88 protein-coding genes and 1 pseudogene (1 of these 89 running past the window's edge) are annotated in these 115,343 nt (G+C 45.1%); 38 read left to right on the plus strand and 51 right to left on the minus strand.

Annotation, left to right across the window (positions count from 1 at the left end; genetic code table 11):
* The 4 genes from pyrD to pepN form a co-directional block, all read right to left on the minus strand.
* Positions 1-1,005 (minus strand): quinone-dependent dihydroorotate dehydrogenase (gene pyrD, locus L4D06_RS07305; RefSeq protein ID WP_429738520.1); only part of this gene is annotated, 1,005 nt, incomplete at its 3' end.
* A gap of 58 nt (positions 1,006-1,063) precedes the next feature.
* Positions 1,064-5,881, minus strand: a complete 4,818-nt coding sequence (locus L4D06_RS07310) for an NAD-glutamate dehydrogenase (RefSeq protein ID WP_429738522.1) — start codon at positions 5,879-5,881, stop codon at positions 1,064-1,066.
* Between the two features lie 155 nt (positions 5,882-6,036).
* A complete protein-coding gene (locus L4D06_RS07315; RefSeq protein ID WP_274162611.1) occupies positions 6,037-6,264 on the minus strand; it encodes a DUF2835 domain-containing protein in 228 nt (75 codons plus the stop codon).
* A 67-nt stretch (positions 6,265-6,331) separates the two neighbouring features.
* A complete protein-coding gene (gene pepN / locus L4D06_RS07320; RefSeq protein WP_429738524.1) occupies positions 6,332-8,941 on the minus strand; it encodes an aminopeptidase N in 2,610 nt (869 codons plus the stop codon).
* Positions 8,942-9,250: 309 nt separating this feature from the next.
* Here pepN and pncB point away from each other — a divergent pair, with 309 nt between their 5' ends.
* Positions 9,251-10,417, plus strand: coding sequence for a nicotinate phosphoribosyltransferase (gene pncB / locus L4D06_RS07325; protein WP_429738526.1), 1,167 nt, complete (start codon positions 9,251-9,253; stop codon positions 10,415-10,417).
* Between the two features lie 149 nt (positions 10,418-10,566).
* Here pncB and L4D06_RS07330 read toward each other — a convergent pair whose 3' ends face one another.
* The 4 genes from L4D06_RS07330 to L4D06_RS07345 form a co-directional block, all read right to left on the minus strand.
* On the minus strand, positions 10,567-11,232 hold the full coding sequence (locus L4D06_RS07330; protein WP_429738527.1) for a hypothetical protein: 666 nt from the start codon (positions 11,230-11,232) through the stop codon (positions 10,567-10,569).
* 146 nt (positions 11,233-11,378) lie between these two features.
* Positions 11,379-13,382: a carboxy terminal-processing peptidase gene (prc, locus tag L4D06_RS07335; protein ID WP_274162615.1), complete on the minus strand. Its 2,004-nt coding sequence runs from the start codon at positions 13,380-13,382 to the stop codon at positions 11,379-11,381.
* Positions 13,383-13,399: 17 nt separating this feature from the next.
* Positions 13,400-14,056, minus strand: coding sequence for an RNA chaperone ProQ (gene proQ, locus L4D06_RS07340; protein WP_274162616.1), 657 nt, complete (start codon positions 14,054-14,056; stop codon positions 13,400-13,402).
* Positions 14,057-14,170: 114 nt separating this feature from the next.
* Positions 14,171-14,629 carry a GAF domain-containing protein gene (locus L4D06_RS07345; RefSeq protein WP_274162617.1) on the minus strand — a complete coding sequence of 153 codons (459 nt, stop codon included), beginning with the start codon at positions 14,627-14,629 and terminating at the stop codon, positions 14,171-14,173.
* 345 nt (positions 14,630-14,974) lie between these two features.
* On the opposite strand from L4D06_RS07345, the gene L4D06_RS07350 reads away from it, so the two are divergent.
* The 3 genes from L4D06_RS07350 to rsmF all read left to right on the plus strand — a co-directional run bounded on the left by L4D06_RS07350 (position 14,975) and on the right by rsmF (position 20,427).
* The gene (locus tag L4D06_RS07350) at positions 14,975-16,189 is read left to right on the plus strand and encodes a PqiA/YebS family transporter subunit (protein WP_429738530.1); all 1,215 of its coding nucleotides are present in this window, start codon (positions 14,975-14,977) and stop codon (positions 16,187-16,189) included.
* Positions 16,176-18,800, plus strand: coding sequence for an MlaD family protein (locus tag L4D06_RS07355; protein ID WP_429738532.1), 2,625 nt, complete (start codon positions 16,176-16,178; stop codon positions 18,798-18,800). The genes L4D06_RS07350 and L4D06_RS07355 overlap by 14 nt, the downstream gene beginning before the upstream one ends.
* 193 nt (positions 18,801-18,993) lie before the next feature.
* A complete protein-coding gene (rsmF, locus tag L4D06_RS07360) occupies positions 18,994-20,427 on the plus strand; it encodes a 16S rRNA (cytosine(1407)-C(5))-methyltransferase RsmF (protein ID WP_274162620.1) in 1,434 nt (477 codons plus the stop codon).
* Positions 20,428-20,727: 300 nt separating this feature from the next.
* Here rsmF and L4D06_RS07365 read toward each other — a convergent pair whose 3' ends face one another.
* A complete protein-coding gene (locus tag L4D06_RS07365; protein ID WP_274162621.1) occupies positions 20,728-21,564 on the minus strand; it encodes a CvfB family protein in 837 nt (278 codons plus the stop codon).
* 338 nt (positions 21,565-21,902) lie between these two features.
* Positions 21,903-22,706: a putative PEP-binding protein gene (locus L4D06_RS07370; RefSeq protein WP_274162622.1), complete on the minus strand. Its 804-nt coding sequence runs from the start codon at positions 22,704-22,706 to the stop codon at positions 21,903-21,905.
* 340 nt (positions 22,707-23,046) lie between these two features.
* Between L4D06_RS07370 and L4D06_RS07375 the strand changes: the two genes are divergently transcribed.
* Both L4D06_RS07375 and L4D06_RS07380 read left to right on the plus strand, forming a co-directional pair.
* Positions 23,047-24,105, plus strand: a complete 1,059-nt coding sequence (locus L4D06_RS07375) for a 3-deoxy-7-phosphoheptulonate synthase (protein WP_274162623.1) — start codon at positions 23,047-23,049, stop codon at positions 24,103-24,105.
* A gap of 62 nt (positions 24,106-24,167) precedes the next feature.
* Positions 24,168-24,647, plus strand: a complete 480-nt coding sequence (locus L4D06_RS07380; protein WP_274162624.1) for a YajQ family cyclic di-GMP-binding protein — start codon at positions 24,168-24,170, stop codon at positions 24,645-24,647.
* Between the two features lie 110 nt (positions 24,648-24,757).
* Here the strand turns inward: L4D06_RS07380 and L4D06_RS07385 are convergent, their stop codons facing one another.
* Positions 24,758-27,142, minus strand: coding sequence for a helicase-related protein (locus L4D06_RS07385; RefSeq protein WP_429738716.1), 2,385 nt, complete (start codon positions 27,140-27,142; stop codon positions 24,758-24,760).
* Positions 27,143-27,502: 360 nt separating this feature from the next.
* On the opposite strand from L4D06_RS07385, the gene L4D06_RS07390 reads away from it, so the two are divergent.
* From L4D06_RS07390 to L4D06_RS07405, 4 genes are all read left to right on the plus strand, one after another.
* Positions 27,503-29,194, plus strand: a complete 1,692-nt coding sequence (locus L4D06_RS07390) for an NAD-dependent malic enzyme (protein WP_429738534.1) — start codon at positions 27,503-27,505, stop codon at positions 29,192-29,194.
* Positions 29,195-29,323: 129 nt separating this feature from the next.
* Positions 29,324-30,016: a SanA/YdcF family protein gene (locus L4D06_RS07395; RefSeq protein ID WP_429738536.1), complete on the plus strand. Its 693-nt coding sequence runs from the start codon at positions 29,324-29,326 to the stop codon at positions 30,014-30,016.
* Positions 30,017-30,303: 287 nt separating this feature from the next.
* On the plus strand, positions 30,304-31,674 hold the full coding sequence (locus tag L4D06_RS07400; protein WP_429738537.1) for an SLC13 family permease: 1,371 nt from the start codon (positions 30,304-30,306) through the stop codon (positions 31,672-31,674).
* A gap of 187 nt (positions 31,675-31,861) precedes the next feature.
* The gene (locus L4D06_RS07405; RefSeq protein WP_274162629.1) at positions 31,862-32,950 is read left to right on the plus strand and encodes a ketoacyl-ACP synthase III; all 1,089 of its coding nucleotides are present in this window, start codon (positions 31,862-31,864) and stop codon (positions 32,948-32,950) included.
* 133 nt (positions 32,951-33,083) lie between these two features.
* Here the strand turns inward: L4D06_RS07405 and L4D06_RS07410 are convergent, their stop codons facing one another.
* From L4D06_RS07410 to L4D06_RS07425, 4 genes are all read right to left on the minus strand, one after another.
* Positions 33,084-34,412 carry a GGDEF domain-containing protein gene (locus L4D06_RS07410; RefSeq protein WP_429738539.1) on the minus strand — a complete coding sequence of 443 codons (1,329 nt, stop codon included), beginning with the start codon at positions 34,410-34,412 and terminating at the stop codon, positions 33,084-33,086.
* Positions 34,413-34,557: 145 nt separating this feature from the next.
* Positions 34,558-35,463, minus strand: a complete 906-nt coding sequence (gene nagK, locus L4D06_RS07415; RefSeq protein ID WP_429738541.1) for an N-acetylglucosamine kinase — start codon at positions 35,461-35,463, stop codon at positions 34,558-34,560.
* 150 nt (positions 35,464-35,613) lie between these two features.
* Positions 35,614-36,330 (minus strand): tRNA-uridine aminocarboxypropyltransferase, encoded by a 717-nt coding sequence (locus L4D06_RS07420; RefSeq protein ID WP_429738543.1) that lies wholly within the window; start codon positions 36,328-36,330, stop codon positions 35,614-35,616.
* Between the two features lie 119 nt (positions 36,331-36,449).
* A complete protein-coding gene (locus L4D06_RS07425; protein WP_274162633.1) occupies positions 36,450-36,794 on the minus strand; it encodes a DUF3802 family protein in 345 nt (114 codons plus the stop codon).
* A gap of 267 nt (positions 36,795-37,061) precedes the next feature.
* Here L4D06_RS07425 and L4D06_RS07430 point away from each other — a divergent pair, with 267 nt between their 5' ends.
* From L4D06_RS07430 to L4D06_RS07440, 3 genes are all read left to right on the plus strand, one after another.
* Complete coding sequence (locus L4D06_RS07430; RefSeq protein WP_429738544.1) at positions 37,062-40,334, plus strand: ATP-binding protein; 3,273 nt, start codon at positions 37,062-37,064, stop codon at positions 40,332-40,334.
* Positions 40,335-40,408: 74 nt separating this feature from the next.
* Positions 40,409-41,098 carry a DUF3334 family protein gene (locus L4D06_RS07435; RefSeq protein ID WP_274162635.1) on the plus strand — a complete coding sequence of 230 codons (690 nt, stop codon included), beginning with the start codon at positions 40,409-40,411 and terminating at the stop codon, positions 41,096-41,098.
* Positions 41,099-41,186: 88 nt separating this feature from the next.
* Positions 41,187-41,654: a hypothetical protein gene (locus tag L4D06_RS07440; protein ID WP_429738546.1), complete on the plus strand. Its 468-nt coding sequence runs from the start codon at positions 41,187-41,189 to the stop codon at positions 41,652-41,654.
* A gap of 134 nt (positions 41,655-41,788) precedes the next feature.
* Here L4D06_RS07440 and fruA read toward each other — a convergent pair whose 3' ends face one another.
* The 3 genes from fruA to fruB are packed head-to-tail and all read right to left on the minus strand — an operon-like array spanning position 41,789 to position 45,615.
* A complete protein-coding gene (fruA, locus tag L4D06_RS07445) occupies positions 41,789-43,528 on the minus strand; it encodes a PTS fructose transporter subunit IIBC (RefSeq protein ID WP_429738548.1) in 1,740 nt (579 codons plus the stop codon).
* The gene (gene pfkB / locus L4D06_RS07450) at positions 43,525-44,493 is read right to left on the minus strand and encodes a 1-phosphofructokinase (RefSeq protein WP_429738718.1); all 969 of its coding nucleotides are present in this window, start codon (positions 44,491-44,493) and stop codon (positions 43,525-43,527) included. Before pfkB ends, fruA begins: the two co-directional genes overlap by 4 nt.
* Before the next feature lie 6 nt (positions 44,494-44,499).
* Positions 44,500-45,615 carry a fused PTS fructose transporter subunit IIA/HPr protein gene (gene fruB / locus L4D06_RS07455; RefSeq protein ID WP_429738549.1) on the minus strand — a complete coding sequence of 372 codons (1,116 nt, stop codon included), beginning with the start codon at positions 45,613-45,615 and terminating at the stop codon, positions 44,500-44,502.
* A 242-nt stretch (positions 45,616-45,857) separates the two neighbouring features.
* Between fruB and cra the strand changes: the two genes are divergently transcribed.
* The 3 genes from cra to L4D06_RS07470 all read left to right on the plus strand — a co-directional run bounded on the left by cra (position 45,858) and on the right by L4D06_RS07470 (position 48,277).
* A complete protein-coding gene (gene cra / locus L4D06_RS07460; protein ID WP_429738551.1) occupies positions 45,858-46,838 on the plus strand; it encodes a catabolite repressor/activator in 981 nt (326 codons plus the stop codon).
* A gap of 236 nt (positions 46,839-47,074) precedes the next feature.
* On the plus strand, positions 47,075-47,431 hold the full coding sequence (locus L4D06_RS07465; protein WP_274162640.1) for a YibL family ribosome-associated protein: 357 nt from the start codon (positions 47,075-47,077) through the stop codon (positions 47,429-47,431).
* Positions 47,432-47,716: 285 nt separating this feature from the next.
* Positions 47,717-48,277, plus strand: a complete 561-nt coding sequence (locus tag L4D06_RS07470; RefSeq protein WP_429738553.1) for a type II secretion system protein — start codon at positions 47,717-47,719, stop codon at positions 48,275-48,277.
* Positions 48,278-49,158: 881 nt separating this feature from the next.
* Here L4D06_RS07470 and L4D06_RS07475 read toward each other — a convergent pair.
* The 7 genes from L4D06_RS07475 to L4D06_RS07505 form a co-directional block, all read right to left on the minus strand.
* Positions 49,159-50,715, minus strand: coding sequence for a hypothetical protein (locus L4D06_RS07475; RefSeq protein ID WP_274162642.1), 1,557 nt, complete (start codon positions 50,713-50,715; stop codon positions 49,159-49,161).
* Positions 50,716-50,962: 247 nt separating this feature from the next.
* The gene (locus tag L4D06_RS07480) at positions 50,963-51,199 is read right to left on the minus strand and encodes a putative periplasmic lipoprotein (protein WP_028025650.1); all 237 of its coding nucleotides are present in this window, start codon (positions 51,197-51,199) and stop codon (positions 50,963-50,965) included.
* Positions 51,200-51,212: 13 nt separating this feature from the next.
* A complete protein-coding gene (locus tag L4D06_RS07485) occupies positions 51,213-51,536 on the minus strand; it encodes a hypothetical protein (RefSeq protein WP_429738555.1) in 324 nt (107 codons plus the stop codon).
* Positions 51,537-51,641: 105 nt separating this feature from the next.
* On the minus strand, positions 51,642-52,511 hold the full coding sequence (locus tag L4D06_RS07490; RefSeq protein WP_274162644.1) for an aldo/keto reductase: 870 nt from the start codon (positions 52,509-52,511) through the stop codon (positions 51,642-51,644).
* A 209-nt stretch (positions 52,512-52,720) separates the two neighbouring features.
* Positions 52,721-53,839 carry a lipocalin-like domain-containing protein gene (locus L4D06_RS07495; RefSeq protein WP_429738557.1) on the minus strand — a complete coding sequence of 373 codons (1,119 nt, stop codon included), beginning with the start codon at positions 53,837-53,839 and terminating at the stop codon, positions 52,721-52,723.
* Positions 53,839-56,298 (minus strand): ABC transporter permease, encoded by a 2,460-nt coding sequence (locus L4D06_RS07500; RefSeq protein WP_429738559.1) that lies wholly within the window; start codon positions 56,296-56,298, stop codon positions 53,839-53,841. The genes L4D06_RS07495 and L4D06_RS07500 overlap by 1 nt, the downstream gene beginning before the upstream one ends.
* Positions 56,279-56,950: an ABC transporter ATP-binding protein gene (locus tag L4D06_RS07505; RefSeq protein WP_429738561.1), complete on the minus strand. Its 672-nt coding sequence runs from the start codon at positions 56,948-56,950 to the stop codon at positions 56,279-56,281. Before L4D06_RS07505 ends, L4D06_RS07500 begins: the two co-directional genes overlap by 20 nt.
* A gap of 355 nt (positions 56,951-57,305) precedes the next feature.
* Here L4D06_RS07505 and L4D06_RS07510 point away from each other — a divergent pair, with 355 nt between their 5' ends.
* Positions 57,306-58,769, plus strand: coding sequence for a DUF2867 domain-containing protein (locus L4D06_RS07510; protein ID WP_429738562.1), 1,464 nt, complete (start codon positions 57,306-57,308; stop codon positions 58,767-58,769).
* 40 nt (positions 58,770-58,809) lie between these two features.
* Here the strand turns inward: L4D06_RS07510 and L4D06_RS07515 are convergent, their stop codons facing one another.
* The 3 genes from L4D06_RS07515 to rsuA form a co-directional block, all read right to left on the minus strand.
* The gene (locus L4D06_RS07515; protein WP_274162649.1) at positions 58,810-59,463 is read right to left on the minus strand and encodes a DUF2913 family protein; all 654 of its coding nucleotides are present in this window, start codon (positions 59,461-59,463) and stop codon (positions 58,810-58,812) included.
* A gap of 4 nt (positions 59,464-59,467) precedes the next feature.
* Positions 59,468-60,667 (minus strand): Bcr/CflA family multidrug efflux MFS transporter, encoded by a 1,200-nt coding sequence (locus L4D06_RS07520; RefSeq protein ID WP_429738564.1) that lies wholly within the window; start codon positions 60,665-60,667, stop codon positions 59,468-59,470.
* A 325-nt stretch (positions 60,668-60,992) separates the two neighbouring features.
* Positions 60,993-61,688, minus strand: coding sequence for a 16S rRNA pseudouridine(516) synthase RsuA (gene rsuA / locus L4D06_RS07525; RefSeq protein ID WP_274162744.1), 696 nt, complete (start codon positions 61,686-61,688; stop codon positions 60,993-60,995).
* A 497-nt stretch (positions 61,689-62,185) separates the two neighbouring features.
* Between rsuA and L4D06_RS07530 the strand changes: the two genes are divergently transcribed.
* From L4D06_RS07530 to rplY, 3 genes are all read left to right on the plus strand, one after another.
* A complete protein-coding gene (locus tag L4D06_RS07530) occupies positions 62,186-62,653 on the plus strand; it encodes a GNAT family N-acetyltransferase (RefSeq protein WP_274162651.1) in 468 nt (155 codons plus the stop codon).
* Positions 62,654-62,741: 88 nt separating this feature from the next.
* A complete protein-coding gene (radD, locus tag L4D06_RS07535) occupies positions 62,742-64,517 on the plus strand; it encodes a DNA repair helicase RadD (protein WP_429738566.1) in 1,776 nt (591 codons plus the stop codon).
* 269 nt (positions 64,518-64,786) lie between these two features.
* Positions 64,787-65,065, plus strand: a complete 279-nt coding sequence (gene rplY, locus L4D06_RS07540; protein WP_274162653.1) for a 50S ribosomal protein L25 — start codon at positions 64,787-64,789, stop codon at positions 65,063-65,065.
* A 143-nt stretch (positions 65,066-65,208) separates the two neighbouring features.
* On the opposite strand, the gene L4D06_RS07545 is transcribed toward rplY, so the two are convergent.
* Positions 65,209-65,490, minus strand: a complete 282-nt coding sequence (locus tag L4D06_RS07545; RefSeq protein WP_429738568.1) for a DUF1289 domain-containing protein — start codon at positions 65,488-65,490, stop codon at positions 65,209-65,211.
* A 149-nt stretch (positions 65,491-65,639) separates the two neighbouring features.
* Complete coding sequence (locus tag L4D06_RS07550) at positions 65,640-68,003, minus strand: DNA polymerase II (protein WP_429738720.1); 2,364 nt, start codon at positions 68,001-68,003, stop codon at positions 65,640-65,642.
* 499 nt (positions 68,004-68,502) lie between these two features.
* Here L4D06_RS07550 and L4D06_RS07555 point away from each other — a divergent pair, with 499 nt between their 5' ends.
* The 6 genes from L4D06_RS07555 (at position 68,503) to L4D06_RS07580 (ending at position 76,233) form a co-directional block, all read left to right on the plus strand.
* Positions 68,503-69,246, plus strand: coding sequence for a winged helix-turn-helix domain-containing protein (locus L4D06_RS07555; RefSeq protein ID WP_429738570.1), 744 nt, complete (start codon positions 68,503-68,505; stop codon positions 69,244-69,246).
* Complete coding sequence (locus L4D06_RS07560; protein ID WP_429738571.1) at positions 69,192-71,759, plus strand: hybrid sensor histidine kinase/response regulator; 2,568 nt, start codon at positions 69,192-69,194, stop codon at positions 71,757-71,759. The genes L4D06_RS07555 and L4D06_RS07560 overlap by 55 nt, the downstream gene beginning before the upstream one ends.
* Before the next feature lie 176 nt (positions 71,760-71,935).
* Positions 71,936-72,958, plus strand: coding sequence for a sugar ABC transporter substrate-binding protein (locus L4D06_RS07565; RefSeq protein WP_429738572.1), 1,023 nt, complete (start codon positions 71,936-71,938; stop codon positions 72,956-72,958).
* A 288-nt stretch (positions 72,959-73,246) separates the two neighbouring features.
* Positions 73,247-74,314 (plus strand): ABC transporter permease, encoded by a 1,068-nt coding sequence (locus L4D06_RS07570; protein WP_429738573.1) that lies wholly within the window; start codon positions 73,247-73,249, stop codon positions 74,312-74,314.
* Positions 74,311-75,102 carry an ATP-binding cassette domain-containing protein gene (locus L4D06_RS07575; RefSeq protein ID WP_429738575.1) on the plus strand — a complete coding sequence of 264 codons (792 nt, stop codon included), beginning with the start codon at positions 74,311-74,313 and terminating at the stop codon, positions 75,100-75,102. The genes L4D06_RS07570 and L4D06_RS07575 overlap by 4 nt, the downstream gene beginning before the upstream one ends.
* Positions 75,103-75,234: 132 nt before the next feature.
* Complete coding sequence (locus L4D06_RS07580; RefSeq protein ID WP_429738576.1) at positions 75,235-76,233, plus strand: substrate-binding domain-containing protein; 999 nt, start codon at positions 75,235-75,237, stop codon at positions 76,231-76,233.
* Positions 76,234-76,283: 50 nt separating this feature from the next.
* On the opposite strand, the gene L4D06_RS07585 is transcribed toward L4D06_RS07580, so the two are convergent.
* The gene (locus L4D06_RS07585; protein ID WP_429738578.1) at positions 76,284-77,192 is read right to left on the minus strand and encodes a DMT family transporter; all 909 of its coding nucleotides are present in this window, start codon (positions 77,190-77,192) and stop codon (positions 76,284-76,286) included.
* 211 nt (positions 77,193-77,403) lie between these two features.
* Here L4D06_RS07585 and L4D06_RS07590 point away from each other — a divergent pair, with 211 nt between their 5' ends.
* Positions 77,404-78,093 (plus strand): DUF2786 domain-containing protein, encoded by a 690-nt coding sequence (locus L4D06_RS07590; protein ID WP_274162662.1) that lies wholly within the window; start codon positions 77,404-77,406, stop codon positions 78,091-78,093.
* A 338-nt stretch (positions 78,094-78,431) separates the two neighbouring features.
* On the plus strand, positions 78,432-79,415 hold the full coding sequence (locus L4D06_RS07595) for an OmpA family protein (RefSeq protein WP_274162663.1): 984 nt from the start codon (positions 78,432-78,434) through the stop codon (positions 79,413-79,415).
* Between the two features lie 75 nt (positions 79,416-79,490).
* Here the strand turns inward: L4D06_RS07595 and L4D06_RS07600 are convergent, their stop codons facing one another.
* The gene (locus tag L4D06_RS07600) at positions 79,491-80,057 is read right to left on the minus strand and encodes a gamma-glutamylcyclotransferase family protein (RefSeq protein ID WP_429738579.1); all 567 of its coding nucleotides are present in this window, start codon (positions 80,055-80,057) and stop codon (positions 79,491-79,493) included.
* A 294-nt stretch (positions 80,058-80,351) separates the two neighbouring features.
* On the opposite strand from L4D06_RS07600, the gene L4D06_RS07605 reads away from it, so the two are divergent.
* Both L4D06_RS07605 and L4D06_RS07610 read left to right on the plus strand, forming a co-directional pair.
* A complete protein-coding gene (locus L4D06_RS07605; RefSeq protein WP_429738580.1) occupies positions 80,352-81,845 on the plus strand; it encodes a carboxypeptidase M32 in 1,494 nt (497 codons plus the stop codon).
* Positions 81,846-82,316: 471 nt separating this feature from the next.
* A complete protein-coding gene (locus L4D06_RS07610; RefSeq protein ID WP_429738582.1) occupies positions 82,317-83,240 on the plus strand; it encodes a hypothetical protein in 924 nt (307 codons plus the stop codon).
* Positions 83,241-83,316: 76 nt separating this feature from the next.
* Here the strand turns inward: L4D06_RS07610 and L4D06_RS07615 are convergent, their stop codons facing one another.
* The 7 genes from L4D06_RS07615 to L4D06_RS07645 all read right to left on the minus strand — a co-directional run bounded on the left by L4D06_RS07615 (position 83,317) and on the right by L4D06_RS07645 (position 93,615).
* On the minus strand, positions 83,317-84,093 hold the full coding sequence (locus tag L4D06_RS07615; protein WP_429738584.1) for a M48 family metallopeptidase: 777 nt from the start codon (positions 84,091-84,093) through the stop codon (positions 83,317-83,319).
* Complete coding sequence (locus L4D06_RS07620) at positions 84,090-87,356, minus strand: type I restriction endonuclease subunit R (protein ID WP_429738586.1); 3,267 nt, start codon at positions 87,354-87,356, stop codon at positions 84,090-84,092. The genes L4D06_RS07615 and L4D06_RS07620 overlap by 4 nt, the downstream gene beginning before the upstream one ends.
* 23 nt (positions 87,357-87,379) lie before the next feature.
* The gene (locus L4D06_RS07625) at positions 87,380-88,468 is read right to left on the minus strand and encodes a PDDEXK-like family protein (protein ID WP_429738588.1); all 1,089 of its coding nucleotides are present in this window, start codon (positions 88,466-88,468) and stop codon (positions 87,380-87,382) included.
* Positions 88,469-88,687: 219 nt separating this feature from the next.
* Positions 88,688-89,473, minus strand: a complete 786-nt coding sequence (locus tag L4D06_RS07630) for a retron system putative HNH endonuclease (RefSeq protein WP_429738590.1) — start codon at positions 89,471-89,473, stop codon at positions 88,688-88,690.
* Positions 89,473-90,822, minus strand: a complete 1,350-nt coding sequence (locus tag L4D06_RS07635; RefSeq protein ID WP_429738592.1) for an AAA family ATPase — start codon at positions 90,820-90,822, stop codon at positions 89,473-89,475. The genes L4D06_RS07630 and L4D06_RS07635 overlap by 1 nt, the downstream gene beginning before the upstream one ends.
* Positions 90,823-90,887: 65 nt before the next feature.
* A complete protein-coding gene (locus tag L4D06_RS07640; RefSeq protein WP_429738594.1) occupies positions 90,888-92,111 on the minus strand; it encodes a restriction endonuclease subunit S in 1,224 nt (407 codons plus the stop codon).
* On the minus strand, positions 92,101-93,615 hold the full coding sequence (locus tag L4D06_RS07645) for a type I restriction-modification system subunit M (protein ID WP_429738596.1): 1,515 nt from the start codon (positions 93,613-93,615) through the stop codon (positions 92,101-92,103). Before L4D06_RS07645 ends, L4D06_RS07640 begins: the two co-directional genes overlap by 11 nt.
* A gap of 446 nt (positions 93,616-94,061) precedes the next feature.
* Between L4D06_RS07645 and L4D06_RS07650 the strand changes: the two genes are divergently transcribed.
* Entirely contained in the window at positions 94,062-95,831 is a 1,770-nt protein-coding gene (locus L4D06_RS07650) for a hypothetical protein (protein WP_429738598.1), read from the plus strand.
* A 59-nt stretch (positions 95,832-95,890) separates the two neighbouring features.
* The gene (locus L4D06_RS07655; RefSeq protein ID WP_429738600.1) at positions 95,891-98,662 is read left to right on the plus strand and encodes a DEAD/DEAH box helicase; all 2,772 of its coding nucleotides are present in this window, start codon (positions 95,891-95,893) and stop codon (positions 98,660-98,662) included.
* 803 nt (positions 98,663-99,465) lie between these two features.
* Here the strand turns inward: L4D06_RS07655 and L4D06_RS07660 are convergent.
* Positions 99,466-99,744 carry a recombinase family protein gene (locus tag L4D06_RS07660; RefSeq protein ID WP_429738722.1) on the minus strand — a complete coding sequence of 93 codons (279 nt, stop codon included), beginning with the start codon at positions 99,742-99,744 and terminating at the stop codon, positions 99,466-99,468.
* A 24-nt stretch (positions 99,745-99,768) separates the two neighbouring features.
* Complete coding sequence (locus tag L4D06_RS07665) at positions 99,769-99,984, minus strand: recombinase family protein (RefSeq protein WP_429738602.1); 216 nt, start codon at positions 99,982-99,984, stop codon at positions 99,769-99,771.
* 60 nt (positions 99,985-100,044) lie between these two features.
* On the opposite strand from L4D06_RS07665, the pseudogene L4D06_RS07670 reads away from it, so the two are divergent.
* From L4D06_RS07670 to L4D06_RS07690, 5 genes and pseudogenes are all read left to right on the plus strand, one after another.
* Positions 100,045-100,311 (plus strand): annotated as a pseudogene (locus L4D06_RS07670) (carboxypeptidase); the annotation flags it as partial.
* Between the two features lie 1,025 nt (positions 100,312-101,336).
* Positions 101,337-103,034: an ABC transporter ATP-binding protein gene (locus tag L4D06_RS07675; RefSeq protein WP_429738604.1), complete on the plus strand. Its 1,698-nt coding sequence runs from the start codon at positions 101,337-101,339 to the stop codon at positions 103,032-103,034.
* A gap of 103 nt (positions 103,035-103,137) precedes the next feature.
* Positions 103,138-104,259: an efflux RND transporter periplasmic adaptor subunit gene (locus L4D06_RS07680; protein ID WP_429738606.1), complete on the plus strand. Its 1,122-nt coding sequence runs from the start codon at positions 103,138-103,140 to the stop codon at positions 104,257-104,259.
* Complete coding sequence (locus L4D06_RS07685; RefSeq protein ID WP_429738607.1) at positions 104,246-104,908, plus strand: ABC transporter ATP-binding protein; 663 nt, start codon at positions 104,246-104,248, stop codon at positions 104,906-104,908. Before L4D06_RS07680 ends, L4D06_RS07685 begins: the two co-directional genes overlap by 14 nt.
* Entirely contained in the window at positions 104,905-106,149 is a 1,245-nt protein-coding gene (locus L4D06_RS07690) for an ABC transporter permease (RefSeq protein ID WP_274162678.1), read from the plus strand. The genes L4D06_RS07685 and L4D06_RS07690 overlap by 4 nt, the downstream gene beginning before the upstream one ends.
* Before the next feature lie 10 nt (positions 106,150-106,159).
* On the opposite strand, the gene L4D06_RS07695 is transcribed toward L4D06_RS07690, so the two are convergent.
* The 10 genes from L4D06_RS07695 to L4D06_RS07740 all read right to left on the minus strand — a co-directional run bounded on the left by L4D06_RS07695 (position 106,160) and on the right by L4D06_RS07740 (position 114,761).
* Entirely contained in the window at positions 106,160-106,639 is a 480-nt protein-coding gene (locus L4D06_RS07695; RefSeq protein WP_429738609.1) for a CPBP family intramembrane glutamic endopeptidase, read from the minus strand.
* Between the two features lie 127 nt (positions 106,640-106,766).
* Positions 106,767-107,369: a GNAT family N-acetyltransferase gene (locus tag L4D06_RS07700; RefSeq protein WP_274162680.1), complete on the minus strand. Its 603-nt coding sequence runs from the start codon at positions 107,367-107,369 to the stop codon at positions 106,767-106,769.
* On the minus strand, positions 107,362-107,841 hold the full coding sequence (locus L4D06_RS07705) for an N-acetyltransferase (protein ID WP_429738611.1): 480 nt from the start codon (positions 107,839-107,841) through the stop codon (positions 107,362-107,364). Before L4D06_RS07705 ends, L4D06_RS07700 begins: the two co-directional genes overlap by 8 nt.
* The gene (locus L4D06_RS07710) at positions 107,842-108,351 is read right to left on the minus strand and encodes a 3-hydroxyacyl-ACP dehydratase FabZ family protein (protein ID WP_274162682.1); all 510 of its coding nucleotides are present in this window, start codon (positions 108,349-108,351) and stop codon (positions 107,842-107,844) included.
* Between the two features lie 26 nt (positions 108,352-108,377).
* Positions 108,378-109,628: a beta-ketoacyl-[acyl-carrier-protein] synthase family protein gene (locus tag L4D06_RS07715; protein WP_429738613.1), complete on the minus strand. Its 1,251-nt coding sequence runs from the start codon at positions 109,626-109,628 to the stop codon at positions 108,378-108,380.
* On the minus strand, positions 109,621-109,908 hold the full coding sequence (locus tag L4D06_RS07720; protein WP_274162684.1) for an acyl carrier protein: 288 nt from the start codon (positions 109,906-109,908) through the stop codon (positions 109,621-109,623). Before L4D06_RS07720 ends, L4D06_RS07715 begins: the two co-directional genes overlap by 8 nt.
* A 599-nt stretch (positions 109,909-110,507) precedes the next feature.
* Positions 110,508-111,542, minus strand: a complete 1,035-nt coding sequence (locus L4D06_RS07725) for a nuclear transport factor 2 family protein (protein WP_429738614.1) — start codon at positions 111,540-111,542, stop codon at positions 110,508-110,510.
* Positions 111,543-111,545: 3 nt separating this feature from the next.
* The gene (locus tag L4D06_RS07730) at positions 111,546-112,424 is read right to left on the minus strand and encodes a carbohydrate ABC transporter permease (protein ID WP_017009696.1); all 879 of its coding nucleotides are present in this window, start codon (positions 112,422-112,424) and stop codon (positions 111,546-111,548) included.
* 9 nt (positions 112,425-112,433) lie between these two features.
* A complete protein-coding gene (locus L4D06_RS07735; protein ID WP_017009695.1) occupies positions 112,434-113,465 on the minus strand; it encodes a carbohydrate ABC transporter permease in 1,032 nt (343 codons plus the stop codon).
* A 51-nt stretch (positions 113,466-113,516) separates the two neighbouring features.
* Complete coding sequence (locus L4D06_RS07740; RefSeq protein WP_429738615.1) at positions 113,517-114,761, minus strand: ABC transporter substrate-binding protein; 1,245 nt, start codon at positions 114,759-114,761, stop codon at positions 113,517-113,519.
* A gap of 440 nt (positions 114,762-115,201) precedes the next feature.
* Between L4D06_RS07740 and L4D06_RS07745 the strand changes: the two genes are divergently transcribed.
* On the plus strand, positions 115,202-115,343 hold the 5' portion of the coding sequence (locus L4D06_RS07745) for an ABC transporter ATP-binding protein (RefSeq protein ID WP_429738617.1). The gene runs 950 nt beyond the window's last position; only the first 142 of its 1,092 coding nucleotides appear in the window; its start codon is at positions 115,202-115,204; its stop codon lies off the right edge, out of view.

Raw genomic sequence — 115,343 nt, forward strand, 5'->3', positions numbered from 1 at the left:
ATTTCTAACGATATCTTTAACCAAACGTGGACCGTGGTAGATAAATCCAGAATATACTTGAACAAGCTCCGCGCCTGCCATCATTTTTTCTTTTGCAGCCATCACTGAGTCAACACCACCTACACCAATGATTGGCAACTTGCCATTCAATTCTTGATGTAGACGACGGATCACTTCCGTACTCTTATTTTGAACAGGACGACCACTCAACCCACCCGCTTCATGGGCGTGAGGCATCCCCTCAACCATGGTGCGATCTAACGTAGTGTTGGTAGCGATTACACCATCAATATTGTGACGTACTAACGCATCAGCAACTTGTACCAATTCGTCTTCGCTCATATCTGGTGCGATCTTCAATGCAACGGGGACATACTTGCCACGACTATTCGCTAACTCCCCTTGGCGCACTTTCAATGCAGCAAGAAGATCATCAAGCGCATCTCCATATTGCAGAGAACGAAGCCCAGGTGTATTTGGTGAAGAAATGTTTACTGCGATATAACCTGCATGGTCATAGACCTTATCCATACAGATCAGATAATCGTCCTTGCCGTTTTCTAATGGCGTGTCTTTATTCTTGCCAATGTTAATACCAATGATACCGTCGTATTTGGCTTTTTTAACATTTTCAACCAGCGCATCGACACCGTGATTATTGAAACCCATACGGTTGATAATGCCTTCGGCAGGAATGACGCGGAAAAGACGTGGCTTATCATTACCATCTTGTGCTTTAGGCGTTACCGTCCCTACTTCAATAGAGCCGAATCCCATTGCACCAAATGCATCGATACATTCGCCGTTCTTATCTAAACCTGCTGCGAGCCCAACTGGGTTTTTGAAATGCAATCCCATGACCTGAACGGGACGAGGAGGTAAGTTTTGACGATAAAAAATATCGAGAGGAGTACCAGTGAAGCGAGATAAATTCTTGATTGCCAGCTCATGAGCATGCTCTGGGTCTAACTGAAAAATTGCCGATCTGGCGAGGCGGTACATCATGTAACCTCCAAAAAAAAGCCCCGTATAAACGGGGCTGTATTATCAACACTTTGTCGATCTAATTCAAATTTAAAAGTGTAAGTTCCCGCAATGCAACGGAGAATTTAGCAAATTCGTGGGCTGTGCCTACTTTAAACTCAGCAACAATGCTTTCCCAACGACCCAAATTCACCGCATGCTCAACCATCCAAGACTCGAGACCCAACTCTGCACTCTCACCTTTATTCATATCTTCAAGGATATGCGCGGTCAAAACACGTTGTTGCCAATCAAGATCTTCTCGGAATGAAGCGCGAGCCAATGCTTGCCAATGGTTTTCCACTGGTTGATTGGTGATTTGTTTGAGGAACCAATGCAATGACAAGGTATCGCCCAATACAAAGTACAAACGCGCAACCACATCGAATGGTTTGTTCATCTGCTCAGAAACTTGCGCCAAATCAAGACCAGCAAACAAGCTGCTCAAACGGGCAACCTTATCGGCAATTGCCTTTGGCACACCAAGAACAATGTACTCTTCCGCTTGCTCTTCGTGTTCTTTGATTTCAGCCGGGACCAAATAAGTTTCTAGGTTATCCGTTAAGTTCTTAACCGCAGGTTTATAGAACGCAACTTGATCCTCTATGCCCTTGCCTTTCATTGGATTACGCAAGATCCAACGCGATGCTCGACGAAGCATGCGACGACAGCGGTACATTACGGCGTATTGCACCTGTGCAGGCAATTGATTGTCGAGCGCACGAATGTCTTCAAAGGTCTTGTCGAACTCAAAGACTTCATTGGCAATCGCATAAGCAGAAGCAATGTCACCGACGCTCGCGCCTGTTTCATCTTGCATACGAGTGACAAAATTAAAGCCCATCACGTTCGACATTTGGTTCGCCAACGTTGTGGCAATGATTTCACCACGTAGCGGGTGCGTTTCCATCGCTTCTCGATAGTTACGCTGTAACTCTTTCGGGAAGTAAGCCGGTAACATTTTGCCAAAGTGCGGGTCTTGAGTGATTTGTTCAACCACTAGCTGCTCTTTTAGCACCATTTTACCGTAGGCCACCAGCACCGCCACTTCTGGGCGAGTCAAACCTGTACCGTGTAGTTGGCGTTCAGCCAACGTTTCATCATCAGGTAAGTACTCCAATTGTCGATCAAGCTTGCCGTCTTTTTCCAAATAATGAATAAAGCGGATTTGTTCTTTCAACAGTGCAGCTTTTTGATTACTGGTCACAGAAATGGATTCGCTCTGGCAATACGCATCATCCAATACGATATCGCCAACTTCATCTTCCATTCGTTCTAGCAATTCATTGCGTTGCTTATAGGTAAGATCCCCTGCTGCAACCAAACCATTGAGCAAGATCTTGATGTTAACTTCATTATCCGAGCAATCAACACCACCTACGTTGTCAATGAAGTCAGTATTTACCAGACCGCCATTCATCGCGAATTCGATACGGCCTAACTGAGTCATACCCAAGTTGCCGCCTTCACCGATGATTTTAGCTCCGAGCTCATTGCCGTTCAAACGCAGACCGTCGTTGGCGCGGTCACCCACCTCGGTATGCGTTTCAGACTCGGATTTCACATAGGTACCAATACCACCATTCCAAAGCAGATCCGTTTTTGATTTCAGGATCTGTTTGATCAACTCGTTTGGCGCCATTGATTGCTTACGCACGCCCAACATCTTCTGAATTTCTGGAGATAAATCGATTGATTTCGCTTTGCGCGAGAAAATACCCCCCCCCTTAGAAATCAGTTTCGTGTTGTAGTCTTCCCAGCTTGAACGAGGAAGCTTGAACAAACGATCGCGCTCTACCCACGATTTTGCTGAATCCGGTGTTGGATCAATAAAAATATGGAGGTGGTTAAACGCGGCTTGTAAGCGGATATGCTTAGACAGCAACATGCCATTACCAAACACGTCACCCGCCATATCACCAATGGCTACACAGGTGAAATCTGTTTCTTGGCAGTCAATACCAATTTCGCGGAAGTGACGTTTTACCGATTCCCAACCACCTTTAGCGGTGATACCCATCGCTTTGTGATCGTAACCATTCGAACCACCTGAAGCGAACGCATCACCCAACCAGAAGTTGTATTCTTCAGATACCGAGTTAGCAAGATCCGAGAACGTCGCCGTCCCTTTATCTGCTGCAACAACCAAGTATGGGTCATCTTCATCATGGCGTACTACATTGACTGGCGGCGTTAACTCGCCTTCAATGATGTTGTCCGTAATGTCGAGCAAGCCACGAATAAATATACGGTAGCAACGCTGACCTTCTGCGAAAATTTCATCTCGACCACTCAGAGAGTGCTGCTTTTTACAAACAAAGCCACCTTTTGCTCCAACAGGAACGATAACTGTGTTCTTAACCTGCTGAGCTTTCACCAACCCCAGCACTTCTGTTCGGAAATCTTCTTGACGGTCTGACCAACGAAGACCACCACGTGCAACCTTGCCACCACGTAAGTGAACACCTTCAATGTCTGGTGAATAGACGAAGATCTCAAAGAATGGAACAGGTTTTGGAATTTCAGGGATGTTTGAAGGCTGCAGTTTCAAAGACAGATAGTCTTTAAACTCCCCCGTCACCTTGTCTTTTTGGAAGTAGTTCGTACGTAAAGTCGCAAGGATCATTTCCATGTAACGACGGATAATACGATCATCATCCAAGCTCTCAACGTTCTCGAGCTCTTCTTCTATCTGAGCGATGATTCGAGCCTGTTCTTTATCACTAGTCTTTGACGGCTTGAAGCGAGTATTAAACAGGTTAACCAGATATTGAGCCAAATCAGCATGAGACGCTAACGTGTCTTCGATGTATGTTTGGCTAAATGGGAATGCCACTTGACGCATATAACGAGCATAAGAACGAAGGATCGTGACTTCTCGCCCTGTTAAACCAGCATTTAGCACCAAACGGTTGAAACCATCGCTTTCTAATCGACCATGCCAAATAGCCGCGAATGCTTCTTGGAAACGATCACGCGCTTCTGAAAGATCGAAGCTGTTACTCGCACTATGTAACATCGAGAAGTCGAGGATCCAGAACACATCACCTGTCGTTGTTGTTACCTTGTATGGCGATTCACCAATAACACGTAAACCAAGGTTTTCGAGCATTGGCATCACATCAGACAAGTGAATTGCTTCATCTTTTTGGAACAGTTTTAGACGAACAGCGCGAGACGTTGAAGGTTCTTCCTGTGGTCGGTAGAACAGCATATCTAGCTTATTGTCTTCGCCCAAGTTTTCCAGTCGCTCGATATCAGCCACCGCCGAACCTGGCAACATGGCTTCTTTGTATGAGCGAGGGAAAGCACCAAGATAGCGTTTCGCAATTGGCGTACCGCTATTCTCACCAAAGTTTGCAATGACAGATTCTTGTAGACGATCATCCCAAGAAGACGCGGCTTCAGTCAGGTTCTGCTCCAATTTCTTCACATCAATATCAAAGTTGTTGTTATCAACACGCACAATGTAATGCGTTCTCGCGAGCGGGCTTTCAGAGAAGAACGTATTGAATTCCACTTCCTGTTCAGAGCCAAAGTAGTTCTTCAAAATACGTTGAGCTGCGATACGGAATTCAGTGTTATAGCGTTCACGCGCCACATACACCATGCACGAAAAGAAACGTCCAAATGGGTCACGTCGTACGAATACACGCAACATATCGCGATCTTGTACCTGTACAATGCCCATCCCAATATCGAGCATTTCAGCTTCAGATGCTTGGAACAGCTCATCACGAGGGAAGTTTTCAATAATGTTGGCGAGCGCTTTCCACGAATGGGATCCTTGGTAGTAACCACTGATCTCTAGGATCCGCTGCACTTTGTTACGCAAAACAGGGATCGCATTGGTTGCCTGGTTGTATGCAGCTGAAGCATAGAGGCCATGGAAACGGTGTTCACCTATCACATTGCCCTTTTTATCAAAACTCTTTAGGCCAATGTAATCCATGTATGCGGGACGGTGAACTCGAGATTTACTGCTACCTTTGTTGATAATCAGCAATTCTTTACGAAGAGCAGTCGCACGAGCTGACTCTGGCATTGCAGATAATTTAACGCCCGGTCGTTTAAGATCTAGCTTCTTAGCCAGACCCAAACCTTGTTCACTAGACGGTTTGAGTTCATGGTCACCCTCTATGGCATTCAGCTCATAATACTTGTAACCCATAAACGTGAAATTGTGGGAACCAATCCACTGAAGAAACTCAACCGCTTCATCTTTACGTTCTTTATCGACAGGCGGCTTATCTTTCTTAAGCGCTGCAATCAATTCCTGCATTTTGGCTTGCATTGGTTGCCAATCATTAACGATTAGCGCAACATCGGTAAGCGTTTCCGTTACCTCTGCTTCCAAAGCTGCCATTTCTTTTTTGCTGGTCATGCGGTCGATTTCTAGATGGAAGACGGTTTGACGAACCCCCTTCTCTCCGCCAATCTCGACAACATGCCCACCACTGTCTTTTAATACATGCAACGGCCCATTGAGCATGAGGTGCGAAGCTATATCAAGACGATTCAAAGCCATGCGAACAGAATCAACCAAGAAAGGTGCATCCGGCGTGACTATCTCAACGATTGTATGTGTTGACTGCCACCCATTGCCGCTCAATGTAGGGTTGAATACCTTTACAAAGATCTTATCTTGTTCGAACGTATTTAGATGATGCCACAGGCTGATAACAGCGCCGTAGAGGTCGGATTCATTCCTTTCCTGTAAATCATCATCTGAGATGGGACCCAAAATCCTTTTTGCCAAAGTTTCTACGAGTGGTTGTTGTTTCTTGTCCAGTTTTTCAGCAATGAGGTGATAAACTTTCTCAAGCAACACCGGCACAATAGGGTCACGCGCGGTCATGGTTTACTCCATATATTTTTTATGTAATCGCTATGAGTATAGAAGTTAATTAGTCTTTGCGACGTATGGAGTAGTTTACGACTTTGTTAATAATTTCGTTACATCAAATAACGTTAATTACGTTCGAGTTTTTGGATATGTGATTGCCGTACGGTTTACGCTATTTGCTCGAGAGATTTAAAACGATTGGCACCATCAACAATGAGACGAAAGTTCCCTTTTAAGCCTCTTTGAGTAAGGTATGGACGTAGGCGCGATGCAGGCAGTTGCAGTGTTAACCCTTTGTCTGTTCTAACGACAACGGTTGAGGCAGCGCCCGCATAATGTTGCAGAAAGACATGGTATGAGATATCCAAAGTAAATAAATAGACATTCGCGTTCATAAAAAAAGCCGTCTCCTGTGTGACGGCTTTAAATTACTTATTCCAGCGATTTTATCAAGTGCCGTCTTTACACTTCGAGTGCTTTATTGATTTTCTCGTAAAGATCTTTAGCAAGGTTATCTAACAATGCCAGTCGTTCGAGTTGAGCTCGCATCAATGACTGACGATCACTATCAAAGCGCTTAAATTTCAGCAATGGATCTATAAGCCTTGACGCGACTTGAGGGTTAGATTCATTTAGTTGAATCAAAATATCAGACAAGAACTTATAGCCTGCCCCATCTTTTGCGTGGAAATGAACAGGGTTATTGTTACAAAATGCCCCAATCAAAGAACGCGTGCGGTTTGGGTTCTTCAAGCTGAATGCGGGATGAGACATCTGCGCTTTCACATTATCCAATGCCCCTACTGATGGATTACACCCTTGAAGAAGGAACCACTTATCCATAACCAAACCATCGTGCTGCCATTTGTCACTAAATGCCGCCATCACTGCGTCACGATTTGTTAATTCTGCATGGGTTGCTGCAGCCAGAGCCGCTGCTGTATCTGTCATGTTATTTGCAGTTTCAAAATGTGCAGATACCAATGCATTGCCTTGCTCACCAAGAGCAAGATACCCCAAACACACATTGCGAAGACTACGTTTGCCAATAGATTCATGCGTAATGGTATAAGTTCGTTGATTCAATGAATGGTAGAGCGCGCTCAATTCATCAGCCAGTGCAGTTGAAAGACTAAGCTTGATGGCATCACGTACTTGGTGAATAGCATCCACATCAACAACATCGAACCAACCACCGATTTCATTCTCGCTAGGCAGGGTCATGACTTCAGCAATAAGTGCGACATCAAGTTCTTCACTCAGTAACACGCCACGAAATGCATCGACAACTTCTTCTGGGAAAATGATTGTTTCACCCGCTTGAACACGAGCTACATTAGCTTTGATATGTTTAGCCAGTAACATCTGTCCCGCGTCCCAGCGCGCAAATTCATTACGAGCATGGACCATTAAGAAGGCCAAGTCTTCGTCTGAGTATTCATAATTGAGCGTCACTGGCGCAGAGAACTCTCTAAGCATTGAGATAACAGGATTCTCTTCCACGTTATCAAACACGAAAGTTTGCTTTGCTTCTGTAACGCGAAGAACGTTATCTACCGCCACTCCGTTACGCTGTAACTCGATAACATCACCATTTGCCGCGTACAACTCAATGTCGAATGGGATGAGTAGAGGGAGCTTCTCTTTTTGATCTGCCGTTGATGGTGTGTACTGCTTCACTGTCAGAGACAAGGTATTAGCCTTGTCGTCAAAATCACTGGTAACCGTTAATTCGGGAGTGCCCGATTGGCTGTACCATAAACGGAATTGCGCTAAATCTGCGTCTGAAGCGTCTTCCATCGCCTTAACAAAATCTTCGCAAGTCGCTGCAGTTCCATCATGGCGTTCAAAATACAATTTCATGCCACGCTGAAAGTTCTCTTCGCCCAGTAAGGTGTGCATCATTCGGATGACTTCACTGCCCTTTTCATAAACAGTTAGTGTGTAAAAGTTATTCATTTCGATAACTTTTTCAGGACGAATTGGGTGCGCCATTGGGCTGCGATCTTCTGCAAACTGAGGACCGCGAACGATACGGACATTATTAATACGGTTCACAGCACGAGAGCCAAGATCAGAAGAGAACTCCTGATCACGGAAAACCGTTAGGCCTTCTTTAAGGCTCAATTGAAACCAATCACGACAAGTAACACGGTTACCCGTCCAGTTGTGGAAGTACTCATGACCAATAACAGCTTCAATACCCAGATAATCCGTATCTGTTGCTGTATCTGAGTTAGCCAAAACATACTTGGAGTTAAAGACATTCAGGCCTTTATTCTCCATGGCACCCATATTGAAAAAATCAACTGCAACGATCATGTAGATATCAAGATCATATTCAAGATCAAAACGATCCTCATCCCACTTCATTGAGTTCTTCAAAGATGTCATGGCATGTTCAGCGCGATTTAAGTTACCTTTATCAACAAAAATTTCTAGGGCTACATCTCGCCCGCTTCGGGTTTTGAAGTTATCGCTTAACAAATCGAAGTCACCCGCGACTAGCGCAAACAAGTAACTCGGTTTCGCATAAGGGTCTTCCCACTGCACCCAGTGGCGTCCATCGCTTAACTCACCAGCACCAACTTTATTGCCATTACTTAAAAGAAAAGGAAACGCTGCTTTATCGGCGGTTATCTTTGTCGTAAATTTTGCGAGAACGTCAGGTCGGTCGAGATAGTATGTAATACGGCGGAAACCTTCTGCTTCACATTGAGTGCAATACGCGCCATCGGAAAGGTACAGACCTTCTAACGAAGTATTAGCTGCAGCATCAATGTGGGTTTCAATCTCTAAGTCAAACTCACTTGGTAATTGCGAAAGATGAAGACCTTCAGAGGTTTCTTCATAGTGCGGCCACGGTTGTCCATTAACTTCTACGCGTTGCAGTGACAGCGCATCGCCATCCAGAAACATAGAATCTGCGCCAGTAACCTGCTGCGTTATTCGGCTTTTCGCGATTACGCGACTCATTGATGCTTGAAGATCAAAATCCAAGTCGATATGCGTTATCGTAAAGTCAGGAGCTTTGTAATCTTTACGGTACTTAGCCTGAGGTTGTTGCGTCATGTCAGATTCCTTTTATTGCATAACGAATATCAGCTTGGCAGTTAAATACGCCAAGCTTATGTCTGATTTTCGGAGTAATCTTCTAAGATACTCACTAACACAACCTATTGCTATAGCTTAACTGTGTACTGAATAACCAAACACGCTAGTACGATAAAAAAAAACAGAGCGAGATCTGATTATCAATAGGTTGACTACATAGGCCAGTTTGACGTTAAATTTGCACCCTTAAATATAAACGGCCTGGAACAACTAGGCGAGAATTGCCGCGACTGCGCGAACACTCAATTCAGAGGTACTTTTTAAGGCATGCAAACGCCCATTATTTCGTCATTGCTAGACACGGATGCCTATAAGTTAAATATGCAGCAAGCTATCTACCATCACTACCCTGATGTGATCGCTTCTGCCGAATTTCATTGTCGCAGCAATGAAAGTCTTTCTGCGTTAAAAGAGAAAATAGAGTCTGAAATTCGGGCCCTATCCGATTTACGCTTTACCTCTACTGAGCTTGAATACCTTTCTACACTTGGTTTGTATCAACCTGATTACTTAGCATTTTTATCATGTTTTGCATTGAACAAAGACCAAGTAACCGTTTCGATTTCAGACAATCAATTAGCGATACACATAGAAGGTAAATGGCTCGATATCATCCTATGGGAAGTGCCTCTTCTTGCTATAATTTGCGAGTTACGTTGTCACGAAAAATATCCGAAATCAGGACCTAAACAAGCCGTCAATTTACTTAAATCCAAACTGGCTTCCTTATCTGTGGCCGATGCAGACAAAGGGTTTCAGTTCGTTGACTTTGGAACACGTCGTCGTTTTTCAAAGGCTGTACATCATGCCATTGTTAAGCACCTCGTCCACTACTCTGCACACTTTGGTGGTACGTCAAATTTACTACTGGCTATGAAACATGGTATCCCAGCCGTAGGAACTCAAGCGCATGAATGGTTCCAGGCGCATCAGCAATTGACCGGTGACTTGGCAGATTCGCAGCAATTAGCATTGAACCGATGGTTACAAGAATATCCCAATAGACTTGGGATCGCGCTAACTGACTGTATCAATATGGACGCGTTCTTAAACGACTTCACCCCCTATTTGAGCCATCAGTTTTCGGGACTTCGCCATGACAGTGGTGATCCTATTGCATGGGGTGAAAAAGCCATTGGACATTATGAGAGCTTAGGCATCGATCCGATGGAAAAGACGCTTATTTTTTCTGATGGCCTCACGATCAACAAAGCACTGTATATTCACCATCATTTTTGTGGCCGAATAAACACATCGTTTGGCATTGGCACTCAACTCACCTGTCACCTACCCGAGGTGGAAACACTAAACATTGTGATTAAGCTGGTGTCGTGTAACGGAAAACCCGTGGCCAAAATTTCTGATGAACCCGGTAAGTCAATTTGTCGTGATCACGAATATCTTGATGCACTTAAAAAGGCCTTTAATATCTAACTGTCTTTGAAGACGCTCATCATAAATCACGTCATCCGAATCCGAGCCATTCATCAGACTCATCAAAAAAAGGGCGCTAACCATTAGCGCCCTTTTTCAGTTTCCTAGTCGTACATATAAAATTGAACAACCCGCATAACAAACATTCGTCACTCTAATTGGCGTCGAAGCACGGCTTCCATTCCAAATTGCGTATTGGTTAGCGTCAACGTATTTGAATCCAACTCAAACTGTGAATCTTGTTGTCCGCCACGATAAATCAAAACAAGATGATCATTCTCTAAAAAGTACACGCCACGATGTGTAACCTGCTGCCCTTGCTTACCGGACACGCGAACGGAAAACAGAAAGTCTGGACGTAGCATTAACGCAAGTTCATCCACTCGCTCATCGACATCCTTTCCGCCAATCACATCGCTGAACCAAGCTCCAGATAAGTTGTGTGGCAAAATTTTAGTGAACTTAGCGCCTTTCAACATTAACTGATTATGGCTGAGCTTGTATTCATGCTGTTGGGAATCTCCGAAGTCATCGTTAAGAACCAACGTATTTTCGTCTAAATCGTAGAATCCTTCTGCCTCTTCGATTTCACCGTCGCTTTTAAGAAGCTTCACATCGAAACGATAATCAGAACCAAAGGATATATTGATGGCTTTATATGTGGTTTCTTCGTTTGTGTTGTCTTGCTGCTGATCAGGGCTGAACCAGTACCAATCTCCAATGAGTAAAGGAAAATCAAACTGGGTGAGGTCTTGCGCTTTCACTGGCATCGACACAGAGATAACGACAATCATTAGGCTAATCCACTTACTCATCCGCTTCCCCTTAATTTGATTACGCACTGTTAATTTTAGACGCATATCACTGTAAGGGACGGTTTTATTCTGGATTTTGAGAATATAACGATTGAAAAAAAGCGGGCTAATGCCCGCTTCTACTAGGTAAGTTCAGAATACCATAACTAGCTATTCAGCTTCTTCGCAAGATCAAGCGTGATTAACGTCGCCTCATTGAGGTAAGCGTCAGGTTCTTCATAATCTTTTGGAACATCGTCCAATGTCTTGAAGACAGGCTTGCCCAACTGAGATTGACGTTCATTCAATCGCGTAAGACGCTTTACATCCGACTCTTCTTGCTCTTTGATTCGCACTTTTTCACTAAGAGAGATCGTATTGATGTCTTTCAATGATTGATACTCTTCAATATCACTTAATATAAACGCAAACTCAGGGTCGGCGTTTATTCGAGCCTGATGTGCTTTGTCCAATTTAGACAGTGAGCCTTTAAATTCTCCGACGGTTTTATAAGCTGCTGGTGCAATGCTATCCCAAGGAAGTGCATTGTCTTCAACACTCTCACCCGTTTCAGCCGGATCGATGGCTGTTGGAAACGCGATGTCTGGCACTACACCTAGGTGTTGCGTGCTACCACCATTAATACGGTAGAATTTTTGGATCGTGTATTGAACATGACCCAATGGCTTATCAGGAAAGTCATATATCTTTTGCAGCGAACGGTGTTGTTGAACGGTACCCTTACCAAAAGATTGCTCACCCAATATCACCGCGCGACCATAATCTTGAAGTGCAGCAGCAAAGATTTCAGACGCAGACGCAGAATAGCGGTTAATCAACGCAGTGAGTGGCCCATCATAGTAGATGGCATTATCATTATCGCTGTTAACTTTTACTCGACCGTAAGTATCGCGTACTTGAACAACTGGACCGCTTTGAATAAACAGGCCAGTCAATGCCGACGCTTCACTCAGTGCACCACCGCCATTGTTTCGAAGATCTACGACGATACCGCTAACGTTTTCTTTCTTCAGATTCGCAATTTCTTTCTTCGTGTCTTCAGCCAGCCCCACATAGAAGCTTGGTACTGAAATCACACCAATTTTGGATCCTGCCTGCTCAATCACTTCTGATTTCACCGCACGATCTTCAAGTCTGATTTTGTCACGAACTAAAGTGACATTGTAACTTTTGGCATTTGCACCTTCAGGAAGTATTTGAAGTTGAACCTCACTCCCCTTGGGCCCTTTAATCAATTGAACAACGTCATCCAATCTCCAACCGATAACATCAATAACCTGCTCGGCTCCCTGAGCTACACCGATAATACGATCGCCAGGAGAAAGCTTTTTGGATTTTGACGCTGGTCCACCAGCAACAAGCGAACGGATAACCGTAAAGTCATCTTCGACTTGCAGCACAGCACCGATACCTTCAAGAGACAGATTCATCTCAGACTGGAATTGCTCAGCGTTACGCGGAGAAAGGTAGCTAGTGTGTGGATCGACTTCACGAGAGAAAGCATTCAAGTAAACTTGAAACACATCTTCGCTTTTTGTTTGGGTAAGACGTTTAATGGCACTGTTGTAACGCTTTGACAGTGTTTCCTGAATTTCAGGCCACGTTTTCCCTGCCAATTTCAAATTTAGTGCATCATTTTTAACGCGTTTTCGCCAAAGCTCATTGAGCTCTGCAGTGTCTTTTGCCCAAGGCTCTTCGCTTCGGTCAATCAACATATTTTCATCTGCATCGAACGTAATTTCACTGTCGAGCAAAGAAAGCGCGTACTGGTAGCGTTCAAAACGCTTCTTCAATGACGTATTGAAAATGTCATATGCGGCAGACGTATCACCAGAACGAAGTTGCTCATCAATGTTATTACGCCATTTTGACAGCGCATCTACCTCTACCTGCGTGAGGAATAGGCGATTAAAGTCTAATGTTTCGAGATAGCGGTCAAAGACCTGAGAAGAAAACTCATCATCCAGCGTGAACTGTTTGTAATGCGATTTTTCAAAACTGTTGGTTATCCGCATACTTGCGGCCTTGTGCTGAGGTTCTGAAACCAGCGTAGGTAACTCAGCAGTGTCGTAACTGGCCTCTAGGGCCTGAGTGGATGCTGCCAGCATCAAGCTGGCAGCAATCACGGAAAAGCGGAATCGACCTATCATGCGTCGAGGTATCTCCTTTACGAACTGAGGTGCTCCGCTTTTACTAGCATGGTTAGACCATTGCTTAAACGAACGCGAACCTCGTCCTTGTTGAGTTCTACAATCGTAGCAGGCATGTTGCCATTGCCCATATTAACGTTTACGTCTTTACCTACGACAATATCTTCAGCCTTGAGTTCACGACGTGGCTCAACTGGCTTCTTAACAAGCTTAGTATTCTTTGCCTTAGCTGGTCGAGAATTTGCTTGGTTAGCTGTTGATTTATTTGATTTTGGCGCTCTTTTCTCTTTTGCGTTGGCTTTTTTATCGCCATTCTTCGCTGCTTGCTCTTTACGACGTTCTGCAGCGCGTGCTTTGCTTTCTGCCAATGCAGTTTGAGCATGGTCAACATGCTCTTGCTCTAGCTCACCACAATCGTTGCCGTCAAGATCAACACGAACAGCGCCAGCTTTTACGCCGTATAGGTAACGCCAGGAAGATGTATATTGGCGTAGTGCCGCGCGAAGTTGAGTTTTACTGACTTTAGCATCATCAGCAAGACGTTCAGCCAAGTCTTGGAATATGCCTATTTTCAGTGGACGCGCTTCACCTTCAAGGGTAAAGCACTTCGGGAAACGTTCAGCGATATAGGCGATAACTTGCTTGCTGTTAGCTAATTTTTCAGTGTTTTCCATTTTTCTTCCTGTCTCTTAGCGCAATGGCGACAACAGAGATCATGTACGAGTTAACAAATTTAGTGCTGCGTATTATAGATACCTGTGCCTGAAAAACCACAGAGAACCTTAAATTTAGAGGTGTTTTTGCAATTCATTGACCAATAAAGTGAGTCCGGTTTCATCATCGCGATCAAATCTTGCATTTTTTGGCGAATCTATGTCCAAAACACCCAATAGCTTCTCACCTTGATACAAAGGTAAAACAATTTCTGAGTTACTTGCTGCATCACATGCGATATGACCTTCAAAAAGATGTACATCATCCACCCTTTCAACACGTTTGTGACTGAATGCACTTCCACAGACCCCTCTCTGATAGGGAATTCTCACACAAGCGGTTTTCCCTTGGAATGGACCAAGAACAAGTTCGCTCCCGTCATCGAGATAAAAACCAGCCCAATTGATATCTTCTAACGATTGAAACAAAAGTGCACTGATATTCGCGAGGTTAGCGATAAGATTTGGTTCATTTTCAACAAGCGATACAGCTTGTCGGGCAATTAGTGCATAGAATTCTTCTTTGTTATTCATTTATCATGGTATCCGTTATGTCATAAAGACTAAAATAAAACCTATTGTGGAAGTGTTCAATAACGGTACCTTGCCTATGTTTTACATTGACATCAATACATGGCGAAAAGAAACGCGAATTTGATAAAAAGTACGTGTTCTTAAGTAACAGATTGATTAAGATGCACATTTGCCAAAACACTCGAATTCGATGAAGTATCAATAAGTGATGTAGGTAGATTCAGCGCTAACTGAAGTATCCCAAGGATCGGGGCTCGATATAAACACCCCAGAATATGTGGTGTTAGGTTATAAATTATATCCACGCCTAAGGGTAACTCGAACCACCAAAGGGGAATAGACGCCATGCGCGTGCTTAAGTGCACATCCTGTGATTTGTTACTGCAACAAATCCCCACACAGCGTGGGTTCAGTGCTTGCTGTCCGACATGCGGCTCCCGTGTAATCAAAAACTCATCACTGAGTCGTTCGGGTGAGATTGCGATTACGCTTGCAGCGCTTGCTCTATTTTTACCTGCCCAGCTTTTCCCTCTCATTTCAATTGATTTATTCGGTGTGACACTCAACACCACGGTCACCAGCGGCGGAATCATGCTGCTCAACACATTCCCTTTTGTTGGCGTGTTGGTGATTGCGACGACTGCCATCGCCCCTTTGGTATTTTTAATCTCTATTCTCGTGGCGAACCTCGCCTTAAAGGCTAAGCAAGTTCGCTCTCTATATATAGCGACTTACTTACTCAAGGTTGTTAAGCATTGGGTTATGATTGATGTCTTTTTGGTCAGCCTTGCAGTTGCTGGGTTTAAGGTCATAGAAATTGCCGAGCTTTCAGTCGGTCCCGCCTTACTGAGTTTTGTGTTTCTGCAAGTGTTAATGGCTTACCTACTCTCTCGCGTATCTCCAGCTCGATACTGGGAGGCGTTGAGCAGAAATAATGTCGCCCTTCAAGACATTGAACTTGGTGATACCGACACAACATCAATCATTCGTTGCCAGCATTGTGGGTTAACACAACAATCCGACCACACGCACTGCAAGCGATGTACAGCAAAGCTAGAAAAGCGTACCTTTCAAAGCCTGCAAAAGACGTGGGCATCCCTGCTTGCAGCCATTGTGTTTATCTTTCCTGCCAACTTCTACCCGATATCTGTATTACTGAGTAACGGTAAACGATTTGAAGATACGATTTTTTCTGGCGTGGCAGGTCTTATCAAACAAGGAATGTATGGCATAGCCATCATTATATTTACAGCCAGTATTATCGTTCCCGTCGCTAAGATTATCGGCCTTCTATACATTTTGATTTGTATTCATTTGAAAGTTGATTCTGGTCGCGGACAGCGAATGAAAATGTACCGTTTCGTCAAATGGATAGGCAAATGGTCAATGATGGATCTCTGCGTCATTGCTATCATGGTGTCTCTGATTGATCGCGGTAACCTATTAGATTTTACTCCTGGGCCCGGCGCTATTGCCTTCGGATTGGTTGTGGTATTAACCATGATTTCCGCTGGTAGCCTCGATTCTCGACTTATTTGGGACAAACATGAGCAACGTTGAACACTCTCCAGTGACCACACCTCAACTCAAAAAAGATAGAAGTATTTCTCCTCTTTGGATTTTTACCGCTCTCGCCTTCTTACTTGCTGGCTGGCTGCTATACAAATCTGTCAATGAAGCAGGCGAACGCATTCAAATATACTTCACCGATGCACAAGGTATCGAAGCAGGTAGAACCGCTATTCGTTACCAAGGCTTGGAAGTCGGTATCGTTCGAAAGATCACACTGTCTGACGATTTAAAGAGCATCTCTGCCGAAGCTGAAATCTACCCAGAAGCCACTAAAATCCTTCGCCAAAACACTGTGTTTTGGGTGGTACGACCAAAAGCATCTATCACAGGAATCTCAGGACTAGATACGCTGGTTTCAGGTAATTACATCGCGGTTCAACCGGGTAGCGGGGACGTACGCAACACTTTTGTGGCTGCTGAAGAACCGCCTGTGAACATCTCTGAAGATGGCAACTTGCACATCCAGCTGCAAGCACCTGACTTAGGTTCGTTAAGTATTGGCTCTGGGATTTATTTCAAGAAAATCCGCGTTGGCGAAGTGGTGGACTACCGATTAACGTCAGACAAGCAAGGCGTGACAGTGTCACTAAGTGTTAAAAAAGAATATGCCAAACTGGTGATGAAAACATCGAAGTTCTGGAATGTCAGCGGCGTGAGCGCTGACATTGGTTTTAGTGGCGTAGATATCAACGTAGAAAATCTTGCTTCAGTTTTGGCTGGTGGTATCGCCTTTGATTCGCCACAAGGCGGAGAGTTGGTGACGCCGTTACACACATTCACATTGTATCGCTCAATCAATGACACAGATCGTGGCCTTCCTATTTCGATCGTGCTCCCTGAAAACCATGGAATCACTAATCCGCACTCTCCCATTGTTTATCAAGGCTTAGAGATTGGGCGTCTCAATGGTATTGATTTTAATAACTCGTTTTCCGGCACAGTCGCAAAAGCCAATATCAATCCTTCCATGGCATGGACACTCACCACTGGGTCTCAGTTCATCATCAATGCTCCAGAAGTCTCATTAGGCGGCGTTAAGAACATCAGCAACTTGGTGACGGGCAATACCCTCTCCATTGAACCAGGTGACGGAGAAAAAACGCACGATTTCGTTGCTCAAACAACTCAAACCGTACTTGCCAATGATCCTCGTGCATTAACCATTACACTCAACGCCGAGAACATCTGGGGGCTAAAAGAAGGCACCAAATTAATTTATCGCGGTATCCAAGTGGGCTTTGTGCATAAAACACAGTTAAACCCCAATGATGTTTCGATCAGTCTTGTCGTTGATCCAAACTACAAGCACCTCGTAAAGAGCGACTCTCGCTTCTATGTCTTAGGTGGAATTAACGGTCAAATCAATGCCGAAGGGATCGAGTTTAGCGTGCCAACATTTACGCAAATGGTGGATAAGAGCATTGGATTCACCAGCGAAGGCGATCATCAAGCACAATCAGAGTACACCTTGTTTGGGTCAGAAATTCTTGCGCGAAACGCTAAACAAGCATTGAGAGGCTTTAAGCGCATAACACTCATCGCGAATAAATTGCCGTCAGTTTCTGAAGGCAGCCCTGTGATGTACAAAAACTTTAACGTAGGCAAGGTTGAACGCTTTGAACTCACCAAACAACAAGTACATGTAACGATTCAAATTGATAATAGATATCACCATTTGGTTACACCAAACTCTGTGTTTTGGAACCATTCAGGTGTGGATATCAAAGCAGGCTTATCTGGCGTGCAAATTGATACTGGCTCATTGAAATCCATGATTGCCGGTGGAATATCTTTTGGTGAGATAGAGGGAATTGACAATAAAGTCGGTAAGCATTGGAAACTCTATGACAGTTTTACTGATGCGCAAAACTATGGCGTAAAACTGACATTTACCGCAGATAACGCAATTGGCCTCTCTTCAGGTAGCAAAATTCGCTACCAAGGGGTGGACGTGGGTGAAATCACTAAGCTCTCTCCAGCGTTTCAAGATGATGGCGTAATGATCAATGCGACTATCTACCCTGAGTTTTCGGAACAACTTGCACGCGCAACCAGTTATTTTTGGGTAGCTCAGCCCTCTCTCAGCCTGACTAAAACAGAGAACCTAGATTCGTTGTTTGGCGCATACATATCTGTCGTACCCGGTAAAGGGGCGAAACGTCAGTCATTCCAGCTACACAAGTCGGCTGAATACGCTGGTGGCTTAACATTGGTATTAGAAAGTGAAAACCGAGGCTCTGTTTCTATAGGTGCCCCTATCCTATTCCGAGACTTCGAAGTGGGTGCAGTGACAAACGTGACCTTAGGCCGCTTTGCCGATCGCGTACTGATTGAAGTAAAAATCAGTGATGATTACAAACACCTCGTTAGAAGCAATACGGTATTCTGGAACCAATCGGGTGTCGATGTTTCTATTGGCTTGACTGGCGCCAACATTCGCACGGGTTCGTTGGATAGCATTTTGAAAGGCGGCATAGCCTTTGCGACCCCTGAAGGCGAAAAGCTCGCTAACCCCGCGAGAACTGATCAGCATTTCTTACTTCATAAAACACCCAAACCGGAATGGACGTCTTGGCGCACGGCTATTCCGTATTTCTGATTACCGATAAACCATATCCCCATATAACCTGAAGGCGCAGGATTCAGGTTAATTGGGTGTAAGTGGCCCTATTAAGGCGCGAATCCTACAGGTTTCGCGCCTTTTTATCAGCTGACAAACGCTTCCATCTGGTTTCTCAATCACTTTCCTTTTACACTCCCCCGTTCAGAAACCCCATAGAGAGACCGTTCAGGTGCATCCAAATATCGACATGCCAGCATTGTTCTTAGCGCAAATAGAGCAAATCCTGCCTTCCCATCTTTCCATGACAGATTTTGTGGCCGCCTGTCAGCGCCCACTGCGTCGAAGTATTCGCGTTAATACACTTAAAACGTCAGTTGAAGATTTTAAGGTCAGAGCGGCAGAGAAAGGCTGGACGCTAACACCCGTACCTTGGTGTGAGACGGGTTTCTGGATCGATGAAGATGAAAACGAAGCCGTACCACTAGGCAATACCGCCGAGCACATGGCGGGACTTTTCTATATTCAAGAAGCGAGTTCCATGCTGCCGGTAACGGCGCTGATGGAGAACAACCAAGGTGAGTGGGAACGACTACTCGACATGGCGGCCGCTCCTGGCTCCAAAACTACCCAAATCGCCGCTGCTGTGGGGAATTCGGGCTTACTGGTTGCTAATGAATACTCTGCCAGTCGCGTAAAAGTACTGCACGCCAACTTGCTTCGTTGCGGCGTACACAATGTTGCCTTAACAAAATATGACGGCCGTGTATTTGGTGAATGGCTACCAGAAACATTCGATGCCATATTGCTTGATGCACCTTGTTCTGGCGAAGGAACCATTCGTAAAGATGCCGACGCATTCGCGAATTGGAGCCTAGAAGCGGTTAATGACATCGCTAATACGCAAAAAGACTTAATCGTCAGTGCGTTTCATGCGTTGAAAGCAGGCGGAACCTTGGTGTATTCAACCTGCACATTGAGTCACGAAGAAAACCAAGATGTTTGCCATTTCTTAAAGCAAACTTTTGGTGATGCCGTCGAGTTTGAATCACTCAGTACACTGTTCAACGGCGCAGACGCTGCATGTACAGAAGAAGGCTTTCTTCATGTGTTCCCGCAAATCTTCGACAGCGAAGGTTTCTTTGTCGCTCGCCTTCGTAAAACACAGAACGTCGGCAGCGAAATGATCAAAAAACGCCCGCGCAAATTCCCATTCCAAAAAGCCAAACCAGCCGATGCAGAATCGGTTGAAGCGTCACTTAAAGCGACGTTAGGTATTGAGATTCCTCAATCATCAAACGTTTGGTTGCGCGAAAAAGAAGTATGGATATTCCCAGCCGCCGTAGAATCAATCCTGCCGGAAATTAAATTCGACCGTATTGGCCTTAAGCTCGCAGAGTCTCACAAAAACGGATACCGCTGGCAGCACGAAACCATTATGGCGCTCGCGGATGGTTCGGAACCGCTATGTGTGAACCTATCGGCACAAGATGCTAAAGAGTGGTACATGGGGAGAGATATTCGTCCTGAGAACCTATCGGGGAAAGGTGAAGTGATTGTGTGTTACCGAAATCAACCTATCGGCATCGGTAAATGGGTAGGCAATCGGATCAAAAATGGCCTTCCTAGAGAGCTAGTTAGAGACGTCAATTTATTCATTGCTTAAGTGATGCTAAAAGTCTTAATGATGCTACAACCTTTGTGCCTTGCAGCGACTAACTTTTAAAAGGTTATTAATCTCCATTTAAACCAGTTAGCGCAAGGCTCTAACGAGCCATTCCCCTAAGCTCGGAACAGGAATCGTTCCGAGCTCTTTTTTTGTCCTTAATTTGCAAGCAGCTTGCTCCTCCGTAGAGAACTTGATGTCTCTTCCTACCCGTTTCCATCGTTATGAACCCCAATATATGACGTACAGGTACAAAAAAAGCTGCCAAAGCAGCTTCTCTTCTATACATGTCGTGCGGGTTTACTTGATAAGGTAAATGCCGTCTTTTTCGATACGAATTCGACGCTCTTTGTACAGACTACCGATGGTTTTCTTGAAGGTCGCCTTGCTGGTGCGGAAAATTTCGAAAATTTCGGTTGGGCTGCTCTTATCGGTAACTGGTAAGAAGCCATCTTTCAGCTCCAAGCTACGAATCACTTTGTCAGCCAAGTCATCAACCTTTCCTTTGCCAAGCTTTTGAAGCGACAAGTCAATTTTGCCATCTTCACGAATCTGCTTAACAAACGCTTTCAGTGATTTACCGACGAAGATCTTTCCGAACGCTTCGGTTTTGAAAATCAGACCTGAGTGAGCATCGTTGATAGCACATTTGTAACCCAAGTCAGTCTGCTCGACGACAGTAACATGCACTTGCTCACCCACTTTGTATCTCGCAGGGGTTTTATCAAGAAACTTGTTGAACTTAGTCGTGCCAACAATTCGACCAGACGCATTATCCATGTATAAGTAAACAAGGTACGAATGGTTTTCTTGCATCTTCATGCGTTGTTCACTGAACGGCACCAACAAATCTTTTGGTAGGCCCCAGTTCAAAAACGCGCCAACCGGTGTCGTGCTAATGCAATTAAGCTTTGCAAACTGGCCAACACTCGCCAATGGCTTTTCTGTGGTGGCGATAATTTCATCTTGTGAATCAAAATAGATGAACACCTCAATCTCATCGCCCAGTCGCGTGCCTTTCGGGACATATCGCTTAGGCAGTAAGATATTGCCATAGTCCTCACCACCATCGACGAATACGCCGAAATCTACTTCTTTGACCACAGTAAGAGTGTTCAACTGACCAATTTTAATCATTGAGGTTTTGCTCATCTATTTTAACTACCGCGCAGTATACGAGATTTATCGCTTTGACGGTTGTAGTAATTTAAAAACCCACACTTGATTGGTTTTTTATTGCACGTTTCTCCTTGTTTTCACCACTAGCAAAAAGAAAACGACGCCTGATTGCTTTACGTGTAGAGAAAACCCAATGCACTTATGCGAACGAGAACAAGGAAGCAGAAAGCAGAAAGCAGAAAGCAGAAAGCAAGAAAGGTTACGGCAAACATAAATGGCGGCAATGCGTTGAGCGACGAATGAAACTAAGACGCCACGTTAGACGTGGCGTTTAGCTAATGTTCTGGTCTTCGTATTTACTGATATACAACAGACACGTTGGCAGCTTCGGCCAGTTCAACAATGGCACTATCTGCTTGCTGAACTAATACTTGGACAGGCTTTTCCGCCAATTGGGTTTTTCTGATGGTATCCAAAATCAAACTGCGCACCGCTTCATTGTTCTTGTTGAACCCGTATGGCAGTGCATTATCATAAAAATCCACACCGAGAGTGAACGCTGCAAGATTGTCCACGTCTATGACGATGCCATCAAAGTAAGCGAGCAAAGGTTCAGCAAGTACCGCATTCGATGGCAGTTGGCATGCAAGTAATACCTTTAACCCATTTGCACCGCGGCAAAGGCCTTGTTCCGCGAGTAAATCAATAATGGTTGCGGCTTCGCTAGACGTACGAACAAATGGTACCACGATCTCAATGGGAAGTTTTTTGTCATAAATCGCCGATTTCAGCACGTCACATTCAAGTACAAACCCCGGCTTCCCGACTTTACTGGCAAAACGAGAGACACCTCGCAACCCCATCGCAGGATTAGCTTCACTCGGTTCAACGTTTCCATGCTCAAGGTCACGTAAAGAAAACGCGCTCTGCTCATTTAACATCACACGGAAGGGTTGTTCTGGCGCACGTTTGTAGGCTTGTTCAAGCAATTCCACCAACGATTCAATGGCCTGTTTTTTATCTTCGAGCGATGCAGGGTGAACACCAACAACATTATTATATAGCTGCCCCAATGCCACGAGCCCTATGGTCTGATCAGGGTTATCAAGCTGAGCGGGAATTTTAAGAACGGTAGAATAATTCAAATCCATCTGAGACATAGCGCACCAATACTGCCTTGTAAAAATCAACATGCCTAAACGGCACAAATAGCTGTTGAACTGTTGGCGACTTTTTCGCAAGCGCCTGATTTTCGTCCATCTACTTCAAAACATACCCAGAGTAGTAATGCGTTACAAGCGAAAAAATCAATTTGTTCATAGTTTTACTTATCAACGATTATTACGGCGCGAGCCGTGTAAAATTGCAGCAAAAATAGTACAAATACCCACCAATACCTAGAATAAATCGCTGAAAGATAAACTCGTTGCTTCTCTGAGTCCGAATTTTTGGTATCTTACTGCCTTTGCAACAACGCTGAAGTAAAGGAAGGCAGTGTCCATGCCGATTAAAACCGACGAACTAAGAACGCAACCTGTTGACACATTGCCAACGCCAGCAGAAGTGGAAGCTGCGTCTCCACTTTCTGATCATGTTGCAAACCATATCGCTCAAGCACGTCAGCAAGCTGAAGACATTTTAGCTGGACGTGATAACCGCCTGCTTGTCGTGGTAGGCCCTTGCTCTATTCATGACCCAGAAGCAGGGCTGGATTACGCAAAACGCTTAAAAGCATTCGCTGATACCCACCGCGACACGCTGCATATCATCATGCGCACCTACTTTGAAAAACCACGCACCGTCGTTGGCTGGAAAGGCATGATCAATGACCCTCACCTTGATGGAAGTTGCCACCTTCGCGAAGGCCTCTTCAAAGCGCGTAAATTCTTGTTGGATGTGAACGAACTTGGTATGCCAACCGCCACCGAGTTTCTCGACATGATCACAGGTCAATACATTGCCGATTTGGTGTCATGGGGCGCCATTGGTGCGCGTACGACGGAATCACAAATCCACCGTGAAATGGCGTCTGCACTTTCTTGCCCAGTTGGTTTTAAAAACGGCACCGACGGCAACACGAAAATCGCAATTGATGCCATTCGCTCGAGCCAAACGTCACACCTTTTCTGCTCGCCAGACAAACAAGGTGTCATGACGATTTATCGCACCAGTGGCAACCCTTATGGGCATGTTATTCTGCGAGGCGGACATCAGCCTAACTATCAACGTGAACATGTTGCAAAAGCTGCTGAGGATCTTAGTGCCTTTGAATTAACGCCACGCCTAGTGGTTGACTTCAGCCATGCTAACTGCGAGAAACAGCATAAACGCCAAATTGATGTGGCAGCCGATATTTGCCAGCAGATCACTGATGGCGATACCTTTGTTGCAGGTATCATGGCGGAAAGCTTTATCGAAGAAGGTAATCAAGCCGTCGATAAAGACAAAATTGATAGCTTAACTTATGGTCAGTCTATTACTGACCCATGTTTAAGCTGGAACGATACGACGACAATGCTACAAATGTTGTCAGATGCTGTAGAAAAACGTAACAGCTAACGCATAGAAAGCGTTAGCATCGTTACTCATATTATTAATTAGATAAACATCAGGAATACACTATGCCTTCTTTTGATATCGTGTCGGAAATTGACAACGTTGAACTAAGAAACGCCGTAGATAACTCAAAGCGAGAACTCGCTACTCGTTTTGATTTTCGTGGTGTTGAAGCCAGCTTCGAACTAAACAAAGAAGTCGTGAAAGTGTCTGCTGATTCAGACTTCCAAGTCACCCAAATGATCGACATTCTTCGTGGTAATTTGGCAAAGCGTGGCGTAGACGCCAGATCAATGGAACCAAAAGACGTCGTTCATACCGGTAAAACTTGGTCGCAAGAAGTTCACTTCAAAAACGGCATTGAAGCGTTGGTTGCAAAGAAACTGGTGAAAATGATCAAAGACGCCAAGATCAAAGTGCAAGCGCAAATTCAAGGCGAACAAGTGCGCATCACAGGAAAAAAACGTGATGATCTACAAGCTGTTATGCAGTTGGCACGTGAATCTGATCTTCAGCCATTCCAGTTTGATAACTTCCGTGACTAAGAATTACGTGACTAAGACTGCCTTGACTATGACTTCCTTGACTTAGTTACACGCATAAACGTATTAGCTATGTATATACAAAGCCACTTCCCTTTGGGTAAGTGGCTTTTTTATTTCACATCTACCACTCGGCTCGCTTTTTTATACTGCACGCGCCACCCATTCCATGAAGGAAGCTCCCAACGTTTAGGCCCGTCTTTTCGGTTTCCAGAAACATGGTGAACAACAACGGTGCGCTTAAACCTAAAGTATTCTGCGCTTAACGTCAGTTCAGGCAATACAACCCGTAACGGATAGGTTTGGACAAAGTCATCGAACTCCCATGAAGGGATGCCATCGAAATGAAGGTCATCATCACCAATGAGTTCCATGTCTTCGGCAGTTTCAACCCCTAACTCTGACAGTTTGTCCTCTAGCCATTCAGCAACATCAACGGGAGCTAATGGTTTTTCCGCGATCAATTGTTGATATAAATTCCAGTAAGCTATTTGGGTGCGACTCGTTTCACCAACGCCTTCCATTAAAGCGCCATCAAGAATCTGATTTACTATCGCCCTAAGCAAACTCGCCCCTTCAGCTTGATGCTCAAACTGGGCAATGACTCTCCCTGCATACACTTGATGGCGAACATCAAACACTTCACCATTGCGCTCAACCTGTGCAGCAACCTCTATATCCCCGATGTTGGCATCCGCGAGCCAAGAATAAGGCAATGGAGACATACAGGTCGCGTATGACGTGGTCTGTTTAGCGCCTCTTCCCGCTAGGTGGAATTGATCAAACACTATCGCCGCTTGATATTCTGGTGCGAAATCACTGTCTCTACTCAATACAACTTCACTGATCCCATTGCCAAATGCCTGTTGACGTTTTTCTCTTCTAACAAAGGCCAACTCTGGAGCAATGTCTATGACATTACGTAAAAACGATTCTCGCTGGAAACGGCTAGCAGCCTCCCATTGTGGGAGTTCAAACGCCTCACGCAACGACACCGCCAAACGCCTCGCTTCATCCAGCCCAAGCAGATCAACATCAATTTCTTCTGGCTGCTCACCACGAAGCACTGCGATAGATGTGACAGCGTCACACAGCGTTTGATTCCAAGCTTTCACGTTATCTAGCGCCAAATCACCCGCTTTTCTTTTCCATACAGACATTGGTGTTTGAAGTATCGCCACGAGATCACACATGGCTTCTTTGTTGGTTTTACTTGTCATACCGGAGATTAGGTGGGCAAACAATGAATCTATAGGCAATGGATAAAGCAACTTGCCATGCTCAGTCACAGAACCACTGTCTTCAATGGCCCCCATTGTGATGAGTCGGTTATAAGCTGAATTCAATGACTTGTCAGGCAGCGCAGAAAGAAAAGACAATTCATCTAATGTGAATCCGCAACATGCCGACGCAAGCATGGTTTCAATCAAATCTTCACGCTCAAGTTCCGGTGGCGTAAAAGCCTCCAACGGCGCGTGCTCGCCATACAACCTTTCACAATAACCAGCGCTTATCCGGCCTGCTCGCCCTGCTCGCTGTTTCGCACTGGCTTTTGATATCGCATGTAGCGCGAGCGCGGTACGACCATTGCGCTGGTGCGTTCGTCGCTCCATCCCTGTATCTATTACCGTCACGATACCCGGAATCGTCAAAGAAGTTTCAGCGACGTTAGTCGCTAGCACAATGCGTTGATGGCTCGCTGAGTGCAGTGCTCGTTTGCGGTCACCGTCCGTGACAGATGCATGAAGAGGAATAACATCAGCCCCAAACTCTTCTTCCAGCCCTTTTAATGCCGACGCACATACGTTGATTTCTTTTTTTCCCGGTAGAAAGACCAATATATCGCCACCACGCGCCAGTGCCAGTTCGACAATTGGCTTTACCCGCAATTCAAGCTGCTTGCCTGAAGGCATCAATTGGCTGTCATTCGCGTGATGCGATATAGTGACACCGTAACTACTTACATCTGCTTTTATCAAATCCGCATTAAAGTAGTAACTGAGTTTTTCGCTTTCCAACGTCGCGGAAGTAATAATCAATCGATGCGCATTGTGTTTGACTAACAAGGCCGCGAGTAAATCGGTTTCTGCGCGGCGTTCATGAAATTCATCAATCATTATCACGTCAAACGTCGCCAGTTTGTCTTCACTAAACCAACGTAAAACCACACCAGGCGTGGCGAATACTATTTGGGTATCTTCGCTGAATCGATAATCAAACTTAATGGCATAACCCACTTGTTGCCCAATTCGGTCCGCCGCTGATTTGCCCTTTTCACCGCTTAAGGTTTCCGCCACAAACCCGGCGAGAGATGTGCACGCGACACGACGCGGTTCAATCACGAGCACCCTACCTAATTTAGATGCCCACACAGGTAAACGTGTCGATTTTCCTGTGCCAGTGTCCGATTGGATTATCACGTTGCGATGCGCTAGTACGCTTTCAACCTCGGATTTAATCGAATCAATAGGAAGATGAATGACTTTAGAGGGAGTCATCTGAATTGGGTTAGATTTGCTCATGAATTCAATACGAAGGCGTGTGAATGGGAATGCTGCTAGTGTACCTCAGAAAAGAAGGTATGCACCTTCAGGATAAGTTTTCTCTGTTATGTGTCGTTTCCCACCCAATGCCTTTGGTCTAGCTCACTGTTTATGTGAACAGCAGACGCGTTTATTGACAATGCACTTGAACCAATAGGCTCTATCCCTCTACTATTGACGTTCTGGATAATTATTCCAACGTCCAAATTACTCACATAGCCAACTAGCCTTATATTGTCGAATCCTGCGTATTCAAGGTGCTTGGTTATACTTACTATTAAAATATCATTCTGAAAGAGTTGAGTTGTCTCCTCCATGCATAATCAAAAGCGCCCTCTCTACATTCCATACGCTGGTCCAGCGTTGCTTGAAACACCGCTCCTCAACAAGGGCAGCGCATTCTCTGTTGAAGAGCGCATGTTCTTCAACCTAGAGGGGCTTCTGCCAGAAGCTATCGAATCTATCGAAGAACAAGCTGAACGTGCTTATAAACAGTATCTGCGTTTTGAAAATGACATGGATAAGCACATTTACTTAAGAAATATCCAAGATACCAACGAAACCCTGTTCTACCGTCTGGTGAATAACCATATCAGCGAAGTGATGCCAATTATCTACACGCCAACAGTCGGTGCGGCTTGTGAGAATTTCTCTGAGATCTACCGTCGTGGTCGTGGCCTGTTTATTTCATACCCTAATCGCTTCCGTATTGACGACATGCTTAACAATGCTTCTCGTCAGAACGTCAAAGTTATCGTTGTCACTGACGGTGAGCGAATTCTCGGTCTGGGTGATCAGGGCATTGGCGGTATGGGGATTCCTATCGGTAAGTTAGCACTGTACACCGCATGTGGTGGTATCAGTCCAGCTTATACCCTACCTATCGTACTTGATGTCGGTACCAACAACCCACAACGCCTTTCTGATCCTATGTATATGGGTTGGCGACACACGCGCATCACTGGGCAAGAGTACGATGACTTCATTGAAGAGTTCATCCAAGCAGTTCAACACCGCTGGCCTGATGCACTTATTCAGTTTGAAGATTTTGCTCAAAAGAATGCCATGCCGATTCTTGAGCGCTACAAAGACCGTGTTTGTTGCTTTAACGATGACATACAGGGTACGGCTGCCGTTACTGTTGGCTCATTAATTGCTGCATGTAAAGCGGCTGGCACCAAACTCTCTGAGCAACGTATTACCTTTCTTGGCGCGGGCTCAGCAGGTTGCGGCATTGCCGAAGCAATCATTGCGCAAATGGTCTCTGAAGGTATTAGTGACAAAGAAGCTCGCCAACGCGTGTTCATGGTCGATCGCTGGGGCTTGTTGATTGACGCCATGCCTAATTTGTTGGATTTCCAACAGCGCCTGGTTCAGAAATCATCTGCCATTAAAAACTGGGAGCTGGCTGACCAGAACATCTCATTGGTTGATGTCGTGAAAAACGCCAAGCCCACTGTACTTATCGGAGTATCTGGCGCGCCGGGCTTATTCAGTGAAGAAGTGATCAAAACAATGCATGAGCATTGTGATCGTCCGATTGTATTCCCACTGTCTAATCCAACGAGCCGCGTTGAAGCGACACCTTTTGATATTCTTCGTTGGACAAATGGTGAAGCACTTGTGGCAACGGGCAGCCCGTTCGAGCCAGTGGTATTGGACGGAGGTAAAACCTTCACCATCGCCCAGTGCAATAACAGCTACATCTTCCCAGGTATTGGGCTAGGCGTATTGGCGACAGAAGCAAAACGTGTCACGGATGAAATGCTGATGGAATCAAGCCGTGCATTGGCAGAGTGCTCTCCTTTAGCGAAATTTGGTCGCGGGCCTTTGCTTCCGCCTCTCGAGGAAATTCAAACCGTATCTCGTCATATTGCGCTTGCTGTTGCAAAGAAGGCTATTGAACAAGGCGTCGCCCTTGAGTTAACAGACGAAGCATTGCAAGAGCGTATTGACGCTATTTTCTGGCAACCTAAGTACCGTCAGTACAAACGTACCTCGTTCTAATACTTCATGGATTGAGTCATTACAAATAACCTCCGCAGATCTTAATTATGCGGAGGTTATTTTTGTCATTTTCCAAATTTTAGTTTAACCTTCTGGTTCCTCACTGGTTTTAGTGCCTTTCAAATTGTGATGTCATTTCGTAAAGCGTCAATTTTTGTCTCAATCATTATTACTGCTTCGCTACTGAGTATTGTGGCGATGGATCTCTGGGTGTCTTTTCAGGCAAGGGATCGAATTTATGACTCTATTGAGGCGACCCCTTCACGCAACATAGGTCTCGTATTGGGCACCAGTAAATACATCGGCAAAACACTAAACCCTTATTACACGTACCGTATTGAAGCCGCGCAACAGCTATACATGAACGACAAAGTTGATGTGTTACTCCTCAGCGGCGATAACGCGCATCGCTCATATAACGAGCCGTGGACGATGAAGCGGGATATGCTCAGAGCAGGGATTCCCGATGATCGCATCTTTCTTGATTACGCAGGGTTTCGCACACTCGATTCCATCGTAAGAGCCAAGAAAGTATTCGACGCCGATGAGTTCACGCTCGTCACCCAAGCTTTTCACTGCGAGCGTGCACTGTTTATCGCCGATTTCTACGATATCGACGCTATTTGCCTTGCTGTTCCCAGCCCAAAAGGACTTGCAGGCCTTAAAATTCGTACTCGTGAAGTTCTTGCTCGTGTTAAGGCGATACTAGATATCTATGTCCTAAACGAACAACCCAAGTTTTTGGGCCCAAAAGAGACCATCAAAACAGATTCGCTCTCTATTCCTCAACATGCCGATGAGAGTGTAAACACGCCTAACTGATCCCTTCGTGTTCAACGATAGCTATACAACAAACAACAGGCACTAAACATCCGGCTCTATGCCGTGCTAAACGAAATTCATCCCTGCCATTTCCTCACATTGAGTTACATCCCCCAACCCTATGGGTAGAAAACCACCCATTAAGAAATCACGCCATCGCAGTTTTAAACATCCGCGCTACATCTTGTTCATAACGTGGCTTTGCGCTCTCTACAACTCCATTAACTAACGCAATAATGCTTTCGATTTCAATAGAAAAACCCTACATATAATTAGAGGAAGTCGATATGACAGCATTAACCCTTGCTTTCAAACATTGGCTATTTAACAAAAATAGCCTAATTCTCTTAGCCGACGTGGCACTGTTTGCCATATTAATGAACGTTCTCCCGTACGAGAAAGATGTTGTTATAGGGTTAAGCTTACTCGTTTTTGTCGCCATACTTTGGCTGACAGAAGCTCTACACGTCAGTATTACCGCCCTTCTTGTTCCCGTATTAGCTGTAGGCTTAGGCGTGTTTAATACACCCGCCGCGCTCGCCAATTTCTCAAACCCAATTATCTTTTTGTTTTTGGGCGGCTTCGCACTCGCCGCGGCACTTCATACTCAAAAGCTTGACCAAGCCATTGCAGATAGAGTGCTGCTTCTAGCTAAGGGCCGAATGAGCGTGGCGGTAATGATGTTATTCGGCGTCACCGCAGGCCTCTCCATGTGGATTTCAAACACGGCAACAACCGCCATGATGCTTCCTTTGGTACTTGGCGTACTGGGCAAGGTGAATGCTAAATCTGAACGTGGAACCTATGTGTTTGTACTACTTGGTATCGCTTATTGCGCAAGTATCGGTGGCATCGCAACGATTGTAGGTAGTCCGCCAAATGCGATTGCAGCCGCAGAAGTTAACTTGAGCTTCGTCGAGTGGATGAAGCTAGGTTTACCCATCACAGTGACACTATTGCCGATCACCATTGCTGTGCTGTATTTACTGACTAAACCAAACTTAAGCCACACCTTTGAGCTGGACCACAAGCCCGTTGAATGGACCAATGAACGTCGCATTACCATTGCAATTTTTGCACTTACCGTGTTCTGTTGGATATTTAGTAAACCTATCAATCAAATGCTAGGAGGCTTGAGTAAGTTCGATTCATTGGTCGCTATTTCAGCCATCATCCTTCTCGGGGCTTCTCGTGTGGTTAAATGGAAGGAAATCGAAAAAACAGCAGACTGGGGCGTACTATTGTTATTTGGCGGCGGTCTATGTCTCAGCAATGTCTTAAAAGCAACAGGGACCAGTGTTTTCTTGGCTGAGGGTTTGAGCAGCTTCCTCTCTTCTGCAGGGATGTTCTTTACTCTGCTTGCTGTGGTTGCCTTTGTCGTATTTCTAACAGAGTTTGCAAGTAACACTGCCAGCGCAGCCCTGCTTGTTCCAGTGTTTGCCACTGTTGCTGAAGCACTCGGTGTTTCCCCCGTGATCCTTTCGGCATTGATAGCAGTCGCTGCATCGTGTGCATTTATGCTCCCTGTCGCGACACCACCAAATGCGATTGTGTTTGCATCAGGCCACATCAAGCAATCTGAAATGATGCGTGCTGGTATTTACCTCAATATTGTCGCTATCACCGTACTCGCCATCTTTGCGTGGATGTTCTGGTGATCACTGAAGGCGCTATCATTTGAATTCATATCATTGGTAGCATTCTGCCGTAACAATCATATCAAGTGGCCTTTTGGCCACTTTTTTGTTTAACCACTTATTTTACTGGTGCCAAAGCGTCGGTTATTTGTTTCAGCCATTCGCAAGCGTTAGACTGAGTGCAATTCCATTAGAACAAGAGACTATCATGCCATTTGCAGAAATTACGGGCTGGGGGAAATGTTTACCTCAGGCTGAGCTTACAAATAATGACATCAGCACAATCATCGACACGTCCGACGAATGGATTTCATCACGTACAGGTATCAGCGCTAGGCGTATCAGCCACGTTAACACTTCCGATATGGCTACCGTTGCGGCAAAACACGCGTTAGCAAGCGCAGGCATCAATGGCGAAGACGTTGATTTAATCATAGTGGCCACCTGCTCTCCAGATACGCTGATCCCGAACATTGCATCGAAAGTCCAGCTAGATATTGGCGCGAAACGCGCTGCAGCCTTCGATTTAAACGCAGCCTGCACAGGGTTTCTTTACGCATTAGAAACCGCAACGCGAATGATCCAAGCTGGCGCATATAAACACGCAGTGGTTATCGGTGCAGAGCGACTGACGTGGTATCTCGATTGGAGTAAGCGAGATACCGCCGTATTGTTTGGAGATGGTGCTGGCGCCGTTGTTCTCAGTCAAACCGATAAAGAAGTGGGTTTGCTTGATGCACAATTAGGCTGTGATGCTGAAGGGCGTGACGTCTTGGCCATTCCAGCCTTTGGTACTGCCATGCAGCGTTTTGAAGAGGACAGCGGATACTTCAGCTTCAATTTCGTGGGTCGTGAAATTTTTCGACGTGCAGTGAAAGGCATGGGAGCAGCCGCCGGTGCTGTCCTGGGTCGCGCTAACGCAACCGCCAATGACATTGATCTTGTTATCCCTCACCAAGCAAACAAACGCATTATTGAAGCGCTTTGCGATCACGCTAAGATTCCGTTAGACAAAGCATTTATCAATATACATAAGTACGGAAATACCTCTGCCGCCACCATTCCTATTGCGCTATGTGAAGCAGTAGAAGAAGGTCGCGTAACACCAAACAGCACTCTGTTAATGGCAGCTTTCGGCGCAGGCTTAACATGGGGTGCTGGCATGATTCGTTGGGGCGATCGTATCACTCCAATTGCAAACTCAGACGCAGCATTACCCCCGCCGGAAACATCGGCACTAGGCCTGCTGGAAAACGCTGTCAAACATTGCAAAGAAAATGCCGAGAAGAACCAATAGTGCCGGCATAGGCTAGCTGGACAAAACGGCTCTCTCGATAAAGAAAAAGCAGCGATTATCGCTGCTTTTTTTGTGCTCTTTCTGTGCTTTTTTACTTAACGTTTAGTGCGCTGGCGTAACAGTACAAATTACATCAGGCATCGGCTGGTATAAGCGATTCAGCAAATACCTCTACCCTATTTCTACCACCGTTTTTCGCTCGGTATAATGCGTCATCGGCGTCAGCAATCATTGCTGCGATACTCGCTTGACGCATAGAAGAAACACCAATACTGCATGACAGTAATTCACCATGAGGCCAAGTTGCCGCTTCAAACGCCCAACGGATCTTTTCTGCAAGGAATGATGCTTGTGCTAAATTTCGTTTCGGACAGAAAATCACAAACTCTTCGCCACCCCAACGGACGATAACATCGCCACCTGAAGCAGATTCTCGCATGATGTCTGCAGCCAACACGAGTAAACGATCCCCCATATCATGTCCGTAGGTATCGTTAACGCGTTTAAAATGATCGATGTCTATGCACAATACGGTGCAACTTCTGTCAGCACGTGACGTAATACGCTCTTCAAGCGCTTCATAAATATCCAGACGATTTCGTAGCCCTGTCAGCGCATCCGTCGTTGCTAACACAGACAAAGTTTCACTTTTTTGCTTTAACGCCATATTGATAGACTTGAGACGCTCCGCTCGCGAGCGCTCCTGCTTATACGTGAGTCGGCTTTGTCTGTACTTGAGGGCCAAAATCACCACAACAACCAGTAACCATAGTGATGTAATCCCTCTAAATAGCTGCGATTCGGATAACCAAAGCCCTTCAAAACGTATACTTTTAATCACCAACACATGATCACCAATAGCTGGAGTACTGCTGGTTGCTATTTCGATTAGCGGTACGTTTGTCAGTTCTGGTCCTGCATGCTCTAGCGCCAGATTCCGATCTGCAATCCACCATGATAGAACCTGAAAGGCATTCAATGGCAACGTATATTCAGATAAGACATCACTAGGGTTATATTCCAATCCATTGAATTTCATGGACACTGGATCTTCTACACTCGAATATTGCGGGTTATAGTTGCGAAGGTAAACTCGTAGTCGCTCATTGGGCATTGGCGCCTTATATGCGGCTTCAATAACCAATGAATGATAATGCGTCAGATCGACACCTTGTGTTACATCATCACTGATGCTAATCGCGACCTCGCAAAACGGCCACTTATACGCTTCACCTAAAGTGCAACTTAATACGGCATTCCCTGATTCATCTGTAGTAACAATACCGCGAGTATCTCCACCCATCGGGGTGTCATCAATATAACGGTAGGTTAATTCCGTAGGTGACAAGGTAAATGTTGATTTAGCGCCACCAGCGTAAAACCACAAAATTGAAGCAATAGAAAAAAATACGAGAGTGAACAGTACGATCAATGTTCTCGACGTGGATGCACTTGAAATCACAGAATCATTCATCCATTTATTATTAACACCAATCTTCACAGCGAGTTCGTCAATGCCTCAAAACAAGAAGGTTAATCAAAATGCCATCGTTCCATACAAACAGAAAAGGCATCGATACGATGCCTTTAAAATCAGACCGCGACCATTATATATTTAGGAACGCTGCACCGCGAACACCGCCGGAATCGCCGTACTTAGCTTTGATTACTTTGGGTGGATTAGCGATAGACAACAGATACTTAGGCAAGCGTTTTGGCATTTCTTCATAGATATATTCGAAGTTTGACAAGCCGCCACCTAGAACAACAACATCGGGATCAATGCCTGTAAACAGACCACCGAAAACCATCGCCAACATCTCAATGTACTTGTCGACAAATTCCGCGTCACGCTCAACGCCCGCTTTGAAGTCAGAAATAATATCAATGGCTTTTTTGTCTTCGCCGTAAAAATGCGAATAAAGCATTTCGAAACCACGGCCTGATAGGTAATTGTCAATACAGCCTTTCTTTTCACAACCACAGTCAAAAATTGGCGCGTTGTCACCAAGATGCAACCAGGCATCGATAGGCATACGCATATGACCTAGTTCACCAGCCACATTATTTTTGCCTGACAGCACTTTGCCATTTACAACGATGCCGCCACCAAAGCCGGTGCCCAAAATCAAACCAAGAACAATCTTCTCGCCCTGAAGTGATTTATCCCATGCTTCTGATAACGCAAAACAGTTCGCATCATTATTGAGCGCAACTGAACGTCCGATTTTTGCTTCTAGGTCAGCGCGAAGTGTTCTGCCCTTTGCAGCAGGAACATTCACTGTCAAAACCGAACCATCCTCGGCTTTTTCAATACCAGGAATACCAAGACCCACAGTGCCTTCACACCCCAACTCTTGATCATACTTTTCAACCAAGTTCGCGAGCGTTTCAATCAATAGTGAGTAGTTGTCACCTGGCGTGGGCACGCGTTCCGACGCCACACGATTCAAATCGCGATCAAACGCGCCAAATTCAATTTTTGTCCCACCCACGTCAAAGCCGTAATACATCCTTTACTCCATTGTTCCTAAGTTAAATCTATAATCTGTCTGAATTATCCCTGTTTCAAACGCTTGGGAATGTGATTAAAGACAAAATAACCTTTCGTATGCGTGACTGACCACTGTGATTATGAGCGGTAAGTCGCAATAATCTATCGACTATGCTGGCCGAATCTCTCTAAATTTATCCAAGGCACCTGGAATGGGAAGGTCTAGTTGCCGCTTACCGGTTAAATAATGCTCACGAAACACATCAAACCAAGCGTCGAGACAAGCGGATGCTTCTTTTTCACCCGCTAATTCAAGCACTCTCGCGGCCACTTCAGCCGTCGCTAGCTGACATTCGCCAGCCGCTTCTCGCATCTGATAACGAGATTGCGCATCGGGTTTGATGCTAAGCACTGGAATAGTGTCCAACCAAGGGCTTTTGCGGAAAATCTTTTTCGCCTCACTCCATGTTCCATCTATCATGATGAACAAGGGTCTTTTCCCTTCTTGAAGCACGGGCTGACTAACAACACGCTGCTCATCAGCATATTGCCCTGGGAATACAACAAAGGGTTGCCAGCGAGGATCCTTGATAAGAGCGAGCATCTCTTCATTAGGCTGTTTACGCGACCAAATGTAGGCAAAAGTATCCTTGACCGTATCCGCAATCAACCGGCCAGTGTTACTTGGCTTCAATACTTCATCATCATACATGACAAGTAAAAATCCCGCGTGTGTCGCCAAAGTGCGTCTTTCTGCGCAAATACAAAGCCTTTCAACAACCATACAATGAATACAACGAACCACGCTAGCACCTCGCGCACGAAAAGGTTTCGTGGACTGAGCTAAGCGTTGCTCATAAAGCTGATGAATTGAATGGAGTTTCATTAAAGGCGCCTAAAGAGAATAAAGGCGCATTTTAATCAGAGAATGGTTGGGTGCAACAACAAGTTAGTGATTGTACGAAAACAGGTGTTACGCATCAATCACCGATAAGGCGTCAAAACCTAAGCGCACTCAGCAACAGCAGCATCAAAGAGGTTCTTAACAAGGCCGATATACTCTTCGAGGACATTGATCTGCGCATAGGTAGGTTTTTGCTTCCAAACTGAACTCAAAATCTCTTCCAGATCAGCGACGACCTTATCTGCTTCACTCATCACCTTAAAGCGAAGAGTCTGAGGCATATCCTTGATTTGATCACAGATTGTCATGATTTGGCTGGCGACTAATTCATGAACAAGGTCTTCAATTGTTTCAGAGCCGACTTTGTCTCCAGCGGCAGAAAACGAACCTAAGTTCTCAACAAAATACTCGATCAAAGCCTCATACCCACTTGACTCAACGACCATCTAATTTCTCCGTTACATAACTTCTTTGGCCCAATTTTATTGTGCTAATTTGAAAATTGACACCAATAAATTGGTCACATGTCACTTATTTGAATCATAGCGCTCACAACCTAATCATGCGTACTACATTATAAGCTCATGTGGTCTGAATGGATTTTCAGAGACTCGTCTATTCATAATATTTGAATTGTACTCATAACGGTGAAAGCGCTTAAGAAACATACAGATCGCACTTGAGGACAAAGTGCACTTCATCAAGGATTCGAGATGTCAGAGAAGCAAATTCAACGCGCAAACCAATTTCCTTTTTCAAAAAGCATTGTCGGAAAAGTCGGTTTCATCATGGCAATGATGACGCTTTGCGCCATGCTACTTTCCGTTTCTACTTATGTTATGCATGACAGTGCAAGCATCGATACGACAAACACCAGTCAGTTAGAAATCCCAAGCGCCCTTTTGTCAGTATCAATGCTGCGGTATGCGGGTGAAATGAATCGGAGTATGTTGAGTTATGCTCTTGGGCAAGATGGCGCGCTAGACACTTACTACAAAAAAAAGAATAAGTTTGAAGTCTCTCTGCTTGAACTTCGCAAGATCCATAAAAGTGACACAACACATCTTGAACAAATCGAATCAAATTTCGAAGYCTTCGTTAGCAAAATTGAAAATGACGTGATCATGCATTATGACCCACAGAGAGAGAAGTGGGCCATGAACGAAAAACGGCTCATCAAAGCGCAATTTGGCGTTGAGTTTTTTCGAATGATCAGCTTATTCCCAAGCCAGACTCAGCTTCATACCCCGCAAGTACACATTGAACGGGAGTACACAATCAAACTTCTCAAAGAAGAGGCGGACGACATGATGACGTCAGTCTTTTTCTATCTCAACGGAGAAGATAATCAAGTCAAAAAATTCAACGAGAACTCGGCATTCTTTGCTAAGCATATTGAGCAGTTAAGAGAGACAACCATTGATTCAGAAGAGTTGAAATCACTCAATGAGATCCAATTATTAAACGAAGCACTTGCCATTCGCACTACACGTATTTTCAACGAATATGAGCCGTTGAAAAAAGAACAAGCCATACAATCTTTAAAAACGATCAACAACCTTGAATACAAAACGCTCGAGTCGTCACTGACTGAATTTTCTAGGGATGCAAGTTTTAGCGCAGCAAACTCGATGGCTAGCTTGCACAGCGTGCTTAAAAACAATCAGATTTCATTCTTTGCCCTGTTCGCCATCATGTCATTGGTGAGTATCGTTTTAACCGTCTATATCTACAAAATGGTCACTCAGCCAATTGCTCGACTCGCAGATACCATGCGAAATTTGGCGGATGGCAATACTGAAACCCCAATCCCATATAAAAATAGGCCCGATGAAGTCGGTCAGATTTCACATGCGTTAAGCTCGTTCCGCGATCACATCATTTCGCGTAATCAGGCAAGAGAACAATTGCTCTATCAAAAAGAGTTGGCTGAATCTGCATCAAAAACAAAAGCTCAATTCCTTGCAGCAATGAGTCATGAAATTCGTACGCCGATGAATGGCGTGATAGGTATGATTGATATTCTTCGTCGTTCGAAACTCGACTCCACGCAATTAGGCGTTGCCAACACAGTTCGTGATTCCGCGCTATCATTGCTTTCCATCATTAACGATATTCTCGATTTTTCTCGTATCGAAGCCGGAAAAATGCGAATTGATGATGTGCCATTCTCCCTTCGTAACATTGCAGAACAGGTGATGGACAACTTAGCGACTGAAGCCAGTGACAAGAATGTCTCTTTGACGCTTTATGTGGCACCTACTCTTCCCTCTTCCCTGTCTGGCGATCCAACACGAATCCGGCAAATTTTGTTTAACCTGATTGGTAATGGCATCAAGTTTTCTGGTGGGCAACCGCACCGAGGCGAAGTTCAAGTGTGGATTCGCAGCCAGCTCGACGATAATAACAATTCATTTGTATCAATCGAGATCCGAGACAATGGTATAGGCATTGGTCCGGACAAACTCGAAGCGATATTCATGCCATTTACCCAAGCAGAATACTCCACCACTCGCCGATATGGCGGTTCAGGGTTAGGTCTAGCGATTAGCCAGAACATCGTCTCATTGATGGGTGGTCATATCAGAGCAGAGAGTGAAGAAGGCATTGGCTCAACATTTACCGTGAACTTTAACCTTCCGTTGGCGAAGAATATTAACACGCCGAGCAGTTGCAACATCGACCAACTGAAACAAGCGGCAGCTTCTTTAAACAATATCATCTGCGTCAACACGTTAGAAAATGGTGCGCTTAAAGTCGGTATTGATAATTACTTACAGCAACTCAACATCTTGAACCATAGTCTTTCGGTTGAATTGCTCCATCAGCAGAAATTTGAAAGAAACGATGTTAAGTACGTCATTATTTGTCGTGATTATCTGCAAACTAAGCAGCTCATGCCTCCATTCATTTCAACCAATGCCGATATACGCTATCTAGAATTAGACATGACACTCCCTGTGCACCGCTACGGTGGTATTGACGTGTTTGCCATCTATGCATCTCCAATGAAGTTATCTATCCTTATTAGTGGACTACGCATCTGCGTTGGCTTAGAAAGCCCTGACTATCCCGCACTTGATACCACTGCTCGGGAAGCATTTATCGAACGCTCAGATCAAGACAATGGCACCATTTTAGTCGCAGAAGACAACGTGACTAACCAAACTGTCATCAATAAGCAATTGACGTACCTTGGGTATAACGTCGTCATGACATCTGACGGCTTAGAAGCACTGCGCGCCTATCGAAAACAATCTTTCACGCTAGTCCTTACCGACTGCCACATGCCTAATATGGATGGCTACGAATTAACTCAAGCTATTCGTGTCATTCAAAAAGAGCGTAATGAGTTCGTTCCTATCATTGCACTCACGGCCAATGCCCTTGTGGGCGAAGCCGAGCGTTGCATAAAAACTGGCATGAACGATTTCATTGCCAAACCAGTAGAAATAGACGTGATACAACGAGTACTCAGCAAATGGTGCTCTAAAAGCGAACCTTATTCGGACGTTGCTCTGCGTGCACCAGCAGATAAGCACGCAATGGAAGAACACTCGTTGGAATTGGCTGGCACCGCGCCAATGAGCAAATCAATAGTGGGAGTTGTTGAACTCGAACCCAGTGTACTCGACAAGCTCTTTTGGGGAGACAAAGAAACCTATTGTGATGTTCTCGGTGAATACATCAAACACTGTGTGCCAGAGTTAAAAGATCTCGCTGTCTCACATGCCCCTTATGACTTTGAACAAATCAAAGCCTCTGCGCACAAATTAAAAACCTCTTCTCGGAGTATCGGCGCGTTTGATTTGTCTGATCTCTGCGTGTCATTGGAACAAAGCGCTGATACAAAAAATAAGGATATTGAATCACTTCTCTTTGCCTTAGGAGAGCAACTTGAAGGCACCATTCACGCCGTAGAAACCAAAAGATATGACCTCCTGACAGAGCTTGATTATGGGAAAGTCGACACACCAAACACGTGAGAACTCAGCACGTTTCTAAATTTAGTGCCAAACTTGACGAGATAAATCTAATAAAACCAACGAGCGAGCCATTTATGAGAAAGACAAAAGTTGTCACGACAGAAGATATTCTACTAAAGCTTTGTCAGTCAGTGACTGCCGTGCTAAGCAAAGCGACAGACTCATCGGTTCATCATTCTGCCATGGTGCAGAAAATCACTAAAACCAGTTTGAAACCCGATTTTGGCTGTTTCGTGTTGTTTGACGGCGGATTCTCTGGCCTTGTTGTCATCAATTTCGACGCTAAGTCTGCGCTTGAGCTGTACAAAAAGTATATGTCTCACATGGGTATGCCCGAAGAAGAGCTTGCGACACTTCACACATCAGACGAAGTAGCAGACGTGCTTGGCGAACTTATGAACCAAATCGTTGGCGACTTTACAGGCAAAGTGAAGCGCTCTCTACAAACAAACATTACGCAGAATCAACCCAAAATGATGGCCATTAATAAGAACATTAATGTCACGATTGATAGCAATATCGAACGACCTCAAGCACGTAGAGTGAGCTTTAGCACTGAAGACAACAATATCTTCTATCTTGAGCTGGCGATGGAACGCACCGAATTTATTCAGCTTGAAGAGTTCGAAGAGGCAGAAGAAATTAACCCAGATGCCATTTTAGAAACGGAAGTGGCTAAGAAACTGAATGGAAAAGACGCTAAATCTGCCAAGAAACAACCTGTAGATGAAACAGATTCTTTGATGGATGACCTCGGCATCTAGATGCCTGCTCACCGATAAATCTAGATAGCCTAGTGGCGAATATCCGCCACTATCGAGCCACTTCATTAACATCAAGGAGCTCAGGTCTATGCTTGTGAACGAAAGTTGGTTTGAAGACATACAAGCTTGGTATCAAAAAGGCAGGAATGCCAGCAGCCAAGAGCTTGTAACGCTTATTGCTAACACCCCTAGCTTCCTGTTTTCGCCTCCTATTGATGATCGCCAAAGTGACGCTATTGCTTATTTTGTCGATGGATGCGATAAGTTACAGCGTCACTACGAAAGTGAAGGACAAGTAGAAGAAGCGTATAATCACATGCAATTTTGTTATGCCAAACTCCAAGCTCTTGCTACACACGCCGATGCTGAAAAAGATGTAAAAAGATGGAGCCTTAAAAAGCTCGACACTCTCATCGTCTCGATGATGGAGTTTTGTCAGCAACAACACGACAATGCATGGCTAAAAGAAAGCGAATTACTTGTGGAGTTACACGTCGCATTTATGCAAGGTCAAAATGGGTTGAACCTCTATCAATCACGACGATCATTGCGATAGGGAAGCTTACAACCTAATAGAACAGCGTTATCCTTAGGAAGAAGAGCCGACATCACTGTCGGCTCTTTGTTATTTCATCATTCGTATCGGATCTTTACTCATCACTTTCGTTCTAAGTGACGCCTTAAATACCGCTATACCGCTTGTGGCAAGGCTTGCACCCCTTCTCTCTGCTTCAGCGCTGCATACGTCACACCCGTCACTATCGTACCGGCGGCAATGGCACCCAAATAGAACAAAACTGGCGTAATTGCATTCGGAATAAACAACACGAAGATCCCACCGTGAGGAGCCATTAGTTTTGCTCCCACCAGCATAGATAACGCACCCGTTAATGCGCCACCCGCAATACATGAAGGGATCACTCTCATTGGATCGCGAGCTGCGAACGGAATTGCCCCCTCAGAAATAAAGCAAAGACCAAGAACAAAGGAAGCCTTACCCGCTTCACGCTCCTGCATAGAGAACTTACTTCTCGCTAACAGCGTCGCTAGGCCCATACCCATTGCTGGAACCATACCCGCTGCCATTACCGCTGCCATCGGCGTGTATGTCTGTGACGCGAGCAAGCCCACACCAAAAGTATAAGCCGCTTTATTAACAGGGCCACCCAAGTCAAAGCACATCATGGCACCTAGAATCACGCCCAGTAACACGGCATTGGTAGAACCCATGCTGTTCAAGAACTCGGTCAAACTATTCATAACGCCAGCAACAGGACCACCAACAACAAATATCATCACTAGGCCGGTGATCAAACTCGCCAGCAATGGAATGATAAGAATCGGTTTTAATGCCGCCATGGAGTCAGGCAGCTCCAGTTTATCCGCAATAAATTTCGCGGTATAGCCTGCCAAGAAGCCCGCAACAATACCGCCAAGGAAACCCGCACCTGTCGAACTTGCTAACATGCCACCAATCAAACCCGGCGCTAAACCAGGGCGGTCTGCGATTGAGAAAGCAATAAAGCCTGCCAAAACAGGGATCATGAGTGCAAACGCACTCCCACCGCCAATTTCCATCAATGCGGCAGCTAACGTGCCTTGTTGTTTAAACGCTTCAATGCCAAAAACAAAAGAGAGTGCAATACACAGCCCACCAGCCACAACGAGCGGCAACATATGCGAAACGCCTGTCATCAGATGCTTATAAGCGCCGGTGCGTTCGTTTTTGTTCGCGTTAGCCGATTTCGCTCCACTATGCATATACACTTGTGCTTGCTCGAGCGCATTATCTAATTCTTGTTTGGTTTTCTTAAGCGCCGCCCCAGTGCTTGTTCGATATACTCGCTTTCCATCAAAGCGAGACATATCCACTTCAATATCAGCGGCAATAAACACCAAATCGGCCTGCGCTATTTCTTCCGCCGTCAGTTGGTTCTTTGCCCCCACCGAACCACGAGTTTCAATTTTCACCCGCATCCCTTGTGCTTTTGCTTCCTCTTCTACTGCTTCCGCAGCCATGAAGGTATGAGCGACACCAGTAGGACAAGCGGTAATGCCTACAATGTGTTTTTGAGCAGGTCGTGATGCGCAATCTACTGACTCTGTATTTTCTTCACTGTGTACGTACGCTTTCGTATTTTTCGCTGCACGTTTGAGCAAGTCGCTCACATCGGCATAGCATTCTTCCAAAGAGGCCTGATAGACCTTTTTGCCATCAAAACGCGCCATACCAGATACTGGACCCACCGCAATGACCACCTCTGCTGATTCGAGATCTAGCTCAGAAATAGTTTCCACCGCTTTAACTGTGTTTTGACACTCAATAACAGCCTGCCATTTCAACGCTGACGCTGCTTTTTCTATCAGACCGGCTGCAATAATGGTGTTGGCTACGCCACTTGGGCACGATGTAATAATTACGGCTCTCATCTCTCTACCCCTGCTTGATTGTCGACGGATAACGATTCAACGCGAATTTCATTTTGTATAGCGGTCACTTGGTGAATATCAGACACACCAACATTAATTTGGGTAACAGCCAATGCAGATAATGCCGTTGCAAAGCTAAGTGACTCTTCTTTTGTCCACTGATTAAGTTCAGACCAACACATGCCTGCAACTAACGTATCGCCCGCGCCCACGGTACTAACCACCTCCATTTTCGGAGGCTTACTCGCAAACCACTCACCATCAGAACACCACAGCACGCCATCAGCGCCTCTCGAAATAACAACGTTCTGAATACCTGTATCTGCCAATGCAGAACCTGCATCTAGTAACGATTGATAGTCACTCAACTCTCTTCCCGCCCATTGAGATAGCTCTTCATCATTTGGTTTTACCAGCCAAGGAGATGCTTTTAACCCCTCAACCAATGCAGCATTGCTGCTGTCGAAAAAGACTTTCTTCCCTTTCTCGCGCAATACAGAAATCCAACCGTGTAAATGTTCAGGTGTGACTCCAACAGGAAGGCTGCCCGCAATCACAAACAAATCATTGCTTTCAGCCAGCTCCAACAAGGTGTTTTCAAATGTCTGCAATGAATCATCGTCAACCGTGACACCGGGAAAGTTGAGATCCGTCACACGGCCAGTATCTTCCACCAATTTCACGTTGATACGAGATGCTCCCTCAACACGAATAAACTTGTCATTCACCCCAAGTTGTTCAAACAGATGCGCGAATGGATCTTGGTTTTCAGCACCTAGAAAACCGGTTACTGTCACCTTTGCACCAAGCTCAGCGAGAACTTTGGCGACATTGACGCCCTTTCCCCCTGGATTTAGGTTGGATGAATCGATCAAGTTAACGAAACCCGCCTTCAGTGTTCCCATCGTGCCTGTCATGTCTAAAGCGGGGTTTAAGGTGACAGTCACGACACTGTTACTATTCATCATCATTTAGCCCTCACCCAAACCATTGCTGATGGCTTCGCCAATGGCATCAATTGCTTGCTGTGCATCAATGCCATCCGCCGTAAATTCCAGTTCGTGCCCATGTTTCACACCTAACGCGATCACTTTAATCAAACTCTTGGCATTCACTTGCTTAGCGTCAGTGCTGACATTGGATACCCAAATCTGTGACTCGTATTTTTTCGCCACACTCACCAACATCGCGCCTGGGCGTGCATGTAGGCCATGCGCATTTTTTATTTTGTACGTTTTGTTAATCCCAACTTGGCGCAGTTCTGTCAGCGCTTTAATGACATCGCTGGAAGACTTTGCATACAAATCAGCCACGTTTGTGTTGAACAGAAGTACACTTAGGTTATTCATTATTTCAACGTGCTCCGCACCTAACACGGCAACCGTCAATAAACCTTTGACGGGCTTACCATCGAGTTCAAATGGAGTTTCAACTGAAATAAATGACAGTGCGGGTTGGATAACGCCCGATGCAGAAGAAGCTAACCAAAGTCCCTGCCCTAAATATGTTGCTGAATTCGTCAGCAAATCAGTAATAAAAGCATCATTGATAGTTTTCGCATTCTTTAACTTGCCCGCACTCACGGCGAGCATTGAAATGACATCCGCTGCAGGAAAATCAATGGTGATAACGGAATCATCCAAAAATAGTTTTTTTTGATTGTCACCATTTAATATGGCGAGCACATCGTTAGCTGACGCTGCGTTCTTCAGCGCATGTTCGACACCATCTGCAGATAACACATGGGTGAGCTGTTTCAATATGTCCAAATGCTCATCAGATTTGGCAGCGATACCAATGGCAAGGTAGACCGTATTGCCACCTTCCCAATCAACACCCTCAGCAAAATGGTGGATTTGAACGCCGGTTTTGTTAACTAAATCTCGTGTATCCGTCGTACCATGTGGAATAGCAATCCCATTGCCAAGAAACGTCGAATTTTGTGCTTCACGCGCTAACATACCTGTCTCATAGCCTTCAGCGACTAGCCCTTTGGTGACTAAATCTCGGCCAATGCCCTTTATGGCTTCTTGCTTGGTTGTGGCGTATTTACCTAAGAGAATATCGTTTGATGTCAGTTCCAACATGTTGCTACCTCGCCGTTAGATGAATCGTAGTCACCCATTGTTACGTATCTCATTCATGTCTATCACCTCAAAGCTGAATCGTTTCAGCTTTGAATTAAAAAAATGGGTTTAGCGCACATTTTTAAACATGCTGAAACCTTTCAGCTCTTGATGCTGAATCCTTTCAGCTTATAATGCAAAGAATGAAGAAGATCCAATTTGCGTTTTTTGATCACGCGCACACACTACGGACATGAAAAACCATGAAGCTTGATGAAATTGCCAAACTGGCGGGTGTTTCACGTACCACGGCAAGCTATGTTATCAATGGGAAATCTGCCAAGTACCGCATTAGCGAACGTACCCAGCTGAAAGTGATGGCCGTAGTGAATGAACACAACTATCGACCGGACCATGCAGCCAGCGCACTAAGAGCTGGAACTAGCCGCTCTTTTGGCTTAATTATTCCAGATTTGGAAAACACCAGTTATGCCAAAATCGCCAAGCTATTGGAGCGAGATGCGAGACAGGCAGGCTATCAGTTGATCATTAGTTGCTCTGATGACAATCCAACCACGGAAATGCAGGTCGCAAACACTCTACTCAATAGAAAAATTGACGCGTTAATCGTTGCCACATCCTTACCCGCAGACAATCATTTCTACCCAGCGATCCAAGCATCTGGTACACCAGTAATCGCCATTGACCGCGCATTAAACGATGAAGACTTTGCCTGTGTCATCAGTGAAGATTTAGAAGGCGCATTTGCGTTAACTGAAAAGCTACTGGATGGAGAAATAAAGTCTGTTGGCTTAATCGGTGCTGTTCCAGAATTAGGTATTTCACGAGAACGCGAGCGCGGCTTCATTTCTGCGGCTAACAAAGCTGGCGTTGCTACTCAGGTCATCAACGGCGAGCACTTCAGTCAAGAAGAAGGCAAGCGACTAATGCTTTGTTGGTATGAAAACAACCTGTTGCCCGACGCCGTTGTCACCACATCTTATGCACTGTTTGAAGGCGTACTAGACGCCATTCTTGTTCACCCAGAAATTGCTACACGAACACGATTTGCCACCTTTGGCGATAATCGCATGCTGGATTTCATTCCCATGAAGGTTCATTCGCTGCCTCAGCAGTTTGAACTTATCAGTGAACACGCGCTGGAACTCACGTTGAATGCCATTGCAGGCCGATACCAGCAAGGTGTGGAAGTTGTGCCGAGAAAACCGAAATGGCGCTGTTGATTGATTTAGGCTGAACGAAGAACGTTGATTCGTCACTTCTGCTGGTGAACTGTACAGATTTGCGCATGATGTGATAACAAATGCGCAAGCTGGCGGATTAAGGTCACATTTTTAGGAAAAGACAAAACACTTGCTGGTATACTCCCACACATCAAATTAATGACAGATAAACGCCTTAAAGCAGGCCTTTTGATTTGGAAGGCACCTGAACAAGGCATGTTTAAAAAGGCAAAGCCATGAATTTAAAAACGACCCTGCAAGAAGATAACGCAAAGCTTGATTTGTGCCGCCGTCAGCTAGATGTTGCTAACGTGACCAAAAACCACGAAGACATTGAAACGCTGACTACTCAGATCAATGAGCTGACGATGAAGATTTCTGATACCAAAGCGAAGCTTCAAAGCCAGCTTAGTGAAAAAGCTCAGAAAATCGTGGCGTTGAAATTCAATCGAGCGTTATCAAAAGCAGAACAAGCAGACATGGGCAAGTTGAAAAAATCTGTCCGCGGTTTGATGGTTGTGCACCCGATGACAGCATTAGGTAAAGAAATCGGTGTTGAAGAAGTAACAGGCTACGCTCACAAACCATTCTAATCACACCAGCATTGAAACAGTGAGAATCCACTTGGCAGCGAGATCCTACTCCGCATCATGGCATTCTCACTATTCATTCCATACCATCGAAAACGTGGCTGAAACTCTTCCTTGATGATGTTATCTGCAATAGCGACAAAGCCGTAATTTACACTATTTTATAGACCTGCCTCGATAAAACTATCTAGGTCTCTCACCTTCGACTCCCGCTTTGCCTACCCTGCACAAGTACTCATTTTGCCTTAACAAAAAGGCTATGAAAATCCATTGAGTCAGGAGTCACTCATGAGGCGTTTCAACGGACTGACACTCATTGAAATGATCGTTTCCATTTCAGTACTGGGTGTGATGATGGCGGTTGCAGTCCCTGTTTTTAATCATCAATTTAACCAAGCTCGCGCGGAAAAACTTGAACACGATATCAACCAACTCGTCGATTCTGCGACTTCGCATTCAGTGCTTCGCTGGAAGCCCACATACATCCATTTAATCAATATTCCATCTGACGAAATGACAACGGACAGCTCTTGGTGCCTTGTCGCCTCCACTTATACCTCAGTCACAGAATGCTCTGATAAAGACGATACCCCAAATGAAATAGCCAATGAAAAACGAATTGCAACAGTTTGGGGAAAACAGCATCAAAACCTACAATTAAAGCGGTTAACCAGCCAAACAAAAATCAAGTTCGATAACAATAGCCATTCACTATTCTTAGGTGACGATCGCCAATTTGACATCAGTTTTATAGATGCACAATCAGGTCGCAATACGTTTACTGCCAAAGTTACGCACTTTAGGGATTTCGAATTTAAAGAAGCAATACCTGAAGAAGATGGTAGTTAATGGAGTAAATGATTCAACGGTGATCCGCTGCATGTGCCAATTTAATATATGAGCATTTATTCTTACCACATCGCACTAATTTATGTAAAACCAAAATCTTACAAACAAAACAGTGCGTCGTTGGACGATTGAGAAAAATATGTTTAGTATGACCACAAAAGGCGTCGCTAAAACTAACGTGGTTACATAAACGCGATATTCGGTTTGTGCATGGGTGAAAGTCTATCGATAGGCTTTTATATCTCGCCGAAGCCTTAGGTAAGGGTTATCCGTTGACGATCGAAGGCCATTTAAATCCGGGTATCTCCCAATCTGAGAAATCTACACTGTCTGCCGTTATTGAAGCTTGCAGTAAACTGACGAAAAATCTTGTGGAAACTAGTATGACTCTCACTAATATGGCTATCTATCAGTTTTTTGCTTGGATGATTTGGTTATTCACTGTTTCGAGTGCCTCTCTCAGCCTAATGTATTACTTCTTTATTGCTTGGCTTGCCTTTTCATTTTCACTCTCTGTTTTCCTTCACTACAAACAGAGAGGTATAAAAGGACCTGAGTATATATTTTTCGGATACGTACTTTCAATTTCGGCATGCTTATCTGGGCCTTTGTGGCTCCTCATGATAATGGGAAACGGACACAAATAACATGTATTCCTGACTACTAGTATCGTGCAAAGAAAAAGAACCAAATGCCTTAGATTGTATAGATGGGTGAGTCATATTAATGCTAAAAAAGAGACAAAAATAGCAATCTGGATAGGCGCGACTTTCTTATTTATGTTGATGTGAAAACCGAATTTCAAAGTATTCATATATAACGTAATGCATATTACCCAAGATCAGCCCATTGGGAAACCGCCCTACTGAACAGTTGATATATCATTGAGCATCAACACTACCATCTACCAATATAGCTTGCCAATCGGTTGCCAGTATCTCCTTAATCAATAAAGCCACTCTGATATTTGTGAGGTAATCATTGAGATAAAAATACTTCTCAAACACATGACTTCTCCCCTTATATTCAATCACAAAATACAAGGTTGTACGTCCTTTACTGGGTATAGTTAGTAAGTTGATCGTACCACTAGAGTGTTGATACTCATTGACGATAATGGTTTCAGGCGAGTATTTACTATTGAAATCGAGAATATCTTCCACATGACTTGCTAGAGCGGATACATCACCTTTGGAATACACTTTATAGCTCAAGTCGGCAAACATCGAAGGTGGAGCTTGGATCATACCTTGCAGTTTTTGGTTGTTATCAGCGTTTAAGAAATAGTTGGTGATAAGGTCGTAGTAATGAGTTGAAACTAAATTTTTCCCATAACGTTGATTAAAATCCGAATCAGACAGAGCAATTAACTCCGCGACAGTAAATTGTGGCTCAGCTTGGCGTAAGCTATTGAAAATAGAAAATCGCTTGCAGACCTCAAGTTGACTTCCCATAGTGAGATCAACACCAGCACCCAGAAAGACATGAACTTTGTTTATGGGATCATAATCGCGTCTCGTCAAAATGATCTCATCAAGATATGGGCCTATGTATATCAAGTTATGGTCATCTTGATACAGGACTTGGATGGGACTGGCAACGACGTTACGTTGCCAAGCAGCCCAGTCAATACTATCTTTTCCTGCATCTAATTCATGAATTTGAATGCCCACGTCGTCAATAGATAAGGCTATAGAACGGGTATTTGTTTCACCTGCACTTTTAGTCGCTTTTGCCATTAAGTAGTCACTATTCTTCCTACTGAAGAATCGTTGAATGGCAAGTGGATCAATAAAATGATATTTACTTCGGCTAGAAACACGGCTGAATTGGCTTTCAATATCAATTTTCTGTAACGGTAACTCAACAGAAAACGAAGACCAAGTGTGTGGGCTACTAGTATCAGCCAGTGTAGACAAGGATTGTAAATAACCTCCATCACCCCAAAACTTATCAACCAAACAGGCGTTAATATTTTCGACCAATGACTCTTTGTGAAACATAAAATCATCATGGAGTTGCTGTTGGTTGTCTCGAGCTTTTACCAATCCCTCATTTTCTGGCTGCACCAGACGCCAATATGAACGATATTGCTCGCCAAATATCCCGCCAATAACGAGATCATCAATTACCAGTAACTCAGGCACATCATCCTTGGTGTTAATATGGATATTGCTACCAAACAAGTTGCCCGATACAACAGTAAAGCCCTGTTTTATCGGTTCGCTAGCTTTTAGAATCTCGAGATGATTGTCATATTTTTCAGTGTATTGATAAACACTTAGCAGGCGTTGTTCAATATCCAAATAGAGAATTTGATCTTGCAAGAGTTCATATTGATAATCTAGCCCTAGAGACTCCCTATCACTATCTTGATAATGAGATAAAGAGTCAAACAAATAATAGCCCGACTTCATTTCAGTTGCTGAGGCTTTCATTGAAGACACTAACAAAATAACCATTATTGTATGACGAGAGATTTGGCTGAAAACTGGCAAGTGAGACCTCTGGAATTGACTGACTAACTCTTCTCATTGAGACGAATTGATGGTTAGTGTATTTAAACAGCAGAATAGACAATTTCAAAAAACGATCTGTGAATTTAGATACAGCTCATCAGACCCTACAAAACAAAAGCGCCGACAATCGTCGGCGCTTTTCAAACAGGCAACACCACTGACCAAATTACTTCGCGATATTGAAGAACGCACCGTCTTTGCAGGTGAAGGTATAGTATTTCTCTCTTTCCATATACTTTTCAAAGCCTTTGCCTTCACAGTAGGTGGCGTTAAGGTCTGTTGAAATATTCAAACGTCCATCAACCACACGTTGATCTGGGTTTGGCATTGATTCCGCAGTTTCAATTGAGGAGCAACCTGCCACTGATGCGACAATGGCCGCCATCATCAATATCTTTTTCATTGTCATTCTCGCTTTATAAAACGTAACTTGAACCATCGATGCATGAGAGTTTCACTTCGCCTTCAAGGCTTGAAACGAAATCCTGAATTCCCATGCTTGAACAATAGACCCTGTCCATCTCGACTATGTCATCCAGTGAAATGTCACCACGTATCACATAAGACGAACCGCTGTGACACATTACGCGTAGACCATCAACCGTTTGAGAAAAGGCTTTAGCACTATCGCTATGGCAAAGTTTTATCGCTGCTTCAATGCGCTCATCCACTGGATCAGGAGAGGTTGAACAGGCTGCAAGCGACAAAATAAACCCTAAGGTAAAAATTGGCTTAATCATTAGGCAATTTCCATTTTTGCTTTTTTGAGTGCTGTAACAAGATATCGTCATTACAACATATTCAATACATTAGCACACCCTCTCAGTCGGATGTAGCTCAACATATTAGACAAGCAATTGGAGGTTCGATCTCAGTCGCTCTGGTGATGAAGCCGCAGTTACGGGGGTAATGCCATAATCAAAAATGGTTTTCAATATCAGTGCTGATGGGGAAGAATGGTGTTGTTGTGCTTGCACTTGAATATCTTCTATCAATGCACAATTGAGCAAGTTGTCGTAATCGTCTGGGAGCTCATCAGGGGACTGTTCATAGGCACCATCAAGTAATGGGCTGTAACCAATAATCTCTGGTCGACAATCCAAGGCTTTAAGTGCTCCAAACAGGTGTTCATTGAGGATCACTTGGGGCCCAAAATCTGCAATGGCGTTTGGCGTGATTAATGAATAGCGATACTGGGCATAGGCAAAAGGCGTTAGTTGATTTTCTTTGATGACATCAGCAAGCTCTAGCAGGCGCGGTTCTCGATAATTCGATACCCCCAATTGTTTGACAATGCCTTGCTCCACCAGTGAAGAAAGTGCTTTCCAAGAATCAAGTAATGGCGTATCAAGATCATCCACATGAGCATAGAGGACATCTATGTGGTCGGTATTGAGACGAGCAAGGCTTTCATCCACCGAGCGTTTAATATTGTCTGGAGACAAACCATCAAGCTTGTCGTAGGTAAAACCGTCCACAGAACGTGCACCGATTTTCGTCATAATTTCAACGCTGTTACGCTCTTTCGTTGTTAACCACTCACCCAGGACGGTCTCACTTTCTCCTCCGATCCCTTCAGGGTGCCAACACGCATAGTTATTGGCCGTGTCTAATCGGCCTCCTCCCATTTCTATAAACGCATCTAGCACTGCGAAGCTGTCTTCTCGACTAGTGTAAGTACCAAATCTTGCTGTACCTAAAATAATGGGAAACATGCAGAGACTCCTTGCCGCGCAAAGTGATCAGTATTCAACCTCATCACGTGTTGCTATATTGTTAAATGTCTATTTAACAATAGCCTTTGTCTGTGTTTACAACAATCAACCACATAGCGATTCGAACGACAATCGTTCTTAAAATGGATGATTTCCCAGAATTGAAGCGACGTTGGCACTCAAGACAAATGTGTTCAGAGACCTTTCGATCAGTAGCCAGTAGCTTCCATGAACCCAACTCCCGTCGCTGAACCCTCAACGAAAATTGGCCCCTCCCAATATGGAAAAGCAAACGGCAGCCAGTTATTGGTATTTAGCGGAGAAGTGCGTAATGAAATATCTTCTTTTTCTATGTCGATTTGCCATTCAGTTGGTAAATGGCGTGATGTTGGCATTTTTGAAAAAGACAGTGGCAACATGGTGATATCGGTGTGTGACAGTATTTTCGTTTCACCGTTTGGCAGTGTCAGCGATCCGAATCGATAAGGGCCGTCATCGGCTCTTACCTGCACCACCATTAATGCACGACCATCGTTAAGTTGTATTGAAAACCAATCCCACCCTTGCTGATCTTCACTTAATGCTTGTGTGCTCCACTCTCGATCGACCCACCCATTTCCATTCACGGAAATCTCTTTCCCTTCAAGGGTCAATGTCCCTTCCAATGTAATGGCCGGAACACTGAAGTAGTAGGAACCTACGTCTTTATTGAGGTGTTTTCGACTATAGCCGTTATCACCTTGAAGGATTTCAGGCTGAGTTTGTGCCATGGTCAAACTAATACTAAAGGTATCATCTTGCGCTTTCAGCGCAGCAGGGAACGGCGCTTTGGTTTCGCTTTGCCATTGCCAATTGTCTAACCAAGCATGAAAAGGTTCACTTTCAACACCTGCTTGCCCTATCCCAGCGCGAGCAAATCGTTCCGCATAGAAGGTATGATTTTTAGTAGTAACAACCGCATGAGCCATGTAAACCTGTTTGTTGTTCCAACCTTTACCTTGCTCTGGAGATAACGCACTGCGAAACAAGGTCCATTGAACACCGTAATCATTGCCCTCTTTGTCAGTTAGGTTCGCGGTGACATACCACCACTCTTGGCGAAAATCGTCATGACGACCGTAGTCAGCCGGAAATTGAATATTGGCGTTGCGCGTAACCGCTGTAAACCCTTTGATGTTCTCCGCCACTAAGATATCCACGGCTAATTTGTCAGGATCATCACTTCTCAGAAGAATCGAACCAAATAGCGCAAGCGCCGAAACGAAGATCGCTAAACTCCAGCCAATAATGGTCAATATAAAGGGCTGAGGTGTATCTTCGTCGCGCATTACTGAGCTTCCCGCAATGAAAGAATGGCCGAGCGCTTAATCAAACGCCAAACAGGCCAGCAACCCGCCACCAACAAAGTGAGCAATGCACCCCCTAGCGTAGTGACATAGCTAAATGGAAAGTAAGATACCGACATCGTCCAACCAAATGAATACTTAAGAACAATATTGATCAGCACCTCGGCAATGAGAAGCCCCAACGGCAAAGCAAACAACGCTGAGAACAATCCAATGAGCATTAACTGGCCACCGCCGAGAAAGGCTAACTCTCGGCCTGATATCCCCATATACCGTAATAAAGCATATTGACGCTGGCGTGACAGTTCTGTCGCCAATGTAGAAAAGAACAGTCCACAAATCGCGATAATGAGCGTTAACGTGCAAAGCGTGTCCGTGACAAGGAATGTTCGGTCAAAAATCCGCATTGCTCTAGCAAGAATGTCCCTCTGATTACTAACCTGAGTTTCCATCAAACCAAACTCTTTACGCATTTGGTCAACGAGTTTCTTTTCATCATCATCGTCGTTGAGAAGCGCTGCCACGCCCACTCGCCCTTCTTTTTCCATCCAAGGAACAAGCGGTGAGCGATCAGAGATCATGACCTGACTATATGGATTACCATAATCGAAGTAGATACCAACGACATTCCATCCCTCTCCAAAAGGGCTAGGGAGTGTTATCGTGTCGCCTGGATGAACATCGAACTTTAAGGCTAGAGATTCACTCAGCAGCATGCTCTTATTCTGGTGTAAATGACTCCAATAGTCTGGCACCGTCACTTTCAACGCCAAAGCTTCTCGCTCTTCTTTACTGGTACCAAGGGTAAACACTTCAACCACACCCTGCGCGGTATCAATCTCGTGTCGCCACTGCAATAAGCTCTGCTTAACACTGCTCTGATTTTCCAGCCATGTTGATAGCGGTTGAGCCATTTCTTTATCAGGGCGTACATAAATATCCGCGGCGAGGCGCTGTTGCAACCACCCTTCGGTGGTGCTTCTGAAACTGCCAACCATGGTTTCCATGCCAATATTTGTGGCAATTGCCATCATAAAGGCCATGGCAGCTATGCCTCGGTAACTCAGGCTGGCTGATGCATCAGACAAAAACCAACGTAAACGAGCAATGCCGATTTTTTCCGAGATAAGAACAAACGTCTTTCCCATGATATATGGCAGCAGCAAACCGCCACTGATCAAAATGAGTGCAATCAAGGTGAAGCCTTGAGCTTGGCTTTGTGGAGCGCTATACACAACCAATGCGATCACAATGAAGGCTGCTGCCACTATGGCTTGCCAACGAAATTCGGCATGGGAGAAACGAACCAAAGACATGCGTTTAGACAAACGTGCAGGGGGCGTTGTGAGTAGTCGATAAAGAGGCCAACCGGATGCCATTGCAAAGCCACATACACCCAACAAGAAGCTATAAAAACCCCATTCCCATTGCCAATTGAGAGTAAGCTCAACATTAGCGCCATAGAGATCACTCAAGGTCGTCGCTACGGTCGGGATCAATTTCTGCGCAAGAATTAAGCCCGCAACATTGCCACTGACTAGGCCGAGTAACAGCCAAATTAACATTTCGCCTGAAACGACAAAAGCCAGGGATTTCCTGCCGACTCCGAGCTCTCGCATGATACCGACCAACGGTTGACGTTGAGCCATCGACAGAGAAATTGCTTGATAGAAAATGAACAAGCCCACGACGAATGCCAACAAACCCATTGCAAATAGGTTTAAGTGAAACGCTCGAGTCAGCGGGCCTAGTTGCGCAGTTTCTGTTCGAGACAAGGTGATTGTCGGCGGGAGAGACGCTCGAAGTTGGTCTCGTTTCGCCTTGTCCATTTCGCCACAATAAACCAGTGCAAGGCCTGAATGATCAGAGATATTCCGTATGACAGATATATCACCAATCAAACGCGTTCCGGCACCAATTCGGCCGCCATCGATTATATTCAACGGGCCAACTTCTTGTCCCCCTTTCAAGGTAAGTGTCTGCCCATCCCTCCAGCCAAAGTGATTGGCTAGCTCTGTACTTGCCCAGAGTGTTCCGAAGCTGTTATTCAAGGGGATAGTGTTGGCGAATGAAGCAGGGTTGGCATTATTAAACGCGAACATCGCGATGGTATCGATACCCATTAGTTGAATATCTTTCCCGCTTTGGGTTGATGTTCGGTAGAGGTCAACAGGCACACATTGGTTGTAGCCCTCTTTCCGCAAAGACACATAGAGGTCTTCATCAATGCGCTTTCCACGCTCTCGATGGTGGAGCACATAGGGAAACGGGTTACTAAAGAGGCTCGCGCCTTTCTTATAGCTGTCTTGCGCATGTTGGTTGATAGACATAACACCAACCAACAACGCAACACCGAGGGTTAAACCTAGCCATACGAGAAAGACTTGAAATGGGTGACGGCGATAATGACCAAAGAGCGCTTTAGCGACAGGAACGGACATTCAACACGCCCCCTTGTAGCGTGACACGGTGCCCGAGATAATCAGCCACCTTTTCACTGTGCGTAACGACCAACAAGGTGCAATCAAGTGACGTCGTCAATGTGGTTAGTAGTCGCATTACGGCATCGGCGTTACGTTCATCCAAGCTCCCCGTGGGTTCATCCGCGAGTAGAATTTTGGGCTCCATGTAGAGAGCACGAGCAATAGCAGCCCGTTGCTGCTGGCCTCCAGAAATCTCTTCAGGGTAACGCCCCAACAAAGGCATAAGATCTAACGCTGAAATGATTTGTCGCCAAAGGCTGTCGTCTTCATGTAAGCCCTTGAGCTGACGACAAAAACGAATATTGTCTGCGACGGTAAGTGTCGGGAGCAAGTTATATTGTTGAAACACCATGCCAATGTAGTGTCGGCGATAGCGTGTTCGTTCGCGCTCGGTGAGTTTGTGTATGGCAGTACTATCGATCCACACTTCACCGGAATCAGGATTATCAAGCCCGCCAATAAGATTAAGTAGCGTACTTTTTCCTGACCCGCTCTCTCCCATCAAAGCCACTTGATCATGGTTAGCTAAAGATAGCTCTGCGCCTTGCAAAACGGGGTGGAATTCACCGCCATCAAGATATCCTTTGCAAAGTCCAAGTATCTCTAACATTTAAACCCCTAACAATAGCCTTTGTATCGATGCGAGAACGATCACGCAAACGATTGGTCAAGCAATTTACCCCAATATCGGGCGTCAAGAAAGCAATTTGAACCAAGTGCTCATTTTGACAATTTATCTCGGTCACTCATCCCCATCATTTAACCCGTGCATTTTTTGTCCCGCGGAGTGCCTACATATTCATTCAGAACCCCCATGCTGTCTCGTTTTCACGGCAAATGCATGATATGGTCATTTCTCTGACATTGTGCTGACAATACGATGTAATAACGAAAGATGTTCACTTTTCCAGCAGAATTCGAGAATGCTGAATGCTCACTTTTTCACCAATTAGACTCGGGGTAACATGCAAGCAGTCACTGGTAAAGTTCTTGTCATTGGTGCAACAGGATACATTGGCCATCATTTAGTGTCAGAGTTACTGAAGAACCAATACACTGTTGTTGCTGCGAGTCGTCGGCTTTCTAGGGTTCGTAATCAGCCATGGTTCGAACACCCTTGTCTCGAGTCACAACAAGTAGACCTTTACCATGGAGATGGGCTTTCACGTGCATTAGAAGGTGTATCTACCGTTTTTTATCTTGCTCATGGCATGGCGTCGGGTTCTGACTTTTACCAATACGAATTGGATATGGCACATCACATGTCTCGAGCTCTTGCCAACAGCATGGTTAAACGCGTTGTTTATCTCGGCGCAACCCAGCCAGAGGGAGTGTCATCAACGCACCTCGCGGCTCGCAAAGCCACTGGAAATATACTGAGAGACTCAGGTAAGCAAATCATTGAAATAAGGGCTGGTATTGTCATTGGTTCAGGCTCGGCAGCCTTTGAAGTGATGCGTGATATTGTTTCCCACCTCCCTATTATTACGGCGCCCGTCACCATTCAGTCCCAGTCTCGCCCTATCGCCCTCGACACCATGATTGGTTATCTCATCGCTGCCATAACCTTGCCGATACAAGATTCAGCGACCTTTGACGCCTCAGGGCCTGAAGTCATCAGCTACGAGAATCAAATGAGACGTTTTGCTCGGATCATTAATAAACGTATTACTATTTTCAAAGTACCATTCTTAACGCCAAACATGGCGACGCACTGGCTAAGCATTGTCACCACAGTACCTAAGCCCATTGCCCAATCTCTCATTCACGGTTTGAATTACAATTTACTTCCGACTGGAACCGACTTATCAACGCAGATTTCTTTGCCCCAAATCAGCTTTGAGCAAGCCGTTGAATCTGCATTGTCTAATGAAAGTGATGTGGTGAAAAATGACATTTGGGGGTTTGACTCTGAAGCTCTCGCTAGGTGGCACAAAGGCTATGGCTATTACCCTAAACAAGCGGGATTCTGTGTTGACACTGATGCAACCGCACATGATCTTTGGCACAAAATACGCCATGTTGGCGGCGACGAAGGGTATTTCTTTGGCGACGCGCTGTGGACGCTTCGTGCTTATATGGATGCAGCGGTTGGGGGAAATGCGCTGAAGAAGCGACGCCCCGCTCCTGATTCACTAAAGGTGGGTGATTACATCGACAGCTGGAAAGTCATTCGGTGTGAAGATAACCTCCACCTTTCGTTACTGTTTGGTATGAAAGCGCCCGGTCTAGGTAGACTTGAGTTTACCATCGTTGATCATGGTGAATATCGAACATTGGATATTCGCGCATGGTGGCACCCTGCAGGATTTCGCGGGTTATTGTACTGGTTCGCCATGATGCCAGCACACTTATTCATTTTTCGCGGTATGGCGTTCGCATTGGCAAAAAAAAGCGGTGCCAAGGTTATTACACCTTCACACCGCTGATTTTGCTAAATCGTCACTAAATGTCGTTTAGAGCAACAAATTACGCTTTTAGGCTCTCAGGTAACACCACTAAGCAATTTGCTTGGTTACGCGGCCAAAATTTGTATTCGCCATGGTATTTAATGATCGACTTGTAATCGGTAACTTTGGTCGCCAAGAAGCCATGAGACAAAAACATCTCGATAAACTGCGGCTCGCGGCCTCGAACATACACACTCAAAGGCTTCACAAGCTCACCCTCTTCGTTGAAGCTCTTTTCAAGCGCAGCGCTGTTTGCGACAAAGGAATGCTGGCCATCCGAAATCACGCGCATTTTACGGTTAATTTCCTGATCGGTATGCACCATCCAGTCATTCTCTTCAAGATCAGTCAATAAATCCTCGAACTGACTAAGCATGATCGGAGCATGCTCATCCCCCTCCGGGAATTGATCGTGATAGACTGCCGCGATGTGCTCCATCTGGCCTTTGATGTTGGCATTTTTGCCCATGCTGCGGCCTTGTTGAACCCATGAGGTCAAATCTTTAACCACAATGGGATCAAAACGCTGTCGTTTAGCCGACTGCGCAACCCAACGGCAAAGAAACGAATCTTCACTCACTGGATTACTTTGTATTTTCCCCGCCGCCTTCGCGTCGTTAAGTTCGCTAAGCGCGGTATCCACCACGGATTTAATTTCTATTATGTAGCTCATGATCTTATTTTTTTGCTAAGCCCCAGTAAAACAGAGCAGATAGAATCGCACACGCAGCCATAGCACCCGTCATGGGCCAAGCTGAGTGAACAGGAATGGCGGCGACTATACCACCAACAAGTGTACCGATGCCAAATCTCATTGTGCCAGCCAATGACGATGCGGTACCTGCCAGCTCTGGGTATGCGCTCAATACGCATGCCATCGAGTTACTGCCCACTATCGAAATGGTACCAACAAACAACATGACTGGAATAACAGTACCCCACAATCCGAGATTGAGGAGCTGACAAACGATGAGTGCAATACCCGCCACCAGCTGGATCATCAAACCGATTTTCAACATGTTTTCACTACCGATACGGCGCACAAACTTGCCGTTGAATGACGTCATCACAATCAAACACACAACGTTAAGGCCGAACAGATAACCAAAGTTCTCCGTGCTTACACCGTAATAGTCGATGTAAACGAATGACCCTGCCGTTAAGAAGGAGAACATTCCCGCGAACGAAAAACCGGATGCAATGATGTATCCAATCGATTGTTTGTTTCGCAGTATTTTTAGGTAGTTACGCAACGTCGAACCGATTCTAAGAGGCGGACGCCCTTGAACGGGAAGGGTTTCAGGAATTAGTGTCACCACCAATACGATAACCAGCGCGGCAAAACCTGCTAACAACCAAAAGATTGAACGCCAACCAAACCAAACCGCCAGGTAACCACCAATCATAGGCGCTGCTAATGGGGCGACGGTCATGACCAAGGTGATGAACGACATAGTTCGAGCAAAATCTTCTTTATCGAACATGTCACGCACTAGCGCTTGTATGACTACTGCAGCAGCAGCACCACAGAAGCCTTGTGCAGCTCGGATATATGTCAGCGTTTCAATGTCATTGGCATTGGCACTCACCACCGCGCCAATCAGGAACATGATAACGCCAACGATCAAAACAGGACGGCGACCATAGCTATCAGATATCGGCCCATGAATGAGCTGTCCGAGCGCAAAACCGGCTGTGTAAGCGGCAAGTGTTCGCTGAACCAAACCAGGGGCTACATCAAGTTCTTTCGCAATGTCTGGCATTGCGGGTAAATACATGTCTATAGCAAGCGGCGTCAAAGCCGCTATCGCCCCGAGAACGAGGATCAAAAGAAATGTCAGCTGTTGAGCTGGCGGATGTATCGCATTCGTTGTCATGTATACCTTAAGAAGAAAAGATGAAGAAAAAAGAGGGACAGTTCAAAACTGTGTCTGGCTCACATAATAGCACTATGATTAATTCCCTTGAGGAAATAATGACTTTCTATTTAGACACAAACGGGATCATCACTAACTGACAGATAATTAAGAAGAAATTTTCATCATCACGATAAGATATATCCATCGCACTGCCATGCACAACTCCCCGGTCTAGTGACTGACTGGAAAGCACATACAAAAAACGCTGCGAGAACATATCTTCGCAGCGTTTTTGAATTTGAACCAAGAATCGTTAAATAATCAGCGCGTTCTAGGCATTATTTTATGGCAGAAAGAACGCAATCTCTTCTTGCGTTAGCGAGCGGTATTCACCCGGCTGAAGTGATTCATCAAGCACCAGTTCGCCCACTGATTCACGGTGCAGGCCAACAACTTTGTTTCCTACCGCTGCAAACATACGTTTCACTTGGTGGTATTTGCCTTCGTGGATCGTCAACAAGGCTTCTTTTTCTGCCAGCACTTCAAGTTGAGCAGGCAAGGTGTCCGATTTCTCGCCGCGAAGTGCAACGCCGTCTGTGAACGCTTCTGCAGTGTCATCAGAGATAGGATCGTCCAACCAAACGCGATAGGTTTTATCGCACTTGTGTTTAGGTGATGTCACTCGGTGAGACCATTGTCCGTCATCAGTCAGAAGTAGAAGACCGGTGGTATCGCAATCTAGGCGTCCAGCAATGTGCAGCTTTTCTGCACCAACTTCTTCTAGTAGAACAAAAACCGTAGGGTTATGCCCGTCTTCATGTGAGCACACATAGCCCTCAGGCTTATTCATCATGATGTAACGAGGACCAGACAAACGCAGCGACGCACCATCGAACTCAACATCTGCATCTTCTGCAATTTTCACTGCGCCACTCTTAACGATGTCACCGTTAACCGTCACGCGTTTTTCTTTAAGCAGCCTAGCTGCTTGAGTACGAGTAACGCCTACCGTTTCACAAAGAAATTTGTCTAGCCTGATCATTGTCTATTGTCCGTGATGCTCTTAAAGCGCGCATTATAGGAAGTTCGACATAAAGGTACAGTTAAAAACGCATATTCAATCTCATATTACGAGAATGAAATTGCACTCTTGCTCCGTCTGTCTATAACTAAGAGGTGGCGAACTTAACATATTCGTTACAGTCTAATCCTGAGATCTTCTTTTTATATTTATACCCAAGCAACCCGAAGATGCAGGATTCAGCGCGCTTGACTAGCGCGATGCTCAAGGCATCCCTTTATCGGTGTAGCGATCTCCATCAAAAAGGGATAACACCGAGCATAACGTCAGTAAAATCGCCAGGAGGGAGGTCATCAGAGTGTTCGATTCAAGGCAAATTCGTGTAGGAATAGTCATTCTATTTCACTGGAATTTAACGATGAAGTGGACACTCTGATGACCTCGAAATCTAGCATCTTCATGTTGTTTGGGTATATACTCTCGCATTGGTTAACATGTTGATTAGGGAAGAATTTATGAATATATCTCTGCAGTCTCCTTCCACAGAGTCAATGCCAAGGCTCCTTGAGCTGTCAAAACACATGCATGATCACGAAGCACTCTCCTTTGATGTAGAGCATGTCACGTCCGCTTTCAATTTCTTGATTGCGAATCCTGCACATGGTGACGTATTCCTAATCGCCCTAGAGCAAGACGGCGAGGAAGAAATCATTGGCTTTGTCGTAATTTGCTACAGTTTTAGCATTGAGCTAGGTGGTCGAATCGCAGTGATAGATCAGATCTTTCTATCCCAAGATTGGCGACGTCAAGGTGTCGGTTCGTATGTATTACCGAACATTGAATCTCACGTACAAACACGCGACTGCCATGCTGTGATTCTAGAAGTGAATATCGGTAATAGTGGTGCACGTGAGTTCTATGAGCAATTTGACTACATGCCGCGTCGCCAACATTGTCTGATGACAAAGCGAATGGTGCGTTAGAACGGGAAACGGAGTTGGCTAGATCGCTAGCTAAAGTCCCCATCCCTCGCTACACTGGGCAGCCAAAAACAGCTGCCTTTTTAATTGCATGTATACCCTTCGTCCTTACCAATCTGACACTGTAAAAGCGGTTGTTCATTACTTCCGCCAACACTCCACGCCTGCCGTTGCGGTACTGCCCACGGGTGCTGGAAAGAGCTTAGTGATTGCTGAATTGGCCAAACTTGCCCGCGGTCGGGTTCTTGTGCTTGCTCACGTAAAAGAACTGGTTGAACAAAATCATGAAAAATACGAAGGATATGGGCTTAAAGGCGGCATTTTTTCTGCAGGTTTAGGCCGTAAAGAGAGCTCGGACAAAGTGGTGTTCGCCTCTGTGCAATCTGTTGTTCGAAATCTTGACGCATTCAAAGATCAATTTTCGCTACTCGTTATCGACGAGTGCCACCGCGTACCGGACAACGAAGACAGCAGTTACCGCAAAGTGATATCCCACCTTCAGCAGGTTAACCCTGGCATTAAAGTACTCGGTCTAACAGCAACACCGTACCGACTGGGAATGGGCTGGATTTACCAATTTCACACTGCCGGACGGGTACGAAGTGAAAAGTATCGCTTCTTTCGTGATTGTATTTTCGAGCTGCCTATTCGCTTCTTGCTGGATGAAGGGTTTCTAACTGAAGCAAAAGTCTTAGATGCTCCAGTACTTAGCTATGATTTTTCCTCACTAAAAGCGTCTCCTACTGGCTTTTATAAAGAAGCAGATCTCGACCGTGTCATAGAAAATGCGCCACGAGCTACCCCTCAAATCGTTGAGCAGGTAATGCAGTACGCGAAAGATCGCCATGGCGTGATGGTGTTCGCAGCAACGGTTAGGCATGCCCAAGAAATCCTTACACTGCTTCCCCCTGAAGAATCCGCATTAGTGATCGGCGACACGCCCTTGGATGAGCGTGACGACATCATCCAACGCTTTAAGAAGCGGCAAATTAAATACCTGGTCAATGTGTCAGTTCTCACCACGGGGTTTGATGCACCCCATGTCGATCTGATCGCTATATTACGCCCTACTGAATCTGTCAGCCTCTATCAACAAATTGCGGGACGAGGTTTACGCCTTTCTCCAGGCAAAAAAGATTGCCTCATTCTGGATTACGCCGGCAACGTCTATGACCTTTATCAACCCGAGATTGGCGATCCAAAGCCGGATAGTGACAGTGAGATTGTGACCGTTCCTTGCCCTGCGTGCGGGTTCAATAACAATTTCTGGGGAAAACTCGACGATAACGGCTATCTGATTGAACATTACGGTCGTCGCTGTCAGGGATATTTTGAGGACGACGAAGGCGAACGGGAAATCTGTGGTTATCGCTTTCGCGCCAAGTATTGCAGCGAATGTGGTGCAGACAACGACATTGCCGCACGACGTTGCCATCAATGCGATCATATTCTTGTCGATCCAGACAAAAAATTACGTGATGCATTGAAGCTCAAAGATGCCATGATCATGGCATGCGCCGACATGCGTCTGGTGGCGGGAAGAAATAAATTCGATAAGCCGCAGCTTAAAGTCACTTACATTGGGCATGATGGTGCCGAGATTCATGAAGTCTGGCCGCTTTCAACAAAACGACAAAAAGAAGAGTTTCTGGCTAAGTTTATCAACCCGCACTTGGTTGACCGTCATCGCCCGTTTACCGACACTGCACCGTCAAAGATCGTTAAAGCCGAGCACAGGCTTCGACTTCCAGATTTTGTCGTAGCGCGTAAAAATGGCCGATTTTGGGCGATACGCGATAAAATATTCGACCTCGATCAGTTTGCATCACAACAGCAAGTGACCGAGATGATCAACAACGCGGCATGATTAATGAGCCATTCGCTTCACCGTTTGGCGACTCACCAATAAACGAGTAAAATCACCGCCACAACATGTTATCTAAGCGCAATAACACGCATAACGTCGCGTTATCGCTCAAAGCTCCACCAATCGGGCGCCAGATCTAGCATAAGCCCCCGATAACACTTGTTAATCTCATAGGTGGGTGGTAGTATCCGCGCTCGATTTACTTGGTATCTAGATTGGTCGCAAGCTGGGTACTTATTTTCAACTCTCTATTTTAAAGAGTATTTATTATGAAATTCGAAGCAGTAGTACGTACTGAGCAGGGTAAGGGTGCGAGCCGCCGCCTGCGTCTAACTAACCAATTCCCAGCAGTAGTTTACGGTGGCGAAGCAGCTCCAGTTGCAATCGCACTTGAGCACAACATCGTGATCAACCAAATGGATAAGCCTGAGTTCTACGAAGCGATTACTCTAGTAATCGACGGCCAGGAAGTTAGCGTTAAGCCACAAGACATCCAACGTCACCCGTTCAAGCCTAAAGTCATGCACATGGACTTCATCCGCATCTAATTGCGTTTGAGCTTGAAGGCTCTTCACTCTTTCAAGATGTGAATGAGACGAAAAAAAGCGCCGTTTATCGGCGCTTTTTTTATGTCTATTACTTGGCACTTGGCAGATAACTCAGGTAAAAACCCAAACAATGCTACCTCGTTTTAGGCGTCATCACCTGGCGATTCATCATCAGCAAACAAAGATTGCTGTGGGTTGATCTCTTCTGCACTCTGCATTGCATCTTTGGCGAGCTTGGCCTTCAAAATACGCTGGTATCGTTGCTTACAAAGACGAACCACATTACGTCTCTGTTCACTGCTAAAGTCATTCCATTGAAACCGCTCATCCCTGCTGCGAAAGCAACCTTTGCAATACCCTTTGTTATTGGCCTGACAAACACCAATACACGGGCTGGGTACTGTAAAGAAATCAAGTTGCTCCAATATCGCACCTCGTTGCGTGGCTAGCGTTTGTATTCATTCAAACGACTTTCGGCGAGAAAAGTAAATCAGATAAGAGACTGAATGCACAAAGTGATGCAGCGCTATCAYTCATCACTCCAACTCATAGTAATAGTTATCGTCATCATTTGTCAGAACAGCCCCAATTGAGGCATCGACAATGCGTCGAAGCTTTTACCTATGAAAGGCAAGATACCGTCCGCAATCGGTTTCAGCTGTTTATCAACGTAATGCTGGTAGTCATACTGACTTTCTAACGCTTCCAATGGTTCAGGTCCATTCAACGTAATGACATACTCGATCCAGCCACCATGCTGATATTGCTTCGCCCTTCCCAGCTTTTCATTTACCGCATCGGCTTTACGTGCCGCTCTCACATGCGGAGGAACATTCTTTTCATAATCCGACAACTTACGGCGAAGTCGCTTTCTATATATCAGCTTATCATTATTGTGACCGCGTAACGTATCTTCCACCGTTTGTCGGACATAGTCCTCAATGTCTTCTCCATCGAAGACCCGTTGGTACAAAGTTTGCTGAAACTCTTGGGCAAGTGGCGTCCAATCTGTTCTCACCGTTTCTAACCCTTTGTAAACAATGTGGCGCTCGCCATGTTTATCGACCAAACCGGCATAGCGCTTTTTGCTTCCCGTATCCTGACCACGGATGGTTGGCATCAAGAATTTCTGGTAATGCGTTTCGTACTCGATTTCGAGCGAAGATGGGATCTGATATTCATCACTTAAGTGCTTATCCCACCATTGGTTAATGTGCACCACCAGCGCCTGCCCCACTTCGTCAGCTTCTTCATTACTGAATTCTCGCCCCAAAGACACGAAGGTTGAATCCGTGTCTCCGTAGATCACTTCATAGCCTTGGTTTTCAATCAGCTCTCGCGTTAGCTTCATGATTTCATGACCACGCATGGTAATTGATGATGCCAAGCGGTGGTCAAAGAAACGACAACCGGATGAACCCAGCACCCCGTAGAAGGAGTTCATGATGATCTTAATCGCTTGAGAAAACGCCTTCTCACCTTGTCGCTTAGCTTCATCTCGCGCTTTCCAGAGGTTTTCAATCATCGCGGGAAGAAAATGTTTCTCTCGGTGGAAGATACCGCCCCGAAATCCAGGTACTGTCGTGCTTTCATCTTCGGATTTCAAACCTTCGATCAGGCCTAGCGGATCAATCAAAAACGTCCGGATAATGGAGGGATACAGGGATTTGAAGTCGAGAACCAATACCGAACCATATAGCCCCGGCTTACTGTCCATCACATAGCCACCCGGGCTAGCTATCCAGTTCTCACTTGTCAGCGTCGGGGCGACATAACCAGCACGGTGCAAACGTGGCATATAGAGGTTGGTAAACGCAGCCACTGACCCACCAATACGATCAAGCTCAATACCGGTTAAACGACTGCGCTGAATGAGAAACTCCATCAAATGCGTTTCTGAAAATATACGGTTTACCAACACACAGTCTTGCAGGTTGTATTTGGCCAGCGCGGGCTTATCGTCACGAAACATACGGTTGATAGAATCCATGCGGTCATACGGATTATCTATCGCCTTTCCTTCGCCAAACATGGTTCTAGATACGGATTCCAAAGACCAAGAGCGAAAACTGTAGGTCGCAGTTTTCAAGGCATCAATTCCGTCAATCACCACGCGTCCCGGCAAGGTAATAAATCCCTGACGGCTGTTATTCGAATCACGCCAATGCGCTTTTTCTCTGCCTCTACCCAACCGTAATTCAATGTTGTTAAACGCCGCGCGCTTCATGAGCAGGCGGAAATCAAAGTCAACCACACTCCAGCCCACCACTACATCGGGATCAAAGCGGTCAAACCATGTATTCAGCGCCTTAAGCAACGCGAGTTCGTTTTCGACCCAGTCAATCCAAGGCATTTCATCAGCATTATCTGGTGTGGGACCAACCATGATCACTCGGCTATCCATTTCACTGTCGAAACCAATGGAGTACAACACGCCTTTCTCTGAGCATTCAATGTCCAACGAAACTCGAGAAAGCGACGTGGAATACTCTGACGCTTTGGTTTTGACATTTCGATACTCAACGAAACCATTGCGCTGTGAGGCTGTGCCTGAAAACGTCAATCCACCACAGATAAAACGCTCCATCAGATATCTGTCTGATAACCGAACATCTGCTTCAAAGGGATCGAAGCCTTCCGCTTGCAGTATTCTCGACGCTCGCGTTGCTGCGCTGATCGTATTGAAATAGACACCAGAAATAGCTCGGTGCGAAAAGTCAGAAAGGCCAAGTGGTTTGCATTGAAAAGAAAGACCAGAGGATGACAAAGACTGCTGCACGGAATCAGCATCTTCGCTTGCCACAAAAAATACGGGTTTCTCGCCAGTGATGACGAGCTTGGCAGGGCCTGTCACTGTCTGCACCCAAAGAACAAGCTCAGTGGTATCACCGATGTCGCGACTATGGCGACTGATTAGAAATCCTTCTTGGTATTGCAAAGTAGCCTCAGAGATTAGATTGACCTTGGCAGTATATACCCAATCAACCTGAAGATGCTCGATTTCAGAGGCCATCAGGACGTTCAATTCAAGGCAAATTCTTGTAGAAATAGTCATTCTATCTCACAGGAATTTAACGAAGAAGTGGACGCACTGACGGCCTCCCTTCGGGCGAGTTTACTGACGCCATGCTCGGTGTTATCCCTTTTTGATGGAGATCACTACATCGGCAAAGGGACGCCTTGACCACGACGTCAGTAAACCTCGCTGAATCCTGCATCTTCAGATTGTTTGGGTATATACCCAAGCAACCTGCAGGTCTCCGCGGATAACCAGCCTAACTAAAATCAATTCACGGATATATCAAAGACAAAGCGGGTGAAGTCTACAACGTTGGACGCCTCTTATTGTTTCTGTCTTCTACTTTTAAAGTCTTTACAGGCCACAGTAACGAGAAACACTGGACGGCGGAAAAGGAATTAAAAGTAAAGGAGCTACTATGAGCAGTGTCGCTTCCCACATTGTCGTCGTTGATGACGAGCAAGATGTCAGGGCTGTATTAACAGACGCATTACGTCAAATTGGTTACACTGTCACATCGGTTTCGAACAGTCAGGAAATGCAAGCAACCACCGATGTAGACCTCGCAGTGATTGACCTGCGCTTGCACAATGAAGACGGCTTGCAACTGGCGCGACAGCTTAGAGCGAGCAGCGACATTCCCATCATGATGTTAACCGGCAAAGGCGACGAAACAGACCGTATCATTGGCCTTGAAGTCGCGGCGGATGACTACATGATGAAGCCATTCAACCTTCGCGAATTTACAGCCCGTGTCAATGCACTATTACGCCGAAGCCAAAACACCTCACTGCAACGCTTACCGATTGAAAACAATGAAACCGTCTATCAATTCGCCGATTGGACGTTATTTCTTTCTCGCCGCCAACTTCAGCATGCCAACGGGAATCAACCTTGCCTGACTTATGGCGAGTTTTCTCTGTTGGAGGCGTTCATCTCTTCACCTCAACGCGTATTGACTCGCGAACACTTGATGGAGCGAACACATGGCTACGATTCAGATTCCATGGATCGCACCATTGATGTCTTGGTTGTTCGTCTTCGGCGGAAAATTGAGGCCAACCCGAGGATCCCTTGCCTCATCAAAACTGAACGAGGGGTTGGCTATTGTTTCGATTCGCCCGTGACAAAACGAGTTCAACGAGCGAACAACGCCAGTTAATGCGCAGAAAGAGTATTCGCCCTCACTTAATGCTGACGCTATCTGTGTTGCTGATACTGACGACACTGATGGCGGGGTTTTCTTTGTTCACACTTTGGCAAAACCAGTATCTTTTAGACAGGATCACACAAACCACACTGGTAGATACCCAAACCGCATTAAACCTTTCAGAAGGTGTGGCACAAATCGCTGCTTTAGCACCATATACCGCCGCCTCCGCAAGGCCTCATCAGATTCAAAATGAGAAGAAACAACTCCAAGCGAGAGCTGATGCGCTGAGCGATGAAGCGCTGAGTTTGACAACAGCCACTTACGCAAGCGAATTAAGCCAGCGCATTCAGGAAGTAGAAGGCACGCTCGACAAACTCATGTCGAATGTCGAACGAGAATTGTTTATTCGTGAAGATCTCATGGCGCAGCAATTTTCGCTGGATTCACTGAACGAACACCCTTTCGGTCAACCTTTTATAACGGCTTTTCGCCAAGACCCTACGCGTATTTCTCAAGGTTGGATTCAGCAGGTAACCCGTTCTTTGGAGCAAGCTCACTTGAAATCGCCGCTGCCCGTCCAACAAATCATGCCGGTTCTTGCATCACTCACACGAGGTAATGCGCATATCAAGTCCTTGAGAGCTGAAAACGCGTTTCTATTGGCTTCCATCAGAGCTCACTCAGATAGGATGACAGAGCATGTCCGCGACATAGTCGCAGCCCACCAGAAAGAAGTGAGTGAACAGCAACGGCTTGCCCAATCAGCCATTAACCGAGTGATGCTGGTGATGGTGTTGATATTGCTATCATTGGTGATTGGGGTGTTCTACCTCTATCGCTTTAATGATCGCATGGCAAAGGATCTGGTCAGCGTCACCGATGAAATGCTCAACCTCGTGCACGGTGATACAAACCAAACACCAATCGAACTTTCTCGCCAAGATGAAATTGGAAAACTAGCGACCGCTTTCTTGGCTTTTCAGAAAAATGCCGTCGAAAAAGCGCGTATCACACAAGACCTTTTCAACCAAAATGTCCTCCTCGAAACGATTTTCCACGAAATGCAGGATGGCCTCAGTGCATTTGATGGCAACAACCGTTTGTTAGCGTGGAACAATAAATATGCGTCTTTGCTCGGTCTTGAACACAGCCAACTTGCGCTAGGTATGTCAATTGAAGAGATCCAACAGCAGCTATCCCCTCGACGACAACAAGCAGTGACAGAGAATGGGCTACAAGATGATGCTTACACCCGTCTAAGGCATAAAGAGCCGCTTCTTTTTGAACGTCACTTTAAAGATGGGCGAATTATCGAGTATCGCAGTCAACCTATCCCTTCCGGGGGCTTTATTACGCTATATCGAGATTTAACAGAAATTCGTCAGATCGACTTGGCGCTCAAGCAATCACAGAAAATGGAAACACTCGGGCAGCTTACTGGTGGCATAGCCCATGACTTCAACAACCTGCTATCCGCCCTAAATGGCAACCTCGAGTTGCTTGATATCTCTAACGCCCTCGACGACACCAGCCGACGTTATTTAACAAGGGCCTTGTCGGTGACAGAAAAAGGCAGTCAGCTCATTGAACGCCTACTTTCATTCAGCCGAACACAACCATTAAACCCTGAGCCCGTCAACTTGATGCAAACCATCGATGAATTATCCGATCTCATGGAATACTCTTTGGACTTCAACCAACAACTCTCCATCATTCATTACCCTCAAGACATCGACATCTATGTCGACAAAAGTGGGTTGGAGAATGCACTGATGAATTTACTTCTCAATGCCAATGCCGCCATGCCTAATGGGGGAACAGTCACCCTCACTACACGTCTGTGTTGTTTGCTTCGCCAACAACAATTGGCAGTTATCATTGATATTGAAGACACAGGCTGCGGCATTCACCCCGAACATATCAGCAAAGTGATGGAGCCGTTTTTCTCTACCAAGGAAAAAGGCAAAGGCAGCGGTTTAGGGCTCAGTATGGTCTATGGGTTTGTCGAGCAATCATCAGGAGACATCACGATTGAATCTCGTCAGGGTAAAAGCACGACAATCAGCATGCTTTTGCCCATCTACGACGCCAAATCAGTCCGAGTGCCTCAATATGACCATTCAACCCCCACAAATATGGACACAATCGATCTCAACGGGGTATCAATTCTCTTAGTGGATGACGATAGTGACGTTTCACAACCCATCGCCCAGCTACTCGAAGAACAAGGCGCAACGGTCATGTTGGCAAGATCAGCCAATGAGGCGCTAACGCTCAGTGATACCATCAAACATGACTGCGTGATAAGTGACATTAACTTAGGCGACACAGAAACAGGGATCGGATTAAGAAACACGCTAGAAGGCCACCACCCCTCTTTGCCCGTTGTTTTGATGTCAGGACTGCCTAAAGCCCAACTTATCGAGCAGTTTGGTTATGATACGAACTGGGAGCTGATCACAAAACCCATCACTCGCTACGCCCTTTTCACCGCGCTGAATCGCGTTTTATCAATGCATTAGCGTCTTTGTTTCAATTGTGAATGAAATGATTTTCTGATTGAAACTAACTGTTCGTTTTCATTTGCCAATCTCTTTAGCGAAGCAACCTCACGGATTGTGGTTTTCACAGAAGGGATAGACAACATTACCCCTTTAACCCGAGCCAGAGGAGCATGTCGTTTATAAGGAGATCTGTCATGAAATCACTGATACGTAAAACCGTTCTCGCCGCCTTCATCGCCGCTGTTCCCCTCTCACAAGCTGCCGCCGAGGAAGTGCTTGTCGGCTTAATTACCAAGACCAACACGAATCCCTTCTTCGTCAAAATGAAGGAAGGTGCGCAAGAGAAAGCGGAAGAAATGGGCGCAAAACTCAGTTCATTCTCTGGTCGATTCGATGGCGATACCGATTCACAAGTTCAAGCAATTGAAAATCTGATCGCTGCGGGAGCAAAAGGCATATTGATCACCCCGAGTGATCCTCAAGCCCTTGCGCCAGCGGTTAAGCGCGCCCGAGATGCTGGTGTGATTGTCATTGCTTTAGATACTCCCTTTTCACCTGCGAACGTCGCCGATGCAACCTTTGCCACCGATAACTTCAAAGCCGGCCAGCTTATCGGGGAATGGGCGAAATCCAAAATGGGTGACAACGCAAAAAATGCCAAGATCGCTCTGCTTGATTTGAGCACCGCAAACGTCACAGTAGATGTCGCTCGTGACCAAGGTTTCCTCACTGGATTTGGCATTGATACCAATGACCCGAACATAAATCGCGACGAAGACGATCCTCGTATCGTTGGCAATGACGTAACACAAGGTTCTGAAGAAGGAGGTCGTCGTGCGATGGAGAACCTTCTGCAAAAAGACCCTGACATCAACCTTGTATATACCATTAATGAGCCTGCAGCTGCTGGCGCTTATGAAGCCTTAAAAGCACTAGGTCGACAAGATGACGTGTTGATTGTGTCTGTCGATGGTGGCTGCCCTGGTGTCGATAACGTTGAAGCTGGTGTGATCGGCGCAACGTCGATGCAGTTCCCTCTTCGGATGGCGTCATTAGGTGTAGAAGCCGTGGTGGAATACGCAAAATCCGGCGTGAAACCGGGTGCTACACCGGGTAAATCATTTTACGACACGGGTGTTGAGTTGATTACTGATGAACCCGTGGCGGGTGTGGCTTCTTCAACTGCCAAACAAGGCAAGGCTAAGTGCTGGGGTTAAGTACAGGTTGAGGGGCTTTTGCCAAACACATTGGCTAACCACTCCTCCAACAGCGAAATCAGAGAAGGCATAGTGCCTTCTCTGACAGATCAGCAATCCTGAAATACCAAGTGACAACGTCACCAAATAGTGGCTCACACAGCTGTTGTAAACCTGCTAAGTCTCTAAGTTAATTGGCTGTAGTTTGATTGGATGTAAGTTAATTGGCTGTAGTTTGATTGGCTGTAAGTTACTTAGCGGTAAGTTGCTTGGATATTTTGAATCACGGACGCACTCAGGAGCGCGTAAATGTCATCACCTCAGCATCCCTCACCTCACAGTTCCTCGGCTAGTCATCGAACTGCGGGTGACCAACTCCCAAACAATGACTTGAGCTTTGTTCAACGTATTCAACTCTACCTTCACAACCATCCAACCGCCGTTCCCTGTTTGGTTCTGATATTGGCGGTACTATTTTTCTCCAGTTTGGTTGGGGACCGATTCTTCCACCCCTTCAACCTTTCGTTGGTGCTTCAACAAGTCACCATCATTGGCGTCATTGGTATAGCTCAAACCTTGATTATTTTGACTGCGGGCATCGACTTGTCTGTCGGCGCCATCATGGTGCTTTGCTCTGTCGTTATGGGCAGAGCAGCCATTGAGTTCGGACTTCCAGCGCCTGTAGCATTGTTTGCAGGGCTTTTGGTGGGTGCATTAGCTGGCATGGTTAATGGCTTGTTGGTGGCAAAAGTTAAACTGCCGCCGTTTATCGCCACATTAGGCACATGGAATATCTTCTTCGCACTGAATCTTTGGTATTCAAACAGTCAAACGATTCGCTCTCAGGTCATCGATCAACAAGCGCCACTTCTGCAATGGCTAGGTCATACCGTTGAAATTTTTGGTGCTCGCATTGCCTATAGTTCCATCTTCATGCTCGTGCTGTTTATTGTATTTTGGTACGCACTCAACTGGACAGCATGGGGACGGCATGTTTACGCCACTGGCGATGACCCAGACGCAGCAAGACTTGCAGGTATCCGAACCAAACGTATTCTTCTGTCGGTTTACATTACTGCTGGTGTGGTCTGTGCCTTGGCGGCTTGGGTACTAATAGGCCGAATTGGTTCTGTCAGCCCACAAGCAGGCTACACCGCGAACCTTGATTCCATTACCGCGGTGGTAATTGGTGGTACCAGCCTATTTGGCGGCAGAGGTTCAATTTTTGGCACCCTTATCGGTGCTTTGATTGTGGGGATATTTAGAAACGGCCTTGCCCTGTTGGGGGTAGACGTATTGTGGCAAGAATTCACTGTGGGTGTGTTGATCATTGTCGCCGTGAGTATTGACCAATGGATCAGGAGAGTATCGTCATGAGTGAATCGAATCACCCCCCAGTTCTACAAGCGCGCGGATTGGTCAAACGCTATGGACGAGTCACCGCGCTCAATGGTGCCGATTTTGACTTAATGCCCGGCGAGATTTTAGCGGTTATTGGCGATAACGGTGCGGGTAAATCAAGTCTCATCAAAGCCCTTTCAGGTGCGCTTATTCCCGATTCGGGAGAAATCATGCTTGATGGCAAGCCTCTTCGGTTTAGCAACCCAATGCAAGCAAGAGAAGCCGGCATAGAGACCGTGTATCAAAATCTTGCCGTAGCCCCCGCTCTCAACATCGCTGACAACCTCTTTCTAGGGCGAGAAATTAGACGTAATGATTGGCGCGGAAAATGGTTTCGCATGCTCGACAAAAAAGCCATGCGAGAGCAAGCCAAAGAGAAACTCACCGAATTAGGCTTGCTGACCATTCAAGACATTACACAGGCGGTAGAAACCTTGTCTGGGGGACAACGACAAGGCGTGGCAGTTGCGCGATCCGCTTTATTTGGTTCCAAAGTCGTGATCATGGATGAGCCCACAGCCGCTTTGGGTGTAAAGGAATCAAGAAAGGTGCTCGATCTGATACTAGAAGTCAGAAACCGCGGCATGCCCGTGGTATTAATCAGCCATAATATGCCCCATGTGTTTGAGGTTGCTGATCGCGTTCATATCCATCGACTCGGCCAGCGTGTTGATATTATTTCGCCTCAGACGCATTCCATGTCAGATGCCGTTGCCATTATGACGGGCGCAATGGAACCCGGGACAACCGAATATACACGGTAGCACTACACCGCACTCACACAAAAGCTATAGGTTTTGGGTTTTGGGTTTTGGGTTTTGGGTTGTGAATGATGAGTTGTGTGGAGGGGCGAGGAACTATGGGCATGATCATTAATACCATCAAGAGGATGAAATGTGGTCGGTTCTTGGTTAGCGATTAGCGTGAAAGCCATGTTTAGAACGATGCGTACATCAAAAGCAATAAGCGGTTTACTGCTTTTTATCGGTTGCGTGTTATCGCCTTGGTCACAGGCTGGCGTTGTGGCTGGCATTAGCGTGTCAGACCTGACTAACCCCTACTTTGTGACCATGGTTCGCAGCCTGCGAGATGAATTACAGACGACATTTGGAGACGATGTTCGACTGCTGGTTCGTTCAAGCGCTTATAATCACCCAAGACAAGTGCGGCAGCTTGAAGAGTTTGTCGCTGAAAAGGTCGACCTTATTTTTCTGGTCGCGTCAGATGAATATAAAATTGGCCCCGCAGTGAAGAATATTGTCTCTCAAGGCACCCCGATTTTTGCCATTGATGTACGCGCAAGTGGCGCAACAGCGACCATTACAACAGATAATATGCAGGCTGGCGAAATTGCGWGCGAAGGCTTGGCATCAGGGTTAAAAACTCAAGGGAACATTCTGATCATTAATGGTCCGCAAGTGTCTTCTGTGATTGAGCGCGTCGAGGGTTGTAAGCTCGCTTTGAAGCAATACCCTCACCTTGTTGTCATCAGTGATTCCTTAAACGGAACGGCGAGCATTGAAGGCGGATTAGAAAGCATGGCGTATGCATTGCAAGCTTACTCTCAAATAGACGGTGTTTTCGCGATCAATGATCGGACAGCATTAGGCGCTGAGCAAGCCATTGTTCAGGCAAACGCCAATACGCTTATCATGTCAGTCGATGGCAGCCCTGCAGCCAGAGACGCATTGATTCAAAAACGAAAAAGTTGGCTGGGCACTGCAACGCAGTTTCCTGATGCCATGAGCAAAGAAGCCGTCAAAATTGCAGCACACTGGCTCGAAAGCCAAGACGATGTCGATGTCGATGTCGATGTCGATGAAATTAGAACAGAAGTGCTTATCCCTACCAAACTGATGACCCCGAACAACGCACAGTCGTTCACGACTTGGTAGTCTATCGAGCCGTTATATTCAGATGATGTCCACTCACTTCATGCCAACCATTACGCCACGGATGACTGTTTTTGTTCGCGACCAACAAAAGTCACAGTAATACCAAGCAGAATCACAACGGCGGAGATCATCATACGCATAGTGATCTCCTCTGACATAAAAGCAAATCCCGCTAAAGAAGCGAGGATAGGCACAGTCAATTGCATCACTCCGGCTTGCGTCGCTTTAAAGTGCTTCACAACGCCATACCAAATCGCATAGCCAATGGCTGAAGCAATAGCCCCAGATGCAACAGCAAGCCACACACCGTCTTTGGACAATGTATTCATCGGGATATTGAGCAAGAAAAACGGGACGACAAAGAAAAGGCTCAAACGAAAGTTAATACAATTCGCTTTCAGTTGCGGCACCTTCATTTCTTTGCCAAGAACACTGTATACACCCCACGCCACGCCTGAAATTGACATCAGTATCGATCCCCACATATGAGGCGCATTGACACCCGGCGACACCAGATACCCCAAACCACAGATAGCCGTTAATGCACCGATGTACTCCAGTCCACTGGCACCACCCTCTCTGTAATGCGCATAGGCAAACATGGTCAACTGCACAAACGCGAATAAGATGAGAGCCCCCATCCCTGCGTCTAAGTAGAGGTAAGCAAAAGAAAACGTTGAAGCATAGAGGAAGAGCATTGCTGCGGCGAGCCAATGCTCCATTGAGTGGTTGGCTAACTTACAGCTTTCTTCAGGTACATCATTTTTTTTGCCCATCACTGAAGCGAGAACAAACAACACAACCGCTCCAGAAGCGAGCCGAATGGACGTAAAGGAAGCAGGGTCAATATCTGTACCTGCAAGTGCCAATCGACACAGTACTGAGTTAGCCGCAAAGAGAGTCATCGCGAGAACCGCCATCAATATGTATTTCAGAGAAAAAGACCCTTTTTGCTGCATGAGATTCCCGCCCTAGCTATCCGTGCCAATAATGACCGTGGCGTGCTTCTCTATCTTTCACAACTTTGAGAAAAAGAAAAACATTATCCGATGATGCGGAACTATCAGTCACTACTAAAAATGAAATTTCCTGCAACAATTAAACAATGCCATTTGGTTATTTGGCGATGAGAAGGTAAAATACTGCTCCCGTTTTTCAGTGGTGAAGTGAATGTCTGACGCTAAACGCAAAGCGCTTAAAAAGATTGCAAAATGTTTGGAACTGAGCAACTCATCCAACATAAACGAAGCCGCGCAAGCGATAAAAATGGCGCAAAGCCTGATGAAAAAATACGGCTTGGATCAAGACGATATTGATTTCATCAGAATGGGCAAAACCACGTCAGAAACCTTACTACCGACATCTATCAGTGACGCTATTCTTAAGATTATCCGTGGTATCAACACCCGATTCGGAGTCGAGTGCGTCCTGACGAATCACAAAGGTTTAAAGAAAGCAGAGTTTATCGGCGATGCTGATAGAGCCATCTTTGCCGCATTTGCATTTGATATTGTCTACCGCGAAATGAATGAGCACGTCGGTCAATTCCGTAACAGTTTCCAAGGCACTGGAACGTCACAGACCGAAATCACCCGTCGCATTGGATCGTTTACATTCGGTTGGCTTGACGGCGCACTTGCTAAACTCCCAAACATTGCCCCCGACGGCGATGCCGACAAAAAAATCAAAGACTATATCGATAGTCAGTTCAAAAACATCGACCGTGAAACTTTCAAGCAACAACTTCGCGATGCCATGAAAGGTATTACAGACGACTACGAAAAAGGCATGAAAAAAGGCAAACAAGTGTCGGTCAGTCGACCAGTGTCTGGAAAACAAGCAACAAAACGCCTTTACTGATAGTGAAAAGTAGGCGCTTCTGGGCGCCTCTACACCTTATTCCAATATATAAGAATCGTTCTCAACGCTGTAAATTCCACGCCTAATCTAACCGCAAGTCACTGAGTTTTAGTCACCTCTCGCCAAATTGAACTTTTTTTGAACACTGTTGTATTAAAAAAGCCTGAATTTTGCTCATATCTATTGTGTTGCAGTGTCTTCCCACCTAGCCTAGCTTTAAATCGCCGTAGGCTCGGTGATCAACAAAATTGCTAAATACGAACGAGTGATTGGTGACTTGTTAAGCAGTACCTGAGTCTCTTTTACCAAACCCTCTCTAGAAGGAATGGAGAAAACAAATGAAAAAAGCAGTGATAAGCCTTGGATTGATGGTGGCCTTGAGTCCAGTGGCAAGTGTATTCGCCCAAGATGATGCCAATTTTTATCTTGGTGGTCGAGTGGGCTCTTCCCAACTAGACGACGCATGCCAAATTGGTAGCTGCGACGACAACGATGTCGGTGGTGGTCTAATTCTGGGTTACGATTTTGGTAATAGCTTTTCAATCGAATCAACCTATGACTACCTTGGTCATTTTGATGCCAGCTACTCTCCAACCCCTGGCGCAATCAGCGGAGACCTAACTTCACTTACCTTAGCACCTAAGCTCGGCATTGGTATCACAGATGCCACCGACTTATACGGTAAAATCGGTGCAGCTTGGTGGAATTGGGATAGCAAAGCAGGCAATCAAGACGACCTTTCACTACTAGGTGCTATCGGTATTGATCACCGAGCGAATGACCTCGTTAACGTTCGTCTTGAATACCAATATATTCATGACATGGATGAAGCATACTTCAACGCTGATAATCATTTGATCAGTGCTGGTTTGACCTTCCATTTCGGCCGTACATCTGCGCCTGAACCAGTAATGGTTGTCGAAGAAGTCGTTGTTGTTGAAGAAGTGATCGAAACGAAGAAATACGTATTCTCTGAAGCTGACGACGTAGAACTTTTCGCATTCGGTAAATCAACACTTTCAAACGAAGCAACTCAACAACTGAACCCAATGCTTAAGCGCCTTCAAGATTTTGAAGAGTCTACCGCTATCATCATTGGTCACACTGACAGCGTTGGTTCAGAAGCATTCAACCAAACGCTTTCTGAAGAGCGTGCTCAAACCGTCGCTAACTACTTTACCGATAACGGCATCAGCGCAGACCGCCTAAGTGTTGTTGGTATGGGTGAAGGTGAGCCAGTAGCGTCTAACGATACTGAAGAAGGCCGAGCGAAGAACCGTCGCGTTGAGATTGAATCTCCTGAGTTTGTTTACGAAGAGTAATCACATTTAGTCAAACGACACGCCAAATCAAAAGCCACGTCTTATGACGTGGCTTTTTAGATTAATTGAACAAAATCAAATGCCAGCCGTCGGTTCACAGCCTACAAGCAAAGCATCAATAACCGGACGGTCTTCACTTCGCACACCCGCAACACGCTGATAAAGAGGACGAGAACGATCATTCAAACGGGGATATTGCCAACCGTGAGTGGTTGTTACGAATGTCTGTGCAAAATCAGCAGAATACCGAAGGCAACCAGCCATCACAGTATCAACGTAACTCTGCACCACTGGCTGAACCTTGCACGGAGTAATCACCTCTTCTGTCACGTAGACATAAACAGGCCCATCAATAACAAACGCATCATCCAATACCTCTACGCGTTCACTGTCCAACAATACCCGTTTATAGCCTGCCTCACGGATATCAAAAACATCGAGCGCGGAGTCGTCAATATGAATCAAAACACCATTGCAGTAACCATCCCCTTCACGAACAACAAGTGGAGACATCTTGGCTGAACTCACTTTACTCCAATGACGCTGCAAACCAGACACCAGCGCTGGAAAGGTCTTCCCAGTCTCACCCGTCAGTCGTCTAGATTCGCCATTAATTAAACTGCCATACCCAAAAATGTACATAAATCCACTTCTTCTTTGTATTTCCTACAGAATACTCGACATACGCATGCTAATGTCAAACAAACGAGGACATTGGCTGCACTAAGATAGGATAAAACACCTCGAACGCACTCTCAATCGGCGATTTTTCAAGCAGATAACGTTTGATTTCGTCATCATCATCGAAAAATTTAAGCTAAATAATAACAATGCGTAGTAACAGGATTATCATCGTCCTGATGAGCCTACCATGTTGGAATGGTTAGAATGGAATCTTTCACTGCTCACATTTGAGATACGAGATGGAATAACACTATGAAAGCGATAGAAAAATTAGAAAAGCAATTTCAAAAACTCGCAAGCTATGAACACTTAGCCGCCATTTGTGGTTGGGACCAAGCCGCAATGATGCCTTCAGGCGGCAACGAAGCACGTTCTCATGCAATGAGCGACCTTGCCGTGCTATGCCATGAAACACTCACCGACCCAAACATGAGCACTTGGATTAAAGAAGCGGAGCGAGACACGGAAACACTGACTGATGAGCAAGTCATTAACCTTCGCGAAATTAAACGCGTATGGACGCAGGCCACGCAACTGCCCTCTGAGTTGGTTGAGAAAAAATCCCTTATTGGTTCAAAATGCGAGCACGAATGGCGCAGCCAACGCACCAACAACGACTGGAACGGATTTGCAGAAAACCTCAAGAAAGTTGTTGAAGCAGCCAGAGAAGAAGCTAACACACGCGCTGGGCTTACCGGCATGCGACCATACGACGCCATGTTGGATCTTTACGAACCCGGTATGACAACTGAAAAGCTTGATGTGCTTTTTGGTGAACTGAAGACATGGTTACCAGCGCTCATTCAACAAGTGCTAGATAAACAAAGTAGCGTCAAGTTAAACGAACCTAACGGTCCATTCGAAACGGACAAACAAGCCGCGCTCGGCAAACAAATGATGCAAATTCTTGGCTTCGATTTCAATCATGGTCGCCTTGATGTCAGTACACACCCATTTTGCGGTGGCGTGCCTACAGATGTTCGCATTACCACGCGCTACGACGAGCAAGATTTCACCTCAGCTCTGATGGGTGTTGTTCACGAAACGGGTCATGCCCGCTATGAACAAGGCTTACCAAAAGCCTATCACGGTTTCCCCGCAGGCGAAGCCCGCTCAATGGGCATTCACGAAAGCCAGAGCTTGTTCTTTGAAATGCAAATGGGAAGAAATCCGCTTTTCGTAGACCACCTCGCCAAGCTATCTGCAGAAGCCTTCAACAAACAAGATGACGCTGCATTTAGTAGAGAAAACATCAACGCCCTCTACCAGCGCGTCCGACCTGGATATATCCGCGTAGATGCTGATGAAGTGACCTACCCTGCACACATCATTCTTCGCTTTGAGATCGAGCGCGACCTAGTCGAAGGCAAAATTGAAGTTGAGGATATTCCAACCCTGTGGAATGAGAAAATGCAGGAATACTTGGGCCTAACAACCGACGGCGAATACACTAATGGCTGCATGCAAGATATCCATTGGACCGACGGAAGTTTCGGCTATTTTCCGTCTTACACATTAGGTGCCATGTATGCGGCTCAATTCATGGCAGCGATGCGCAAAACCGTCGACGTGGATGCGTGCTTAAGGAACCTCGATTTCTCACCAATCAGTGCATGGTTGGAAGAAAATGTGTGGTCGAAAGGTTCAACGCTTTCCACTGATGAATTAGTGATTCAGGCCACGGGTGAACCGCTGAACCCGGAATATTTCAAACAGCATTTGATTTCGCGCTACTTGAACGATTGATTTGACGGTCCAGCGCAGCCAAAGGGCTGCGCTAAGTCGCTTTTGACACTCGACCTATCATAGTTAAGCTCACGCACTGACTTTCTTCTTATGAGAGCGAGGGCATTAACATAACACTTCCCTTTTCTCTCATATTAATCGGATTAGCCACTCTCTGATTGCTAGAAGGTTGTAATTTGTCCCGAAGAGTCATCGAGTTGCTATTTCGATTCAAAAACGAAGACACTACATAATTCCATTCATGAAAATAGACTCTCTTTTTCCCTACTTGTGACATTCAAGAGAGATTTGACATAATTGCGAGTCCATCTCCCCCCTCAACTTATTGATCGATAACCGAGAATATCACCTCGGTCTCAAGCAGATTAGTTGACCCGTTTTACATAGTTGATAAAAGGTCACCTTCCGCGCTGTACTTAATCGTAACCTCATGAATAATTGAGCAATACAGTTTAAGATGGGTGATTTTAAATGGATGAAATAAGAGTATTCCGAGTCAACGACTCAACCTGGGATGAGATGGTAAGTAGCATCCTGACCTGTCTTCTCTACGATGCTCCCTTCTTGCGGTTATACAAACAGGACGTTATCGCTATCTACAGTAAAAACAACTATGACCCGACTTTCTGCGCAAGAGAGAGTTTTGACCAATTTGTCGATCGCGTTGAGATTGAACACGTACTTTGTGTCCTATCGGAAAGCTTAGATAGGCAAACAGAAAGTCTAAGAGGTTGGGAGGTAGAAAACCGACGCCAGCTTGGAATGTCTGGTGTGGAAGTCACTGAAAATGCAGATTACATAGACATAAAAGCTGTCCTTAACCCTAGAAATACGGCAGACAGTACCAATTTTGATCTGAAATGGCATGCGCTTTCATTGCGGCAAGAAAAAGAGCATTCGTTAACAGTAGTGAGAGAGCTTACTCGCTCACGTTACTCCAAGTCCCACTCAGGGATAACAATCCTCAAAGGTGATAAGAAACATCTGGAATGGTTCGCATCTTATATCAGCATACTCATCGATAGTGTCGATAGTTTATTCCCAACAGCGTTTGAATCTGGAGAGTGGGCTTTCGAAGAAGACTGGACGGTTGAACTAAAAGCCTCTATTTCCAAAGTAACAAGTGAAGTTGCCCACTTTTCGTCATTACCGAAGTCTGAAAAAGAAAATGCAAACCTGGAAGAGCTTACAAGCGAGCTTTACGATTTGCCCAGATGGGTAGATGAAATAAGAGACCCATACTATTGCTATATAAATAATGGTATCGATGATTGTTCTTTCTACGAAAGCACCCACCAGCCCAGCCTGCTCGAATGCGCGTTTGAAGAGCTGCAAGTCCTTCTTGAACTGGAGTCAAAGCGTTTGCTGGCAAAGCTGGGAATTAGTGTCGACTAACCACAACATATTGAAAGGAGAGAGCACTCTCTCCTTTCCTAATTGAGGTACTGCCGCTGAGTTTGAGCCCAAAGCACTACTCGCTGAGGTACAGCTCAGCCATGACATCGAGCTGGCTTTTCACTTCCTTCCAATGTGGCATTACACTGGCGAGGAGCCGCCAGAAACGGTCACTGTGATTGTGTTCAGCGATGTGGCAAAGCTCATGAATGATAACGTAGTCGATACATTCTTTAGGCGCTTTCACTAAATGCGGGTTCAACATCAGAGTGCCTTTTGCGGAACAGCTTCCCCACTGTTTTTGCATTGGCATAACACGGAAACTGGGAATTCCCTCAACCCACTTAGCTTCAGGCAGTAACGCAGATAAACGCTGGTGGAAGATACGCTCGGCGCGAACTTTGTACCAACCAGATACCAAAGCTTTTGTTAGTGCCTGTTTATCTTCATTGAAACGATTGAGAATGACCAATAGCTTTCCACGCTCCATCTTTACTGTGGATATAGCCTCACTGTCTTCCACAACTTTCAGCACATTACGACGGCCCAGATAAAATTGCATTTCACCACTGACATATTGCTTTTCCTGCACATACTCAAGGTGAGATCGGAACTCCTTCAGCGCATCGTAAATCCATTTCGCTCGCTTCATCACAGCATCATGAATATCAGCTCGCCCTGCATCTTCAGGGGCATTGACAACCACTTCACAGCTCGGATGAACTTTAATGATGATCTTTCGCTTCTTACCTTCTGGATGTGGCTTGCGCACAACTTCATAGGGCACAGCTTCATCCCCGTAGATGAAGCTGTATTCCTCTATCACGCCCTCTTTTGACTTTACCGATGTCATACGTTGTAACCTGAGACACCAAGACGGGTGATTTGAATAATGTCTGCAATAACCGCTTTCGCGGCATCCATACCCACGGCTTTGAACAAAATCGGCAGCAAAGCACGGCGGATCTGGTTTTCTATTTCAGAAGGATTAATCGAGTATTCCGCTACCGCTGCAGTCACAGTCCGATCAATCTCCTGTGCATATTCAACAAAAGCATCTTCACCGAGGGCGTTTTCAGTACCTAGATGCTTCAAAAACAAACCAAAATATGCTTGAACATGGCGCTTAACTTTCGGGTCGAGATCAGCAAAACGGTCGGTTGGTACACCCTCAACATTGCGCTCTTTCACTTGCTCTTCAAAGTCCGCAAACAGCAAGTATTGTTTAACAGGCGCATCAAACATTTCTTTCGCTTGCTGAATCGCCTTTTTCAGCAGGTTTGAAAAATACTCCTGCGCGTATGGATCGTCCGCCAAATCTTGCTCAATCATCTTCGTGATACGGCCAGTGATCGCATCTTTCTTGTTGCGCGCCTCATCATCACTCAACTCTTCAGGCTTGGGTGCTTTACCCATATTTCCGACAAGATATGCGCCATCTGGCTCTTTGATTTCGACGCCACCAATGTGCTTGTCCAGCATCGCGCGGATATTCTCTGCGTACTCGTCGTAATCGACCGTTTCTTCCGCATCTTCTCGCACCTGCTTTCGAAGCTCAGACATGGATTTCAACGTTTTCTTGTAGAGTTCACGCTTGTCATCAAAGCTCTTATCTTCGAAGTAAGTGGCCGATTGCAACGCCACTTTCAGGCAGTTGGCGAACGCTGTTAAAGCTGCATAGAAGTCTTCACGATGTTTAAGGTTAGTGTCAGTTAGCTGGCCATCAATGGTGTCAATCTTTGGTGCTAAGGCTTGTCGTAGAGCCTGACCATCTTGCTTGTTGGTTACGCGGTCAAAAATAGCCCACAAAGCGCTATACAACCCTGGAAGCTTCTTGTACTCGGTATCCATACGTGCATACAACCCCTTCAAATCTTCGATATCAAAACCACCTTGAGTGCGTTCAGCAAGGTCCTGATAGTCTGCAATGGTCGAGTCCAGCTCTTTCAAAATGCCGCGATAATCGATGAGGTAGCCAAACTGTTTTTTGGAATGCAGACGGTTAACCCGCGCAATGGCCTGAATTAAATTATGCTGCTTGAGCGGTTTATCGATATACAGCACCGTATTCTTTGGCTCATCAAAGCCGGTGAGCAATTTATCAACCACGATCATAACGTCTGGGCCATCATCCTCGCCAAACGCTTCGATGATTTGCTTGGTGTAGGCTTTCTCTTCCAYGCTGCCGACGTTTTCTTTCCRCCAGCGTTGCACCAAGTCTTTGCTTTCGCCATCCACCGTATCGTGGCCTTCGCGGGTATCAGGTGGCGACATCGCTACCACAGAGGTAACCTTGCCGATGCTATCCAACAGCTTCTTGTACTGAATTGCAGAAGCTTTCGAATCACACGCTAACTGCCCCTTCAGACCTTCACGTTTAAAGTTTTGGAAGTGATCAGAAATATCGTGAGCGATGAGTTCCAAACGTCCTTCTGTTTGGTAAATCTGCCCTTTCTGGGAGAATTTTTTCTTGAGGTCAGTACGCTGCTTCTCTGATAGTCTGTCGGTAATGCGGTCAAACCAAGCATCAATCGCCTTGTCATTGGTGCTCAAATCAGGAATACGCTCTTCGTACAACAACGGCGTAACGGTTTTGTCTTCCACCGCTTGTTGCATGGTGTAGGAATGGATGATCTTACCGAATTTGTTTTCGGTTTTGTCATCCTTCAGCAACGGTGTGCCCGTAAAACCGATATAAGCAGCTTTAGGTAATGCCTGTTGCATACGGATGTTGTTTTCACCGTTCTGGCTTCGGTGACCTTCATCCACCAGCACGATGATGTCAGCACTGTCGTTAAAACAGTTTGGCTTTTCAATCGCCGAGCGGAATTTATTGATAATGGAGAAAATGATCCGCTCGTTCCCTTTGCCAATTTGCTCAGCCAGACGAGAGCCTGATGTCGCCATGGCCTCTTTCTTATCGCGGTCGCTGAGGACGCCACCAGAAGCAAACGTGCGAGCCAGTTGGTCTTCAAGATCAACGCGGTCTGTCACCACTACCACACGACACTTGGCCAATTCTCTTAGCCAAATCAGCGCTTTTGACAAAAAGACCATGGTAAATGATTTACCTGAACCTGTTGTATGCCAAATCACGCCGCCGTTTCGAGCTCCCTTTTCATCAAACGAGGTAACACGATCTATAAGAGCCTTAATACCAAACACCTGCTGATAGCGAGCGACAATCTTGCCTGCTTTCTTATCAAACAGGGTAAACAGGCGGGTCATTTCCAGCAGTCTGTCATGACGAAGCAATGAGACTAGCAGTCTGTCCTGATCGGTAACCACCAAGTCGCCACCCGCGATCAGGCTGAGGTATTCATCACGCACTTTTTGCGGCCTGTGGTTAAACAAAGCATCAAGCCGAGTTTGAGCGAGCTTGACGTTTTTCAGGCGAGCGAAGGTTGAATCTGTAATCTCTTCTTCTTTCCACTTCGCCCAAAATTTTTCTGGCGTTTTACAAGTAGCATAGCGGCCGTCATTTCCGTTAACAGAAAGCAGCAATTGGCTGTAAGCAAACAGGTGCGGGATCTCATCCACCTTCTGATTACGGATATTTTGAGAGATCCCCTCTGCGATGGTCGGTTTACCTTCTTGTGAAGAGTCAGGCCGTTTTGCTTCAATCACCACCCAGGGCAGGCCATTCACAAAACAGACGATATCTGGCTTACGTTTACCGGTGCCATGCACATTCTCCACTTCAAACTCTTCCGTAAAGTGGAAACGGTTGTTCTCTGGTTTTTCCCAATCAATTACTTGAATGGTCGGGTTGGCCTTCTTTCCATCGATAAACTCGGTAACGCTGATCCCGAATGTCATGTCGTTATAGAGCTTTTCGTTTGCAGCCCCCAGCCCTTCGTTCATCGCTGGTGTAGATAACTGATGCACGATCTTGTCGATCGCATTTTCAGACAATGGGTGCACCTTCCCCATGAAGGTAAAGGTTTTCTGCCTCAGCACTTCCCGAAGCACATCTTGCAGCACCACGGATGACAGGCTGCCACGTTTTGTAGTGCACACAGAAGGCGGGATGAACTGATAACCAAGGTTGGTCAGCAAAGTCAGCGCCGGAATTTTCGCACTTTGTTCTTCTTTGAAGTTGGGTACATTTTGCATCGTTATTGATTACCGTTGCTCAATTACTTGCTGAGTGTTGGACGAATTTCGCGCTCGAATTTATCCATTAAGCGCATTTTGTGTAGGAGTTTTTCCTGCATAGCTTCCTGAGTAGTTTCTTTGAATTTCGCCTTGTAACATCGGTATGTATCACGCACTTCATTCCAACGTTCAATGCAATCTGATTCATTGAAATGATCATCAGCAATTTTACGACGCGCTTCGGTGACCATGTCGCCACAATAGTAGTTAATGCAAAAAGATTTATCCCGACGACCATCGAGGAATAGCACTACATCCGATTCCGTCGGCCAGTCTTTTATCGCAAAACGTATTGCTGGAAAACCATACCAATGAACCACTGCGCTGTTTAGTTCTTCATCCAGTGCACTCGCCAGAAATTGATGAAGTGATTGTTGATACCCCTTAATCACCTTCAGCTTTAAGTCTTGTGCTTCTTTGATTTGGGAGAGGTTATTCAATACAAAATCGAGGTTTTCTTCTGAGAGACTGGGCTTAGACATAGTGTTCTCCAAGTGAAGCAAAAATTCTCGCAGCAATATCACCCACTTGGTTAAAGGTTGGGAAATAAACTGTTCTGCCAGTTTTGTTTTGAGGGCATCGATCAGAGCGGGATAGCTTATCCCCACCCAATTAGAAAAGCGTGTGGGAGCGATACCAGTGGGTGAAAGCACGAGATATAGCGGACGCTTATCCTTGAAGTATCTTTCTACGTGGTGCTCGTATTCGTCAAATGGATTGTTTTGCTGGTGAAAAATCTTGTTCTCCAACACCATTACCCACTCTGCGTTTTGGAGCAACAGGTCGATTCGTTTTCCGTTCGGTGTGCTGACCTCCCGCTCGGGAGGTGATGCCAGCGAGCAGTCAATATCTTGGTGCGTTTCAGGCAAGCAAGAGACTAATGCCTCAAGTACCAATGAGCCCAATCCGTGCGGTGCTGTGTCATCGATAAAAAAGGCCAAAACGTCGGTGGTTGGATTCTCGTAATACCCACGGCTACCAATGCTAAACAGGGTGGGTTCGGGCACTTCTGTTTGCTGCAGACTTGCCATTTCTGCTAATAGTGCTTTCGTCTTTTCAACGACGCTCATTTTTGTACTCACGACTCAAAGTGACCAAATATTCATGCAAAGATGAAACACCATAACCCGTTGATGCAGAATAGAAAAGAGGGCGATTTACGGAAATACCGGTGTTGTCAGTAATTCGTTTCTGAGTACTTTTCGCTTGCTCCTGCAAAAATGCCATGAGTTGAGGCTGTGTTTCTTTAATAATATCTGTAAGGGAGTTATTGACACAAATAACCAAGATCAATCAATTTGTGGGCAATGTTGCTGAATTACCCTTTCACCCAGAGCTCCAAATAATGCTCTTGTCGCTGAATGGAATGATTGCAACTGCGGAAATGGTGCCTTGTTTAAGTCAGGATGAGATCGTGTTGTTAAAGTAAGCTCGCACTCAGCCAAGTTTTCTAAAGCGTGAACATCTTGTCTATTAATCAAATCATCAATGATTTCATCTATTTCTTTCAACCAACGCTCCCGCTCTGCTTTTAAAAAAGGAGCATTTAAATTTAAAATGTCAATAGTAAATTGGGCTTTTTGTGCTTCTAATTGAGTCAGATTGGCATTTGGTAAAATAGTTCCATCAATTGTCAAATAACTAAAGTAACTTAGGCAATTTATCATTTGAGGAGAAATAAACATATTAGGATTATATGAATGATTCGGATTGTTATCTTTATAATGCCCACCAAATCGAAAATTACCAGAGTAGACACTAAGATCGTCTGAGCTCAATACACAGCGGAGTATGTTGCTTTCGTCAAATGTGCGATTTGGATAAATACTTTTTGGCTGTTCATGTTCAAAGTGTGCACCTACAGAATTGTGTCGTCTCAAATCGGATAAATTTAGCTCGGTATAACAACATAAACCGTATTGTTCAATCAGTAGTTTATAGCAGAGAGAGTCGTTGTGGTCTGTAAAATTGCTCCACGCTCTCGCTGCGGACTCACTATCGACAGGAACACCATTGTTTCGTTGTGCGACTATGAGGTTGCGGTTGCCAGCAGCACCTTTCTTAATTGTCCTCATTATCCTAAAAAGTCCTTACGCTTAATTGCACGATCTGCCGCCATGAGGTCGGAATGATCAGGCCCCATTAATCCCTCAAGTTGCACTCTCAGTGCCGCAGCTTCGTCACCTTTACCTAGACCCGATTCTATCAAGCATAAATATTGCTTTAGTAAGTCTGCATAGAGCATCGGGGGTCTACTGTTAACGCCAAGGACATGATTAAGAACATAATTGCTCGTTTCACCGAATGTATTACCAAAAGGAGTGACCGCACTATCGTGGGTTAAAATCAATATTTGATCTTTTTTAACCGTTGTTAGAACTTGAGGGCTGTGCGTCGTGACCACAAACTGAATATTTGGAAAGGCATCTACTAAACTTCCTAATACTAACTGTTGCCATTGAGGGTGTAGATGCATATCTATCTCATCCACCAAAACCAAACCATGGGTCTGATTAACAGCTTGATCTTCCAGATGGGGATTCAGCCGAACACATCGATAAGCAATATCAGCTATCATTCCTATCATGTTTCTAACACCATCACTGAGCATTGAAACAGGCACATGCCCCTGCTCTGGATGTGTAGCAATGATTTCTTTATTTTGAGCACTATATCGCATGTTCGACCAACCGGATGGCTTCAGTGCTTCATTCACAGCAGTAGTAATCGCACCTAGTAATCTACTACGAACTGTAGAACCTGTTACTAGCGCACTTTGAGAGAAGCCGGCCTCCTCCACAATTTCCAATCTACGCTCCACTTCCGCAATGGTCTCTTCTCGAAGCCATTCAGCAAATGCAGTGTAGCTTGACTCAGGATCCATACAATCACGATAGCCTTCTAGCCGGCTAGACTGGCTCAGAGATGCTACTTTAAAGGAGGATAGTTTTTTTTGTTTCCACAAACGTCCAGTTCCGTAATAACCAAAAACTGGAAGAGTTACACGCTCATTACTTTGCACCCAATTCTGAAGTACTTTTGCAAAGTCCTTTAGAGGTTTAACCTGAGTTGTACGACCTTTTTTTGTATTTCGTCTTCTTTCCCAAGCTTCGGGAAAACCTTCAATTACACTAGAGGGAAATGTCTCACAACTTACTGAAACGGGAAACTGCGATTCCATTGTGTATGCCTGCTTGTCAGTTGCAAAGTGCTTAGCTATTCTTATTTCGCTGTCTCTAACGCCTCTGTCAACCCCCGTTCCTAAGGCTGTAAAATACTGGCCGTAACCAATTGAAATGGCATCAAGAATAGTCGTTTTACCATGTCCATTTAGTCCAACCAAGACGTTGATCCCTTCGTTGAACTCACATTCGAAGCGTTGAAACCCCCGAAAGTTACTCAATGTTAATTTTTTTAGTTTCATTTTAAACTACGCCACAATCTGGTTTTGCGTGATCTTATTGTGCAAACAATAAGTTACCGATTCCATCAGTAGGGGGTTGCTACTCCCAACTCCAATACATCCTCTTTCACACGGCGCTTACCCGTCAGCAGTTGCTGCATCAGTGCTTTTTTCTCTTGCTTGAGGTGCGCAAGTTTAACTTCCAGCAGTTCGATTTCTTTGTCGGCAGCAGTGAGGACAGAGGCAATTTTTTGTTGTTCTTCCAAGCATGGTAGTTTGAGCTTCAATTCTTTAAGACTTTTAAAGTACAAACGTGTTCGAGTTCCACCTTGTTTCTGCTGAATAGCAAATCGCTTAAAATCATCGCCCTCATTGAGATTCGACTCCAAAAAGTAAGAATCTAAGCCTACTGTTTTGAATATAGGATACTCTTTACTTACAGCTCCTCTATCCCAAGTTCGATTTACATTAAATTTAAAAATCAAATCGTCACTCATATGACGATAAGTAAAGTAACCCAATGGAAGTACACCATAATCACCTTCATTAATCACTGATCTTTCTTGAAGATACAAACCAGTTCTAGAAGATGTTAGAACCGGGATTTTGGTATTAGCTGGAGCTAACTCTTTGTAAGGTACTAGGTACTTACCAATAGATTCATAAATCCATTTAGGGAATGTATTACCATTTTGATCTTTAAAACGCTTTTTACCCGTCAGCAACTGCTGCATAAGGGCTTTTTTCTGCTGCTTGCTGGTGGCAATCAGCTTTTCAGTGGTGGTAATCGCTTTGTCCCATGTTGAGAGGATTTGGGCGATTTTGCGTTGTTCTGGGAGTGGGGGTAATAGTACAGGGAATTCTTTCAACTGAGTAGAATTGATACTTGCTAAATTTGTACTTCGCTTAGCACAACTCAAGAAGTAAGTTTTACCGTAGTTGCTTGCTGATAACGTGGCCAAAAAATATGGCAACAATATCTGCTTATTCGGACGTACTGCGAAAACATGATTTTGGTTGAGACACGGCACTATTTGACCTTGCCAAACATCACCACGCCCCAACTTGTCGAAGTCACCACCTTCGGTCATCAATACGTCGCCTACTTGAAGTGAATATCTTTCAAGTTGATGTCGCTCAATTTGAATAGTTTTAACAACCGAAAGATCTATATTTCCATCTTGCACATTTGCTACTCTGAGATAGGGCACTTCGATGGGATCTTTCAACCCCTTTTTGCCTTTCGCAACTCCCGTTTGAATCTCGGCTACTTTCTCTAGAGGCTTCCTTTCCCAACCATTAGGCACCATAACCTAGCTCCTCTAGGTAACCCGCCATCTCAGCTTCTAAATCAGCCAGCTCGTTCTGAAGTGCCAAACGCTCACTACGTACTGCCATCAAATCAATTTCGGCCTCTTCCTCAAAGGTATCGACATAGCGAGGAATGTTAAGGTTGTAGTCGTTTTCACGGATCTCTTCGAGTGTCGCGACATAGGCATATTTATCGACGTTCTCGCCGCTGCGGTAGGTCTTCACGATCTTGTCGATATTTTCAGCCGTCAGCACGTTCTGGTTTTTGCCTGCTTTAAACTCGCGTGACGCATCAATAAACATCACATCGTCAGAATCTTTGTGCTTTTTGAAGATCAAAATCGCCGCAGGAATACCCGTGCCGAAGAAGAGTTTTTCAGGTAAACCGATCACTGCATCCAGCAGGTTTTCATCAATCAGCTTTTGGCGGATTTTACCTTCGCTTGATGCACGGAACAGCACACCATGAGGCACAACTACACCCATTCGGCCGCTTTCAGGCTTTAGCGTCTCAATCATATGGGAGATAAACGCGTAATCACCTTTGGTTTTTGGTGGAATACCACGACGGAAACGGCCAAAGTGGTCATTTTCTGCATCTTCGTGGCCCCATTTATCCAAGCTAAACGGAGGGTTTGCCGTCACTACATCAAAATGCAGCAGGCCACCGTTGTTATCTTGCAGTTTCGGGTTGCGGATGGTGTCGCCCCATTCGATGCGGTGGTTATCTTCGCCGTGCAGGAACATGTTCATCTTAGCCAGCGACCAGGTAGAACCAATGGCTTCCTGACCATATAGCGCATACTTCTTGGAACCATTGAAGTTCTTCTGCACTTGCTTGCCACACTTCATCAAGAGTGAGCCAGAGCCACACGCAGGGTCACAGATGCTGTCCCCTTCTTTAGGCTCAAGCAGGATGGAGAGCAGATCAGAGACTTCCGCTGGGGTATAGAACTCACCGGCTGATTTACCACTGCCTGCAGCAAAGTGTTTGATCAAGTATTCGTAGGCATTACCAATTACATCCAGCGTACCAACGCGGCTTGGTCGGAGGTTCAGGGTCGGCTTGCCGAAATCTTCCAACAGGTGGCGTAGAATGTCGTTCTTCTGCTTTTCATCACCCAGCTTGTCGGTGTTGAAGCTAATATCTTGGAACACCCCTTTCAGCTTGGTGTTGGCTTCTTCAATCGCATGCAGCGCGGTATCAATGCGCGTGCCGTTGTTTGGCTCGTAGCGGCTTTCATACAAATCCCAGAACGAGCAACCATCAGGGATCTTGAATGACTGGCTTTCCAGCATTTCAGCAATCAGTTCTGGGATGTCACCGTACTCTTCTTTCAGTTCATCGACTTTGTCTTTATGCACATCAGAGATGTACTTCAAGAACAGCATGGTGAGGATGAAATCTTTGTAGATTGAAGGATCTACGGTGCCACGGAAGGTATCACAGGCATTCCAGACAGCTTTGTTAATTTCGGCTTGATCGATTGGAGAATTTGGCATTCGGGTTTCCTGTTAAGAACCGCCTCTAGAAATACAATATGTATTGTTTGTAGAGGTAGGGAGCGACATACAACGTTATATAAGGCTCAAATCGAGAATGATTAAGCTGTTCGTCAATATTGGGAAAGATCATCCATTGAAAGCCATGTGAGGTCAATACAAAGAAACTGCGATATTTGCGGTTGAAAGAAGCCAATTACAATATGTTTACAACACCAAACCAAATCCAGAACAATAACCGTAAATCATTAGACACATCATTTTACATACATGTTTTATATGAATTAATTAACCAGACCAAAGCCCGCAAATTTCAAAAATCCATATACTCGCTCAGTTAAAACTGAAGTAAAGTCTGCTCTCAGCTTTCATTTACATTGTTGGGTCATCCATTCCAACAATTCATCTTTACTCACCAAGGGCGTTACAGTCCCTTATGGCAAAACATGGCAAGCGATCGTCTCGACCATTTACTTCAAAAGTGCAAATTTCTGTTAGGAAAAAATCGTGACACTGAAGCCCGAGTATGGCTTGAGATTGCACTAGATGAATTCCCCACAAGCAGAGAGCTCCAGCGTTTTGCTGGAAAAACTTACCTGCAATGGGGTATGACTCAAAAAGCCATCCACTTTCTCGAGTTTGAGCACACTGAAGATACTTTTGAAGCCCCTACTGAAGTGTACGATCACGATAAGGTCACTCAAGATGATCTAACCATCATTGAAGGGCAGCTTGGCTGCAAAGATACGCCTTGGTTTATGCCTTCACCTCAAGAAGTAGAAGCGCCAACGCCTGTAAGAAAAACACTCACTCTTAACAAAAGTGTTGGGGATTCAAGGCCAGTTAAAATAGAAACGGACAGCATCTGCTCTAGCCGTTCTGGACAGAAGCAAATTGTTGTTAAGCGCCTAAAAACGAGAAAAACCTCAAATGTCAGTGAAGCTCCCTTAGAGAATGAGAGTTTACCGCAGATCGGTGCTGAGCCTTCTGTCGCCGATATCGTAACGGAAGATAGAATCACTGAACTACCGCAACAAACTGATACGCCTTTGGAATCTTCCTTTGTACCTGTAATCGAAAGCGGCTTTAAGTCAGCAGTTATAGATGAACTTCAAGACGTATCCGAACACCCTGCTCCGTTTCTCCATGGAACAATAGAGACGGAAGCTACATTATATGTTTTGAGTGTTCCCCCTGCACCATCTCTATCAAAGCAAATCAAAGAATTCAAACCACAAACTGAACCCGAACAATCAGTTGAAACCAGCATTGATCATTTTGCCCACGCTTTCATGAACGAAGAGGAAAACACTTCATATGATTCGGAGCAAGTTTGGGATTCTGATCAACTCGATCAATTTCATGACCCTCAGTATTCTCAGCCAGATAATGGCGAGTTGGAATGGACCGAGGAATCTGCAGGCTTAGCGTTCTATCAAGACGATGACTGCCTGCTAACTTTCTCTGAAGAAGACTGTGAACTGTTTGATGTCAGTGATGATGCATTTCTTTCAGCATTTGATGATTTTGATTTCGATGGAGACTTGGATGAAGAACAACCGGCTATTGATGAAGCGAATGACGGTGACAGCCTCAAGTTGACGCGTTGGGAACGTGCGCAGCAAGTCGCTGTAGAAGTTATCTATTCGACCAATTGGTCAGGTAAACATCTTGCGTTTCTGACTGACGTTTTCTTTGAAAATGGATGGAGCGCTGCAAGAATCACCATGGAAAAAGAGATACGAAGTGGCACCACCATCGATGAGTTAATGCTTGCACGAGATTTCAAAGAAATCTGGAAAAACTGCGACCGCTACTGGATCACTCTCAGCAAACTTGGCCCCCATGCTCAAGTCACTGAGGCGACTCATCGACACATGAGTTGGGCTCAAGCACTGAAGATAATCCGTTGCTTCAATTGGTTACCAAGTATTGAAGAGCTTGAAGTCTTTTTAGAAGACGAATTCGAATATTGGTACCAACACACTTTAATGCGCAGAATTTTCCCCGTATTTATGAAATATCTCTGCTATTACCGAGCCAAAAGCACTCTTTATATGGATTTTGAGTTAGGTCCTTATGCCCCACAACAAAATGATGACCCCATGGACAATGGTGACTTCATCAACTGTAACTCCGAATATCGACAACGCCTGAGTGACGCTGGGCTCGATTCAATCACAGCAACCACGCCCTGCCCCATGGTTCGCCAATAAAGGAAAGCAAACTTATGACCTATATGTCTGACCGACTCATGCCACTAGAAGGAACAGCAGTGAAGTATGGCGATGGGTGGGGAATCATCAAATCCATTTCGGAGAACGCTGGTACATTTACCGCAGCAGTGAAATGGTTCCAGGGGGGTGGTTCAAAAATTAATATTGAATATCTTACGTGTGGATTCAAGCGCAATATGGAAGTGATCCATAAGCCTCTGTCTTACTCTCAAAAGTCACTTGGCTGTGGCAGTGTCGTAACTGTCAGAACAATTGGTAACCGTGAGCAAGTTCTTGTCGATTTCCCTGACAAAGGGCAGCAAATATGGCTTCCATATGAGTCACTTAAATACATCAAAGGCCCAAAGCATCGGTTTATCGTCAAGGATACAGGAGCAGACGATGCCGCTGAACGATTTAGGCTCAAATCTTTGGCACATGCGATTGAAACGTGGAATGAAAATTCCGGCGCTTTATCAAAATTAGACATTGACCCTCTACCGCATCAAATCCATTTGGTTCATCACATACTCGCTCATGGAAACCTAAATTGGATGATTGCTGATGATGTAGGTTTGGGAAAAACCATTGAAACTGGGATGCTACTTAAAGCCCTTAGCCAAAGAGGGATGGCACGCCGAATTTTGCTCGTTACCCCAGCAGGCCTTACTCAGCAATGGAAAGAAGAACTGCACAACAAATTTGGCTTTAGCGATTTCCGAATTTACGGAGAAAACTTCTCCATCGATGAACCTCGGGAATGGGGTATGTATAACCATGTCATTGGCTCAATTGATAAGTTCAAAGATCCTGATCACCTAATGAAATTAATGCATTCAGATTATTGGGATATCATCATCTTTGATGAGGCTCACCGTCTAAGTCGCCGTCAAAACGGCATGAGCTTTGATAGTTCAATGCGTTTCAAACTTGCTAAGTCTCTACGTAAGAAAACAGATGCTCTTGTTTTGCTTAGTGCGACACCTCACCAAGGAAAACACGACAAGTTTGTGAGTTTGCTTGAGTTGCTTCGACCAGACCTCAAGAAGAAAATTGATACTTTAAAGCTCAATCCTGAGCTATTAAAGGAAATGCTATACCGAAACAATAAATCTGATGTAACCGATGCAGAAGGCAATTTCATTTTCCAAGGCAAGGTAACAAAAGCCATTACTGTTGATGTCGATGAAGCATTTTCAGATTTTGACAGTGATTTACAAAGTTACCTTCGCAAAGGCTATGCACAGGCTAAATCTCTCGGTAGTGCTGGCAACGCCATCGGCTTTGTTATGACTGTTTACCGTAAACTGGCAGCTTCAAGCTCTAAAGCAATTAATTCTGCGCTTAAACGACGAAAGGAACGTTTGGAAGGAGAACGTGGCCAATTGTCGAATCTTGAAGATCTTATCGAAGCTGATCAGAGATATATCGGTGAAATCGAAGAGAGCTTTGATCATTCTGCCAAAGAATTCTTTGACGGTGAGATTGCGCTTTTGGATGAACTGATTGTCAAAAGCGAGACATTGCTTCTCAATGACAAAAAAATTAACGAATTCTTAGACGGCATTGTTGGTCAAGTTCTGATCAACAACCCCAATGAAAAAATCCTCATATTTACCGAGTATCGCTCTACACAAAACTATCTACTTGAAGCGTTATCAGAGAGGTTTGGTGGTGACAAAGTCGAGCTTATCAATGGTTCGATGAAACACCTGAACAGAAGAGAGGCAATTGGCCGTTTTGAAGACAATGGCCAATTCTTGATTTCTACCGAGGCTGGTGGAGAAGGTATTAACCTCCAGAAAAACTGCCACATCATGGTGAACTACGACCTTCCCTGGAACCCTATGCGATTGGTTCAAAGGATCGGCCGCTTATACCGATATGGTCAAAAGAAGCGTGTTGTTGTTTTTAATATGCACTCTCCGGGAACTGCCGATGAACAGATCATCGAACTCATGTACGAGAGAATTGGTGAAGTTGTAAGTGATTTGTCCACAGTTGGGGATGAATTCCATGAGCGATTAAGCGATGACATTCTCGGTGAAATTGCAGATTTGGTAGACGTTGAAACTATTCTCCGTGAAGCAACTTTAGAAGGGATACAAAGAACTCAGCAGAGGATTGATGAAGCTTTAGAGAAAGCAAAAAGCGCTGCTAATGTTCAGCAAGAATTGTTTGAGCATGCTTCAAGTTTCGATCCCAATGACCTGAGAGACGGCTTTATACCGAGCACAGAACATCTAACGAGTTTCATTGAGTCGATGTTTGGCTACTTAGGAATTCAGGTCATTGACAAAACACATGGTGGAAAGGTCTGGCAGGTTCGTTTATCTGAGGAATTACAAGACTCTTTAGGTATGCGAAAATCTCGCTGGGATTTGACACTGGACCGAGTTATTGGGTCTAACCGCGAACACATTGATGTTCTCGATCTCGACCACATATTGATGAAACATATGTTGGAGACTGCCAAGTCCTACAGCTTTCAGGGGCAAACAGCTTCTATCCAAACTACTTCGCTAGCTGGCTCGCTATTTTGTGGTTTTCTGAGGTGGCAAAACAACCAAGGGGTTAGACAACGTCAAGAGTATATGAGCTGGAGTGTAGACTCTGATGGTGACTTGCGAGTAAACGACCCAAATGTGCTTGAAATGTTTAAAAGTGAATTTTCATCATCGCGCTATACCCATGAACCAGAGCAAAATAAATTTCATTTCAAACATTTGGAAATTTCTATCGATGACAGGCTGGCGGCACTTTCAAATAAATGGTTGCAGCCTGAGAATTTTGAGATTATTTCAGCCTCTTGGCTGTCCATTGATAGATAACTTAACAGATTCGACAGGTTGTGTGGCAACAGCCTGTCGAAACCTATCTTTCTTTGGCGGGTGGCAAAATTTAATCCACGCTCACTAAAAGCTAGAAAATATTTCAAGACGCTCTTCCTTGAAGATCAGAAAGTAGTTGCGTGCGGAGAATTTATACAAATTATGCTCAGTTCACTCTGTTTTTTGCCTGAGAATGATAAATATCAAGGATAAAGACCTTGGATACTCTTCAGTATCTGAAATGAGGTCTCTGGTTTTCGAAAAAATTAAGAAAAAGTTAGAGCCAACGTTAAGCTCAATGAGCAAGTTTTCAGAAGAAGTTAAAACCCTTCTACACGATGCCTGAATGAGGTGAGCCTGCACAATGAGAATTTTCTCAAAATCTACCGCTGAACCTTAAGAGTGTAATTAGCAGTCTTGAAGATATTCGAGAAAGCCACTCCGAGCCCTCGGGAAGCGGCCTTGACCTCTGTTTACATACAACCATTACTCATTTGCTGCTTGTACTTTTTCTGATTCCAAATCGTGAAATTTGAAAGAGCACACTTTGATTTAACAACTATCTATCAGTCCAATTTCTAGCTGTAATCAAATCTGAGCAACTTTCTCACTCCGGAGTGACCCAATTGAACCAAATGCCAGATTTTATGGCAAAGGAATGGCCTTGTCAGCCAGTTCTCTTGAGATGGTATTTAGGCCCTCGTTGTTTAAATATGACATGGGAATGTCACGTGCAACATTTGCGTGTTCATTGAGTTTGAATCCCTTTTTTGTCCGCGAGAGCCAAAATGGAGTAGTTCCTGTCACATCGCCCTCCCCTCCAATTCAAACTTTCGCACTTGTTGTTTGACGAAAGCGACTGAGCGTTTCTGCTTGGTGAGGGATTCGTCGTGTGCACGGATCATTATCGCGATGGAGATAAATAGCTTACTGGGATCTTTAGCAATGCTGGTGGTGTTGTAAACCTGACTGTCATTCGCCGTGATGATAGTGATGCCTTTACCTATCAGCTCATTGAACTGATGCATGGCATCAAGCGGTTGGTCTCGGCTGAGGCGATCGAGTGATTCAACAATCAGAATTAAACCGCGCTCGACTTAGCCCTCTTACACCGCTTTGATGAAGATCCCTAGGGCTCCGCGGGAAACATGATCGGCGTGGAAGGCTGACAGACTTTCATCTGTCATCACAAGCTTTTCATTGAGCGTTAGACCATACTCTTCAGCTATCTGATTGGCGTAGTCATTCTGCCTTTCAATCGAGCCTCCGAACTTCTGTTGAGGGCTTGAAAACCGACGATAAGAATATACCTGCGCGACCAATGTATACCTCCAAGTGTTTAATATTCAACCACTTTACATGTAGTAGACATTTTAGGCTAGACCGACGGATCATTCGGCTACTTTCCAAGCTACACCCTAGGCGCAATGTATGCCGCGCAATTTATGGCAGCGATGCGTAAAACGGTGGATGTTGACGAGTGCATTCGCACACTGAAAATGGAACCTATTTGGGCGTGGCTTGAAGAGAACATCTGGTCGAAGGGCTCTACCCTTACGACTGAGGAACTAGTGATTCAAGCGACGGGCGAACCGCTCAACCCGGAATATTTCAAACAGCATTTGATTGCGCGTTACTTGAATAATTGATGAAAGCCACCAGCGCAGCCATTGGCTGCGCTGGTGTAACCATCTCAGTCATCGTGGCAGTCGAATTAAACGTTATTCTGTTTTCGTATATACCCAACCACGCCGGATAGTTTAGAGTGATAGATACTTATAAGAGATATACCTTATGATTTTTTTATCTATTTAGGCGAATAAATCCACTCTCAACATTGATCTATGCGGTTCAACCCACCAATAACGTTGATACAAACACTATGCTGCTGTCCACTTGCAGGTCCAAAAATATGCGACCTCAATTAATAACACGTTCAGATACATTCATACAGTTTGAAAGTAGTATAATACCGCCACCAAACAATGGATTAAGGTTTTTATTATCAATAACTTACAGCCATTACATGAACGTCAACTTCCTTTTTCGCTACTAATGTTTGAGTTAACCATTTAATCAAAAAACCATAATAACAAATGAGATAGTAATTAAATCCCATTAGAAATTAATTGTAAAACGATACTAATTAGATGGAAAATTAGTGAGAAAATGCGATATCAATCACTTGTTTATAAATTGAAATTCTCACTTTATAAACAATATAAACATTACATCTCAATCATCTCAATAATGGGAATTTGACTTTCAGACAAACCTTAACAACAATAGGGTGGCATTTGTTTGGCGTTTAAACTATGTACACACATTAATTCTGTTAATCATTAATTTAATTAACACAAGGAAAGAACGATGAAAAAAATAAAGTTTGCTGCAAAAAAAGGACCTGTGTTGGCTACAAAGAAAGAGCCTAGCAAGCCAGGGCCTAATCCAGGCCCTTGCTGTACGCCTTAATATTTCACATTAGGCTCCATGCATCCACACCTGTCTATTTCATGCAATTTAGAGAACAGCTCTATTTTTTGGCATTTAGACTCTTAAATTAGGGGGATGTTTCACATCCCCATTTTATAGTTGAGTTGCGATATTTGCGATTACAAATATTATTTTTTGATTTTATAGTCAAAGCATTTTCTCAATACATTCAGATAAGACTGTGACCAGAATCTCTTATTTATATCAACTTATCTATAAAAAAAGAAAATCTCATTCTTTGTCTTTTTTGCTATTGGCTTTGTTGTTGACAGCATTTCAAGCCCCACTTCCTTACTTGTCTGGTCATCTCATCGATCAGGTTCTACCCAGTGCAGATTCACACTTGCTACTTAAGACCGTCGTTCTGCTCGCCACCCTTTACAGCGGTTACTTGATAATAAGTTATGTTAATGCTTGGTTTCGTCTAAAAGTGCGCAAAGAGATTATGATTGATTTTAACCAGGATGTGGTTAAGAGCATTCTTGGCTTGAATTATAATCAGCGACTTAAAATAAACAATGGCGACCTGTTGTCTCGTGTCACAAGGGATATAGACCAGTTTGAAGTCATTATGCCCTACGGATTATCAAGTGTAGTCCACCACTTGGTGTTGTCTGTCGCCTTATTAATCATCGTTTTTTTTATGAATTGGCAATTGAGCGCCATACTTCTTGCCCTTTTACCCGCTGCCATCATTGTTTATATGAGATTCGACAGTGCGTTATGGTCATCTTCTAAAGATGAAACAGATGCCTCGGCAAAAAAGATGACAGTCTTGCAAGAAACTATTGAAGCGGATGCAGAAATAAAAACCTATGAAGCTGAAAAATTCTTTCTAAGTCATACCCGCAAAGCCGTGGAAAACTTGGAAGATAAGCGTTTCATCCGGCAGTTATACGACACCAAAGTTAGTATGATCATTATGGGTATTCCTATGCTGGCTATGGTCATTATTTGGTATCTTGGTGGTGCCATGGTCATTGAGGAGCAACTCAGCATAGGTTTGATCATCACCTATACAGCGACATTGAACTTAATGGTGCCCTCTCTAATCAGAATTATTGAGTTTGCTTCAAGCATTCCCAATGAATTAACCGCTTTAATGCGCGTTAAGGAATTGCGTGATTTAGCTAAGATACAATCTGAGCAAGGTTCTGCTGTTAATACTGCTCTTCAAATGGAACAAACTGTTTCTTTTGAGGCAATGATTTTAGATGATATGAGTTTTTCCTATCATCATGACTCCCCTTTATTCTCCAACCTAGATTTAGTTTTCGACAGAGGTCGCGCTCATTTGATTAATGGCGGTAACGGTGCTGGTAAGTCGACACTACTAACAATCCTGAGTGGAGAACTTAAACCTCAGGCTGGGAACATTAAACTCGATTCCATTCACCTAAGCGGCATATCAAATCGCTCTCAGTCGATTTCCATGGTCCCCCAAAAAATCCACATTATTTCTGACTCCATTCGCAACAACGTGACGTTTGGGATGGATGTTGACCAGGATAAAATCCAGAAAGCCCTAAATCAAGTTGGTCTTAGCAAGTGGATTGATCGCCTCAATCAGGGAATCGACCACGTCATAAAAGATGCGCATTCAGAGCTCTCAGGTGGTCAAATTCAAAAATTGGGTCTAGCGCGCGCCATATTGCGAGATACACCTATTTTGCTAATGGATGAGCCAACTAATAATTTAGATAGTGAGGCCGTGAAAATGCTCATTGAAATTGTTCGAGCACAAAAGCAGTCAAAGATCGTCGTGATTGTGAGCCATGATGATCGCCTATTTAATGCGGTCGATCGCATTGTTTACCTTGAGGATGATAGCCTCCGTCATTCTACACGTGTTACGGAAACTGAAACTAAAGAAGGTTAATCGGATGATACCTTTGTTTTTATAAGTTCTGACAGACACTAAAAGAAGTCATCTTCATCATCGTTTGTGAAGTATTAGGGATAGAGAATTGAAAGCACCTCTTATGAAGTCAAAGCAGTCCGGTAAGCAACCCATGAGAGGCTATTTTAAGACCACATTCGCTATCCTTATTCTATTTTCCGCTGTTGCTACAGGTTACTTTCTCTATCAAACGCCCCCCCTTGATGTATCAGGTGTACAAGTAAAACGAAATGATATGGCCTACATCATTCGAGTGACGGGTGAAGTCATTAATGATCGTACCGTGTCTTTGACCGCATTAGTGAATGGTCGCGTTGAGGAGGTTTATGTTGCGCGTGGTGATCGGGTAAAAAAAGATGACACTTTGGCATCGATGGATAACCGAGCATCAATTGCCCGACTCAAACGCGCTCAAGCCGTTGTTCAGCAAGAAACTGTTCGAGTAAAAGAGCAACTGCAACGCTACAACAGGTTGTCAGAGCTATCTAACAGAAAGCTGGTGTCTGTGGAGGCACTGGACCAAGCTCAATATGAATTGGAAACCGCTAAAGCAGCAGTTGCTATAGCTAAAGCAGATGCCCAAATGAGTGCGCTTGAGCAAGACTGGCAAAAGCTAGATGCCCCCTTTGATGCCGTTATCATCGATAAATCGACGGAGTCAGGACAATGGGTAGAAGCCGGAACAGAGCTTTTCCAACTCGTTGCTATTGAAGGATGGGAAATTGAAGCCAATTTAGATGCGGTTGATAGTGGAAGAATTCACCTTGGTCAGTTGGTTAACCTAGCATCTGACGCTTTTCCCAACCAACGTTGGCAAACTCAAATCCATTGGATTGGTCCTGCTATCGAACGTACATCAGAACGCTATTTAAATACCTTTCCCGCTCGCATGGGATTGGGCTCAGAAGCCCCCCAATTACTATTGGGACAACAGTTGGATATAGAAATCGTAATAGAGGAACGTGGCAATGTGCTTAGCCTGCCTTACAGTGCTTTACGCGAGCGCGAACCAGGACTCTTTGAGATTGCACTGATCGAGCAAGGTACCATTCGCCTGCAAACTGTTGAATCAGGATTGGAAACAGATACGCATGTAGAAATACTCAGCGGCGTTCAGGAAGGGCAATGGGTTGCTCTGTTTGATAGCGAATATCTTGAAAATGGGCGTACAGCAAGGTTTATCGATAAAAATGATCAAAATTGAATCCTTGCACAAATCCTACTTCCGAGGTGAAACCTCACTCCCCATTATTCAAGGTGTTGACCTGAATATAGAACGGGGGGAATTTGTTGCAATAATGGGAGCATCTGGCTCCGGTAAAAGTACCCTACTCAACATTATCGGCTGCCTAGATAATGCTGATAAAGGCACCTATTACTTAGACGGTACGGCCGTCCATCAAGCAAACGATGATGGGCTTGCAAAACTACGTTCTTCACTCATAGGCACGATATTCCAATCATTCAATTTACTATCAAGACGTGACGCATTAGCCAATGTCATGCTCCCATTGGTGTATCAAAGTACCCCGCCTTCACAGCGACAAGCGCTTGCTTTAGCCGCGCTTGAACGAGTAGGTCTAGCCGATCGTGCAACGCATTTGCCCAATCAGCTTTCTGGTGGCCAGCAACAACGTGTTGCTATTGCACGCGCGCTGGTCAATAAACCCAAGTTGCTTATCGCGGATGAACCAACAGGCGCTTTAGACAGCATAACTGGGCAGCAGGTTATGCATCTCTTTAAGGAATTGCACGCTGAAGGCAATACCATTGTTATGGTCACTCACGATGCGCATTTAGCTGAGACGGCTGACAGGGTCGTGCACATGCGAGATGGTAGGATTGTCATATGAACGAGTGGCGAATTATGCTTGATCTGTTCAGAGAAGCGCGACTTGCCATGTTTGAAAACTGGGGAAGATCATTGCTCAGCATGATTGGAATTGCTGTGGGTATCGCTGCAGTCATGACAGTTGATACTGTCAGTATTGGAGGCAAAGCCTTCGTCATGAAGGAATTAGAGACCTTTGGTCTCAAATCCGTTTGGGTATATCGAGCTCAAAGTAACAAAGATCCACACAAACGAACACGCTCGGGGACGGGCATCAATAACAATGACCTAGTGGCACTTCAGGGAGATTGTTGTCCATCAGTTAAGCTCATAAGCCCCATCGTTACACCCAACGGCCGACCGCCCATCGTCCAAGTGGGCAATCGTTACAGTAACGCACAAGTCACTGGCGTCAATACAGATTTCATAACCATCAACAATGACCAGCTACGCATAGGAAGAGGCCTTCGAGAAGTAGAAGTTAGAAACCGAAGACCTGTCGCCATTATTGGCGAAACAGTGTTATCCCATCTATTTCCTGGCATTTCGAACCCTGTAGGACGTTCGCTTCGAATATCAAGTCGAGAATATCAGGTGATTGGTGTTCTCCGCTCGAAGAGTCGCGATTTACTCGCCAGCATCGGCTCTGCGGGAGGCGATGTGAATAACCGAGTTTTGATTGGCTACCCCCTAGTACAAGCACTCAATGGGAATGACGATATCAGCTATATTCAGGCGGAAGCCGCATCGGTAGAAACAGCGGAAGCCGCCACTGAGCAGATAAAAGGCGTGCTATCGAGGCGTTATCACGGTGTTTTCGAATATGAAAGCAGCACCCTCGCCTCTTACATCGATACCACAGATAACATTCTTGGCGGTGTCACCATCATCGGTATTATTGCTGCATCTAGCGCATTGATCGTAGGTGCCATTGGTGTTGCAGGCATTATGAGTACGGCTGTCGCTGAAAGAACGCGGGAAATCGGCATTCGCGCTGCCGTTGGTGCTCATCGCGACCATATAATGGTTCAATTTATCGCCGAGTCGGTGTTCATTTGTTTGATTGGCGGTTTAATGGGCTTAGCCGTTGGTGTGCTCATTGGTTTTATTTTGAATTTCTTTACCGGCTTTCCATTGTTTCCTGGCATAGGGGGAGTCAGCATTGCGCTTGGTGTGTCAATTTTAGTGGGCTTAATTGCAGGGTATTTGCCTGCACGGAGAGCTGCACAGATGAAGCCAGTAGACGCGCTCAGGGATTCATGAAAACAGGCTGTTAGCCAAGGCTAGCCTCGTGTTCTTCATAAAATGAAGCGGAAAGGATCAGAACATTTCTGGTTAGGTGGACAATCCAAACAAACAGCACTGAATCAGTCACAACGTAAGCAACACCAAGTAGTGCTGCAAAAATAAAGAACTCTAACGAGTGCCACCCTATCGGTCTGTTTTCTGTGTGGACTGTCCAGAATAATACCGAAGATATACAGATAGCAGCCCAAACAGGAAGCGTTAACATTAATGTACTGACTAAAAACACTCGCCAAATGAGCTCTTCGTAGCACGTAATTCCCACCTGAAAAAAAAGATAATTTCTGTGTTTTTTAAGCTGTTTAAACCCACGGACACTATCGATAACAAATTGTCTTGGTTGAGGCGAACTCATTGGTAATCCAGCCACCAATAGGGCTAAACCAACACATATGCCGCCTGAAACAATCGCAATAAGTTGAAGCGAAGGCGCAAACTGCCAATCCACATAGAAATATGCCGTGTAGGCTATGACGGGTAACATTAGTATGAAGCCAAAACGATCGCCAATGACTCGCGGGTATAAAAAAGACAAACTGACAACTGCGATAAGCAGTAAAACGAGTAAGGGCACTCTAGAAGAGCCCCTGTTTAAAATGACGACGCAATACACCCTCTTTGTGTTCTTGCAAAAAAGCGCGGAAGTCATCTGAAAACATGGCATAGAGGTGGTAGTCGTTCCATCCATCTCCTACAGGAACATAATTTTTTAGCACACCTTCTTTTATGCCACCAAATTCTGCAAGACGTATTGAATCCTCATTACCCGATAAAACATACCCATAGACTTTATGTAAATTCATAACGTTAAAAGCCATTTGCAAGCTTAACAGAGCTATCTCAGGCCCAAATACGCTGGTACGGTAAGCCTCTTCTCCTACTAAATAGCGAAGATCTGCAGTACGGCTTTTCCAGTCAATGTTGTTAAACCAGATCATCCCTATTGGCTTGCCACTCTTGACCGAGCACACCAAACCTAAAAGGTTATCTCCGCCATAAACAGCCGCATTCTGTTCTAGCCAAGTCATCACTTGGTCCTTAGCACCATTGACAAAAGTCGAGCTATCAAAGACGGTCGAATTCAGGTAGGGGTCATCTAGCCAGCCAGCAATGGTATCGAGGTCTTCGAGGTTAGGTCGGCGCAAAGCACAATAGATTCCACGAACACTGTCAAACACGCTTATCCTCACTTCCCATCATTAATAAATCGTAATACGTTCCCTCAACAAACAGCTGGCTCTTTAATCGAGCTTCCTCAGTAAAACCTAACCGTTTTAAGCAATCTATTTCTAATTGTTCATTGGGGAGTAACTGAATGTAATACTTACCTATATCATATTGTGCAGCTAGCCAGCCCATCACTGCCTGAATGTCACCATCAGCAGTGTCAACATCAGCAAAGTCACCATCAATAAAGTCACCTATCAGATAGAGGTCAAGATAGGCAATGCGAGAGAACATGGCTTTTATTCTGATAAATCCGACTTTGGCGGTATCATTAAACACAACAAAATCACCGTCACCCAATGCAGAATCTAACTCTGACTTTGAACAACCAAGCGGATAAGCAAGGTTTTTATAACTCGAACACTTAAAGCTTGATGATTCTAAATCAATAAAATCATCCAAAGCGGCTAACCTAAAAGACACTCAACGCTCCCTATATTTAGAAATATGTTCAATGAGACTTTTTCTTTTTATAAAAGTGAGATCAAAAGTCGCAGATAATACTTCTTTCCCATTTACATAGGAATTTCCGGTCAACCTAGCACCCAGACGATTGATTGCCTTAATGCTGACATGTGCTTTTAAGATATCCCCAGGTAATGCTGGCGCCTTAAATCGCATTTGACTGACGGTACTGGCTACAACATCCGTCAGTTCGTCAAACTCACTCCGGTAGTGAATTAAAACAATACCGGCCTGAGCTAATGCCTCACCCATCAAAACGCCAGGCATCATGTTTACATGTTTGAAATGAGCATTGATCAGCTCAGAAGATACGGGAATATTGTATTGTGCGATGACTTCCGATTCGGATAAATAACTCACTGAATCTACGAATAGAAATGCATCACCATATGGTAAAATTGAGCTAACTGCCTCTTTACCCAGTACACCTTGTGAATCCCTCAGTTCGTCAATAGAATTTCTATCCATAGTCTCGATTCACAAACGTACTTGTGTCAGTCCATTTTTCGCAGGATAGTCGCTGCATTTGTCCCGCCAAAGCCAAAGTTCAAAGACAAAACTGTTTTCAAATCAGCTAGTGTGGTTTCGCGCACGATAGGCGCATCAGCAAACAAGGGGTCAATGTTTTCAATATTGATTGATGGCGCGATAAAGCCCTCTTTCAACATTGAAATGCATGCAATCAACTCGATGGCCCCTACTGCACCAATCGCATGTCCAGTCATCGATTTCGTCGACGAAAACCTCGGAATATTCTCTCCAAACGCTCGGCGTAACCCATTAACTTCTGCCACATCACCCGGCCCTGTGCCTGTACCATGTGTATTAATAGCATCTACATCGTCAGAGGAAATTCCGGCGTCTTTCAATGAACTTGAAATGCAATCAACAAATGTACCGCCATCAGCTTGAGGTAGCACCAGATCATAAGGGTCAGAGTTCGCTGCATATCCTGCGATTTCAGCATAGATTGGCGCATTACGTGCTAAGGCAGAATCAAGCGACTCTAGGACAAGAACACCCGCGCCACCGCTAATAACAAAGCCATCTCTATCACGATCGTATGGGCGTGATGCGCTCTCAGGCGTGTCATTAAATCCCGTAGAGAGAGCCATTCTCAAGGCTTGAAAAGAAGCAACGATGAGCTCGTTCACTTCCTCACAGCCACCGGTTATTGCTCTGTCTATAACCCCATCGCGGATGAGTTCGTAAGCATGTCCGACATTGTGCGCACCAGTAGCACAAGCAGACGAAATCGAATAGCTCCGCCCAGTAATACCAAAGAGTTTAGTGAGTATTGCACTCGCAGTGCTGCTCATGGACTTGAGTACGGTATAGGGTTCCGTTCTGCGAACATTCCCTGCGTAATACCTTACCCCCTCTTTGTGTATCACACCGACATCAGCCACACCGCTTCCAACAAGACAAGCTGTTCGCGGGTCAGCGAGTTCTTCAGAAGTCAGGCGAGAGGCCGAAATCGCATCACTGGCGGCAACACTGCAATAAAGCGTTGAGGTAGGCATCGCTCTGCGGAGTTTCAGAGGAATGTTCGCGGACTGTATTTTAGACTCGTCGAGGTCAACTAAACCCGCAACACGAGTCGTTAACCCATATTCAGACCAAGATTCAACTGCGCGAATACCACTGCGGCCAAGCTTCAAAGATTCAGTTAACGTGTCAAAATCATTTCCTATTGAGGAAACAACACCAACACCAGTTACCACTACCCGTCTTCGATTACCCATCTTTTTGGCTCAACTTCGATTCGATGATTTCCAAAAGGTCACCCACCGTATCAAGCTTAATTAAGTCTTCATCATCAACGGATATAGACAGAGAATCTTCCAAGTCGAGAGTCAGTGAGACCGCTTGCATTGAATCCATTCCAAGATCGTCACGTAGAGACATGGAGGGTATGATGTCTTTGGCTGCAACAGTACTTTCTGATTCCGACTCTAATCGACTAAATACTTCCATTATCATCGCGTCCGTCAAATATTTTTTGTTTTCAAAAGAAACGCTCATGTTAACACCATCAAAGTCCATGAATTAATTACACTAATAACATTGTATTTGTGCACTTTTATCCTTAACCGAATGCTAGCAACGCCTTTAAATAGCGTCAATCCGATTGGAAGCACATATGCCATCACAAACAGCATGGCGCACCGGAAAAACCGTGCCATTATTGTTTTTGAAATTTAGGATTCAATAGGAAACAAAACACCACAAAGTAATTTCAAACAATTGTTTTTATAGAATTAATACCACAATTAAGAAATATCAGCGTGCGCATTTATTATGTACAAAAAGGAGCTAACTCACCTGCAATAAAACACTGTCAGATAACCCTAAAATCTCACGACTGAGTCATAATATCGAAATGAATGCCAATTATGTCCAAATGAGAAAGATGGCTTATTTTAAGCCTTTGTTGTATTAATTGACCCTTACAGTAAATGAAAACAATTCGAGTTTCATTTAAATGAATTTGGTCTAATATTTTCGAACCTGAACACATTTAAAATCACGAAAGAATATATAAGCCACTCATTAGGCAGCATGTAGAACGGACAATTGATGCGTACCATGCGTAAACTTATCTTCATCGGAGCGTCTCGGCATTAGATCCTCAGTGCCATGTCACATTGCGTTTCTGCACTGAGATACTGGTTCCTAGCCAGAAGATCGACCCCTTGCTGATGGAAAAAATGCAGCAAATCGATAAATACCCAGTTTTCGGCCAATTTATCCCCATCCCGTCGATAGATATCAATAACACGCATGTCGAAGAACTTGTCACTGGCGGGCAGCCCCATGAATCCACCAGAAGGTTTAAGCGAGAGATTTGGCCAACCAAAAAAGCCACCAAACTCGCCTTCGGCAAATTTACAGACATGGCCATTAAAAACACGCTCAGAGAAACTTGACCTGAACACCCCTGAATGTTGCTTGGCATAACGTTCAATGGTGTAGCTCGCACCAATACCGGTTGGCCCCCACCAGATCATGTCATCATGCCAACTCAAGGCTAGCTCTTCTTCAAGGCTCAAATCATGATCCCAGTTACCTAAGTCGGTGATCATTTGATTAATCACCGACAGTGTTTTTGCCGATGCCTCAGCGCTTTGTTCATCCAACATCAAGCCAGAATGGTTCATCGGCCCTGGTTGAATAAGCTGGGCGCCAGTTTGCGGCATAAAAGGGTTCACACCGGCTTGCACCATCAAGCCTGGAATATCCATAAACATGGCTGACTGCGCGATCTTGCCTTCCACCACTTGGGTGAACTCGCAATAGCGCAGAAATGCCATCCGTCCGGTTTTGGCAATGCCGAGCCAGTCATTATCAAACAGCCCCATAAGATGGCCCATGGACACCACCCACACTGAGCAGTCAGACGCCAAGCTGTTTTCGCCCGCCATGAAAACATCCTGACGGCGTTGCAGTTTTTTCAAACTGGTTTTCAACGGTTGCCAGAATTGATCATTGACGGCGTTTTGCCCCTCCAACTCATTGAAGGGGTGGCAACCACGCCACTGATAGTCAGCACTGCAATACGTTTCCAACACCTTCGGTACATCTTGAACAGTTGCACGATCAAGCGCTTGATAAAACGCAAATACGCATTGCTTGGCATCTTGTAACGCTTGCGGCATGACCTACCCCTTCACCGCGCCTGCGGTTAAACCCGAAACGATTTGTTTTTGGAAGAACAGAACAAGGAAGAACAGCGGGATCATCGCAGAGACCACCGCAGCAACCGCAAACATCACGTTTCCTTCCACCTGCGTGGTACCCAAGAAGCTCGCAATTTTTGGCACCATGGTTTGGTTATCTTGGCTCAGCAACATGCCTGTTACAGCAAAATCGTTGTAAGCGAGCAAGAAACTAAACAGGCCTGTGGTGATTACCCCCGGCCACATGACAGGGATGATCACATGTCGGAATGCTTGGAATCGCGTGCAGCCATCGACCATGGCGCTCTCATCCATGTCTTTCGGAATATTCAAAAAGAAGGAGTGCAGCATCCAGAGAGTGAAGGGTTGGTTAATCGCGACCAACACAATGATTGTCGTGCCTAGATGACCCCATAAATTCCATTCGAAAAACGGCAACATATAGCCTGATACCAACGTGATATGCGGCATCGCGCGCAGCACCAAGGCAATCATCAAAATCCACAGGGAGTATCGAAAACCAGACCGGGCCAACGCATACCCACCTAGAGTGCCTATGGTGAGTGAAATAATGACAACAGAAAAAACAACAACGAATGTATTGATCCCTGCGAGCCAAAAATCCTGCTCAATCCACGCGCCGTAATATCCCTGCCCAGTAAATTCACCGCCTGTTTCAAGCAAGGTTTTCACCCCGTAAATCGCGTTCATCCAATCAGATTTCGAGAAAAAATCCGCCTGAACTTTGAACGAGCCCCATGCGGTCCAAAGGAACGGGCCTGCTGCTATTAATAGCCAAACAATCACGAACCCTATCGACAATGTTTTAAGCCAAATCGGCTTTCTACGTACTTCTTCCATGATGAACTCCTACGCCGATTTACGGTTGAAATCGCGCCATGTCCGGATGAACACAGGCATAAGCAAGATAGCCACACCAAGAATAGTGAGCATGGAGGTCGCTCCAGCGGAGCCAAACAATTGCGAATCAGTGCCGCGAAGATCGTTGAAGATCAACCAACTTAACGAGGTCGCATGAGCCTCTGCCGCAAAACCAACAATGGGCTCGAACACACGGAAGTTGTCCATCAACTGCATCAAGGCAACAAAGGTCACCAGTGGTGCCATGTGCGGCATGACAACATAGCGAATCGTTTCCCAGCGAGATGCGCCATCTATCATTGAGGCTTCCAATGTGTCCGTCGGCACTGTTTGTAATCCGGCGTAAAAGACAATGAAAGAGAATGGAATAGATGACCAAATCCCATACACAAACAGCGTTATCCATGTCAGTGCGGGTGAGGCTTTTAACGACAAGCTATCATCTTGGAACCAATTTTGGATGGTGGCACCAATCACGCCATCCGCATCAATCATCCAGAACAAGATTAGTGAACCAATCAACGGCGTCACAATCATGGGGAGAAGCGATAAGAAAATCGTGGGGCCTTTTACTAGCTTCGGCAACGCATTCACACACAGGGCGACCACCATGCCGAAGAAGATTACGCAGGGTGTAACGATGAAGGTGTATGCCAAGGTGAAAACCAGTGCCTTGTAGAAAGGCAGGTTCATCAAGCCGTTGAAGAAACCGCCGAGCGAATCTGTCGAACGCCACGCTTCTGACACATTTTCAAACGCCAAATGGCTGCGATTCGTATAGGTATCTAACCCGTTAAAACGCCCAAGGGGCTCTTCTTCACGCAGTTGGTCAGTCGCTTCTCTATCAACGGATACCGTTTTCTTACAGCCAAACGGCCCGCAGTTTTCCGTCTCAAGCACTATCTGTTCATGCTCTACGTGCAATGACTGAACGAACACCGACACGATAGGTAATGCGATGAGCAGAAACATGACCAATAAAGACGGCCACATAAACTTCATAAACGTACGATGTGGCATGGACCCACTCCTTTGCCGTTAGACGCCCCGATTCCTATCGGGGCAACAAGATTAAAGGAAGCCCTGCTCGCGTGCAGACGTCATGTAAGCATCTTCGACATCTTTAAGCGCTTGCGCTGCCGATTCATTTCCAAGTAGAAAGTCTGGAAGTTCAGCACCTAACGCTGAATGCAACAGACCCATGTATGGCAACATCGGATAAGGATTGGCTTGTTGTTGTACCGTGCTGATGACGCCCATCGCAGACGCATCGGGTTCATAACCTTCAATCAACCACACGGCTTTTTGGGAATTTGCCTTCATCATGTCAGGGGAGATAGCTTGCACCATCACTTTGAAGGTCGCTTCGGCATCTTGCTCAGAAAGATTGCTGGCGATCGTCCAACCGTCCCACCACAACGTGGCACCTGGGGTGCCATCTGCCGTAAACGCGGGCGTATTGGTTAAAACCGTTGAACCAACAATCTCTGGCGTCGACCCTTCATCGTCTAAAATCGCAGTACCTCTAGAGCCCCACATCAACGCAAAAGCGACTTTGCCTTCTTCCCAAAGGGCTTGGGTGCTGTTGGAATCAAACGTTAAAAAATCAGGGTTGGACAATTCGGTCAGCGCTTTCAATGTGTTCAGCGCCTTTATTCCCTCAGCATTGTTTAGGTTCGGTATGGCACTACCTGGTTTAAAGAACCCTGCCCCTGTTGCACTAAATACGTTGATGAATTCTTCCCCTAGGTTCCAGCCCGTTTTGGTGTTCAACGCGATGGGGTATTTCATCAAACCGTCTTTTTGTATTTTCTTCGCTGTCGCGATCAACTCGTCATAGGTTTTAGGCGGCTGCGCACCGACTTTTTCTAACATGTCTTTACGGTAAAAAAGGTGTTGAGAGTTAGCCATGAAAGCCACCGCCATCACGCTGCCATCGATTTTAATCAATTGCGTCGGCTGCAAGCTCTGACCATGTTTTGCCACTAACGCATCAAGGGGTTGGATCAGCCCTTCATTGAGTAACGGAACAATCGAGCTGGTAGAAACAATCGCAGTAGAATATTTCGAGGGCTTGGCTTTCAAGGCGGCGGATTGAATATCGCGATGATCTTTAGACTGATTTTTGGTCACAATCACCCTGTCCGTCGCACATCGCTCAGCCATCGCGGCAACAGCATGCAATGCTGGGAAATCATTGGACAGAATACTCACGTTTCCAACATCAACACCGCAGTCAATTTGTTCTGCACTGAGTGTGTGGCTGAACAAGGTGACCAATCCCGCCGCAAATGTACTTATCAATTTGACTTTCATTTTCCTCTCCAACTTCTCAAGAAGGGTTTTCGTCTTACAGTAACAAGCACTCTAAGCACGACACACTTGAAGCCAGATCTTCCTTGAGACCACGACAACAAGAATATTTTTGATTACGTATGCAAAAATAATTATGCCTAACAGAGATATTGGCAAGTAACAAAATTCACGCATTTAACCATACGTTAACATTCCCACGCCTTGCCATTAATCACTTATTATCAATTAGTTAATTGATCACCCTTCGTAAAGCACCTCTCTATAACTTGCTGATTAACATAAATTTCTTGCCTTTGAGAAACGAACACATACAAATTTATTTATGTGATCACACGCAAACATACAGCATAAGAATGTTTGCTGACGCGCATTTTACTGTTTATTTTGAATACGTACCCAGTCACCAAAATTCAGACCGCGTTGGAACATGGAGAGCAGTCATGGCAGAAGTGCAATTACGTCATATCGACAAGCGATGGGGAGATTTTGTCGGGGTTAAAGATTTCGACTTAACCATTCCCGATAAGGAATTTCTTGTATTGCTTGGCCCATCAGGATGTGGAAAAAGCACCACGATGCGCA

This window comes from Enterovibrio makurazakiensis (assembly GCF_050336585.1).
Lineage (GTDB): Bacteria > Pseudomonadota > Gammaproteobacteria > Enterobacterales > Vibrionaceae > Enterovibrio > Enterovibrio gelatinilyticus.

What these genes read in the sequence shown, in the direction of transcription:
- L4D06_RS07310 (WP_429738522.1), bottom strand. Translation starts at nt 5,881, where the DNA reads ATGACCGCGCGTGACCCTATTGTGCCGGTGTTGCTTGAGAAAGTTTAT.
- L4D06_RS07315 (WP_274162611.1), bottom strand. Translation starts at nt 6,264, where the DNA reads ATGAACGCGAATGTCTATTTATTTACTTTGGATATCTCATACCATGTC.
- pepN (WP_429738524.1), bottom strand. Translation starts at nt 8,941, where the DNA reads ATGACGCAACAACCTCAGGCTAAGTACCGTAAAGATTACAAAGCTCCT.
- pncB (WP_429738526.1), top strand. Translation starts at nt 9,251, where the DNA reads ATGCAAACGCCCATTATTTCGTCATTGCTAGACACGGATGCCTATAAG.
- L4D06_RS07330 (WP_429738527.1), bottom strand. Translation starts at nt 11,232, where the DNA reads ATGAGTAAGTGGATTAGCCTAATGATTGTCGTTATCTCTGTGTCGATG.
- prc (WP_274162615.1), bottom strand. Translation starts at nt 13,382, where the DNA reads ATGATAGGTCGATTCCGCTTTTCCGTGATTGCTGCCAGCTTGATGCTG.
- proQ (WP_274162616.1), bottom strand. Translation starts at nt 14,056, where the DNA reads ATGGAAAACACTGAAAAATTAGCTAACAGCAAGCAAGTTATCGCCTAT.
- L4D06_RS07345 (WP_274162617.1), bottom strand. Translation starts at nt 14,629, where the DNA reads ATGAATAACAAAGAAGAATTCTATGCACTAATTGCCCGACAAGCTGTA.
- L4D06_RS07350 (WP_429738530.1), top strand. Translation starts at nt 14,975, where the DNA reads ATGCGCGTGCTTAAGTGCACATCCTGTGATTTGTTACTGCAACAAATC.
- L4D06_RS07355 (WP_429738532.1), top strand. Translation starts at nt 16,176, where the DNA reads ATGAGCAACGTTGAACACTCTCCAGTGACCACACCTCAACTCAAAAAA.
- L4D06_RS07365 (WP_274162621.1), bottom strand. Translation starts at nt 21,564, where the DNA reads ATGATTAAAATTGGTCAGTTGAACACTCTTACTGTGGTCAAAGAAGTA.
- L4D06_RS07370 (WP_274162622.1), bottom strand. Translation starts at nt 22,706, where the DNA reads ATGTCTCAGATGGATTTGAATTATTCTACCGTTCTTAAAATTCCCGCT.
- L4D06_RS07375 (WP_274162623.1), top strand. Translation starts at nt 23,047, where the DNA reads ATGCCGATTAAAACCGACGAACTAAGAACGCAACCTGTTGACACATTG.
- L4D06_RS07380 (WP_274162624.1), top strand. Translation starts at nt 24,168, where the DNA reads ATGCCTTCTTTTGATATCGTGTCGGAAATTGACAACGTTGAACTAAGA.
- L4D06_RS07385 (WP_429738716.1), bottom strand. Translation starts at nt 27,142, where the DNA reads ATGACTCCCTCTAAAGTCATTCATCTTCCTATTGATTCGATTAAATCC.
- L4D06_RS07390 (WP_429738534.1), top strand. Translation starts at nt 27,503, where the DNA reads ATGCATAATCAAAAGCGCCCTCTCTACATTCCATACGCTGGTCCAGCG.
- L4D06_RS07395 (WP_429738536.1), top strand. Translation starts at nt 29,324, where the DNA reads ATGTCATTTCGTAAAGCGTCAATTTTTGTCTCAATCATTATTACTGCT.
- L4D06_RS07400 (WP_429738537.1), top strand. Translation starts at nt 30,304, where the DNA reads ATGACAGCATTAACCCTTGCTTTCAAACATTGGCTATTTAACAAAAAT.
- L4D06_RS07405 (WP_274162629.1), top strand. Translation starts at nt 31,862, where the DNA reads ATGCCATTTGCAGAAATTACGGGCTGGGGGAAATGTTTACCTCAGGCT.
- nagK (WP_429738541.1), bottom strand. Translation starts at nt 35,463, where the DNA reads ATGTATTACGGCTTTGACGTGGGTGGGACAAAAATTGAATTTGGCGCG.
- L4D06_RS07420 (WP_429738543.1), bottom strand. Translation starts at nt 36,330, where the DNA reads ATGAAACTCCATTCAATTCATCAGCTTTATGAGCAACGCTTAGCTCAG.
- L4D06_RS07425 (WP_274162633.1), bottom strand. Translation starts at nt 36,794, where the DNA reads ATGGTCGTTGAGTCAAGTGGGTATGAGGCTTTGATCGAGTATTTTGTT.
- L4D06_RS07435 (WP_274162635.1), top strand. Translation starts at nt 40,409, where the DNA reads ATGAGAAAGACAAAAGTTGTCACGACAGAAGATATTCTACTAAAGCTT.
- L4D06_RS07440 (WP_429738546.1), top strand. Translation starts at nt 41,187, where the DNA reads ATGCTTGTGAACGAAAGTTGGTTTGAAGACATACAAGCTTGGTATCAA.
- fruA (WP_429738548.1), bottom strand. Translation starts at nt 43,528, where the DNA reads ATGAGAGCCGTAATTATTACATCGTGCCCAAGTGGCGTAGCCAACACC.
- pfkB (WP_429738718.1), bottom strand. Translation starts at nt 44,493, where the DNA reads ATGAATAGTAACAGTGTCGTGACTGTCACCTTAAACCCCGCTTTAGAC.
- fruB (WP_429738549.1), bottom strand. Translation starts at nt 45,615, where the DNA reads ATGTTGGAACTGACATCAAACGATATTCTCTTAGGTAAATACGCCACA.
- cra (WP_429738551.1), top strand. Translation starts at nt 45,858, where the DNA reads ATGAAGCTTGATGAAATTGCCAAACTGGCGGGTGTTTCACGTACCACG.
- L4D06_RS07465 (WP_274162640.1), top strand. Translation starts at nt 47,075, where the DNA reads ATGAATTTAAAAACGACCCTGCAAGAAGATAACGCAAAGCTTGATTTG.
- L4D06_RS07470 (WP_429738553.1), top strand. Translation starts at nt 47,717, where the DNA reads ATGAGGCGTTTCAACGGACTGACACTCATTGAAATGATCGTTTCCATT.
- L4D06_RS07475 (WP_274162642.1), bottom strand. Translation starts at nt 50,715, where the DNA reads ATGAAAGCCTCAGCAACTGAAATGAAGTCGGGCTATTATTTGTTTGAC.
- L4D06_RS07480 (WP_028025650.1), bottom strand. Translation starts at nt 51,199, where the DNA reads ATGAAAAAGATATTGATGATGGCGGCCATTGTCGCATCAGTGGCAGGT.
- L4D06_RS07485 (WP_429738555.1), bottom strand. Translation starts at nt 51,536, where the DNA reads ATGATTAAGCCAATTTTTACCTTAGGGTTTATTTTGTCGCTTGCAGCC.
- L4D06_RS07490 (WP_274162644.1), bottom strand. Translation starts at nt 52,511, where the DNA reads ATGTTTCCCATTATTTTAGGTACAGCAAGATTTGGTACTTACACTAGT.
- L4D06_RS07495 (WP_429738557.1), bottom strand. Translation starts at nt 53,839, where the DNA reads ATGCGCGACGAAGATACACCTCAGCCCTTTATATTGACCATTATTGGC.
- L4D06_RS07500 (WP_429738559.1), bottom strand. Translation starts at nt 56,298, where the DNA reads ATGTCCGTTCCTGTCGCTAAAGCGCTCTTTGGTCATTATCGCCGTCAC.
- L4D06_RS07505 (WP_429738561.1), bottom strand. Translation starts at nt 56,950, where the DNA reads ATGTTAGAGATACTTGGACTTTGCAAAGGATATCTTGATGGCGGTGAA.
- L4D06_RS07510 (WP_429738562.1), top strand. Translation starts at nt 57,306, where the DNA reads ATGCAAGCAGTCACTGGTAAAGTTCTTGTCATTGGTGCAACAGGATAC.
- L4D06_RS07515 (WP_274162649.1), bottom strand. Translation starts at nt 59,463, where the DNA reads ATGAGCTACATAATAGAAATTAAATCCGTGGTGGATACCGCGCTTAGC.
- L4D06_RS07520 (WP_429738564.1), bottom strand. Translation starts at nt 60,667, where the DNA reads ATGACAACGAATGCGATACATCCGCCAGCTCAACAGCTGACATTTCTT.
- L4D06_RS07530 (WP_274162651.1), top strand. Translation starts at nt 62,186, where the DNA reads ATGAATATATCTCTGCAGTCTCCTTCCACAGAGTCAATGCCAAGGCTC.
- radD (WP_429738566.1), top strand. Translation starts at nt 62,742, where the DNA reads ATGTATACCCTTCGTCCTTACCAATCTGACACTGTAAAAGCGGTTGTT.
- rplY (WP_274162653.1), top strand. Translation starts at nt 64,787, where the DNA reads ATGAAATTCGAAGCAGTAGTACGTACTGAGCAGGGTAAGGGTGCGAGC.
- L4D06_RS07555 (WP_429738570.1), top strand. Translation starts at nt 68,503, where the DNA reads ATGAGCAGTGTCGCTTCCCACATTGTCGTCGTTGATGACGAGCAAGAT.
- L4D06_RS07565 (WP_429738572.1), top strand. Translation starts at nt 71,936, where the DNA reads ATGAAATCACTGATACGTAAAACCGTTCTCGCCGCCTTCATCGCCGCT.
- L4D06_RS07570 (WP_429738573.1), top strand. Translation starts at nt 73,247, where the DNA reads ATGTCATCACCTCAGCATCCCTCACCTCACAGTTCCTCGGCTAGTCAT.
- L4D06_RS07575 (WP_429738575.1), top strand. Translation starts at nt 74,311, where the DNA reads ATGAGTGAATCGAATCACCCCCCAGTTCTACAAGCGCGCGGATTGGTC.
- L4D06_RS07585 (WP_429738578.1), bottom strand. Translation starts at nt 77,192, where the DNA reads ATGCAGCAAAAAGGGTCTTTTTCTCTGAAATACATATTGATGGCGGTT.
- L4D06_RS07590 (WP_274162662.1), top strand. Translation starts at nt 77,404, where the DNA reads ATGTCTGACGCTAAACGCAAAGCGCTTAAAAAGATTGCAAAATGTTTG.
- L4D06_RS07595 (WP_274162663.1), top strand. Translation starts at nt 78,432, where the DNA reads ATGAAAAAAGCAGTGATAAGCCTTGGATTGATGGTGGCCTTGAGTCCA.
- L4D06_RS07600 (WP_429738579.1), bottom strand. Translation starts at nt 80,057, where the DNA reads ATGTACATTTTTGGGTATGGCAGTTTAATTAATGGCGAATCTAGACGA.
- L4D06_RS07605 (WP_429738580.1), top strand. Translation starts at nt 80,352, where the DNA reads ATGAAAGCGATAGAAAAATTAGAAAAGCAATTTCAAAAACTCGCAAGC.
- L4D06_RS07610 (WP_429738582.1), top strand. Translation starts at nt 82,317, where the DNA reads ATGGATGAAATAAGAGTATTCCGAGTCAACGACTCAACCTGGGATGAG.
- L4D06_RS07615 (WP_429738584.1), bottom strand. Translation starts at nt 84,093, where the DNA reads ATGACATCGGTAAAGTCAAAAGAGGGCGTGATAGAGGAATACAGCTTC.
- L4D06_RS07625 (WP_429738588.1), bottom strand. Translation starts at nt 88,468, where the DNA reads ATGAGCGTCGTTGAAAAGACGAAAGCACTATTAGCAGAAATGGCAAGT.
- L4D06_RS07630 (WP_429738590.1), bottom strand. Translation starts at nt 89,473, where the DNA reads ATGAGGACAATTAAGAAAGGTGCTGCTGGCAACCGCAACCTCATAGTC.
- L4D06_RS07635 (WP_429738592.1), bottom strand. Translation starts at nt 90,822, where the DNA reads ATGAAACTAAAAAAATTAACATTGAGTAACTTTCGGGGGTTTCAACGC.
- L4D06_RS07640 (WP_429738594.1), bottom strand. Translation starts at nt 92,111, where the DNA reads ATGGTGCCTAATGGTTGGGAAAGGAAGCCTCTAGAGAAAGTAGCCGAG.
- L4D06_RS07645 (WP_429738596.1), bottom strand. Translation starts at nt 93,615, where the DNA reads ATGCCAAATTCTCCAATCGATCAAGCCGAAATTAACAAAGCTGTCTGG.
- L4D06_RS07650 (WP_429738598.1), top strand. Translation starts at nt 94,062, where the DNA reads ATGGCAAGCGATCGTCTCGACCATTTACTTCAAAAGTGCAAATTTCTG.
- L4D06_RS07680 (WP_429738606.1), top strand. Translation starts at nt 103,138, where the DNA reads ATGAAGTCAAAGCAGTCCGGTAAGCAACCCATGAGAGGCTATTTTAAG.
- L4D06_RS07685 (WP_429738607.1), top strand. Translation starts at nt 104,246, where the DNA reads ATGATCAAAATTGAATCCTTGCACAAATCCTACTTCCGAGGTGAAACC.
- L4D06_RS07690 (WP_274162678.1), top strand. Translation starts at nt 104,905, where the DNA reads ATGAACGAGTGGCGAATTATGCTTGATCTGTTCAGAGAAGCGCGACTT.
- L4D06_RS07710 (WP_274162682.1), bottom strand. Translation starts at nt 108,351, where the DNA reads ATGGATAGAAATTCTATTGACGAACTGAGGGATTCACAAGGTGTACTG.
- L4D06_RS07715 (WP_429738613.1), bottom strand. Translation starts at nt 109,628, where the DNA reads ATGGGTAATCGAAGACGGGTAGTGGTAACTGGTGTTGGTGTTGTTTCC.
- L4D06_RS07720 (WP_274162684.1), bottom strand. Translation starts at nt 109,908, where the DNA reads ATGAGCGTTTCTTTTGAAAACAAAAAATATTTGACGGACGCGATGATA.
- L4D06_RS07725 (WP_429738614.1), bottom strand. Translation starts at nt 111,542, where the DNA reads ATGCCGCAAGCGTTACAAGATGCCAAGCAATGCGTATTTGCGTTTTAT.
- L4D06_RS07730 (WP_017009696.1), bottom strand. Translation starts at nt 112,424, where the DNA reads ATGGAAGAAGTACGTAGAAAGCCGATTTGGCTTAAAACATTGTCGATA.
- L4D06_RS07735 (WP_017009695.1), bottom strand. Translation starts at nt 113,465, where the DNA reads ATGCCACATCGTACGTTTATGAAGTTTATGTGGCCGTCTTTATTGGTC.
- L4D06_RS07740 (WP_429738615.1), bottom strand. Translation starts at nt 114,761, where the DNA reads ATGAAAGTCAAATTGATAAGTACATTTGCGGCGGGATTGGTCACCTTG.